The 115343-nt window shown below is 71.9% G+C and carries 87 protein-coding genes and 1 pseudogene (2 of these 88 only partly in view); 31 read left to right on the forward strand and 57 right to left on the reverse strand.

Annotated features, from left to right (window positions below):
• Positions 1-796 carry the 5' portion of a synaptic vesicle VAT-1 family membrane protein gene (locus tag WME98_RS02055; protein WP_437949721.1) on the reverse strand. The gene continues 236 nt to the left of window position 1, outside the view, so only the first 796 of its 1032 coding nucleotides appear in the window; it begins with the start codon at positions 794-796; its stop codon lies beyond the left edge, outside the window.
• A gap of 313 nt (positions 797-1109) precedes the next feature.
• Here WME98_RS02055 and WME98_RS02060 point away from each other — a divergent pair, with 313 nt between their 5' ends.
• Together WME98_RS02060 and WME98_RS02065 are read left to right on the forward strand one after the other, a co-directional pair.
• The gene (locus tag WME98_RS02060) at positions 1110-3203 is read left to right on the forward strand and encodes a hypothetical protein (protein ID WP_437949722.1); all 2094 of its coding nucleotides are present in this window, start codon (positions 1110-1112) and stop codon (positions 3201-3203) included.
• Between the two features lie 73 nt (positions 3204-3276).
• The gene (locus WME98_RS02065) at positions 3277-4089 is read left to right on the forward strand and encodes a hypothetical protein (protein ID WP_437949723.1); all 813 of its coding nucleotides are present in this window, start codon (positions 3277-3279) and stop codon (positions 4087-4089) included.
• Between the two features lie 114 nt (positions 4090-4203).
• Here the strand turns inward: WME98_RS02065 and WME98_RS02070 are convergent, their stop codons facing one another.
• From WME98_RS02070 to WME98_RS02115, 10 genes are all read right to left on the reverse strand, one after another.
• Positions 4204-4983, reverse strand: a complete 780-nt coding sequence (locus tag WME98_RS02070) for a hypothetical protein (RefSeq protein ID WP_437949724.1) — start codon at positions 4981-4983, stop codon at positions 4204-4206.
• A 19-nt stretch (positions 4984-5002) separates the two neighbouring features.
• Entirely contained in the window at positions 5003-5584 is a 582-nt protein-coding gene (locus WME98_RS02075; protein ID WP_437949725.1) for an imm11 family protein, read from the reverse strand.
• A gap of 11 nt (positions 5585-5595) precedes the next feature.
• Entirely contained in the window at positions 5596-6429 is an 834-nt protein-coding gene (locus WME98_RS02080; RefSeq protein WP_437949726.1) for an AHH domain-containing protein, read from the reverse strand.
• A gap of 5 nt (positions 6430-6434) precedes the next feature.
• Complete coding sequence (locus WME98_RS02085) at positions 6435-7517, reverse strand: hypothetical protein (RefSeq protein WP_437949727.1); 1083 nt, start codon at positions 7515-7517, stop codon at positions 6435-6437.
• Between the two features lie 55 nt (positions 7518-7572).
• On the reverse strand, positions 7573-8043 hold the full coding sequence (locus tag WME98_RS02090) for a DUF4150 domain-containing protein (RefSeq protein ID WP_437949728.1): 471 nt from the start codon (positions 8041-8043) through the stop codon (positions 7573-7575).
• Between the two features lie 27 nt (positions 8044-8070).
• On the reverse strand, positions 8071-9135 hold the full coding sequence (locus WME98_RS02095) for a DUF2169 family type VI secretion system accessory protein (protein WP_437949729.1): 1065 nt from the start codon (positions 9133-9135) through the stop codon (positions 8071-8073).
• A gap of 121 nt (positions 9136-9256) precedes the next feature.
• Entirely contained in the window at positions 9257-10501 is a 1245-nt protein-coding gene (locus WME98_RS02100) for a TIGR02270 family protein (RefSeq protein WP_437949730.1), read from the reverse strand.
• The gene (locus tag WME98_RS02105; protein WP_437953949.1) at positions 10498-10992 is read right to left on the reverse strand and encodes a DUF6484 domain-containing protein; all 495 of its coding nucleotides are present in this window, start codon (positions 10990-10992) and stop codon (positions 10498-10500) included. Before WME98_RS02105 ends, WME98_RS02100 begins: the two co-directional genes overlap by 4 nt.
• A 214-nt stretch (positions 10993-11206) precedes the next feature.
• On the reverse strand, positions 11207-13345 hold the full coding sequence (locus WME98_RS02110) for a type VI secretion system Vgr family protein (RefSeq protein ID WP_437949731.1): 2139 nt from the start codon (positions 13343-13345) through the stop codon (positions 11207-11209).
• Positions 13346-13558: 213 nt separating this feature from the next.
• Entirely contained in the window at positions 13559-15295 is a 1737-nt protein-coding gene (locus tag WME98_RS02115) for a DUF2169 domain-containing protein (RefSeq protein ID WP_437949732.1), read from the reverse strand.
• 380 nt (positions 15296-15675) lie between these two features.
• On the opposite strand from WME98_RS02115, the gene WME98_RS02120 reads away from it, so the two are divergent.
• Positions 15676-17625 carry a glycoside hydrolase family 43 protein gene (locus WME98_RS02120; RefSeq protein ID WP_437949733.1) on the forward strand — a complete coding sequence of 650 codons (1950 nt, stop codon included), beginning with the start codon at positions 15676-15678 and terminating at the stop codon, positions 17623-17625.
• Positions 17626-17770: 145 nt separating this feature from the next.
• The gene (locus tag WME98_RS02125; protein WP_437949734.1) at positions 17771-19822 is read left to right on the forward strand and encodes a B12-binding domain-containing radical SAM protein; all 2052 of its coding nucleotides are present in this window, start codon (positions 17771-17773) and stop codon (positions 19820-19822) included.
• Between the two features lie 386 nt (positions 19823-20208).
• Here WME98_RS02125 and WME98_RS02130 read toward each other — a convergent pair.
• Positions 20209-20409, reverse strand: a pseudogene (locus WME98_RS02130) (transposase); the annotation flags it as partial.
• A gap of 1175 nt (positions 20410-21584) precedes the next feature.
• On the opposite strand from WME98_RS02130, the gene WME98_RS02135 reads away from it, so the two are divergent.
• From WME98_RS02135 to WME98_RS02150, 4 genes are all read left to right on the forward strand, one after another.
• On the forward strand, positions 21585-23105 hold the full coding sequence (locus tag WME98_RS02135) for a hypothetical protein (protein ID WP_437949735.1): 1521 nt from the start codon (positions 21585-21587) through the stop codon (positions 23103-23105).
• 797 nt (positions 23106-23902) lie between these two features.
• Positions 23903-25903 carry a hypothetical protein gene (locus tag WME98_RS02140; RefSeq protein ID WP_437949736.1) on the forward strand — a complete coding sequence of 667 codons (2001 nt, stop codon included), beginning with the start codon at positions 23903-23905 and terminating at the stop codon, positions 25901-25903.
• A gap of 16 nt (positions 25904-25919) precedes the next feature.
• Positions 25920-26150: a hypothetical protein gene (locus WME98_RS02145; RefSeq protein ID WP_437949737.1), complete on the forward strand. Its 231-nt coding sequence runs from the start codon at positions 25920-25922 to the stop codon at positions 26148-26150.
• A gap of 365 nt (positions 26151-26515) precedes the next feature.
• On the forward strand, positions 26516-27337 hold the full coding sequence (locus tag WME98_RS02150; protein ID WP_437949738.1) for an IS630 family transposase: 822 nt from the start codon (positions 26516-26518) through the stop codon (positions 27335-27337).
• 74 nt (positions 27338-27411) lie between these two features.
• Here WME98_RS02150 and WME98_RS02155 read toward each other — a convergent pair whose 3' ends face one another.
• The 4 genes from WME98_RS02155 to WME98_RS02170 form a co-directional block, all read right to left on the reverse strand.
• Complete coding sequence (locus WME98_RS02155) at positions 27412-27774, reverse strand: VOC family protein (RefSeq protein ID WP_437949739.1); 363 nt, start codon at positions 27772-27774, stop codon at positions 27412-27414.
• Positions 27775-28149: 375 nt separating this feature from the next.
• On the reverse strand, positions 28150-28575 hold the full coding sequence (locus tag WME98_RS02160; protein ID WP_437949740.1) for a type II toxin-antitoxin system VapC family toxin: 426 nt from the start codon (positions 28573-28575) through the stop codon (positions 28150-28152).
• The gene (locus tag WME98_RS02165) at positions 28556-28822 is read right to left on the reverse strand and encodes a hypothetical protein (protein ID WP_437949741.1); all 267 of its coding nucleotides are present in this window, start codon (positions 28820-28822) and stop codon (positions 28556-28558) included. Before WME98_RS02165 ends, WME98_RS02160 begins: the two co-directional genes overlap by 20 nt.
• A 165-nt stretch (positions 28823-28987) precedes the next feature.
• Positions 28988-30295 (reverse strand): DUF362 domain-containing protein, encoded by a 1308-nt coding sequence (locus WME98_RS02170; protein ID WP_061626597.1) that lies wholly within the window; start codon positions 30293-30295, stop codon positions 28988-28990.
• Positions 30296-30683: 388 nt separating this feature from the next.
• On the opposite strand from WME98_RS02170, the gene WME98_RS02175 reads away from it, so the two are divergent.
• The 3 genes from WME98_RS02175 to WME98_RS02185 all read left to right on the forward strand — a co-directional run bounded on the left by WME98_RS02175 (position 30684) and on the right by WME98_RS02185 (position 36295).
• Positions 30684-30848: a DUF1328 family protein gene (locus tag WME98_RS02175; protein WP_044988936.1), complete on the forward strand. Its 165-nt coding sequence runs from the start codon at positions 30684-30686 to the stop codon at positions 30846-30848.
• 39 nt (positions 30849-30887) lie between these two features.
• Complete coding sequence (locus tag WME98_RS02180; protein ID WP_061626598.1) at positions 30888-31154, forward strand: hypothetical protein; 267 nt, start codon at positions 30888-30890, stop codon at positions 31152-31154.
• 233 nt (positions 31155-31387) lie between these two features.
• Positions 31388-36295: a translocation/assembly module TamB domain-containing protein gene (locus WME98_RS02185; RefSeq protein ID WP_437949742.1), complete on the forward strand. Its 4908-nt coding sequence runs from the start codon at positions 31388-31390 to the stop codon at positions 36293-36295.
• Positions 36296-36353: 58 nt separating this feature from the next.
• Here the strand turns inward: WME98_RS02185 and WME98_RS02190 are convergent, their stop codons facing one another.
• The 5 genes from WME98_RS02190 to WME98_RS02210 form a co-directional block, all read right to left on the reverse strand.
• Positions 36354-37118: a hypothetical protein gene (locus tag WME98_RS02190; RefSeq protein WP_437949743.1), complete on the reverse strand. Its 765-nt coding sequence runs from the start codon at positions 37116-37118 to the stop codon at positions 36354-36356.
• A gap of 445 nt (positions 37119-37563) precedes the next feature.
• The gene (locus tag WME98_RS02195; RefSeq protein ID WP_437949744.1) at positions 37564-39549 is read right to left on the reverse strand and encodes a hypothetical protein; all 1986 of its coding nucleotides are present in this window, start codon (positions 39547-39549) and stop codon (positions 37564-37566) included.
• Positions 39550-39975: 426 nt separating this feature from the next.
• A complete protein-coding gene (locus tag WME98_RS02200) occupies positions 39976-41220 on the reverse strand; it encodes a hypothetical protein (protein WP_437949745.1) in 1245 nt (414 codons plus the stop codon).
• Between the two features lie 8 nt (positions 41221-41228).
• Positions 41229-41912 (reverse strand): RNA polymerase sigma factor, encoded by a 684-nt coding sequence (locus WME98_RS02205; RefSeq protein WP_437331928.1) that lies wholly within the window; start codon positions 41910-41912, stop codon positions 41229-41231.
• Between the two features lie 59 nt (positions 41913-41971).
• Entirely contained in the window at positions 41972-43210 is a 1239-nt protein-coding gene (locus WME98_RS02210; RefSeq protein WP_437949746.1) for a hypothetical protein, read from the reverse strand.
• A gap of 315 nt (positions 43211-43525) precedes the next feature.
• On the opposite strand from WME98_RS02210, the gene WME98_RS02215 reads away from it, so the two are divergent.
• The 3 genes from WME98_RS02215 (at position 43526) to WME98_RS02225 (ending at position 45106) form a co-directional block, all read left to right on the forward strand.
• On the forward strand, positions 43526-43903 hold the full coding sequence (locus WME98_RS02215; protein WP_061628663.1) for a hypothetical protein: 378 nt from the start codon (positions 43526-43528) through the stop codon (positions 43901-43903).
• 79 nt (positions 43904-43982) lie between these two features.
• Positions 43983-44573 (forward strand): DUF4166 domain-containing protein, encoded by a 591-nt coding sequence (locus WME98_RS02220; RefSeq protein WP_437949747.1) that lies wholly within the window; start codon positions 43983-43985, stop codon positions 44571-44573.
• Positions 44570-45106: a hypothetical protein gene (locus WME98_RS02225; RefSeq protein WP_437949748.1), complete on the forward strand. Its 537-nt coding sequence runs from the start codon at positions 44570-44572 to the stop codon at positions 45104-45106. Before WME98_RS02220 ends, WME98_RS02225 begins: the two co-directional genes overlap by 4 nt.
• A gap of 28 nt (positions 45107-45134) precedes the next feature.
• Here the strand turns inward: WME98_RS02225 and WME98_RS02230 are convergent, their stop codons facing one another.
• From WME98_RS02230 to WME98_RS02240, 3 genes are all read right to left on the reverse strand, one after another.
• Positions 45135-46022: a carbohydrate ABC transporter permease gene (locus WME98_RS02230; protein ID WP_437331933.1), complete on the reverse strand. Its 888-nt coding sequence runs from the start codon at positions 46020-46022 to the stop codon at positions 45135-45137.
• A 1-nt stretch (position 46023) separates the two neighbouring features.
• On the reverse strand, positions 46024-46956 hold the full coding sequence (locus WME98_RS02235; protein ID WP_437949749.1) for a carbohydrate ABC transporter permease: 933 nt from the start codon (positions 46954-46956) through the stop codon (positions 46024-46026).
• A 112-nt stretch (positions 46957-47068) separates the two neighbouring features.
• Positions 47069-48481, reverse strand: a complete 1413-nt coding sequence (locus WME98_RS02240) for an ABC transporter substrate-binding protein (protein WP_061629827.1) — start codon at positions 48479-48481, stop codon at positions 47069-47071.
• A gap of 554 nt (positions 48482-49035) precedes the next feature.
• Between WME98_RS02240 and WME98_RS02245 the strand changes: the two genes are divergently transcribed.
• The 3 genes from WME98_RS02245 (at position 49036) to WME98_RS02255 (ending at position 54814) form a co-directional block, all read left to right on the forward strand.
• Positions 49036-50316 carry an isochorismate synthase gene (locus WME98_RS02245; RefSeq protein ID WP_437949750.1) on the forward strand — a complete coding sequence of 427 codons (1281 nt, stop codon included), beginning with the start codon at positions 49036-49038 and terminating at the stop codon, positions 50314-50316.
• 90 nt (positions 50317-50406) lie between these two features.
• Positions 50407-52554, forward strand: coding sequence for a chorismate-binding protein (locus WME98_RS02250; protein ID WP_437949751.1), 2148 nt, complete (start codon positions 50407-50409; stop codon positions 52552-52554).
• A gap of 85 nt (positions 52555-52639) precedes the next feature.
• Positions 52640-54814, forward strand: coding sequence for an anthranilate synthase component I (locus WME98_RS02255; protein WP_437949752.1), 2175 nt, complete (start codon positions 52640-52642; stop codon positions 54812-54814).
• Positions 54815-55129: 315 nt separating this feature from the next.
• On the opposite strand, the gene WME98_RS02260 is transcribed toward WME98_RS02255, so the two are convergent.
• Complete coding sequence (locus WME98_RS02260) at positions 55130-55957, reverse strand: GNAT family N-acetyltransferase (RefSeq protein WP_437949753.1); 828 nt, start codon at positions 55955-55957, stop codon at positions 55130-55132.
• A 170-nt stretch (positions 55958-56127) separates the two neighbouring features.
• Between WME98_RS02260 and argG the strand changes: the two genes are divergently transcribed.
• Together argG and WME98_RS02270 are read left to right on the forward strand one after the other, a co-directional pair.
• Positions 56128-57480, forward strand: a complete 1353-nt coding sequence (gene argG, locus WME98_RS02265; RefSeq protein ID WP_061626555.1) for an argininosuccinate synthase — start codon at positions 56128-56130, stop codon at positions 57478-57480.
• Between the two features lie 253 nt (positions 57481-57733).
• Positions 57734-58093, forward strand: a complete 360-nt coding sequence (locus tag WME98_RS02270) for a phage holin family protein (RefSeq protein ID WP_061626556.1) — start codon at positions 57734-57736, stop codon at positions 58091-58093.
• A gap of 88 nt (positions 58094-58181) precedes the next feature.
• Here WME98_RS02270 and WME98_RS02275 read toward each other — a convergent pair whose 3' ends face one another.
• Together WME98_RS02275 and WME98_RS02280 are read right to left on the reverse strand one after the other, a co-directional pair.
• Complete coding sequence (locus WME98_RS02275) at positions 58182-59165, reverse strand: aldo/keto reductase (RefSeq protein ID WP_437949754.1); 984 nt, start codon at positions 59163-59165, stop codon at positions 58182-58184.
• 65 nt (positions 59166-59230) lie between these two features.
• The gene (locus WME98_RS02280; RefSeq protein ID WP_437949755.1) at positions 59231-61015 is read right to left on the reverse strand and encodes a MutS-related protein; all 1785 of its coding nucleotides are present in this window, start codon (positions 61013-61015) and stop codon (positions 59231-59233) included.
• A 100-nt stretch (positions 61016-61115) separates the two neighbouring features.
• On the opposite strand from WME98_RS02280, the gene WME98_RS02285 reads away from it, so the two are divergent.
• Positions 61116-62120, forward strand: coding sequence for a BON domain-containing protein (locus tag WME98_RS02285; RefSeq protein ID WP_437949756.1), 1005 nt, complete (start codon positions 61116-61118; stop codon positions 62118-62120).
• A gap of 229 nt (positions 62121-62349) precedes the next feature.
• Here WME98_RS02285 and WME98_RS02290 read toward each other — a convergent pair whose 3' ends face one another.
• The 6 genes from WME98_RS02290 to WME98_RS02315 all read right to left on the reverse strand — a co-directional run bounded on the left by WME98_RS02290 (position 62350) and on the right by WME98_RS02315 (position 69553).
• Positions 62350-63969 (reverse strand): protein kinase domain-containing protein, encoded by a 1620-nt coding sequence (locus WME98_RS02290; protein WP_437949757.1) that lies wholly within the window; start codon positions 63967-63969, stop codon positions 62350-62352.
• Between the two features lie 652 nt (positions 63970-64621).
• Positions 64622-65431, reverse strand: a complete 810-nt coding sequence (locus WME98_RS02295) for a class I SAM-dependent methyltransferase (RefSeq protein WP_437949758.1) — start codon at positions 65429-65431, stop codon at positions 64622-64624.
• A gap of 171 nt (positions 65432-65602) precedes the next feature.
• Positions 65603-66655: a 3-oxoacyl-ACP synthase III family protein gene (locus WME98_RS02300; protein WP_061626547.1), complete on the reverse strand. Its 1053-nt coding sequence runs from the start codon at positions 66653-66655 to the stop codon at positions 65603-65605.
• 284 nt (positions 66656-66939) lie between these two features.
• A complete protein-coding gene (locus tag WME98_RS02305; RefSeq protein WP_437949759.1) occupies positions 66940-67566 on the reverse strand; it encodes an endonuclease III domain-containing protein in 627 nt (208 codons plus the stop codon).
• Positions 67567-67574: 8 nt separating this feature from the next.
• Positions 67575-68321, reverse strand: coding sequence for a c-type cytochrome (locus WME98_RS02310; RefSeq protein WP_437949760.1), 747 nt, complete (start codon positions 68319-68321; stop codon positions 67575-67577).
• Positions 68318-69553: a YncE family protein gene (locus WME98_RS02315; RefSeq protein ID WP_437949761.1), complete on the reverse strand. Its 1236-nt coding sequence runs from the start codon at positions 69551-69553 to the stop codon at positions 68318-68320. The genes WME98_RS02310 and WME98_RS02315 overlap by 4 nt, the downstream gene beginning before the upstream one ends.
• Before the next feature lie 269 nt (positions 69554-69822).
• Between WME98_RS02315 and WME98_RS02320 the strand changes: the two genes are divergently transcribed.
• Positions 69823-71433, forward strand: coding sequence for a metallophosphoesterase (locus WME98_RS02320; RefSeq protein ID WP_437949762.1), 1611 nt, complete (start codon positions 69823-69825; stop codon positions 71431-71433).
• A gap of 30 nt (positions 71434-71463) precedes the next feature.
• Here WME98_RS02320 and WME98_RS02325 read toward each other — a convergent pair whose 3' ends face one another.
• A complete protein-coding gene (locus tag WME98_RS02325) occupies positions 71464-72201 on the reverse strand; it encodes a 4'-phosphopantetheinyl transferase family protein (RefSeq protein WP_437949763.1) in 738 nt (245 codons plus the stop codon).
• Entirely contained in the window at positions 72202-73047 is an 846-nt protein-coding gene (locus tag WME98_RS02330) for a metallophosphoesterase family protein (protein ID WP_437949764.1), read from the reverse strand.
• 254 nt (positions 73048-73301) lie between these two features.
• On the opposite strand from WME98_RS02330, the gene gltB reads away from it, so the two are divergent.
• The 4 genes from gltB to WME98_RS02350 all read left to right on the forward strand — a co-directional run bounded on the left by gltB (position 73302) and on the right by WME98_RS02350 (position 81362).
• A complete protein-coding gene (gene gltB, locus WME98_RS02335) occupies positions 73302-77909 on the forward strand; it encodes a glutamate synthase large subunit (protein WP_437949765.1) in 4608 nt (1535 codons plus the stop codon).
• Positions 77902-79341 carry a glutamate synthase subunit beta gene (locus WME98_RS02340; protein WP_437949766.1) on the forward strand — a complete coding sequence of 480 codons (1440 nt, stop codon included), beginning with the start codon at positions 77902-77904 and terminating at the stop codon, positions 79339-79341. Before gltB ends, WME98_RS02340 begins: the two co-directional genes overlap by 8 nt.
• A gap of 8 nt (positions 79342-79349) precedes the next feature.
• Positions 79350-80351, forward strand: a complete 1002-nt coding sequence (locus tag WME98_RS02345) for an MDR/zinc-dependent alcohol dehydrogenase-like family protein (protein WP_437949767.1) — start codon at positions 79350-79352, stop codon at positions 80349-80351.
• Between the two features lie 594 nt (positions 80352-80945).
• On the forward strand, positions 80946-81362 hold the full coding sequence (locus tag WME98_RS02350) for a hypothetical protein (protein ID WP_437949768.1): 417 nt from the start codon (positions 80946-80948) through the stop codon (positions 81360-81362).
• A gap of 45 nt (positions 81363-81407) precedes the next feature.
• On the opposite strand, the gene WME98_RS02355 is transcribed toward WME98_RS02350, so the two are convergent.
• On the reverse strand, positions 81408-82724 hold the full coding sequence (locus WME98_RS02355) for a GRAS family protein (protein ID WP_061623305.1): 1317 nt from the start codon (positions 82722-82724) through the stop codon (positions 81408-81410).
• 1002 nt (positions 82725-83726) lie between these two features.
• Positions 83727-85121 carry a sigma 54-interacting transcriptional regulator gene (locus tag WME98_RS02360; protein ID WP_020738063.1) on the reverse strand — a complete coding sequence of 465 codons (1395 nt, stop codon included), beginning with the start codon at positions 85119-85121 and terminating at the stop codon, positions 83727-83729.
• On the opposite strand from WME98_RS02360, the gene WME98_RS02365 reads away from it, so the two are divergent.
• On the forward strand, positions 85113-85976 hold the full coding sequence (locus WME98_RS02365; RefSeq protein WP_437949769.1) for a hypothetical protein: 864 nt from the start codon (positions 85113-85115) through the stop codon (positions 85974-85976). The two genes, WME98_RS02360 and WME98_RS02365, sit on opposite strands and share 9 nt — an antisense overlap.
• A gap of 128 nt (positions 85977-86104) precedes the next feature.
• Here WME98_RS02365 and WME98_RS02370 read toward each other — a convergent pair whose 3' ends face one another.
• The 7 genes from WME98_RS02370 to WME98_RS02400 all read right to left on the reverse strand — a co-directional run bounded on the left by WME98_RS02370 (position 86105) and on the right by WME98_RS02400 (position 94073).
• A complete protein-coding gene (locus WME98_RS02370; RefSeq protein WP_437949770.1) occupies positions 86105-87559 on the reverse strand; it encodes a T9SS C-terminal target domain-containing protein in 1455 nt (484 codons plus the stop codon).
• Between the two features lie 82 nt (positions 87560-87641).
• Positions 87642-90554: a TonB-dependent receptor domain-containing protein gene (locus WME98_RS02375; RefSeq protein ID WP_437949771.1), complete on the reverse strand. Its 2913-nt coding sequence runs from the start codon at positions 90552-90554 to the stop codon at positions 87642-87644.
• A 237-nt stretch (positions 90555-90791) separates the two neighbouring features.
• Entirely contained in the window at positions 90792-91223 is a 432-nt protein-coding gene (locus tag WME98_RS02380) for an ExbD/TolR family protein (protein ID WP_437949772.1), read from the reverse strand.
• Between the two features lie 10 nt (positions 91224-91233).
• The gene (locus WME98_RS02385) at positions 91234-91692 is read right to left on the reverse strand and encodes an ExbD/TolR family protein (protein ID WP_437949773.1); all 459 of its coding nucleotides are present in this window, start codon (positions 91690-91692) and stop codon (positions 91234-91236) included.
• Entirely contained in the window at positions 91646-92353 is a 708-nt protein-coding gene (locus tag WME98_RS02390) for a MotA/TolQ/ExbB proton channel family protein (protein ID WP_437331960.1), read from the reverse strand. The genes WME98_RS02385 and WME98_RS02390 overlap by 47 nt, the downstream gene beginning before the upstream one ends.
• Positions 92354-92410: 57 nt before the next feature.
• Complete coding sequence (locus WME98_RS02395; protein ID WP_437949774.1) at positions 92411-93190, reverse strand: energy transducer TonB; 780 nt, start codon at positions 93188-93190, stop codon at positions 92411-92413.
• 175 nt (positions 93191-93365) lie between these two features.
• Positions 93366-94073 carry a response regulator gene (locus WME98_RS02400; RefSeq protein WP_437949775.1) on the reverse strand — a complete coding sequence of 236 codons (708 nt, stop codon included), beginning with the start codon at positions 94071-94073 and terminating at the stop codon, positions 93366-93368.
• Positions 94074-94265: 192 nt separating this feature from the next.
• Between WME98_RS02400 and WME98_RS02405 the strand changes: the two genes are divergently transcribed.
• Positions 94266-94835 carry a serine O-acetyltransferase gene (locus WME98_RS02405; protein ID WP_437949776.1) on the forward strand — a complete coding sequence of 190 codons (570 nt, stop codon included), beginning with the start codon at positions 94266-94268 and terminating at the stop codon, positions 94833-94835.
• 142 nt (positions 94836-94977) lie between these two features.
• Here the strand turns inward: WME98_RS02405 and WME98_RS02410 are convergent, their stop codons facing one another.
• The 9 genes from WME98_RS02410 to WME98_RS02450 form a co-directional block, all read right to left on the reverse strand.
• A complete protein-coding gene (locus tag WME98_RS02410; RefSeq protein WP_437949777.1) occupies positions 94978-96666 on the reverse strand; it encodes a PrsW family glutamic-type intramembrane protease in 1689 nt (562 codons plus the stop codon).
• A gap of 311 nt (positions 96667-96977) precedes the next feature.
• Entirely contained in the window at positions 96978-97667 is a 690-nt protein-coding gene (locus tag WME98_RS02415) for a LolA family protein (RefSeq protein ID WP_437331965.1), read from the reverse strand.
• Between the two features lie 257 nt (positions 97668-97924).
• Positions 97925-98464 (reverse strand): crossover junction endodeoxyribonuclease RuvC, encoded by a 540-nt coding sequence (gene ruvC, locus WME98_RS02420; RefSeq protein ID WP_020738074.1) that lies wholly within the window; start codon positions 98462-98464, stop codon positions 97925-97927.
• Between the two features lie 3 nt (positions 98465-98467).
• Positions 98468-99976: an FAD-binding oxidoreductase gene (locus WME98_RS02425; protein WP_061621407.1), complete on the reverse strand. Its 1509-nt coding sequence runs from the start codon at positions 99974-99976 to the stop codon at positions 98468-98470.
• A gap of 123 nt (positions 99977-100099) precedes the next feature.
• The gene (locus WME98_RS02430) at positions 100100-102253 is read right to left on the reverse strand and encodes a hypothetical protein (RefSeq protein WP_437949778.1); all 2154 of its coding nucleotides are present in this window, start codon (positions 102251-102253) and stop codon (positions 100100-100102) included.
• Positions 102254-102294: 41 nt separating this feature from the next.
• Positions 102295-102495 (reverse strand): hypothetical protein, encoded by a 201-nt coding sequence (locus WME98_RS02435; RefSeq protein WP_437949779.1) that lies wholly within the window; start codon positions 102493-102495, stop codon positions 102295-102297.
• Positions 102496-102746: 251 nt separating this feature from the next.
• Entirely contained in the window at positions 102747-104210 is a 1464-nt protein-coding gene (locus tag WME98_RS02440; protein WP_437949780.1) for a PQQ-dependent sugar dehydrogenase, read from the reverse strand.
• 534 nt (positions 104211-104744) lie between these two features.
• Positions 104745-105902, reverse strand: coding sequence for a hypothetical protein (locus tag WME98_RS02445; RefSeq protein ID WP_437949781.1), 1158 nt, complete (start codon positions 105900-105902; stop codon positions 104745-104747).
• Positions 105903-105931: 29 nt separating this feature from the next.
• Positions 105932-107476 (reverse strand): serine/threonine-protein kinase, encoded by a 1545-nt coding sequence (locus WME98_RS02450; RefSeq protein WP_437949782.1) that lies wholly within the window; start codon positions 107474-107476, stop codon positions 105932-105934.
• Between the two features lie 249 nt (positions 107477-107725).
• On the opposite strand from WME98_RS02450, the gene pdxH reads away from it, so the two are divergent.
• A complete protein-coding gene (gene pdxH / locus WME98_RS02455; protein WP_437949783.1) occupies positions 107726-108313 on the forward strand; it encodes a pyridoxamine 5'-phosphate oxidase in 588 nt (195 codons plus the stop codon).
• A 48-nt stretch (positions 108314-108361) separates the two neighbouring features.
• Here pdxH and WME98_RS02460 read toward each other — a convergent pair whose 3' ends face one another.
• A complete protein-coding gene (locus tag WME98_RS02460) occupies positions 108362-108715 on the reverse strand; it encodes an HNH endonuclease (protein ID WP_061623111.1) in 354 nt (117 codons plus the stop codon).
• A 179-nt stretch (positions 108716-108894) separates the two neighbouring features.
• On the opposite strand from WME98_RS02460, the gene WME98_RS02465 reads away from it, so the two are divergent.
• Positions 108895-109308 (forward strand): secondary thiamine-phosphate synthase enzyme YjbQ, encoded by a 414-nt coding sequence (locus WME98_RS02465; RefSeq protein WP_061623112.1) that lies wholly within the window; start codon positions 108895-108897, stop codon positions 109306-109308.
• Between the two features lie 13 nt (positions 109309-109321).
• On the opposite strand, the gene WME98_RS02470 is transcribed toward WME98_RS02465, so the two are convergent.
• Complete coding sequence (locus tag WME98_RS02470; RefSeq protein ID WP_437949784.1) at positions 109322-109780, reverse strand: globin domain-containing protein; 459 nt, start codon at positions 109778-109780, stop codon at positions 109322-109324.
• Positions 109781-110090: 310 nt separating this feature from the next.
• Between WME98_RS02470 and WME98_RS02475 the strand changes: the two genes are divergently transcribed.
• Complete coding sequence (locus tag WME98_RS02475; RefSeq protein WP_437949785.1) at positions 110091-111707, forward strand: sigma 54-interacting transcriptional regulator; 1617 nt, start codon at positions 110091-110093, stop codon at positions 111705-111707.
• Positions 111708-111803: 96 nt separating this feature from the next.
• Here the strand turns inward: WME98_RS02475 and thpR are convergent, their stop codons facing one another.
• Together thpR and WME98_RS02485 are read right to left on the reverse strand one after the other, a co-directional pair.
• The gene (gene thpR, locus WME98_RS02480) at positions 111804-112391 is read right to left on the reverse strand and encodes an RNA 2',3'-cyclic phosphodiesterase (RefSeq protein ID WP_437313354.1); all 588 of its coding nucleotides are present in this window, start codon (positions 112389-112391) and stop codon (positions 111804-111806) included.
• Between the two features lie 17 nt (positions 112392-112408).
• The gene (locus WME98_RS02485) at positions 112409-114340 is read right to left on the reverse strand and encodes a M2 family metallopeptidase (protein WP_437953950.1); all 1932 of its coding nucleotides are present in this window, start codon (positions 114338-114340) and stop codon (positions 112409-112411) included.
• A 444-nt stretch (positions 114341-114784) separates the two neighbouring features.
• Between WME98_RS02485 and WME98_RS02490 the strand changes: the two genes are divergently transcribed.
• Positions 114785-115343, forward strand: the 5' portion of a protein-coding gene (locus WME98_RS02490; RefSeq protein ID WP_437949786.1) for a phosphatase domain-containing protein. Its footprint extends 482 nt past the window's final position; the window shows 559 of its 1041 coding nt (coding positions 1-559); the start codon lies at positions 114785-114787; the stop codon falls past the right edge of the window.

The raw sequence follows: 115343 nt of genomic DNA on the forward strand, positions 1-115343 counted from the left end.
GCGGCATACGGAGGAAGTCGACCGCGAGCTTCGGGTAATTCGGGCGGCCGCCCTGCCGCGGCAGCATCGTGTGGAAGCCGTACACGACGAGCTTCCCCGCCGACGCCAGGTGCCGGTAGCTCTGCCGCAGCGTCTCGACCCCGTTCGCGTCGAGGACCACGTCGTAGCCCTCGGGCGCGTGCCGCTCCGCCGCCGCCCAGAGCGGCTCGCTGCTCTTGTCGATCACCGCGTCGGCGCCGAGGCGCCGCGCCGGCTCGACCTTGTGCGCCGCGCCCACCACGCCGACCACGCGGCAGCCGGCGATCTTGCCGAGCTGCACCAGCGCGCTGCCCACGCCGCCGGCGGCCGAGTGCACAAGCAAGACCATGCCCGGCCGCAGCCGCACCAGCTCGAACAGCGCGTAGTACGCCGTCATGAACACCGCCGGGAAGCCCGCGGCCTGCTCCGGCGTGAGCCGCGACGGCAGCGGGAAGACCTGGTGGCGCGGGACCACGACGCGCGACGCGTAGCCGCCGAAGCGGACCACGCCGACGACGGGCGCCCCCGGCGCGAGATCCGAGACGCCATCGCCGAGCGCGGCGACGGTGCCCGCGACCTCGAAGCCGGGCGTGATGGGCCAGCCGACGTACTTCTTCGCCGACTCGTAAAGGCCCATGCGGACGACGCAATCCGCGTAGTTGACGCCCGCCGCCCGCACGTCGACGAGCACCTCGCCGCGCCCGGGGCTCGGGTCCGGGTGCTCCTCGACGCGGAGCTTGTCGTGGCTGCCGGGCTCGTGGACGACGATCTTGCGCATGGGCACCTGTTGGGCTGCCGTGGTCTCACCACGGGTCGCGACGGCGAAAGGGACGGCGACCGCGGTAGTACACCGATCGGGTTCGAGAAGGAAAGGCGCAGCGGACGCGCTCGCGACACGCGCCGCACGGCTCGAGACGCGCTCAACACGCGCACGAGACGCACGAGACGCGAGCGAGACGCGAACGAGACGCGAACGAGACGCGAGACCGGCCCGCCCCTGGTCTCGCGGGTTCTGCTTGACAGGAAAAGCGCCCCTCGCTCTCCTGTCCGATGGCCGCGTCGCGCCCCGCCCAGGTGAACCCTTGAGCCGCATGTTCCTCGCTTCCTTCCACGAGCCGCTGGAGCTGCGCTCGACGCTCGGCATGACCGACCCCGGCGACGGCATCGCCGTGACCGATCCCGACGCGATCGAACGGCATGTGCGGCTCCTGCTCGACGATCCGTCGAACCGCCACCGGCTGCTGCGCGCGCTCGAGGACGACGCGCTGGAGCTCGCCTTCCCGCCCGACGATCACCAGCTCTGCCTGCTGGTCACGCGGCGCCTCTCGCTGGGCACGATGGTGCTCGTCCGCCGGCGCGAGCTCTCGCGCGAGATCGCGCGCCTCGACTCGCTCCCGGCGCAGAACGGCGCGAGCCAGGCGGCCAAGGAGGAGAAGCCGCCCGAGCCGAAGCCGAAGGAGGCCGAGGCCAAGATCCGCGACTGGAAGATCGAGTGCAAGCACCACGCGGCCGGCTCCCGACCGTTCTTCGAGCGCGGCACGCTCATCCAGGTCGTCCCCGACAAGGGCAAGACCAAGGACACGGTCACCGTCCACTGGCGCGACGACTACCTCGGCAGCATGCCCCCCTCGCTCGCGCTCACCACGCCCGGGCACCCGGAGGCCAAGGCGAGCCAGTCCGGCGCAAGTGCGGGGTACACGGGGTACAAGGCCGAGGTCGCGTACCTCGGCGACCTGAACGAGCTGCGCTTCCCCTTCCCCCCCTTCTGGCGGGCGCTGAACGAGAAGACGTCGTACACGTTCGGGGCGGGCCCGCGGCCGGTCAGCGTCGAGGTCTACAATCCGCGGCAGTTCAAGCTGGAGCTCAAGTTCCCTCCGCTGGAGAGCTTCAAGGCGGGTTACAAGTACACCGCGTCGTCGCAGTCCATCGAGGGAGACTCGCTGTCGAAGCTCTCGATGACCAAGAAGAAGACGGTCAAGGAGAAGCTCGAGGTCAGCGCGGAGGGCTGGAAGCCGTCGACCTTGAAGATCGCCTCGAGCAAGTCGTCGCACACCGCGACCACCACCGGCGGGAAGACGACCCAGGAGCACAAGCCCGAGTCCGAGACGGGCACGAAGCTCGCCGACGCGATCGTGCTGAGCCGCGACGGCGGGGCGCTGTCGATCGACGCCGCGAAGATCGTCGGGAGCCTGCTCGAGTTCATCAAGGAGGGGCTCGACATCATCAAGACGATCAAGAGCTACGCGCCGCAGGTCGGCTGGTACGTCGATCTCGAGATCCAGGTGATGCAAGGCGGGCTCGCGGCCGAGTGGCACTGGCAGGAGTGGGAGGATCACCGCGTCTTCCGCTATATCGACGTCAAGGCAGCGCTCGACATCTTCAGCATCACATTCGAGATCGGCGTGGGCGTCAGCGCCTACAGCTTCAAGCTCCAGGTCTTCGGCCAGGTCTCGGGCTCGCTCGGGGTCGAGGTGAGCGGCACCCGGTACAAGCCCGACGGCGCGCCGGGGGCCGCGCTGCAGGGCAAGGGCAGCATCGGCGGCGCCCTCGGCGCGCGCGCGGAGGCGGGCTATTTCTTCAAGTTCAACGCGAAGATGGAGACCGCGCTCGAGGTCGATCTGACGCTCGGTATCAACCAGCCGAACCGCTCGCAGATCGTCAGCATCGACGGCGGGTTCGTGTGGACGGGCATCGAGTGCACCGCGACGGGCTCGGTCGGGATGTGGGGCATCGGCGGCACCAAGAAGTGGAAGGGCACGCTGGTCCCGAAGAGCGAGCGGCTCCACGTCGAGTGGCCCAGCCCGAAGGAGTACAAGCCGCCGTTCATGAGCCGCAACGCGATCAAGGCGGTGCTGGCCAAGGTGCTCTCGAACAGCTGGGATATCCGCGTCTTCACGCCGTCCGGGAGCGCGTTCGTCGCGGACAAGGCGTGGACGGTCGACGAGGTCGCCGGCGCGCTCGCGGCGCGCATCGAGCGCGACAGCGCGTTCCACCGCACGCCCGAGATGGTCGACGCGCTCGCGAACGCCGTCCGCCAGGATCTCGACGCGCTCGGCGACCGCTGGGGGCGCGACTGGATCGAGGCGGATCGGTTCAAGGCGTACCTCGACGGCACGATCGACGGCCGCAGCCTCCAGAAGCACCTGGACGACGGCGCGAGCCCGCTCCGGAAGCTCACCGGCTGAGCCCGCCGGGACGCGGGGGACAGGGCGCGACGCGGTAGAGGGCCGTTCGAACGATAAGTTATTCTAACTAACGATGAGCTTTCCCATCTATCACCTCGAGACGAAGGCGGAGCGATGCCGGGTGCGCGTGCGGCTGAACGACGTGCCCGTCGTGGAGCTCACGGCCGAGGGGGAGCAGCCCGAGTGGTTCGCTCCGCCGATCAACCTGTACCTCGTCGCGGGCGCGAACCGGCTCGACGTGGAGGTCTCTCCGCTGCCGCGCGACGACGGCTCCCCCGGCGATTTCCGGGGCGTGGAGCTCGAGGGTGCGGTGCGCGTCTACGGCAAGGGCGACGCGGTGGCGCCGGGCGAGGGGCCGGTGGTGGTCGAGATCGAGGTGATGCGCGAGCTCGCCCGCCGGCTGGAGGCCGCGGGCGAGCGCGGCGAGGAGCTTCCGGCTCCGCAGGCGTTTCGCTTCGCGTTCGACGCCGCGGGGCCGGACTTCACGGCCGAGCTGACCGCGGGCGAGCCGCTGCCGGGCGAGGAGGCGCTGCGCGACTACGCGATCCGGTTGCGCGACCTCGCGCGCGCGGGCGACGTGGACGGGCTCGTGGCCGAGATGGAGCCGAAGGTGCAGGCGTACGCGGCGGCTTACGACGACGACGCGGGGGCGATCCGGGCGAGCCTGCGCGGTGTGCTGCAGGACGAGTATGCGCCGCGGGGGTTCGTGACGGACTTCGAGCGCGAGGACGTGGAGCTCGCGCCGTGCGCGGGGGGGAGGCTCTGCGAGCTGCGGCGGCCCGGCGGGGAGCCGCTGCTGCAGACGCCGGCGGACGCGGAGGAGAGCACGATGCAGATACCGATCGTCGTCGGCAGCCGCGGCGGGGCGCTGCGGGTGGTGCGTTGAGGAAAGCGGCTGGGCGTCGCGACCTGTTCATCGCGGATCCATCGAGCACGAGCCCCGCCGAACGACAGACGCTCGAGATCCGCCACGTCGCGCCCCTGAGCTGGACGACGCCGCTCACGTCGGTGCCTCCTCCACGAACCGCCACGCGTCTGGCTCGTACGGGATCGGGGCTGCCTGGTAGGTGATGTCCGGCACATGCCTATACGTCTCGCCGATCTTCATGTTCTTGATCGACGCTAGGCGTAGCAGGGCCAGCCCCTCGCTCGAGAAATACCGGAGCCATGACCACGCCTCCTCCGGCATGGCGCCACGCGCGATCGCCTGCTCCACGAGATCTGCCCGCCGATCCAGGAGAGCGCGCAGGAAGACGTCGAACCGCGCGGCGTCCCCGGCGAGGAGCGCCGCGCAGAGATCCACCCGCGTACGATCCGCGCCCTGCAGGGCGGCCTCGCACCTCGCCAGGATCGCTTCGCACTCGGCAGCGCTCGCCCCCAGAAAGAAGTGCTTCATCAGGAGCTGGACATAGAGGAAGTCCTCTACGTATTCCCGGTCAGGGTCCGGGCTCATCCGGCTGTGGCTGGCGATGTCCGCCGCGCAGGACCAGGCGCCCGCCCCGATGGCGTCGAAGAAGGGCTTGGCCTGACTGGTGATCTTCACTGCCTCGGGCACGCTCCTCAAGTGATGCGCGAAGGCCGCGCCGCTCTTCATCAGATCCTGTTGGAAACCCCGGACCGTCCCGCCGAGGAGCAGCGTGCAGACTGCGCGCTGCCGGAAAGCTCCGCAGAGCCGTTGCACGTCGCTCCAACCCAGGCTCCCCGAGGCCAGCAGCGGGACCCACCTGGCGATTCGGGTGCCGGCGTTGTCGATGTATGCGTCGAGGTATGCAGAGCTCAAGACGTACTCTCCTCGATCCTCATCCCATCGCGAGCTCGCGAAACACGAAGTTGGTGAAGCCGGCTGCGCGTATAGCGTCGACTAGATCGCCGCTGAACAGATACCTACTGGGGACCTCCCTGATACGGAAGAGGTCCGGGGCGCCGACCAGCTTGGCCGGATCGAGCACCATCTTCGGGACGTCGAGGACGTCGCCACTGCGCGCCCGCCGCACGACCGACAGCGCCATGTTCATGCAGTCCACCGCCCCGACTGGGTTCAGGAAGACATAGTCGCTGCTCTTCTCGCGCTTGCGATGATCGCGCAGCACGAAGGGCACGACCTCCAGATCGTCACATCGGTAGCGCTTGACGAGATCGCTCACGTCGCGGTGCACGGCGAGGAATCTTCCGGTGTTGCCCAGGAACGAGGAGAGCTTGATTCCTTGGTAGTCAGCCCCGAAGGCCCAGGTCAGCGTGACGTCGCCTTCGACCATCTCGCGCAGCGGCTCTCCCAAGGCGAGCCTATAGGTCGACGCGCCGATCCCCTCGGGATCGGCGCTCATGAAGCAAAATTCACCCTGTCCCCGGTCGGCCAGCGTATCGAGCAAGAACCGCTTCATCGATCCCCCTCCTAAAAGTCGAGGCTCTGGAAGACGGACGAAGGCAGCTCGTCTACCGATCCAGGATCGACGCCCGCCTCCTTCGCGCTGATCGCAACCGTGATGAACTCGATGTACATGACGTCGGAGATCAGCTCGAGCGCATCCTTGAGATTGCCAGGCTTCGGGCTGTCGTGCTTGCGATTGTTCGCCACCTGCTCCGCGATCCGCTGGTACGGTCTCAGCGCCGCGGTCACACGATCCTTGATCTGCGCGCTGTATCCGGGGTGGCTTCCGCAGTGGGTTGGGAGACCGATCTTCCTCGCTTCACGCCCCCGAACGGGGAGGATGATCATGTTATCCATGTGGTTGATGTTGTACTTCTCGCCGAGGAGCCCCTTACCGATCGTCTCGGCGACGCTCGGCGCCGGCTTCGAGACCTCGAGGATGCTCTCCCGGAGCGCCGCGGTCGGGAGGATGTGATGAACCTGATTCGGGTATGGAGCGAACCCGTTGGTGAAGTTCTTGGCGAGGATCTTCTGCTTCTCGATGTCCTTGCCTTTCTTCGTCTTGTAGGTCTTCTTCGCGTACGTGGCCTCCACCACGCCCGCGCGGCCCTGCGTCACGGCTTGCACGGATGCCCAGCCATAACCCGAGCCGTCGAGGTGGCACTTCGGGTTCGGATGCGAGTCGTAGACATCCTTGCCTGGCTCCAGCTTCGCCTTTGCCAGCCCTTGCCAGCGGTAGGAGCAGCTGTCCTTCTCCTGGTAAAATCCGCTGTGCCCCCGGAGGCACGCGCCACCTTCGTAACTCGCCACGGAGCTATGCAGCTTCTCGAACTTCTCGTAGAATTCATGCTTCGACATGGTGTTCACCCACGAACGACGATGGCGCCGACGTCACCGTCCTCGGAGCTCGACAGGATGAGGATGTCGCGCCCGCTGTTGTAGCCGCGCAGGCTCGCCCGCGCGGCGCAGACCAGCGCCAGCGCGCCGCTCGCTGCGCCGGTCTCGCCCACCGAGGCCGCGGGGGTCATGAGACGGTAGCGGCCGAGGTGCGCCGGCTGGAGGCGCCCGAGCGCGAGCGCGAACTGGCGTGCTCGCCAGGGCTCTCCATTGAGATCGACGACGAGGTCACCCGCGAACGGAAGCTCCGCCCCCGCGCGGCCCAGGGCCGACGCTGCGACGTCGGCCAGCGCGCGCGCCTGACTCACGTCGTCGATCTCTTCGGCGATCGCGCCGCTCCAGCACGCCCCGGCGATCGTCACGCCCCGTCCCGCCACGCTCGCGCCGGCGTTCTTGCGGCGCTCGATCAGGATGGCGGCCGCGGCTTCCCCCGGGGTGAAACCGACCGGCCGCTCCCGTCCCTTCAGTCGCCCCGACGACGCGGCCCAGTCGAGCGACACGGCGTCGAGCCAGGAGTCCGCCGCGATGAGGAGTATCCGCTCCAGGGGGTGCGGCATCAGGCGCGAAACGTCGGCAATCACCTGGGCGACGCCCGCGTGCCCTGCCGGGATCACCGAGGCCCGCGAGGCAGGGATCGCCCCTCCCAGGCTGCTCAGGAGCGGCTCGACGTAAGACCGGGCGATGCGATCCGGATGGCACTGCTCCACATAGGCGAAGCGCTCTGAATCGAGCGCTGGCGTGACCAGCGCCACCACGGTGCGGCTCCAGGCCGAGGCGTCGTCGAGCACAGGTAGGTTTCCGGACCGGACGAGATCGAGGACCGCCCGCGCCGCCATCCGTGTCCAGCGCCCCACGCCGGAGAAGCCGTCCGAGACCCCCTCCACGGCGTGGCCGGTCAGCGGAAGCGACTCGTGGGTCTCCGGGTCGAGCACCTCGAAGTGAGCCAGCGGGGTCGTCCGTGACAACCCCGCGCGGATCGCCGCCGCGCCCGTCACCGCGTCGTGTCCGACGGAGCAGATGAGACCGACCGAGGTGATTGCCAGATCCACGCGGCCCCTCCATCGTCGGGCGATCAGTCGCCTCTTCGTGCGCTGGAGCGCGTCCTCATATCTTCTCTTCGCAGACCGCGCACAGCCGCTCCGGCGCCTGTCCCGGCATCTCGATCACCACCACTGGCCCCTGCATCACGGGGAATGGTGGCGTGTTCTTGTCGTTGTGCAGCATCAGATCAAACGCCCGCGCCACGCCCTTCCCCTCGAACTTCACGTCAAACGAGTAATTGACGAACTCCGCCTTCCCCTTCGTCTTGTTCGACGCCACCCCCCCGCCGGCCGTTCCGGCCTCGTCGCCCACGCTGGTGCTGAAGTTGGAGTCCGCCACGCAGACCGGGTTGCCGTCACACTTCACCTTCTTCGTTCCCTTCGCGGCGTCGCTCGCCTGTGCGATGTTCGGGTACGGGATCGGGATCGGCCCGCCCGGGCTCGGGGTCTTGCAGACGTCGGGGAAGCACGGGGTCACACCGCCGCTGTCCTTGTGGATCACCGACATCATGTTCACGCCCACCGTCACGCTCATCGCCGTCTCCCTCGCGTCGGCCGCCTGTCAGGCCCGCCACTGAGCCGCCCACGGCGCCGCCGACCGCGCGGGTGCCGCCAGCTCCTCGATCACCACCGCCCGCACGTCGTGCGGCCCGTCTCGCAACGCCACATGTCCCCGGTACTGCATCACCACCCGATCCTCGTCGGTATCGACGATCACGGTGTCGAGCTTCAGCTCGATCTCCGCATCCTCCCGGCTGGCCAGCGATGCCCGGCACCGCGGCGGCCGCAGGCCCGGCAGCCGGAAAGACAGCTTTCCGTGCCGCGAGGCGCCCTCCACCCAGACCTGCTCGTCTCCGCGCAGGTACCCCGGCGCCACGAGGCCAGGTGACGCGGCATTGAAGAACCGCCTGTCGAAATCGCGTGGCAGGAGCGGCATCCGCGCCTTGGACCAGGCGTCGTCATACGTCCCCGCGAACGACGCGCGCGGCTGCCAGTTCGGCGAAACGAATCCGACGCCGGCGGGCGTGACCACCTGGCCCCAGCGGAGTACGGGATCGGCGGGGTCCTCCAGGTTGGGGAGCTGCACGCCTTCCTCGAATCGGCCGGGAGGAGCGCGAAACCCGACACCGACCGGGTTCCGGGACTCGAACGAGTGCTTCGACGGATCGGGATCGCTGCGGTCCCAGCCCCCGAAGGCGCGCTCGTAGGTGAGCGGCATCCGGTCGAAGGGGAGCGCGCGCGTGGCAGCGATGGCGCTGGCGCTGCGCACCCAGAAACGATCGCCGACGACGCGGACGGCCTTGCCCACGGGGCCGACGCGGAAGACGACCTGGGTCTCGGTGGTGTGGCGAGCGTACGCGTGGCCGAGCAAGACGACGTCGGTGGCGGGCTTGACGAAGGCGAAGGCGGGCTCGACGCGGTAGCTCGATGTCTCGGCGTCCTTGCCCCACAGCACGCCGCAGAGGTTCACGGGGGCCTGCTCGCCGGCTGGAGAGAGGCCACGCCCGGGCGCGAAGGTGAAGGTGGCCTGCACCAGGGGAACCAGCAGGGGACGGCCGTCCTCGTCGGCGAGGAACAGCAGCTCCAGCGCGAAGACGGTCCGGTTCTCGACGGCGGGGTGGGACATGTCGCGCTATGAGGAGGATTTCAGAGTTGCGTGGAGACCGCAAGACGCGGAGCGACGGACGGCCATATGTCTCCGCTCGGCACCTTTGATGTCGAGCGACGAGCGAACGCCTTGAGTCATTTCAAAGCTCCCTGCCCCGCCCCCACGCCGGTCCCCTCACCTCCACCACCCCCCGCCGCGCCCCCCGCAGCGCCAGCTCCACCGCCGCCGCCGCCCTCGCCGGCTGGCTCCCCCGCTTCAGCACCTCCTCGAGCCACGCCACCTCCATCGGCCTCCCCAGGAGGTACCGCGTCCCCCGCTTCAGCTCCTTCCCCCGGCTCCCCCACCACGCCGCGATCTTCTCCCGGTCCGGCCACGGCAAGCTCTCGTCCGGATCCATCGCGACGTCCTCGTCCTCCGGATCGTCGCTCGGCCCGCTCTGAAACCCCGCCGGCCTCTCCCCCCGCAGCTTCGCCTCCTCGAGCCCCACGCCGGTGATCATCATGAACGCCCCGCCCGCCATCCGCGCGAGCTCCGGCGTCCCCATGCACTCGAGGATCCACGGCATCAGCGCCGGATCCCCCAGCGCCGCCGCCCCCGCGAGCGCCGCGCGCGCCCCCCGCGGCGCCCCGGCGATCGCGCGCAGCCACGTCGACGCCAGCGCCGGCTCCATCCGCCGCATCGCCATCGCGCACGCCCGCTCCGCGAACCGCCCGCCGGCGTCCGCGACGGCCCCGAGCGCCCGCAGCGCCGCCGTATCGCCGAGCACCGCCCCAGACCACGCCGCCGCGAAGCGGCACGCCTCGTCCTCGCTGCCCAGCGCGCCCCGCACCTCGTCCAGCAGATCCGCCCGACCGAGCTCGCCCACCGCGCGCAGCGCCCTGGCCCTGAGGCGCAGATCGCTCGACACCACCGCGTATCCCAGCGCCGCCCCGGGATCCTGCCGCTGCACCGCGCACGCCGCGATCCCGATCGCATAGAGCTCCGGCCCGACCCGGTGCGACAAAAGCCCCGGTAGGATCGCCCGCACCTTCGAGAACGACACCCAGCCCAGCGCCGACACAAGCGCCCGCGCGAGCGCCGGCACGGCCCCGCCCACGTCGAGCACCTCGGCGATGCCCTTCAGATCCCGCCGCTCGACCGCGAGCACCATCGGCGCAAACACGCTCCCCGGCTCCTCCTCGTCGACGGCCGCCCGGCAGATCTCCCACCCCGCGTCGCCCGCGAGCCGGAGGCCGTCGACGTGCGCCTCCAGGCGCTCGTCGAGCTCACCCAGGCTCTCGAGATCATACAGCGGGTCCAGCACCGCCGCGTCCCGGTACGACCACAGGAACGCCGCCTCGGAGGCGTGCTGCTCGAAGACTTCGGCTTCTATCGTCGAGATCAATTGATCTGCACCGAGCCGCCCTGGATCCGGTTCACCCCGGAGGACCGCGTGAGCAAATACGCGCCGCGAATCAGGATCTTGCCAGCCCGCGTCAGCGTGATGCTGGCCTTGCCGCACTGGAGCACGATCTCCTTCTCCGCGGTGAGCACCAGCCGCTCGCCATCCGCCGTCGCCGTCGCGCCGTCGCGCCTCGCCGCGCCCGCGCCCGCGCCCGCGCCGTCCCCCGCCGCGTGCATCCGCCCCATCACCACCGGCCTGTCGCGCCGCCCCCCCTCGAACAGCAGCGCGACCTCCCGCCCCTCGTCCTCCGGCCCGAGCGCCGTCATCGACCGCGCGAGGACGCCCCCACCCGCGCCGCCCCCCAGGACCGCCGCCTCGACGAGCGGATCACCGTTCTGCCCGAACCCCACGATCCGCCCCACCACGACCCCGTCGATCGGCCCGGCCTTCGCGGCCTCCGCCGCGACGCGCTCCTCGTGCGCCGCGACCACGAGCTCGAGCAGCCCCTCCGCGCCCTCGAGCGCGTCCGCCTCGCCCGCCGCCTCGTCCACCCCCGCCTCGCCAGAGGCCGCCGCCTCGCCGCCCTCCTCCTCGATCAGGATCACCTCGCCGCCCTGCTCCGCCGCCGGCGCCCGCCCATCGTCCCTCATCGCCCTGCTCCTCCGCTCCCGCTCGCCTCGAAGCGCCCGCGATCCCCTGCCCGCCTCAGTTCACCCCGACGTTGCTCCCCTTGATCTTCACGTTCCCCGAGGCCTCGACGTTCACCGCCCCCTCGCTCTTCACGTCGAGCTTCTTCCCCTCCACCCGGACCGGGCCCTCGCCCTTCACCGTGATCTTCTTCCCCTGCACGGTGACGTTGCCGTTCTTCTCGATCGTGATCGTGGCGTCCCCGCACTGGATCGCGAGCTTCTCGCCGATGATCATCGTCTTCTTCTCCTTCACCTCCTCCTTCGCGCTCTTCCCGATGGTCACCGTCATGTCCTTGCCCACCGTCAAGGTGTAGCCCTCGTCCACGCTCGTCGACTTGCCCTTGGAGACGCTCTCCGAGCTCGAGCCCCCCACGGACTCGCTCTTGTTCTCGCCGATCGACGCGCTCTGGCTCTTGCCCACGTCGATCGACTGGCTCCCCGAGACCGACTCCGTGTGATCCCCGCCCACGCTCACGGCCCTGTCGCCCCCGACCGAGAGGGTCTCGTCCTCGCCGATCGTCTCGGTGTGGGTCTTCGCGACGTCGATGCTCTTGTGGCCGCCGATCTCCTCGCTCTGATCGTTCCCCACCACCTTGCTCCGGTCGTGGGCGACCTCGAGCATCTCGTCGTTCCCGATCCACTGCTTCTTGTCGTGCTCGATCGCGATGTTCCAGTCCTTCTGGCCGTGCAGGAAGATCTCCTCCGAGCCCTTCTTGTCCTCGAACCGGAGCTCGTTGAACCCGCCGCCCCCCGTCGAGCTGTTCGACTTGATGGTGCTCTTCGTCTTCTCCGCAGGGAGCGCGTACGGCGGCACGTTGGTGCCGTGATAGACGCTCCCCACCACGAGCGGCCGGTCCGGATCGCCCTCGAGGAAATCGACCACCACCTCGTGGCCAATCCGCGGCAGAAACACCGCGCCCCACGCGGCGCCGGCCCAGATCTGGCTCACGCGGATCCAGCACGAGCTCTGGGCGTCCTTCTTGCCCTCCCGGTCCCAGTGGAACTGGACCTTGATGCGGCCATGCTCGTCCGTATAGACCTCCTCGCCAGGAGGACCGACCACGATCGCCGTCTGGATCCCCTTGATCGTCGGCCACGGCGTCACCGACGGCGGACGGTAAGGGACGTCGGAAGGGATGACCTGAAACCGGTTCCCGTACGCCGGGACGTCGCTGTCGGTGACGGCGTCCACCGCCGGCTCGTGGCCGTGATGGTACACGGAGACGAGCAGATACTCGCGGTTGAAGGCGTCGCGGCCGTGCTCGGCGAGCGTGAAGGTCTGACCCGGGACGAAGCGCGGGCAGACGCTCTCGCCGCTGCCCGTCCTGCGCGAGGTCTGGAGCTGCTCGAGCCGGATCTTCGCGAGGCTCGAGCCCGCGCCGGGCGCGTCGTAGTCGCCCGGATAATCGTAGACCTCGAGGTCGTCGTCCGCGTCCGCCTGGGCGTTGCTCTCGAGCGACAGGCCGGGCTTCTTGAAGTTGTAGTCGCGCAGCGTCACCTTCCCCGACCGCACCCGCTCGACGTACCGGAAACGAGAGACGTGCTCGCCCTGGAACAGCGCGCCGAGCTGCGGCCGGAACACGACCGCGCTCTCTCCCGCGATCGGCCCGTGCGCAGAGGGGCTGTCGGCGAACACGAGCACGTGGCCGCCCTCGTCGTGCTCGAAGTAGTAACAGATGCCCTCCTCCTCGAGCAGCCGCGACACGAAGGCGAAGTCGCTCTCCCGGTACTGCACGCAGTACTCCCGCGCGCGGTAAACCCCGCTCAGCAAGAAGCGGTAGCCCTCGCTCGGGATCCCGGCCGCGCGAAGCACCTTCTCGATGATCTCCGGGGCGGTGAGCGCCTGGAAGATCCGGCTGTTCCGGCGGTGCTTGAGGCGCGCGACGTCGGGCACGATCGTGGCGTGATAGGCCGTGAGCCGCTTCCCCTCCTCGCCCTGCTCGAAGCTCGCGACCACGCCATGGACGAACCGGGGCTGCTCGCCGATCTGGAAGGTGAGCAGCGCCGCCTTGCCCACGACGTCCGTGAACGCGATGTCCTTCTCCGGCGAGGCGACGAGGACATCGAAGTGAAAGAGCTCGGAGATGCCCTCGCGCCCCTCGAACCGCGTCACACGGAGCTCGTGCTCCAGTCCGTCGACCTGAAACAAGTGCATGGACTCTCCCTTGAGCAGACGTGAGCCGAGCGGATGCGCGGACGGACCGCGGGCAGCATTCAGCCGGATGCCATCCTACGTGCGACGCCCGCTCGACCGCAATGGACGACGGCCCTCGATGCCGGCGAGATGCCGGCGAGATGCTGGAAAGATCCCGGGCGCGCCGGTCGAGCCGCGCGCCGGGACGGCGCCGCCGCGCCATTTCCGGTCTCGCTAGATGGACGCCAGATCGGCGTCGGCCATCGCCGCGAGGAACTGCGCGCCGAGCCCCTCCGGCCGGCCGCGCGCATCGCCGATGCCGGGCGGCTGCGCGGGGGGCGGCGCCGCCTGGGCGTGCGCAACGGCGGGAGGCGCCGGCGCGAGCCGCGCGGGCGGGGCCGGAGGCGCGCTCGAGGGGGCGGGGCGGCGCGCGGGCGCGGCAGCGGCGGCGGCCGGCGCTCGCCCGGCGTCGAACGGCGTCGCCGCGAAGGCGATGGCCTTCGCCGCCTCCTCGGCGCTGAGCGCGCTCGTCTCCCCGAGCGGCTCGCGGGCGCCGTGCCGCGCGGGCGAGGACGCCGCCGCGCGCGGGGCGGCGGCCGGCTGCGACGCCGCCGGCGCGGCGGGGCGAGGCGCAGCCGCGCGCGCAGGCTCGGAGGGCGCGCGGCGCGCCCCGAACGGCGTCGCGGCGGAGGCGGCCGCCCTGGCCACCTCCGCGAGGCTGAGCTGGCTGGTCCCCCCGAGCACGGCGGTCTCGCCGGGCGGCGCGGTCTCGCCACGAGGCGCAGCCTCACCACGAGGCGCGCTCTCCCCGCGCGGAGCAGCCCCCGCGACCGGGGCCGTCTCCGCCGGCGCGTCGCTCTCGCGCGCGCGCGGCGCAGGCACCTCGGAGCGATGCGCGGCAGCAGCACCGGGCGCAGCCGGCGGCGCGGCGCTCGAGCGCGCCGCGCGGGCCGGCGCGCGCCACGGGTCGAACGGCGTCACCGGGGCCGCGACCACCCTGGCCGCCTCCTCGAGGCTCAGGTGGCTCGTGCCCTCCAGCGCGCCGCCCCTGTCGCCTCGCTGCGACGCCGCCGCAGGCGGCGCGGCGCCCGCGGCGGACGCGCCGCCGGCGCCGAACGGATCGGCCCACGCCACCGGCTGCCCCGGGAGCTCCACGCCCGCGAGCACGCGCAGCGACGCGAGCTCCGCGGCCTCCACGGGCAGATGGCCACGCCACACGACGGAGCAGCAGCGCCGATCCACATCGACGTGCACGGTGTCGGCGCGGAGCGCGATCGGCTCTCCAGCCCGCGGCGCCGCGCCCTGCCTCCGGTAGAGCCGCGCGGCGCCGCGCGCCTCCGGCAGCTGCGTCCGGAGCTTCGGCCGCTGCGCGATCATGCCGCCGAGCACGATCCACTCGTCGCCGCGCAGCGCGCCGAGGCGCTGATCGGCCGGCGCCGCCTGGAAGTAGCTCGCGTCGAGCCCCTCGGGGATGTCGAGCCAGAGGCCCGCGAGGCGGCGCGCGTCGACGCCGCCGAGCAGCCGGCTGCGCGGCGGCGACGCGCGCGAGAGCGGCCCCATGCCTTCGATGCGAACGTGGGAGCGACCCGCGCCGACGCGCGCCGAGCCGTCGAGCTGCGCTTGCTTGTCGATGCGGACCTGGCCGCCCTGCACCGCCGTGAGCCGGACCATGACCTCCGGCGACGAGAAGCCTGGCGGCAGCTCTGCGTGGCCGGTCACCACGACGTCACACTGCGCGCGGTACGGCGCGAGGTCGCCCGCGGTGCGAAGCCCGCGGCCCGACGGATCCGGCTGCTCGTCCGGCGCGATCGGCTCCGGCTTCGCGAGGGACATGCGCCCCTCGGGGACGAGCGCGAACGTCGCCTTCACGACGACGGTGACATGGAGCTGGCCGCGCAGGAGCCAGGCGACCGTCGCCGCCTCGGCAGGACCGAGGGGGGTGATCGCGACGTGCTGCGTGGAGGGGCTCATCGAAGCTCGACGCAGCATGCCTCACGATCCCCCCGGGCATCCAGTGACGAGTCGCGCCCCGGCCCGGGTCGTTCGCGAGGCGATCGGCGGCTGCTCGGGCCGCCAGCCGACCCCGACCCAGGCTCGAGCGTATTCATAGGTTTTCCTCATGCGGAGGGTTCAGTACTCTCCGGGCGACCTTGGGTCGTTGCTGGCGAGTCCCGAGGCTCGCCGAGGTTCTTGACGTGGTCGGGTCCAGCCTGACCAGCGAGGTGTTCTTCATGAAGAGCTTGTCTGCGATCGGTGCCCCTCCTGGAAGCGAATGGAGGCGCGGGGACGCGCTGGTTGGTCGTGAGAGCGAGCCGAGTCAGGCCCGGTCGTCCGGGGTCTCTGGCAAGCTGGTGTCCGTCGATGGAGGCCCACGGCTGGCGGGGCGCTCCCATCGGCGCGTTGCGCGCGTCACCTTCGTTCTGCTGGCGCTCCTCGCGAGCGCGTGCTCCAGCGAGGACGCACCCCCGGGTACGAGCGGCGATCAAGGCCCCGGATCGGGCAGCGGCGGCGCCGGCGGCGATGGCGGCACCGGCCCCGGCTCGGGCACCGGCGGCGACGGCGGCACCGGCGGCGACGGCGGCACCGGGGGCGACGGCGGTACCGGCGGCACCGGTGGCGACGGCGGTACCGGCGGCGACGGCGGCGCCGACCCGGATACCTCGATGCCCCCCAGCAAGAACCCGCAGTTCAGCTGGTTCGAGTACGAGGGCAAGGACCCGGTCTATCAGGAGTCCACCGCGGGGGAAGGCGAGTACTCGAACCCGATCCTGACAGGGTTCTACCCTGATCCCAGCCTCTGCCGGGTCGGGGAGGACTACTACCTCGTCAACTCGTCGTTCTCCTACTTCCCCGGCGTCCCCATCTTCCACAGCCGCGATCTCGTCCACTGGACGCAGCTCGGGCACGTGCTCGACCGCCCCTCGCAGCTCGACCTCGAAAGCCAGGCGATCTCCGAGGGCATCTTCGCGCCGTCGATCCGGCACCACGACGGCGTGTTCTACATGGTCACCACGCTCGTCGGCGGCGGCGGCAACTTCTTCGTGACCGCCACCGATCCGGCGGGGCCGTGGTCGGACCCCACCTGGCTCAACAGCGTCGACGGGATCGACCCCTCCTTCTTCTTCGACGACAACGGCAAGGCCTATGTCGTCAACAACGGCCCGCCGGCTGGCGCGTCGCTCTACGACGGCCACCGAGCGCTCTGGATCCAGGAGTTCGATGTGGCGACGCAGAAGATGGTCGGCCCGCGCTCGGTGATCGTCGACGGCGGCGTCGACATCTCGAAGAAGCCGATCTGGATCGAGGGCCCCCACATCTTCAAGGTGGATGGAACCTACTACCTGATCGCCGCCGAGGGCGGCACAGGCGATCAGCACTCCGAGGTGGTGTTCCGCAGCGCGTCGGCGACCGGCCCGTACGAGCCCTACACGGGCAATCCGATCCTCACGCAACGCCACCTCGATCGCAACCGGCCTTTCCCGGTGACCTCGACCGGCCACGCCGACTTCGTTCAGCTGCCGAACGGCGACTGGTGGTCCGTCTTTCTGGGCACCCGGCCCTACGAGGGCGATCTCTACAACACGGGCCGCGAGACGTTCCTGATGCCCGTCCGGTGGGTCGACGGCTGGCCGGTCATCACGGCGGGCACGGAGACGGTGCCCTACGTGCACGACGCCCCAGCCCTGCCGCCGCAGCCGGCGCCGGCCACCCCGACCAGCGGCAACTTCACGTACCGGGATGAGTTCGACGGCGACGAGCTCGCCCCGGCCTGGAACTTCATCCGCACGCCCGTCGAGCAATGGCACGATCTCACCGCCTCGCCCGGGTGGCTGACCTTGAAGGCGCGCGCGGCCCACCTCGGGCGGCGCGAGCAACCGTCGTTCGTCGGCCGGCGGCAGCAGCACGGCTGGGCCTCCGCCTCCACGGCCATGAAGTACCTGCCGGAAGCGCCCGGGGACGCGGCGGGGCTCGTCGCGTTCCAGAACGACGACTTCTATTACTTCCTCGGCGTCACGCTGGCGGACGGCAAGCCGGTCGTCCAGCTGGAGAAGAAGGCCGGGAGCACCGCGAACGGCGAACCCCAGGTGATCGCCTCGGCGCCGCTCGATCTCTCCGCAGGCACGCCCATCCACCTCAAGATCGAGGCGCAGGGCGCCGCCTACAGCTTCTCCTACGCGCGTGAGCCCGGCGCGTGGGTCAGCCTCCTGGAAGAGGTCGACGGGAAGATCCTGAGCACGCAGCAGGCCGGCGGCTTCGTCGGGACCTACATCGGCCTCTACGCCTACACGGAGCAGCCGTGAGGGGAGCGGAAGTGCTCCCTGGCGCGCCTGCCTGAAGGGGTCGCGCGGCGCCGGCGGCCTCCGAGGGAGCCGCCGCCGGCCTCGACGGCATCGCGGTCGACCGGCCCGGACGCTCCTCCGGGCCTGTGCTAGACCGCCGCCCCGCATGCGCATCGCGCTCGTCTATCCGCCGACCTGCGACCCCACGGCGCCGTACCTCGCGGTGCCGATGCTGACCGGCTTCCTCCGCGCGAACGGCGTCGAGGTGCTGCCCGTCGACGCGAACGTCGAGGCGTTCGACGCCCTCCTCACCCAGGACCGCATGGCGGGGCTCCTCGACCGGCTCGAGGCGCGCCTCGGCGAGCTCGACCGGCGCGCGGCGCTCCCGCACGCCGAGCAGCTCGAGTACCTGGCCCTCGCCCGCGCGCGCGGCGACGCGCACGCCGTCCCGGGCGCGGTCGAGGGCGCCAAGGCCGCGCTCCGCTCCGCCGATACTTTCTACGACCCGGACGCCTACGCCCGCGCGGTCGCGACGATCGAGGCGGCGCTCGGCGTCGTGTCGGCCACGCACCACCCGCTCAAGCTCGACTTCACGGCGTACCGGACGCCGTTCGGCCTGATGTCGATGGACGAGATCGCCCGGTCGAGCCGCCCGGAGCACGATCCGTTCGACGCCTGGGTGCAGCAGGTCCTCGTGCCCCGGCTCCGCGACGCGCGCGCCGACATCGTGGGTCTCTCCGTGTGCTTCCCCGGCCAGCTCCAGCCCGCGTACGCGTTCGCGCGCAAGATCAAGGAGGCGCTGCCGGGCGTGCACGTCACGTGCGGCGGCCCCGGCGTCACGCAGCTGCTCCTCCGGCTCTCGGGCGAGCGGCTCGCGCGCGCCCTCGGCCCGTTCGACTCGGCGTGCCTCTTCGAGGGCGAGCACACCCTGCTCGCGCTCGCGCGCGCCCTCGACGAGGGCCGGCCGCTGCGCGACGTGCCGAACGTCGTGGCGCGCGACCGGCTGATGGGCGCGCGCTGGACGCCCGGCCACGGCATGGAGGACCTGAAGGCGCTCCCGGCGCCCGACTTCGACGGGCTCCCGGTCGGGGCGTACCTTGCGCCGACGCTGGTGCTCCCGTACGACCCGACGCGGGGCTGCTACTGGGGCAAGTGCACGTTCTGCCATTACGGGCTCGCGGAGGTCGGCACCGCGGCGTACCGCGAGCGCGCCGTCGAGACGATCGTGGCGCACCTCGGGGCGCTCGCCGCGCGGCACGGCACCCGCCACTTCTACCTGTCGCAGGACTCGGTCGCGCCGAAGACGCTCGTGAAGATGGCGCAGGCGATCCTCGACGCCGGCCTCGACGTGCGGTGGGCGACCGACCTCAAGCCGGAGAAGTACCTCACGCAGGAGCGCGCGGACGTGCTGCGCCGCGCGGGCGCCGTCGCGTGCGCGCTCGGCGTCGAGTCGGCGTCGCCGCGGGTCCTCGGCCTCATCGACAAGGGCGCGCCGGTCGAGGTCGTCTCCGACGTCATCGATCACCTCGCGTCCGCGGGCGTGGCCGCCGAGGCGATGTGCTTCACGGACTTCCCCACCGAGACGCACGCCGAGGCGGTCGAGACGCTCGATTTCCTGCGCGAGCGGCGGGAGGCGCTCGCGGTGTACATCGTCGGCGAGTTCGGGCTGACGCACGGCTCGCTGGTCGCGCAGGCGCCGGAGCGGTTCGGCATCGACGAGGTGTTCGAGCTGGAGGGCGACGAGCTCGGGCTCGGCCTGTTCTTCGTCCCGCGGGAGCCGTGGAAGACCGACGCCGAGCGCGCCGACGTCGACGAGCGGCTCGCCGACCTGTCGCGCGGCTGGACGCTGCGCAGCTATCCGTGGGCCGGCGCGGTGTCGACGGCGCACACGATCCTCCAGTACGACCGCTTCGGGCCGGGCGTCTTCCGGGAGCGCGCGGCGCGGCGCGCCGAGGGCGGCGTGCCCGGCGCGACGGCCCTCGAGCGCGGGCTGCGCTTCGATCCGCGCGCGGCCGAGCAGGCGGAGGCGCGCGAGGCGGAGATCTGGGCGACGCTCGTCCACGAGGAGCGGCGCGTGGGGCGCGACGCGTACGAGCGGCTCGCGCGCTCGCTGCCGCCGCTCCGGCCGAAGCCGGTGCGCGTCAGGTTCGTCGCGGGCGCCGCGCCGGCCGTGACGTCGGGGCGGCGGCCGTCGCACGCGGCCAGCGCGGCGCGCTGAGGGAGCTTCGTCGTGACGCCGGGCCTGTCCGCGTCCCGGACAGTGCTCGTCGAGATCGTCGACGCGTGGGTGAACGTAGCGCATCCACGCGCAGCAGAAGCCGAAGTCGTTGGGCACATATCATGGCCGTAACACACGGGCACGGCAATCCAAGCTGGACGCGGGACGAGGTGATCCTCGCACTAGAAATCCATGAGGCCAAAGTTAAGATTTTTGGGAAGGCGAGCCTAGCGACCGAATGAGGTCGACGAGGAGGGGTTCGCTTTCATCGCGTTCGTTGGCGGCTCATTCGGAGCGTTGGGCGCGCCAGCAGTGAGGAGCCACACGAGGATAAACGGTTCGCCCGACATCGCCGCCGAGGAAGGCGACTTCACCAGCTCTGAATGCTCACGCTCCGGCGTGGTCAACGCTCCCGGCGGGCCGTGGTCCGCGTCAGCGTCCGCGCGCTTGATCCAGTCGCGCATCGCCGTCTCGGTCAGGTCGAGGTCCTTCGCTACCTGGCCAATGCTCCGGTCGCCCGCCTTAGCCAACCGTACCGCCTCCGCCTTGAACTCGGGCGTGAACGCCCTCCTCTTTCTCCGTCCCATCCCTGCCCCCTGGGTGCCTCCGGGGGTGTCCACGGAAGCGGGGAAGAATCAGACGGCGCCGGCGATGTCCAACGTCCAGCACAGAGGGCGTATTGGATGGGGACGCTTGAACTTCAAATCGGTGACCGCCTGGCGGTCGCACGCGCCGGTCAAGCGGCGGCGCGCCGTCTGCGCTCATTAGGGCACCACCCCTGCAGGTCGCTGCCGCCTGGTCTCGCCCACCCCGCTGCCGCTCATTAGGGCACCACCCCTGCAGGTCGCTGCCGCCTGGTCTCGCCCACCCCGCTGCCGACCTGCAGGTCGCTGCCGCCTGGTCTCGCCCAGCCCCCTGCCGACCTGCAGGTCGCTGCCGCCTGGTCTCGCCCAGCCCCCTGCCGACCTGCAGGTCGCTGCCGCCTGGTCTCGCCCACCCCGCTGCCGACCTGCAGGTCGCTGCCGCCTGGTCTCGCCCACCCCCCTGCCGACCTGCAGATCGCTGCCGCCTGGTCTCGCCCCGGTGGCACCGGAGGCGCGAGCAAGCTTGGGCCGAACGTCGAGCCCGCCGCTCGCATCGGCTCACGATTTCGTGATCCCGGCGCCCGCCTCCGAACATAGCTGCAGCAGACCATGATCAGCGCGACCTTGGCCGACCACCCTGCGCGCGCGGAGGCGGCGCGCGACGCGGCCACGACGGCGCACGCGGAGCGCGCCGAGCAGGGCGCGCCGCCGCCCTCCGCGGAGCGCTACCGCGCGCTGGTCCCTCATCGCCCGGCCTCACGACCGGGCAAGAGAACATAGGATCTACCAATGCACAGGCGAGGGCACCTGCTGAATTTGTGTCACGCCGCTCAGCTGTCTTCCTGGCTCAGGTTGGTTTGCTCTCCAGGCGTCGTGGAGCTTCACCGGATGTGGCTCCGAGGAGCCCTTGCAGGGTCCGGTTGGAGCCGACCATCCCCTCGCCGCCAGCGAGCCCGTCGCCGAGGAGAGGAGGGGCTGCCCATCGGCGAGCTCCAGCGGATCGCGACCATTGCGACACAAGGCGGCACAATCTGTCAATTGTGAAAGTCGTTGCCATGGCGCGTGGGAGCACGAGTATCAAGTGTGACCGTGGCTATTGCGCAGAAAATCGAGTGGCACGTCTGTTGCGGAGCGGCCACGCACTGGAGTGGCTACGCATTCCAAGGAGGCGATCGATCATGGGAAGACAATTGAATTCGCTCGACCAATGGATCTTGAGCGCCGGCATCCTCGCCGGCCTGTGGCTGACGGCTGGGTGCCAGATCGATATCAAGGGGTCGCCAGGCGCAGAAGCGGCAGGCGGCGCGGGCGGTCAGGGCGGCGCGGGCGGTCAGGGCGGCGCGGGCGGTCAGGGCGGCGCGGCGGTGACGTGCGATTCGCGGCCGGGCAACCACGACGACGCCTGTCCTGCGGACGCGCCATGCGCGATCACGCTCGACGTGGAGGTGACCTGCACCGAGTCCAATTTTGCGTTCGGCGGAGTGATGGCCGCGCCGGCGGCGGGCGCGACGTACCTCGTGGCGCTCGGCAACGACCCGACGCGGCTGTTCGAGCTCGACAAGGAGGGGGCGACGCAACGCGATCTCGACATGGAGGCCATTTACATGCACGTGGCGCTCTCGCCGGATGGAGAGGCGTACGCCGCAGCGGATGAGACGCAGGCCAGCCCAGGCGCCTATCCCGGCGGTCTCGTGTTCCTGCCGCTCGCCGGCGGCGCGACCGAGGAGCAGCCGGTGTTCGACCCCGAGGACAAGGCCGTGCCGGTGTACGGCTTCGCGATGGATTCCCGGGGCGAGCCGCACATCTGGTTCGCTGCGGACGGGCCCGACCGCTTCGTCCACGCGACGCGCGCGCCGAGCGGCACCTGGGACCTCGTGCCGGCGAGCCGGCCGAGCCGCAGCGACTGGACCCATTTCGGCCTCGCGCCGGACGGCGCGCCGCTGGCCTTTGGGTTCGCCGAGGCGGATTCGTTGAGCTGGCAGCTCAAGGTGCTCGATGGCACCACGGAGCGGAGCCTCGGCGCTCCGGTCGCCGGATATTGGCCGCTCGACTACGGCGTCATCGCGCCGCCGCAGCCCGCCGGGGAAGCGATGGTTCCGCGCGCCGCCGCGGTCGTGCAGCACCCCGACGGGCTGCGGCTGGCGAGCGCCGCCGAGGGCGCCGGCTTCGACGAGATCGCGATCCCCGGAACCGCGACACCGACGTTCGAATGTTCGCGCGGCTTGGTGCCCGCGGACTCCAGCGAGCCCACCGGCGGCTGCCCGGCCGAATGCCACGACGTGACCTCGGGGCTCGGGTGGTCGGCCTTCTCGGCCGCGCGCACGAGCGATGGCGACGTATGGATCGCGGTCGTGATCAGCCATATCGACTGGACGATCGACTACGAGGTGCGGAACATCAACGGATCGTTCGTGTGCGCCGGCGACGTCACGGTGGACGAAAGCCGGGGCGAGCTGCGCCTCGTGCGCGTGCCGTCGGCCGGAGGCTCCCCGGAGGTCACGCTGGTGGTGCCGCTCCCCGCGCTCGGGAACAACGGCTACATCGAATCGAGCCGGGATCAGCCGCTCGTCCACGCTTCCGCGTTCGGCGCGGAGCTCACCGTCGCGGTGCGCACGCAGGCGTCTCCCATGGGGCCCTACACGGCGCGCGCCCTGCGCATCGACACCTCGCTCCTTGCCCCTGTCGCGCCAGGCGACTGAGACGCGCGCCGCCCCCTCTGCCATCCTCGCCCGCGGGCTGTGCGTGGTCCCATGCAGCATCCGGTTGACCGGACGGAGGTGGGGCTCGTTGCGGCGCTCGTCCGATAGCTCCACGCCGTACGCTTGCGCCCAGTGCTGGTTCAGCAGCAGGCCCTGCTCGACCCGGACGAGCGAGGGTACGTCGCGCGGCAGCTCGTCGAGCCGTGGCGCATGGGCGCCGGCGGACGTAATCGCCGCGGGGCGCGTGTAGAAATCGAGGATTTCCTGGGCTGCCTTCATCGTCCGTCATCCACGAGCGGTGTTGTTCCGGGGGGTGCTTTCGTCGGCCCGGAGGGGCTTGTCATGAAGGCGGTGAATCGGGAAGCTCGTGAGGCGCGAGAACGCGAACACGCAACGAGATCCGTTGCCACGCGTTCGTCAGCAGCCGCCCTCTCCGGAGAGCCGGGAGGGCGTCCAGCGCGTCACCGCGAGCTCATTCGAGGAAGCTGCGGACGGTCCGGCGTGCTCGGGTCCTCGTCGCGCTGCGTGATCAAGCACAGCAGGGAAACGACGCGGTCGGGGGCTGTTTCGGTGATCGACGATCGCGGGGGCCGACATTCACCAGTCAACAGTCGGGCGGCCGCGCCTCGTGCGCCCTGACATGCGCCGAGCGCGGCGGTTCCTCTCGAGACGATTGTGCCTCGCGCGCATGGAGAACAATTTCATGAGACCGTCACATCTTGCTCTGACAAAAGCGCTTTGCATCGCGGCAGCGGCCCTCGCCTCCTCGGCCAATCCACGCAGGGAGACTCGAATCCATGATGAAGCGCGCTGAACACCCGCACCCGTCCACGCGCCCGCGCGCCCTCCGATACGTGCTGCCCGGTCTGCTCGCCGCGGCGCTCTCCGCGTGCGCCGCGCCCGCGCCACCCCCGGCGGCCGCAGAGGCCGCGACCGGATCGAACGCGCCCGCCGCTGCGTCATCCAGCGATGCGGCCGCGCCCGGTGCGGCCGCGTCATCTGGCGGCGCGGCCGCCCAAGTGGCGCCGAGTGACCCGTACGCCCAGAGCGCGAAGCACGAGGACGACCCATGGACTGAGGAGCCCGTATCCTTCGACCCGGCGACCCTCCCGCTCCCAGCGCCCCCTGCGGGGCTGTCCCCACCGCCTCTGGAATGCTCGGCCCTGGTGCGCAGGACGCCGTCGGCGGACGCCGGCGCGCCCGCCTGCGCGACGCGACAGAAGACGCTCGCCGCCCTCGCCGCCGCGCTCTCCGCGCCGAGCGCGTCCGAGCGCAGCGCGAAGCTCGCGGCGCTCGAGGGGTGCGCCGGCCTGCCCGCCGGCGTCGTGCGGGCGCTGCGCGCGGAGCTCGCGCCTCCGGCCTGCGCCGAAGCGCTGGTTGTGCCGATGCTCGCCGCACCTCCGCAGGGGATGAGCCGCGCGATTTACCTGACCCTCTATGGCCATGCGCTCGCATCCAGGGTATCCCGCGTGGCGCCCCATTTGCCGCCGCTCGACCTCAGAGCGAGCCCCACCCGAGAGGACGTGACGCGCCTCGCGCAGACCCTGACGCCGGAGTGGGAGGCGCAAAAGGCCCTTCTGGACGAGCTCGGGGCACAGGTGCTCTCGATGCCGGCTTCCTACGGCCGCACCATCGCTGCGTCTGCGCTGGCGGAAGTGTCGCTAACGACGGTTGACGACGTGGTGATGTGGGTGGCCGGCCCATCGAGGAAAATCGGCAGGGCTGAGATGGGTCTCTTCAATGCCTATTCCCTCGGCCGGCGTGCCTTGTATAAACCGCTGGTGGACCAGGCCGTCCATGCCTACCTGGTAAGCTTCCGCGACTTCGCTGCGCTCGGCGTGCTCGACGACTATCGCGCCAACCGGGGCGGGATATTCATGCGCAAAACGCAGCCCTACTGCCTGATGAGCATCTTTTTCGACACCTCCTCGGCATTGATGCCGTATCCGCCGCTCCGGAAGGCCGCCCCCCCGTCGCCCCCGCGGAGGGTCGCGCCCGATGGGACGTTCCCGCGGAGGAGCTGGCCCGCCGGGGCGCTGTCCCCGCCGTTCGGGTGGATATCTTCCCTGGCGTTGAACACCATGCCTCCCGAGCTTGCCCTGAAGCTACCACCGCCCCCGCCTGCGTCACCGGGCTCCACCAACGAGCGGCTCGCCGGCTTGCTGCCGACGTTCTATGCGGGGCTGCTGCTCGAGCCGTCGCTCGCCCGCCAGCCTGCGTTCTTGCGGGCGCTGATGGACAAAGGGCTTCCGGCGCCGCACCGCGCGGCCCTCGAGGCGGCCGATCTGCCGGCCGACGTGGTGTGGCTCCACGCGCAAGCGCGGTTGCTGCTGGGGCTGCAGTGGATGCGCGCGTCGGACATCGAGCGCGCGATCTCGCTCGCCAGCTCGCTGCCACGATCGCACAAGGTGGATCTCTTCCTCGCGACGGCGACCGCGCTTCGACACGCCCCGGACTACCCGAAGGCGTGGACGCCGAAGGCGTGGGTGCACGATCCACGCCCTCTCCCCGCGGGGTTCGGCGACACAAGGGCGCTCGCGGCCATCGTCGAGGCGGTTCCCAAGGCGCCCTACGCGGGCGAGGCCCTCTACAACCTCGCGCTCGTGAAAGAAGCCGTCTCGTCGATGGACATCCGCGAGTCCCCTGCCTTCAAGCAGGAGCAGTCCAAGCGTTACCGCGACGCGGCCACGCTGCTGCCGGACCCGTGGCGGCAGAAGGCGTTGGAGCGCGCATACAACGCGGAGCGCTTCGTCAAGCCCACCCCAAGGAAAAGGAAAGAAAAGGGGATTTTATTTTAGAAACCGGATCGACCAGGTGGATGGCGCGATCTCCATGCTGCCGGGACATCTTGAAGCGAACGGTCGCACTGAGACGTGGATTTCCGATCGGACCGGGCACAAGTCGAGCCGTCAGATCCACCGCTACAAACGCGCCGCGCGCAAGGTCGCTGAGCTCGGCCTGGGCGACTTCGCCCCCCTGGATGAGGCACTGAGCTTTCCAGCCACCGCTCCTCTCCGACCGGAAAATCCCTGGCGGGATTTCTGACCCGTGATGCTAGTGGACTGTTCGATAAGTTTTTTAACATATTCCCCGGGGTGGCGTAAGCTTCGGCATGCGAGGACGACCACCCAGGAAGATCGAGCTGTCGCAGGAGGATCGGGCGTACCTGGAGCGGCTGGTGCGCGATGGACGGACCGAGCAACGCGTGGCTCGCCGAGCTCGGGTGCTCTTGGCCATGGCAGACCCGGCGACGGTCGTGGAGGAACTGGCGACGCACGTGGAGCAGAGGCGCGAGAGCATCTGGCACCTCTGCCGTCGGTACGAAAAGGTGGGGGTTCGGGCGGTCGAGGACGCCCCTCGCGAGGGTCGGCCCCGGGCTTTTTCCCCCTCTGCAACGCGTCGGCCTCGAGATGCTCGCCTGTTGTGAGCCCGCAGGGCTCGGGCTGCACATGACGCACTGGTCGACGCGCAGCCTGGCGAAGGTGGCGGCTGAGCGTGGGCTGGTGCCGAAGATCGCGCACTCGACCGTCTCGCTGATCCTGCGTACCGCCGATCTGCAACCCCACCGTTCGCGGTACTGGAAGACGCCCACGATCGATGCCGACTTCGAGAGGAGGGTGACGCGCATCCTGTGGTGCTACGAAAGAGCCTCGGATCTAGCCGCGCGCGGCGAGCTTGTACTTTGCTTCGACGAGAAGCCGAACATCCAGGTGCTCGAACGCCGGCGACCGACGCGCCCCGCGAGGCCCGGCCAGGCCGAGCACCAGGAGTTCGAGTACATCCGGCACGGGACGGTGAACTTCGCCGCGGTCCTCGATGTGCACACGGGCAAGATGCGCGGATGGTGCCCCAACCGGAACGATAGCGAGCACCTGCGCGCGATCCTGCCCGAGTTACTCCACGAGTGCTGCGATGCGCGACGCGTGCACCTGATCTGGGACGGAGCCCCGTCCCACGTCGCACAGGAGACCACCACCCTGCTGCGTACCCTCTACCCGCACGTCCGCGTCCTCGTGACGCCGGCGCACGCCTCGTGGCTCAACCAGGCTGAGTTGCTGCTCCGCGCGTTCAGCGAGCGCTACCTGAAGCGCGGCAGCTGGAACAGCCGCCAGCAGCTCGTCGAGCACCTGGACGCGAGCTGGCGAGAGTACGACCAGCTCTACGCTCACCCGTTCAGGTGGTCCTGGACGCGGCAGAAAATGCACCGCTGGGTTGAGCGGCATGCCGCGTGATTATGTTAAAAAACTTATCGAACAGTCCACTAGGCCAGCTGTCGGATCCCGTGGAGCCGGTGCGCTTCGCGCCGTCAGCGGCGGTGGCTCACCTCGACGAGCACGCCGCCCGGCGCCCGCGTGTAGAACGCCGGCCCGCCGCGGACATCCCGCAGCGGCGACACGTTCTCCGCGTTCGCCTCCCTCATCCGGTCATACGCCTCCTGGACCGCCGCCTCGCTGTCGAGCAGGAAGCCCACGTGGAACTGGGCCGGATAGCTGGTCGGGTCCCCGGCGCGCAGCCGGCTGATCACGAGCGTGAAGCCGGCCTCGTCCTGCAGGATGGCGAGCGCGTCGCGCCCCTTCTCCCGCTGGCATCGGAAGCCGAAGAACCGCTCGAAGAACTCGCTGGTCTCTCGGACGTCGGGTACGCACAGGTCAAGGTGGTTGAGATGCATGTCGGGTCCTTTCAGGGGGTTGAAAGGTCGGGACCCACCATGCGCGACCCGTCCGGCGCCGGCGTGTGCCGGCGCGCGTTCCCGCAGGATGCTGGTGATGGATGTGCTCGCCCATGGATGCCCCGACCAGGCGCAGCGCAGACTGCGTCCTGCTCGTCGTGGGTCCTGGCGCTGGTGCGTCGGACAGAGCTCCCTCGCGGAAGCGACCGGGCTCACCGAACCGGTCCGCCTTTTTCGACGCCCTTAGGAAAGCGCAGGGTGGCAGGTGCGTCAAGCCGGACGTACGGAACAAGGCGGGTCAGGGAGCTCGCGGGTGACGCTCGGGCCCGAACGCCGGGGCGGTCGCCGTCATCTGCGCCTGAGCCTGAGATGGGCTCACGTCGGCTCCCGCCAGTTCTCCAGAACCAGGGGGTAACCGGCGGATTGAACGCGGCGGTAATCCGACGTGTTGCCGGTCACGAGCGGCATCCCGTGATGAATCGCGGTCGCGGCGATCATCGTATCCGGTACGCCGATCGGCGTGCCGGTCCTCTGCAGATCGGCCAGGATGCGGCCAGCGAGCTCGGCCGCAGTCGCGTCCAGGAGCAACACCTCGCTCCGATGCGCCATCTCCAGGAACCGCCTCGTCTTCTCCTCTGCCTGCCGAAGCGAGTAGCCAGCCACGACCTCCATGACAGAGATCACGGAGAACGTGAAGCGGCCATGGAAGCCGATGTACGAGCGCGCGCGCGCCACGACAGCCGGGCTCTTGGCCTTGGTGATCTCGGACAGGATATCCGTGTCAAGGAGCGCCTTTCTCACCCGCTCCCTCCACGTCGCGCAACCTGGAGGAGCGACGATTCTCCCGGACGACCTCCATCATCGCGTCGACCGCCTCGGGGTCGTCGGCGAAGAGCCCGAGCAGGGACGGCGCTGCCTCTGCCTCGCGTGATAGATCCTCGCTTGCGGAGCCATCCGCGAGCTCATGGACCACGCGTTCGATGAGCCGGAGCCGCTCCTGGACCGGCAGGCCCTGGATCTCTTGGAAAATTCGCTCTACGTCGGTCATCGGTCGACCTCCTGCTCAAGCCCGCCGAGGCCCAGCGTAGCGCGACGCCGGTCTGTGCAGGCCGGTCCAGTGGTGCGCAGAGAGGCCCGCCTGGCGGCTGGCGAGCGGGCGCCCGTCAGCGCCCGCAGCCTCTCCCGGTGCGTGGAGGTGGACTCCCCCCGGCACCTACACCGCCGCCGCCCCGCCCCCGCCGGCCGCCTGCGCGCGCGCCCGCTTGCGGACCTGGATCTCCGGCGACTCCGCCACCGCCATCCCCACGAGGCGCATGCCCTCGAGGAAGTGCCGCACCCCGGTGCGGACCAGATCCGGGCTCGCCGACCCGACGTCGGGGTAGCCTTGCCCCTCCGCGTCGGGCTGCACCTTGCCCCAGTTCGCGAACAGCCGCCCCCACGGGCTCTCCAGCACGGGCGCCATCTTCTCCTTCGCGTACCGCGGGTACCAGAACATGTCGTGGTACGTGACCGACGCCACGTAGGCCCACGGCGCGAGCCAGGTCTTGAGCGACCACTCCACCGGCTTCTTCAGCGGCCCCCAGTAGATGCGGTGCTGGTTGCGCGAGGCGAACGTCATCTCCTTGAACGGCCCGTCGAAGTTCCAGTTCTCGTTCGCCGCGTCCAGGTCGCCCACGAGCTCGATGTCGCGCACGTCGCCCGTCCCGAGGCCGAGATCGTGCGCGAGGCGCACGAACTTGCAGTCGCGCATCGGGTCGAACCCCATCAGCTTCGCCGCCACCGCGTCGATCGCCACCTGGTCCGCCGACGCGAGCAGCACGTTCTTCACGTGCGGCACCATACAGCGCGGCCCGGGGCCGTCGCCCGCGAAGGTGCCGTCCATCACCGCGAAGACCCCGCGGTGGATCTTCTTCTGGATCATCAGGAGGTCCACGAGCGTCTCGTGGATCACCGGGTGCGTCCAGTGCCGGTGCTCGTTCAGCAGGCCGCCGAACGCGTTCTTCATCGCGCCCGTGGTCGTCGTGAAGATGTGCGTCTTCACCGTGGGCAGGTGGATGATGTTCTCCCCGATGAAGCGCTTCGGGATCGAGAACCCCTTCGGGTACACGTCGTTCAGACAGAGGAACTTCTTCCGGAGATCCCCGACCGCGTCCCCGATCGGGATCCACTCCTCCCCCTCGTAGAGGTGGACGTTGCGCAGGCCTTGCGCCTGCACCACGTCGATCTGCTTGTTCTCGCGCTCGCCGAGGTGGGCGTCGATCACGACCGTGCGGTTGTGGCACGCGTGGATCAGGTCCTTCGAGTACCCGTCCTTCGTCATCGCCCGGATGACGCCCTCCAGCTGCCAGGGCGTCGTGGACGAGCTCGGGTAGAAGAAGTGCCAGGAAATGTTCACCTTGAGCGCCGTGTCGGCGTCCTTGGCGACCACATCCTGGTAACCGGCCAGGTTCATCAGCCGGTGGTAGTCCGAGAGCACCGTCGCAGGGGACGTGCGGATCACAGCAACCTTGGATTTCGGCATGGCCGGGTCGTTATAGCTCGTCCCGAGTCGCCCGATCCGGGAAGTTGTGGGGCGTCCCCGTGGAGCCTCCGTGCAGCGCGGCCGGCGCCGAGCAGCGCGGGCGCGAGCAGCGCGGCGCGGCGCGCGCCCCGGATCTGCGCCCGCACAGGTGTCACGGTCGGGGCATCATGCCCCACGGCAGAGGCAGCCGCGCGGGCCCCAGGACGGAAGCGGCGGCGCCGAGCTCGGCGCCGCGCCGCCGCGCCCGCACAGAACCCCGGGAAACACGCCTCGGACCGGTCGCTGCCGCCCATCGGCACGGGGGCTGCAATCAACCTCAAACAGAATCACGTTGAGGTCGTCCCCACGAACACAACGGGTCGACCCCTGAGACCCCTTGGAGGACATCATGCTCGGCTGGACTGTCACCTTCTTCATCATCGCGATCATCGCTGCCATCTTCGGGTTCGGCGGTATCGCCGCGAGCGCCGCGTCCATCGCGAAGATCCTGTTCGTCGCGTTCCTGGTGCTCGCCGTCATCTCGCTCGCGCTGGGGCGCCGCGTCCCGTCGTGATCCGCCGCGCCCCGGCGCGATCCAAGGAAAGGTGGAGCCATGAAGAACGCTTCGCAGCAATCAAGCGGTGAGCCCGCCCGGCCCGGCGCGCCGCAGGTGAGCCCTCCTGGCGAGAAGCCGGAGAACCCAGGCTCGCCTGGCCGGACCTCACCGGACCGCGAGATCCAGCTCCCCGGGACGGAGCGGCCCGGCGGGGATCCGGCGCCGAGGACGCACCAGCCCGAGGTGCCGGCGCCCACGCACACGCCCGAGGTCCCCGACCCGTCCCCCTACGAGGTCCCGCGCCACGACTTCCCGCGCGCGTAGGACCGGGCCGCAGCAGGCCGCGAGCGCCCGCCGTCCAGCCGACGGCGGGCGCGCGCGCATGCCGGAGGACGCGCCTCGCCCGCCACCGGCTGGACGTCCGTCGCGCTCTCGGGGAGATCTGCATGAGGCCGTCGGGCCTCCCCGGATTTGTCGGTTCGACGGTCTCCCAGAGCTGCGGTCCCGCGCGCCATCCCTAGCTGATCTCTATGCCCGACCCGCCCACCCATCCTCCCGTGCCTGGCGCAGCCGTCCCGCACCGGCAGGGCCGCTTCCGCCGGGCGCTCGCCCGCGCGGCCTCCGTGACGGCCAGCGTGATCGGCCTGGGGGGCGTCTTCGTCGCGGCGGTCGGGGTCGGCGCGGTCGTCCACCTGAACACCGCCGCGACCCGCAACCTGACACGGCAGCTCGTCAACGACGTCCTGCGATCGAGCCTGGAAGGGCAGATCGAGATCGCGCGGATCGACCGCCTCGGCATCTTCGCGACCGATGTCTCCACGGTGACGGTGCGCCACCCCAGCGGGACGGAGCTCCTGCGCGTGAGCGGCGTCCACGCCGAGTTCAACGCGCTCTCGATCGTGAGAGAGCTCCTGCTCGGCGACGGCGACCTCGCCATCACGATCCCGCTCGTCCGGGTCGCCGACGCGGATGTCCTGCTGGAGCAGGACGAGCAGGGCGCGCTCACCCTCGCCGAGGCGTTCACGCCGAAGCCGTCCGAGGAGCCGCCCGCCGAGGCGGGGCGCCCGCTCCGCCTCGAGCTCTCGCGCGTCGTCCTCGATCGCGCCGCGGTCCACGGCACGGTCGCCCCCGGGAGCCCGATCGACGCGGCGATCGAGGACCTCGCCGGCGGCATCGTCGTCGCGGACCGGAGCCGGTACGCGCTCGAGCGCGTGCGCATCGCCGAGCGGCGCCTCCTGCCGGTCCCCATCGAGGTGACCCGCGTCTCCGGGGACGTCGACGTCCCCACGGACGCGCCCATGGCGCTCACCGCGAAGCTCGAGGGGAGCGTCGGCGCGATCCCGCTCACGGCCGAGGGGACGCTGAAGGACGAGCGCCTCTCGGCGCGGGTCGCGTCGCCGCGCGTGACCCCCGAGGCGGTCCTCGCGATCGACCCGAGCGCGCCGCTCGCGCGGCCGATCTCGGTCCTGGTCACGGCGGACGGGGCGCTCTCGGACCTCGCCGTGACGGCGCGCGTCGCGGTCCTCGATCCGCTCGTCACCGACGACGCGGTGACCGGCGAGATCACCGCCCGCGCCCGGCTGGACGCGCTCGATCCGAAGCGCATCACGGCCGAGATCCGGATCGCCGAGCTCGACCCGCGCGCCTTCGCCGGGGCGGCCCCGGCCGCGCGGGTGAGCGCGGAGGCCCGCGGGGAGATCCACCTCGACGACGAGGGCGGCCCGCGCGTCGTCGCCGAGGCGAAGACGAAGCCGTTCCTCATCGTGGGGCAGCGCGTGCCGGCGACCGAGGCGCGCGCGACCTTCGAGCGCGGCGCGCTGCGCGCCGCCGCGACGATCCACGAGCCCGGCGCGCCCATCGAGGCCACCGTCGCCCTCTCCAAGGAAGGGGAGATCCAGTTCGAGGCGCAGAGCGAGATCCCGTCCCTCAGCGCCGTGCAGCACGTCCCGAGCGGCATCCACGGCAGCGCCGCGCTGCACGTCGAGGGCGCGCTCAAGAACGACGAGCTCGACGCCAAGGCGACCGTGCGCGTCGCCGGGCTCCGCGTCGGGTCGGATCTGCGGCTCGGGCGCGGCGAGGTCCGGGCCAAGGCCAGAGGTCCCCTCGACAAGCTCACGGTCGAGGGCACGTTCCGGGGCGCGGATCTCCGCGCGCAGCAGTACGCGTTCAGCAGCGTCGCGGCGAGCGTCGCGGGGCCCGTCACCGCGCCGCGCGTGCGCGCGTCGCTGGCCAGCGCCGAGCGCCGGATCTCGGCCTCGGCCGATCTCGACATCGAGCGGAGCGAGGCGCGGCGGATCCGCGTGGAGGTGGCGCGCGGCGAGGACGAGATGACCGCGCAGGCGGCGCGCGTCGCGTGGGACCGCGGCATCGCGCTCCGCGGGCTCGAGCTGCGCGGCGACGGCGTGGGCGAGCTCGAGGGGAACCTGTCGCTCGTCGGCAATGAGGTCGAGGGCGACCTCCGCGGCACCGCGATCCACCTCGAGCGCATCGCCGAGATCGCCGGGGTGCCGCTCGGGGTCGGGGGCCTCGCCAACATCGACGTGTCGATGCACGGCCGGGGCAAGCGCCGCGCGGGGCACGCGCTCATCGAGCTCGAGGACGGCTCCCTCCCGGGCGTGGCGCCGCGGCTGTCGATGAACATGACCGCGCGCGTCGAGGGCGAGGCGCTGAAGGCCGACGGGCTGGTCCGGCTGATCGCGCCGCCCGAGCCCCCTCCGGCCCGCTCGCGGGAGGCCCTGCGCCAGGGCGCGACGCCGGGCGAGCCGTCGGCCACGGTCGGCGACCTGGCGCGGCGGCCGAGGACGCCGCCGCCCCCGGTGTGCCAGGGCGCGATCGCGCGGGTGCTGATCGACGGGGACGCGAAGGCGCTGCGCGGGCCGCTGCTCTCGGGGCGCACCTGGGAGACGGTCACCGGCTCGGCGCGCATGGACGCCGACGCATGGCAGCTCGGGTGCCTGGCCCAGGCGTCGCCGGTCCAGCTCGCCCTGAGCGAGCTCGCGGGCCGGCTCACCGCGCGCCTCGCGGTGGCGCGCGAGGCGGGAGAGCGGCTCCCGTCGGTGCGGAGCCTCTTGATCCGCACCGAGGGCCTGCGCGCGGCGGGGCCCATCGACGAGACGACGGGCGCGCCGGCGTGGGTGTCGAGGAAGCTCGACGCGCGGATCGCCGGCGATCTCGACGCGAAAACGGGCGACGCGCACGTCACGCTGTCGGTGTTCGACCGCCAGCTCGTGGCGGAGCTCTCGGCCGCGGTCGACGCCGATCTCCCGGCGCTCATGGCGGATCCGGCCGCGGCGCTCCCGCGGATGCCGGTCGCGGCGCACCTCAGCGTGCCGCGCCGCCGGCTCAACGATCTCGCCGAGCTGGCCGCCCTCGGCAAGAGGACCCCGGTGCTCTCCGGCTCCGCGGGCCTCGACGTGTACTTCGCGGGGACGATGGCCGATCCCCGGCTCGTGGCCCGCGCGACCGCGACGAACGTGGGCGGCAACGGGGGCCGCTCGCCGCTCGGCAAGCTCCGGCTCGACACGCTGCTCGTCTACGACGGGCGCGACGCCGCGCTCGACGCGTTCGCGTTCCGCGGCTCGCGCACGTACATGACGGCGAAGGCGAAGGTCGGCGCGAACGCCGCCGCCTTGCTGGGCGGCGCGGGGGGCGGTCCGCTCCTCAGCAAGGGCAGCCTCGAGGCGAAGATCGCGGACCTGCCGCTCTCGGAGATCCCCGTCCTCGCCGACATGCAGATCGGCGGTCAGGCGCGCGGCGAGGTCGCCGTGCGGGGCCTGTTCGAGGCCGCCCCCGAGGTCGAGGCGCGCCTCCAGTTCCCGGGTCTCTCGCTCGGCCCCGACGTGCGGTACGAGACCGCCGAGGTGTCGCTCGACATCGCGCCGCCGGGCGGCGCCGGGCGCACCGCGGCGGTGGCGAACGTGCGCCTCGTGGGGCGCGACGGCGGCCGGCTCGAGGCCAAGGCGGAGGCGCCGATGAGGTGGGAGGCGAACGCGATCCCGACGCTCACGGACGACGAGAACGCCAAGGTGTCGCTCGCGGTCGATCGCTTCCGCCTGGCGGCGCTGGAGCCGTTCGTCCAGGGCTCGGTGAACCGGCTCGACGGCACGCTCGACGGCGAGGTGCGGCTCGGGCTCGGCGCGCAGGCGGGCTTCTCCGGTCAGATGCGGCTCACCGACGGCCTGGTCCACGTGGCCACGATCGGCCAGCCGTTCGAGAACGCCTCGTTCCGCGTCACGGCGAGCCCCTCCGGCGAGCTTCGCATCGACGACATCCGCGCCGAAGCCGGCAGCGGCCAGGTCCGCGGCAAGGCGACGCTCCAGATGGAGGGGTTCGCGTTCCGGAGCGCCCGCGCCGAGCTCGAGATCCCGGAGGGCCGGGATCTCCCGATCGCGCTGGAGGGCGTCCCCATGGGCGACGCGCGCGGCCGGGTGGTGCTCGCGGCGGAGAGCCGGGACGAGCAGATCGTCGTCCGCGTCGACGTGCCCACGCTCAACCTGACGCTGCCGCCCACGATCGGGCGGAGCGTGCAGCCGCTCGACGAGAACGAGGACATCGTCACGTCGGCGCCGCTCAGCCGGGAAGAGTACGAAGCGCGGCGGGCGCCGGCCGAGCCGACCGAGGAGGCGAAGAAGCGCGAGGGCGGCACGCCGCTGCTCATGGACGTGCGCCTCGGCAGGATCGGCGTCGAGGGCGACATGGTGCAGGCCTCGCTGTCCGGCGATCCGGAGCACCCGATCCGGATCAAGGTCGCGGGGGAGACCCAGATCGAGGGCAACGTGAAGATCCTCTCGGGCAAGCTCGAGGTGATCGGCAAGGAGTTCGAGATCGAGCCCGGCGTCGTCGCGCTGCAGGGGGATCCCTCGAACCCGTACCTGAACGTGACGGCGTTCCACGACACGCCGGAGGGGACCCGCATCTACATCGACTACGAGGGGAAGCTGAACCCGATCACCGAGGAGAAGGTCACCTTCCGTTCGGAGCCCGCGCGCCCGGAGAACGAGGTGATCGCGGAGCTCCTGCTCGGCAAGCAGTACGCGGAAGGGACGCTGGCGGGCGGCACGTCCACCGAGGAGCCCGGCTCGGGCGGCGGCAGCAACGCGGCCGGCGGGGTCGCGGCCGGCGTGGGCACGGGGCTCGCGTCGGCGCAGATCAACATGATCCTGCGGAGCATCGGCCCGCTCCAGAATTTCGAGACGCAGCTGGACACGACGGACCAGGGCGCGCTGAAGACCACGGTGGGCTACCAGCTCGGGCAGCGGGTGACCGCGAGCGCGAGCTACGAGGCGGGGCCGACGGGGGGGGAGGGGCAGGGGGCCGGCTCCCCGAGCAGCCCCGCCGCCGCGCGAGCCCGCACCGAGGTGAGCCTCGAGTGGCGGTTCCGCCGGGACTGGTCGTTGCGGGCCGGGATGGCGACGGGCGAGAGCCCGGCGACGACGCTCGACCTGCTCTGGAAGCACCGGTACTGAGCGCGATCCGGCGCGGGGCGCGCGCCTCGCGACGGCGGCGCGCCCCGCGCGGGTCGGCTCACCGCTTCACGCAGATGCCGCCGCAGTCCGCGCCGATCGCCGGATCGCAGTCGTCGCCCGGGTCGTCGATGCACACCAGCCCCTCGGGGCACGGGCGCGCCGTGATGCCGCCGCACGCCACCGGCGCGGGCTCGGGCGTCACGCAGATGCCGCCGCAGTCCGCCCCGCCGTGCTCCGGGTCGCAGCCGTCCGACGGGTCGTCGATGCACAGCTGCCCGTCGGGGCAGTCCAGCCCCGCGAAGCCGCCGCACGCCGGCCCGGGCTTCGGCTCCACGCAGATGCCGCCGCAGTCCGCCCCGCCGCGCTCCGGGTCGCAGTCGTCGTTCGGGTCGTCGATGCACACCAGCCCCTCGGGGCACGGTAGCCCCGCGATGCCGCCGCACGCCGGCGCCGGCTTCGGCTCCACGCAGATGCCGCCGCAGTCGGCCCCGCCGTGCTCCGGGTCGCAGTCGTCGCTCGGGTCGTCGATGCACTCGAGCCCGTCGGGGCACGGCAGGCCCGCGAAGCCGCCGCACGCCGGCGACGGCGGCTTCGGCTCGACGCACACGCCGGGGCAGTCCGCCCCGCCGTGCTCCGGGTCGCAGTCGTCGGCCGGATCATCGACGCACTCGAGCCCATCAGGACAGCCCGTCCCGAGGAACCCGCCGCACGCCTGAGGGCCCGGCGGGTCCGTCGTTCCTCCGGTGTCGCCGCCGCCTCCCCCTGGGTCGCAGCCCACGAGCCCGATCACGATCAGCAAGAGCCCTAGTCCTTTGTGGCGCATCAGAACCTCCGCATTGTGCTTGTCCGAAATCCGGCGTGGCCACCAGCGCGGCGGCCGCGCCGCGAGCCCATCGCGCGGGCGCTGCCGACGAGGACGCCCCCGGTGTGATCGTCCGCGCCACCTGCAGCGCTGCTGCGGTCTGCGCCCTCGAGCAGCGCGTCGTTCGAGGGCCGCGTCCCACCATGCGCCCGCCCAGAGGCAGCTTCGGTGCCACTGGAAATCGCTGAATTTCGCGCGGAGCTCTCGACGTCGAGCGCGATCACCGCGATCGGGATGTCTTGCTGTGTGGCAGTTGTGCCAACGGCTTGACGGGAGGATCTCGGGGCCTCGAGGGCGGAGGCCCTTCCCATGGGGGCATGGATGGCGCGCCCGGTCGGCGCGCAGGAGGCGCGCCGACCGGGCGCGGGTCACGGGACGCGGTCGCGGGGCGCGGCCGCTGCCGCGGTCAGAGCGACGCGTCGAGCCGCTCGAGCACCGCCCGGATGACCGGCGTGTAGCCGAAGTCGCCCAGCTCGCTGTCAGGATCGTTCGTCTGCGCCGGGCAGATCGAGCCCGCGATCGCCTGATCCCCGAGGCTCTTGAGCACCCGCAGCTCGCGGATGCCCGGGTAGGCCTTGGCCTTGATCTGCGTCGTCGTCCGCGCGCTGGGATCCGCCGGGTCGTTCCCCTGCTGCGGCGCGCACAGCGGGTTGTCGGTGGCCTGGCCCGCGATCTCCCTGCAATCGCAGCTCTGAGTGTTCCCGGCGCATTCGCGCTCCTCGACGTCGAAGATGCAAGCGTACTGGAGGTCGCCGGTGCCGCCCCCCGGGATCGTGTACTCGCGGCCGTTGATCGCGTTCCACCCCGTGGCGCTCGGCGGGACGATCGCATCGCCGGTGATCGGGTTCGCGCCCGCGCGCGGCGCCATCGACTCGATCATGAACGGGTCCGCGGGCGGGACGTTGTTCGCCGGATCGCCGACGACGAGGTCCCAGACGTTGTTGGAGCTGCCGGGCAACGTGGAGCCGAGCTCGGCGGCGCTCTTGAGCCCGCCGACCGGATTGCCTTGCTCGTCGAGGCCCGCGTCGAGGTCGGGGACCCCGAGGGCGTTCTGGCGCGCGAGGTCCTGCCACGGCACCCCGACGATGCCGGTGAAGATGACGTGCTGCGGCCCGCGGGTCAGGGTGTTGCCGTCGTCGGGGTGGGTGAAGATCGGGTTCGGCACGAGGTCTCCGGCCCGCGTGGCCACGTACGGCGACGAGAGCGCGTTGGTGTAGCGCTCGAGCGGGTAGAGAAAGTCGAACCCGAAGCGGCGCTTCTGGTCCCAGCACCGGGAGTTCACCGGGTCCTCGGACGCGGAGAGCCTGGCGGGGAAGCCGTCGGCGCCCGTGCAGGCCGGGTCCGGGGGGCACCCGTCCTGGTTCTGGCTGCAGGACTTGCAGCACGCGTGATTCGGGTCGATGGCGCACTCGCTCCGCGGCCGCCAGAGCCTGAAGCCATTTCTGGTCTCGGCGACGAGGTAGTTCCTGCCTTCGTCCCGGATCGAGCAGTCGTTCTCGTCGGAGAGCATCACGATGAGCAGGAGCGAGTCCGGCCGGAGGAAGTTCCGCCGCTGGGTCAGGAGCGTCTCATCGACCCCCATCGGCGTGGCGACGTCGCCTCGGATCTCGATCCGCTCGTAGGGCTCGGGATCGGCGAGGAAGCGGTACATGCTCTCCAGCGGCGCCTCGAAGCCGCACCCCGCCTGTCCGACCCCGGCCACGATGGCGCTGAGCTTGCTGTGAAGCGTCGTGACATCGGAGTCCCCTGCCGGATCGTGGGCTCCGGCCGGATCCCACACGAGGAAGCCCCTGTCCTGGTAGGTCGGCAGATCGTTCGAGCTCGACTCGTTGGAGCGCGCGAGGAGGTGGGCCATGTCGACGTTCGAGGGGGACGTCATCGCGGGGCAGGCGCTCGACCCGTGGCCGCCGAGGCTGCTGCTGATGACGCCGATGTGCATGTCGTGCACCGGGTTGCGCACGCGCGCGGTGCCCGCCGGGCACGCCTCGAACCCGGTCGCGGGCTGCTCGGCGTCGCTCACCGGCACGCCGCTCGGGTTCACGCAGATCGGGTTGACGATGTTGGACACGAGGTCGGCGGTCGCCAGGCGCAAGATCTGCTGTTTGTCCGCCATCGATCCGGAGTTGTCGATCACGAAGAGGACGTCGACCTTGTCCGGCGTGAACTCCGGCCAATCCACGTTCACCCCCCCCGAGGCGCTGCTGGTGACGACGCTGCTGGAGCTGGTGGCGACGTCGCTCCCGCCGACGCCGCCTCCGCCGCTCCCGCCGACTCCCGAGCTCGACGAGCTGGTGTTCGCCCCTCCGAGCGAGATCTCCACTTGACATGCGGCGAGCGACACGGCGCTCACGACGACAAAGGGCGATACGGTCCTCAAAAGCCTCGATGACATGGCTCCTCCATGAGCGGCCCCGAGCGCCGCCGCCGAAAGCCTGCTGTGACAGAGCGTGAAGGGGCGCTCGCCCCGCTCCCCATTTCAAAAAAGCATCTCCCCCACAACAAACGTCCCACGCCCTCCCCCTCCCGCACCCAAGACGCCCCCTCCGCAAAAACCGAGCCCCCCGATCCAAGGATTCAAATCGCGCAGACACTAAGCACGCAGCCCCCCGCGCTCTCCATGCCTCCGCGCATTGCTCCCCCCATCGCTCTGCCGCGCATCGCGCGCCCCTCCCCTCCTTCCAACCAGCGCATCCAGAGGGGGGCTATTCCGCACAGGAGACGGGCCCATATCGGCGTTTTCGGCGCGCAGGCGTACTCCTGTACGCCGAGCACCGAAAACGTCGAGATGGGCCCGTATCCGAAGCGGAATCGCCCCCCTCTAGTGGGTGAAGGAGTGGAGGCGGGAGACGTGGGGGCTGGAGGGGTAGGCGCGGAGGAACGCCGATGCGCGCTGCGCCGCGGCCGCGCGCTGGCCGCTGTGCCAGAGCGCTTCGATGGTGAGCGCCTCTCGCTCCTGGGCCAGCGCGCCGCCCGGGAAGCGGAGCCGCGCCTGCTCGGCGATGACCAGCGCGCCGGCGGCGTCGCCGCGCCGGAGCGCCGCGCGCGCGTCGGCGAGGAGCGTCAGCTCCTCGCGCAGCCGGCTCTCTCGCGAGGCCGCCGGGCTGGCGGCCCCGTCCGCGAGGGCGGCGCCTGCGGCTTCCGGCGCGGGCGTCCCTTCCGCCTCGGGCGCGGGCGTCCCTTCCGCCTCCGCGGGCGCTGCCTCGGCGACCTCGGCCACGTCCGCGGGCGGCGCGCTAGCGACGCGCTCCCGCCGCGGTGCGTCCGGCCTCACGGGAGCCGCGGCCGTGCGGGGCCTGGCCGGCGCGAGCGACCGGTCCGCCACCGCCTGCGCCGCCTCGGCCGGCGCAGGCGCTTCGGCCGGCCGCGCCGCCTCGGCCGGCGCAGGCGCTTCGGCCGGCCGCGACGCCTCGACCGGCGCAGGCGCTTCGGCCGGCCGCGACGCCTCGGCGTACGCTGCCGGCCCTTGCGCCAGCTGCGCCGCCGGCGGCGCGACCTCGACGACCTGAGCCGGCGGCGCCGCGCTCGGCGGGGCCACGACGGCATAGCCGGCGAGGAACAGGCCCCCGCAGGCGGCGCCGAGGAGCATCGACTTCACGATGCCCGCGGCGCCCGCCGCGCCCGCGGCGGCGACCGCTGCCGCCGCGCTGGCGGTGCCGGCAGCGCCGGCGCCGCCCGCAGCGCCCATCGCGCCCGCAGCGCCGACCCCTGCGGCCGACGCCACCTTGCCCGCGGACGCGGCGGCGGCGATCTTGCTCGCGGACGCGGCGGCGACCTTGCCCGCCGACGTGGCGGCGGCGACCTTGCCCGCGCCGCTCGCGGCAGCGCTCGCCGCGCCCCCCGCGTTCGCGGCAGCGCTCGCCGCGCCCCCCGCGTTCGCGGAGAGCGCCCCTCCTCCGGCGCCCTGGATCCCGCCGAGCGAGGCCGCTCCGGCGAGGCCGAGCTGCGCGGCCATCGCGGCCCACACCCGCTCCTGCGCGCCGTCGGGCGGGTCCACGGGCGGAGCTGCACGGAGGAGATCGCGCTCCGTGTCGAGCGCGCTCACCTCGGCATCGAGCCAGCGCACGGGATCGCTCATCGCTCCCCTCCCGCGCGCTTCCAGAGGGAGCGCCGTTCGACCCCCGGCAGGGGGAGGACGATCGAGGAAGGCCCTGGCGGCGCCGGGCCCCGCTCGAGGGCCGGGAGCCCGGCGTCGACCGCCGCCGCCTTCAGCACAGGCTGCGATTTCGTGGGCGTGGCCCCGCCCACGCGGAACTGGTCGCGCGCGTTCAGGCGCACGACCGCGCGGCGGAACGCGTCGCGCGCGAGGCGCAGGCGCGAGTAGACGGTCCCCAGCGGGACGTCGAGCAGCTCGGCGACCTCTTCGCCGCCCATGCCGTCGAGCTCGAAGAGCGTGAACACGGCGCGTTGCTCGAGGGGCAGCTCGTCGAGGATGGCCTCCAGGAGCTCGATCGCCTGGCGCCGCTCGGCCTCGGCGCCCACGTCGGCCCGGTCGTCCGCGCAGTCGAGCAACGGCTCGTCATCGTGAGCGCGCCGCCTCATGTGCGCCAGCTTGCGCCGGTCACGGGCGACGTGGAAGCAAATACTGTAAAGCCAAGTTGTAACTTTTGAGCGGTTCTCGAATTCCGGCAACCGCCGATGGACGACCAGGAACACGTCCTGAACCGCGTCGGCGGCGTCGCTCTCGGGCACGCCGAGGCGTCGCAGCGAGCGCCAGACGAACCGGAAATGCTGCGCATAGACCTCTCCGAAGGTCATTCTGTCCTGCCGCTCTTCGCCATGCTCACCCCGTCTGTGGAGGGTCTCCTGCCTCGCCATCAGAAAATCGACACGCGGGCGCTCAGGCCGACGAGCAACCCGACCGGCGACGGGTCGAGCGCGGGGTCCTCGGTGACGGCGGCGCCCGCCTCGGCGCCGGCGCGGCGCTCGATCGTGACGCGCGCCCGCACGACCGGCGCGAGGAGCGTGGCGCGCGCGGCCCACCCGAGCGCGCGCGTGCCGAAGAGGGGGCCTTCCGCGAGGGCCGAGGCGCCGAGGGCGAACCAGGGTGCAGCGGCCTCGCGGTTCGGGTCGAGCCCCTTGCCTGCGCCGTGGACGGCGCCGAGCAGCGACACGGCGCAGGCGGAGAGCCGGAAGCCGTCGAGCTCGCCGAGGAGCGTCGCGCAGCCGCGCGCGGTCGCGGCGACGAGCCCGACGGAGACGGCGCCCGGGGCGATCTCGATGTCCTGACGCGGCAGCCACACCGCGCCGAGCCCGGCGGACCAGGCGCTGCGCCGCAGGGAGACGTCGGCGACCGCGGCCGGTCGGAACAGATCGAGCATGCCCATGGTCCCCGCGGCGCCGAGCTCCAGCGCGACGTCCCCGCGCGGCGCCTGGGGCGCAGGGCGCGGCGGCGGGACGGCGACGGGGGCCGGCGGAGGGGCGGGCGCGGCCGGGGGCGGTGCGGGAGGAGGCGCCGGCTGGCTGTCGAGCAGGATGGCGACGGTCAGCGCCACCGCCTCGACGAGCTCGTCACAGGTCGCGCCCGCCTCGGACGAGAGCTGCCGGGCTCGTCCCCCCGCCTGGAGGACGGCGGTGTAGGTGGCATCGGTGCGGAGGAAGTGCACCTCGAACTCGGGTGCAACGCCGGTGATCGCCGGAGCGGCGGCGGCGCCGGCGCTGCTGGGCGCGCCGGCGCCTGCGGGGGCGTCGCCGGCGGCTGCCGGCGCGCTGCCCGGGCCTGCCGGCGCGCTGCCCGGACCTGCCGGCGCGCTGCCCGGACCTGCCGGCGCGCTGCCCGGACCTGCGGCGGCGTCGTCGACCCCCGTGGGAGCGCCGCCCGAGCCTGCCGGTCCGCCCGCGCTCGCCGGCTCGACGGCGCGTCGGTTCATCACGCGCTCGATCGCGGCGGCGAGCGATGCCGCATCGGGGCAGTCGGCCGCCGAAGGCGCCCGGTGGACGGCGAGCCGAGGGAGCGGCGGGGCGCCCAGGGCGACGCGCGACGAGCCGAGGGAGACGGCGCACAGGGCCAGGACGGCGCACAGCGCACCCCGGCGCGAGGGATGAGGGCAGGTCACGGGGGCTCCCATTACCGCAAGGAACGGCGTAAGCGGAATTAGGACGCGCCGGCCGCGACGGCCTTGGGCCGACGCATCGCGATCTCGAACGGCCACGGCCGCCGATCCGCCCCGGCCAGGCTGACGTGACGAAGCAGGAATGCAGCGGCGCTCGCGGCGCCGCGCGCGTCCGAGGAGGGCGCCGCCGCCGCTCCCGCGCGCGACGACACGCCGCGCGATCGCGGGGACCGGCGACGCGGGCCGCGCGCGCCGCGCGCGCAGGATCGGAGCGGGCCGCGAGCACCGCGCGCGCAGGATCGGATAGAGTGGCGCCCCATGAACTCCTACGATCTGGTTACGTGCACGAGCTGCTACGGCGAAGGCGAGATCAACACCGACGCCGGCCCCTTTCTGTGCAAGGACTGTAACGGGAACGGCCGCATCTATCCGACCGGCGAGCAGATCGAGGAGCGCATCCGCGAGATCGAGGTCGCCCTGGAGCGCCACCCGCTGGAGGCGCGACCGGAGACACGGTGGCTCGTGTTCGAGCTGCGGCGCACGCGCAAGCTGCTCTGGCAGATCCGGTCGCTCTGCGAGGAGACGGAGGGCGACGCGGAGAGCGCGCTCCTCGTCAAGATCCGCGACCTGGCCGACGCGGTCGTCGCCCCGAGGAGCCCGGCGCTGCCGCGCGAGATGCTCCCCGAGGACGGCTGACGAGAGGTCCCACCGGACGGGCGATCGCTCGCGCGAGGCGCCCTCGCGCTCCTGCTCGATCGCGACGCGCGGTGCCCCGATGCCTGCCCTCTACCCTGCCCTCCTCGGCTCCGCGTGGGCCGCGCTCGCGCCGCCGGTCCGGGCGCTCCACGCGGGCGGCGCGCGCGCCCGCGGCCGCTTCCGCGTGCGCCGCGGCCGCGGGCTCGCGGCGCGCCTGCTCGCCGCCCTGCTGCGCATGCCCGCGGCGGCGGAGGACGTCGTCGTGACGCTCGCGGTCGAGCCCTCGGGCGACGGCGAGCGGTGGATCCGCGCCTTCGGCGGCCGACTGCTCTGCTCGTCGCAGTGGCGCTCGGGGGATCTGCTGGTGGAGGCGCTCGGCCCGATCCAGTGCTGGTTCCGGCTCCGGGCCGAGGGCGGCGCGCTCGTGTTCGAGCAGGCGCGGTCGACCTTCGGGCTCCGCGGCTTCGGGCTGCCGCTGCCCCGCTGGCTCGCCCCGCGGGTCGAGGGGCGGGCCGAGCCCTCGCGCGACGAGGTCTGCGTCGACGTGCGGATCTCCGCGCCGATCGCCGGGCTGCTCGTCGCGTACGAGGGCCGCGTGGCGGGCGAGGAGCGAGGCGCGGCGCCCTCCGCGCGCGCCGTCGCGCCGCCGCCGCCAGAGGGCGCCGCGTGATCACGGCGCTCGTGCTCCTCGCCGTGCAGGGCGCGCTCGGCGCGTTCGACACGCTCTACTACCACGAGTGGCGCGCCCGCCTGCCCGGCGGCGTGCCCGGCACCGCGCCCGAGCTCGTGCTGCACGGCGCCCGCGATCTCGTGTACGCGGTGCTCTTCGCGTCGCTGCCCTTCGTGCGCTGGGAGGGGCTCGCCGCGTGGGCGCTCGCGGCGCTCCTCCTCGCGGAGATCGCGATCACGCTCCGCGACTTCATCGTCGAGGACGACGTCCGGAGGCCGCTCGGCGGCGTCTACCCGGGCGAGCGGGCGATGCACGCCGTGATGGGCATCGTCTACGGCGCCGCCCTCGCGCACCTGCTCCCCGAGCTCCGGCGCTGGTCGCTCGCTCCCACCGGCTTTTCCCGCTGGGACGCGCCGCTCGCCCTCCGCGTGATCCTGCCGCTCATGGCCGCCGGCGTGCTGCTCTCGGGGCTGCGCGACCTCGGCGCCGTCTACGGGCCTCGCTGGCTCCGCTTCCCCTGGGGGCGCGCGTGATCCGGCGCCCGCGCCGCGCGCCGCCCCGTCAGCCCTTCACCGCGCCCGCCGTGAGCCCCGCGAGGATCCGGCGCTGGAAGACCAGCGTCAGCACGACCAGCGGCACGGTCACGACGATCGACGCCGCCATGGTCTGGCCCCAGGGGATCTCGTAGAGCCCGCTGGTCGTCGTCGAGAACGCCTGGATGGCGTAGGTCACCGTGCGCTTGTCCGGCGTCTGGGTGAACGAGAGCGCGAACAGGAACTCGTTCCAGGCGGCGATGAAGGCGAGGATGCCGGTCGTCGCCATCCCGGGGACCGACAGCGGCAGCATGATCCTGGTGAACACCTGCCACGGCGTCGCGCCGTCGACGTAGGCGGCCTCCTCGATCTCGCGCGGGATCGCCTTCAGGAAGCCGGTGAGCACCCAGACCGTGAAGGGGAGCGTGAAGATGAGGTACGTCAGGACCAGCGCCGGCAGCTGGTTGTAGAGCTTGAAGAAATTGATCATCTCGAACAGGGCGCCGAGGACGGCGATCTGCGGGAAGATGGTCATCGCCAGGACGACGTAGAGGACGGCGCTGCGCCCGCGGAACCGGAACCTCCCGAGCGCGTAGGCGGCCAGCGAGCCGACGGCGAGCGAGAGGGCCGTGACCGAGACGGCGACGATCACGCTGTTCAAGAGCGCCGTCTGGAACTCGCCGTTGTCCAGCACGAGGCGGTAGTTCTCGAGCGTCGGGCGCCCGGGCCAGTAGCGGACCGGGGTCGTGAAGAGCTCGTCGTCGGGCTTGATGGAGGAGACGAACGCCCAGACGAACGGGAAGACGGTGAACACGACGACCGCGGCGACGAGCAGGTAGAACAGCGCCCGCAAGACGCGCTGCGCCGGCGAGCGCTGCACCCCCGAGCCCGGCGAAGAACCTGAAGGACCGTTCATCTCACGCCTCCTCGGTGCGGAACACCGCGAGATAGATCAGGATGAACACGGCGATGATCAGGAAGAGGGCGACCGAGATCGCCGAGCCGTAGCCGATGTTCGAGACGCTGACCAGCGTCTGCTGGGCGTACGTCGCCATGGTCTGCATGTCCGGCCGGTTGCCGAACATGACGAAGAAGACGTCGAACACCCGAAGCGCGTCGAGCGTGCGGAAGATGAGCGCGACCAGCATCGAGGGCTTGAGGAGCGGCAGGGTGATCCGGGTGAACTGCTGGAGCGGCGTCGCGCCGTCGACCCGCGCGGCCTCGTAGAGATCGCTCGGGATGAGCTGCAGCCCGGCGAGCAGGAGGAGCGCCATGAACGGCGTCGTCTTCCAGATATCGATGATGGCGACCGCCCAGAAGGACACGTCGGGATCGGCGACGAAGGCGACGTTGCGCGGCAGGACGCCGAGCCGGTTGACGAGGAGATCGTTGAAGACGCCGTAGACGTCGTTGTACATCCACTTCCACATCTGGGCGGAGATGACGGTCGGTATGGCCCAGGGGATGAGCATGGCCGCGCGCACCGCCGAGCGCCCCTTGAACTGGGAGTTGACGAGGAGCGCGACGCCGAGCCCGAGGGCGAGCTCGCTCAGCACGGTGACGACCGTGAAGAAGACCGTGAGCAGGACCGCGTCGTGGAAGTAGCTGTCCTGCACGAGATCGACGTAGTTCTGCGCCCCGACGAGCGTCGCCGGCTCCCCCGTACCGAGGCGCGCGTTCGTGAAGCTCAGGTAGAACGTCTGGGCCAGGGGGTAGAGGGCGACGAAGGCGACGACCACGAGCGTCGGCAGCAGGAACAGCCAGGCGCGCCGCTGGCGCCGCTTCTCGAACGACGCGCTGTCCGCGCGGGGCGCCGCGCTCGCGGCCTCTCTGTTCTCCGGCGTGCTCATGGGACGCTCCGTTCTCGCGAGGTGGTGTGGCCGGGAGATCTCGGGCTCCGACGCCGCCCGCCGCGGCGTGCGGCGTGCGGCGTCGAAACCCGGGCGACGCGACGGCGCCGGGTCAGCGGAGCGCGCGCGTGAGGCGCTGCTCCACCTGCCCGAGCACCGCCTTCGGCTCCTTGCCCTGGAGGACCTGGCTCACCCCCTGGAAGAACGCGATCGACGCCTCGTTGTACCGGGCGCCGGTGCTGTTCGAGGGGCGCGGCACGAGCGCGATGTCCTTCGCGTTCGCCAGGAAGGGCAGCGACTTCACCACGTCCGGGTCCTGCTGCACCGACGGGATGGTGGGGATGAACGAGCCCGCGGTCGCGCGGAACTTCTGCGCCTCGGGGCTCGTCATGTAGCGGACGAACTCGATGGCCGCGTCCTTGTTCGGCGAGAACTTCGAGACGGCGAGCTGCCACCCGCCGACCGTGCCCGAGCTCTTCTGGCCGGGCTCGTGCGGCAGCGGGCCCGCCCCGAACTTGCCCTTGATCGGCGACTTGTCGGCGTTGCCGGCCGCGTAGGCATAAGGCCAGTTGCGCATGAAGGCGGCGTGGCCGCCCTGGAACGTGTTGCGGGCGTCCTCCTCCTCGTAGCTCGTCACGCCGGCGGAGGAGATCGAGCCCACCCAGCCCTTGGCCCGCGCGAGCGCCTTCTGGGCGCCCGGGTTGTTCACGGTGATCTTGCCGTCCTCGATGATCGCGCCGCCGCCGTGCGAGGCGATCCACTCCAGCGCGTTGCACGTCAGCCCCTCGTAGGCCTTGCCCTGCCAGACGAAGCCGAGGAAGTTCGGATTGCTCGCCCGCTCGCCGTCCTGGATCTTCTTCGCCATCTGCTCGAGCTCGTCCCACGTCTCCGGCGGCTTCTTGTAGCCGTATTTCTCCAGCAGATCGGTGCGGTAGTAGAGCAGCCCGAAGTCGGTGAACCACGGCATCGCCACGAGCTTGCCGCCCACCGTGTTGTTCCGCACGATGCTCTCGATGTGCTGCTTGGCGGCCTCGCCGAGCTTCTCGTTCAGGTCGACGAGGTTCTGCGCGAAGGCGCCGGGCCAGATGACGTCGAGCATCATGACGTCGACGTCCCCGGACTGCGCCTGGAAGAGGCGCTGGTAGACAGCGTACGTCTCCGTCGCGTCCTTGGGCCTCGGGATGATGGTCACCTCGATGCCGGTGTCCTGCTGGAACTGCTTGACCATTACCTTGTCGAGCTCGGCGCCCACCCCCAGCGGCTCGCTGTAATATTTGAGCTTGCTTCCGGCGTGCTTCTTCGCCTCGGCGGCGTTCGGCACCGCGGGGGGCTGCGCCTTGATCGCCGTGTCGCCCGGCGCCTCGGCGACCGCGGTCGTGGCGGCCGCGGTCGTGGCGGCGGCGGGAGGGCGGCTCTCGCCGGCAGGCGGGCTCTTGTCGCCGCGACAGGCGCACAGCCCGACGACGAAGAGGAGGAGCGCTGTGGCTCGCCACGCGCGGGGGTCATGTTGCCGAGTGGGGTCCATCGCAGGATCCTTTCTGAGCTCAGTCCTGAAGAATTTCGACATGCCCGGGGCCTCGGAGCTATCGAGACACGCCGCTCCCGAGCGCCGCGAAGGTGAAGCTCGCGGAAGCATCGGACAATTGCGCGCTCCGGGGCAAGGGATCTCATGCGTCGCTCCGCAGGCGCCGAGAGCGAGCGCCCTCGGATCACACAGAGGACGGAGCACCGCTCTCTGTGCTGACGGCGGGTGGCGCGGCCGCGACAAGGCGTTTGGCGAGCGCGACAGTCGGAGATGAGACGCGGGGCGAGGTGCGCGGGGCTTCGCGCGGCGAGCGCGCATCGTTTGCGCGAAGCAGGACGCGCGTCCGAGAGCGCCATTTCAGCGGCCGAACGCCGCGCCCTCGGGCCCTCGACGCGGGCTGCTTTGCGCTTGCGGAGCCTTTCCGGAGGCGGTAGAGCCGATGCTGCGCGGCCGGCGCTCGCGATCCGGCATGGAGCCGCGGGCTCTCGGCCTGCCGGTCCCAGGCTGGTCCTGCCGGGCAGGACGAGCCCGAACCGACCTGCGCACCGCTGTGCATGACCCCCCTCACGCTCTCCTCTCCGGCCGACGCCCCCCGCCTCGCGGCACGGCTCGTCGCCCGCACCGTCCGGCTCGACGCTGACACGCTCGCGAGGATGCCCGGCGGCATCTCGGCGCTCGCGGGGGACGGCGCGCGCGTCTGGATGCACCCCAGCGCGCAGCTGATCGCCCACGGGGTCGCCGCCCGCCTGGAGCTGCCGCAGGGCATCGAGGGCGGCGTCGCGTGGATCCAGGAGGCGCTCTCGTCGATCGCCGCCTCCGACGCCGTGGGCCGCCCGGGGTGCGGCCCGGTGGCGCTCGGCGCCCTGCCGTTCGACCGGACCGAGCCGGCGGCGCTCGTCGTGCCGGCCCAGGTCGTCGGCGTGGCGCCCGACGGGACCGCGTGGGTCACCACCGTCGGCGAGGGCGCCGCCCCCGCGCCGCACCTGGAGCGGGCCGAGAGCCACCGGCGCTCGCCCGACAGCTTCACCCTCAAATCGGCGCTCCCGCACGAAGAGTGGTGCGGGCGCATCGCGCGCGCGGTGGCCGACATCCAGCACGGGGACCTCTCCAAGGTCGTGGTGGCGCGCGCGGTCGACGTCGAGGCGAACCGGCCCATCGTCGTCGAGGAGGTCCTGCGCCGCCTCACCGCGCTCTACCCCTCGTGCGCGATCTTCCACGTCGACGGCTTCCTCGGCGCGAGCCCGGAGCTCCTGCTCTCGCGGCGCGGCCGCGCCGTCTCCTCGCACCCGCTCGCCGGCACGTACGCGGTCTCGGCCGACGTCGACGCCGATCGCCGGTTCTCCGAGGTCCTCCGGAAGTCGGCCAAGGACCAGCGCGAGCACCGCTTCGTGGTGGAGGCCGTCGCCGCGGCGCTCGCCCCGGAGTGCGCGTCGCTCGACGTCCCGAGCGAGCCGTCGATCCTGAGCCTCCGCAACGTGATGCACCTCGGCACCCCGATCCACGGCCACCTCAAGGAGGCGGCGCCGGACGCGCTCACGCTCGCCGCGCGGCTGCACCCGACGCCCGCCGTGTGCGGCACCCCGCGCGCCGCGGCGGAGGCCTGGCTCAGCGCGCACGAGGGCATCCGCCGCGGGCTCTACGCGGGGCTCGTGGGCTGGGTCGACGCCCGCGGCGACGGCGACTGGTTCATCGGCATCCGGAGCGCGACCGTCGACGGCGCGCGCGCCCGCATGGTCGCGGGCGTCGGGGTCGTCGCCGGATCGAGCCCGGAGGCCGAGCTGGTCGAGACGCAGCTCAAGCTCCAGGCCATGCTCGCCGCCATCATCCGCCCGTGACCCCAGGGCCGCCGCCCGGGCGCCTCACCCGCGCCGCGCCGGCGGGGCCGCGCTTTCGGCCGCCGCGCGGGCCCGGAGGGGAGCTTCGCCGTGAAGACACTCCTCATCGACAACTACGACTCGTACACCCACATCCTCGGGCAGTACCTCTGGGAAGTGACCGGCGAGGAGCCGCTCGTCGTCAGGAACGACAGCCTCTCGCTCGCCGAGATCAGGGACCTGGAGGTGGACGGCATCGTCCTCTCGCCCGGCCCCGGCCGCCCCGAGCGGCGGGCCGATTTCGGCGTCTGCATGGACGTGATCGAGGCGCTCGCCGACACGCCGATCCTCGGCGTCTGCCTCGGCCACCAGGGGCTCGCGGCGCGCTTCGGCGGGCGCGTCCAGCACGCGCCGCGGGCGATGCACGGCAAGGTCTCGGAGGTCGAGCACGGCGGCACCGGGCTGTTCGAGGGCGTGCCCAGCCCGTTCCAGGTGGTGCGCTACCACTCGCTGATCGTCGGCGGCGACGCGCTCCCGCCCGAGATCGAGGTGACCGCCCGGACGCGCGGCGACGGGCTCATCATGGCCCTCAAGATCAAGGATCGGCCGCTCTACGGCGTGCAGTTCCACCCCGAGTCGATCGGCACGGAGCACGGCAAGAAGATCCTCGCCAACTTCCGTGACATCGCCATGGAAGCAGCCCGCGGCCGGCGGGCTCCGCGCGCCGGCGCGCGCGCGCCTTCCGCGCCGGGGGGCGCGCAGCCGCGCGGCCGCGTGCGGCACGTCCGGCTCCCCTGGGTCGACCCCGAGCGGGCCTTCGCCGGCCTCTTCGCCGCGGCGCCGTACGCGTTCTGGCTCGACTCGAGCGCGGCGGGCCGCGACGGGCGCTTCTCGTTCATGGGGAGCGCGACCGAGGCCATCGAGAGCCGCGGCGCCGCCGCGACGCGCTGGAGCGCCAGCGGCCCCGGGGGCCTCCTCACCCCGGCCATGTCCGAGGGGAGCCCGTTCGCGGCGCTCCGGCGGGAGCTCGCGTCCGTGTCGCTCGAGCCGAGCGGCCTGCCCTTCCACTTCACCGGCGGCCTCGTGGGCTACCTCGGCTACGAGCTCAAGGAGCACCTCGGCTTCGGCGCGTCCGCCCACCCGCGCCGCGCGCTCCCGGACAGCGCGATGATGATCGCGCGGCGGCTCCTCGCCTTCGACCACGTCGAGCGCGCGGTGTACGCGTGCGCGCTCGTCGCGGACGAGCCGCCGCCGCCCTCGCCGGAAGCATGGCTCGACGAGATCGCGGCGCGCCTCCAGGGCCTCCCGGCCCTCCCGGAGCTCGCCCTCCCGCCCGTGCCGGAGGGCTTCGCCGATCGCGTCGCGCACGCGCCGCACCTCTCGCGCAGGGAGCACCTCGACGCCGTCCAGGCGATCCTCGGCGAGATCCGGGAAGGCGAGACGTACGAGGTGTGCCTCACGAACGAGTTCCGCGTGCGGACCTCGGTGGACCCGTTCGCCCTCTACCGCGTCCTGCGCCGCACGAACCCCGCGCCGTTCTCGGCCTACCTCCGGCTGCCGGACGGCGCGGTGCTGTCGTCCTCGCCGGAGCGGTTCCTGTCGGTGGACCGGGAGCGGCGCGTGCGCAGCGAGCCTATCAAGGGGACGCGGCCGAAGGGCGCCACCGAGGAGGAGACGCTGGCCCTGCGCCGCGATCTCGCGACCAGCGACAAGGACCGCTCCGAGCTCCTCATGATCATCGACCTGGTCCGCAACGACCTCAGCCGGGTCTGCGCCATGGGCTCGATCGAGGTCGAGGAGCTCCTGCGGATCACGGAGCACGCGACCCTGCTCCAGCAGTCCTCGGTGATCACCGGCGCGCTGCGCGAGGGCCGCTGCGCCCTCGACGCGCTCGAGGCGTGCTTCCCGGGCGGCTCGATCACCGGGGCGCCGAAGCACCGGACGATCGCGATCATCGACGCCCTGGAGCGGCGCGCGCGCGGCGTGTACACGGGCTCGATCGGGTACCTCGCCTACGAGGGCCCGATGGACATGAACATCGCCATCCGGACCCTCGTCGCCGACGCCGAGGGGGTCAGCTTCGGCAGCGGCGGCGCGGTGGTCGCGGAGTCGAGCCCGGAGGCCGAGTACGAGGAGGTCCTCGTCAAGAGCTTCCCCCTGCTCCGCGCCGTCTACCTCGCGGAGCGCATCGCGGACGCTGGCCGAGCGCCCCCGCCGTGCGCGCGCGCGACGGGTGCTGCGCGCGCAGCACGCGGATGACGTGCCCGACGAACCCGTGCGCGCGGCGAAGAAGCGGGTGCGGCGCGTATGCCGCACCGCGTATACTCGCCGCGTAGAAGGAGACGTGGTCGTGAAACGAGAGAGCAACATTACGCGGAGGGGCGTCGCGGTCCGGCGGGAGGTCGAGGATCTCGCCGTCGACGGCGCGATCCAGCCGATCGTCGAGGCGCTCGACACCCACCTCGGCGTGGTCCTGGCGTCGAGCTACGAGGTTCCGGGCCGGTACACGCGCTGGGACATCGGCTTCGTCGATCCTCCGCTGGTGCTCGTCTCGCGCGGCCGAGACTTCCGGTTCACCGCGCTGAACGAGCGCGGGCGCGTGCTCCTGCCGGCCATCGAGGAGGCCCTCCTGGGCTACGACCCGATCGAGGCCGTCGAGCGCCGCGCGGACGAGGTGGCCGGCGCGGTCCGGCCGGCGGGCGGGCGGGTGCCGGAGGAGCTGCGGAGCCGGCAGCCGTCCATCTTCTCGGTGCTGCGGCGGATGATCGAGCTCTTCGGGGTCCCGGGCGATCCGCTCTTCGGGCTCTACGGCGCGTTCGCGTACGATCTCGCCTTCCAGTTCGAGCCCATCCGGCTCCGCCTCGAGCGCCCGGCGGATCAGCGGGATCTCGTCCTCTACCTCCCCGACGAGATCGTCGCCGTCGACCACCGCCGCGAGCGGGCGACGCGCACGCGCTACGAGCTCAAGTTCGGCGATCGCTCGACCGAGGGGCTGCCGCGCGACGGCGCGACGCGCCCCTACGTGGGCGCCCACAGCGCGCCGCCGAACGAGTACGCGCCGGGCGAGTACGCCGCGCTCGTGCGGGTCGCGCGGGAGTCGTTCAAGCGGGGCGATCTCTTCGAGGTGGTCCCGGGCCAGACGTTCTACGAGCCGTGCCCCGTCGCGCCCACCGAGCTGTTCCAGCGCCTGCGCGAGCGCAACCCGGCGCCTTACGGCTTCCTGATGAACCTCGGCGAGGCCGAGTACCTGGTCGGCGCCTCGCCGGAGATGTACGTCCGCGTCGAGGGCAACCGCGTCGAGACGTGCCCCATCTCGGGCACCATCCCGCGCGGCAGCGACCCGATCGCCGACGCGGCGCAGATCGCGCGCCTGCTCGCGTCCGCGAAGGATGAGTCGGAGCTCACGATGTGCACGGACGTCGATCGCAACGACAAGTCCCGCATCTGCGTGCCGGGGAGCGTGCGCGTGATCGGCCGCCGGCAGATCGAGATGTACTCGCGGCTGATCCACACGGTCGATCACGTCGAGGGGCGGCTGCGCGACGGGTTCGACGGGCTCGACGCGTTCCTGGCGCACACGTGGGCGGTCACGGTCACGGGGGCGCCGAAGGCCTGGGCCATGCAGTTCATCGAGGATCACGAGCGCTCCCCGCGCGCGTGGTACGGGGCCGCGGTCGGGCTCATCGGCTTCGACGGCGGCATGAACACGGGGCTGACGCTGCGCACGATCCGGATCAAGGACGGCGTGGCGCAGGTCCGGGCGGGCGCGACGCTGCTCTACGACTCGGATCCCGACGAGGAGGAGCGCGAGACCCACGTCAAGGCGTCGGCGCTCATCGACGCGATCCGGAGGCCGCGCGGGGTGCCCACGACCGCGCCGGCGGCGATCAACCCGGTGCCGGGGGGCGGCCTCAAGGTGCTGCTCGTCGATCACCAGGACTCGTTCGTGCACACGCTGGCCAACTACCTCCGGCAGACCGGCGCCGAGGTGGTGACGCTGCGCGCCGGCTTCCCGCACGAGGAGCTCGACGCCTACGCGCCCGATCTCGTGGTGCTCTCGCCGGGCCCTGGGACGCCGAGCGATTTCGATCTCTCGGGGACGCTCTCGGCGCTGCTCGAGCGGCGGCTGCCGGTGTTCGGCGTCTGCCTGGGCCTGCAGGGGATGGTCGAGCACTTCGGCGGCAAGCTCGGCGTGCTCGACTACCCGATGCACGGCAAGGCCTCGAAGGTGCGCGTGCTGGGCGGGCGCATCTTCGAGGGGCTGCCGCGCGAGTTCCACGCGGGGCGCTACCATTCGCTCCACGCGCTGCGCGACGCGCTCCCCGCGTCCCTGAAGATCACGGCGGAGACCGAGGACGGGGTCGTCATGGCGATCGAGCACGCGGAGCTGCCGATGGCCGCGGTGCAGTTCCACCCCGAGTCGATCCTCTCGCAGGACGACAACGTGGGGCTGCGGCTCGTGCGCAACGCGGTGGCCGAGCTGCGCCGCGGCGCGCGCGGTGAAGCGGTGAAGCGTTAAAGCGGCGCCGGGCCGGGCGCCTCGATCGCCCGGCACCGCGAGAGGGAGTGAGCCGCGCGGTGCACTCCCTCTCGCGGGTCGGCTGAACCGATTCAGACCACAAAATGAAAAAGCGCCGCCGGGGCCTCGGGGGGGGAAAGGCCACGCCAGCGACGCTGGGCTGCCTTAGAGCACCGAGCGTGCCATGGGGTGATTCCGTCGTAATCGGGCATTTCGCAGGGTTGTCCGGGGCGTTCGTTTCGCTTCTGCAATTGCAGCGGTGCACGCCTGCAAACACGGGGCGGCGCGAGGACAGCCTGCGGCGCCGGGGAAAGCTCAGGTCAGCAATCGCTGGCTACCCTTTCGCTGTACAAAGACACCCTTGCTGTAGGCCATGAAGAACCCGAGCCGCAGGGCGTTGCGCTCCGTGGGGATACCGGGGCTCGCGCTGATGCACGCCAGGCGGCGACCCCGCTCGCGCACCCGCTCGAGGCGGCGGACGATGAGCAGCTGCTGAATGCCGCGCTCGCGGAACCGGGGAAGCACCGAGGCGCCGAAGAGCGCGGCGCCGTCGCCGGCAATCTCCACGCTGCCGCCGCCGGCGGGCTCGCCGTTCACGAGCGCCAGGTACGAGTCGCAGCCGGGCTGCGCGACCATGCGGCGGGTGATCTCGAAGAGCGCCGGCGTGATCGGCTCGTCCTCGGCCCGGAAGCCGCTCGTCGACACCTCGATGAACGCGCGGACCTGCGCCTCGTCGCCCGGATCGACGCGCGCGATCTCGAGCCCCGCGGGGCCGTCGTGCCGCACCAGCGCGCGGAGATCCTCGTCCGGCGCGATCTCGCGCGCGAGCACGTTCTCGAACTCGCGCAGCACGAACCCGCGCTCGGCGAGGCCGCGCACCAGCGACTCGTGCGCGAAGGGACAGACCTGGATCTGCGGCTCCATGTCCCGCGCCGCGTAGAACGCCACGAGGCGATCGAGGTCCTCGTTGGAGACGGGCCCATCGAGCCCGAGCCCCGCGGCGAAGTTGCCCCAGGAGCCGTCTCCATCGAAGGCCATCCACCCGCCCGCGATGGGCTCGGCGCAGGCGACCACGGAGGAGGTGCCGAGCGCCAGCCGGCGCTCCTCGATCCGCGCGATCTCGACGTACGAAAGCTTCGGCATGGGCGTGTACCTCATCGGAATCGGAGAAGACGGAGATGAGAAGAGCTCGCGAGACACGGCGCCCACCATCCTAGTACCTCGCCGCCCAGGCGGCCCGCCCCCTCCGGCGCGCCGCCGCCCGGCGATCTCCGCTCGCGCCTCCGCGGGCGTTGCGACTATGCTGCGCCGTCATGAGTAGGATCTTCCGTTCACTTCCCCCGGCCGGCACCCACCTCGGCATCGCGTTCTCGGGCGGGCTCGACACGCGGTGCGCGGTGGCGTGGCTCTCGCGCAACGGGCTCAAGGTGCACGCGTACACCGCCGATCTGGCGCAGCCGGACGAGGACTCCCCCGGCGACATCCCGCCGATCGCCCTGCAGCACGGCGCCGTCTCCGCCAAGCTTGTGGACTGTCGCGACGCGCTCGTCCGCGAGGGCATCCTGGCCATCCAGTGCGGCGCCTTCCACCTCTCGACGGGCGGCAAGAAATACTTCAACACCACGCCGCTCGGCCGCGCGGTGACCACGACCGCGATCGTGCGCGCCATGCGCGACGACGACGTCCACGTCTTCGGCGACGGCAGCACGCACAAGGGCAACGACATCCAGCGGTTTTATCGCTACGGCATCTTCGTCGACCCCTCGCTCAAGATCTACAAGCCCTGGCTCGACCCGAAGTTCGTGGGAGAGCTCGGCGGGCGCAAGGAGATGAGCGAGTACCTCGAGCGCCACAGCCTGCCCTACCGCATGGGGACGGAGAAGGCGTACAGCACCGACGCGAACGTGCTCGGCGCGACGCACGAGGCGAAGGATCTCGAGCACCTGAACACCGGGATCAAGATCGTCCAGCCCATCATGGGCGTCGCCTCCTTCCGGCCGGAGGTCGCCATCGAGGCCGAGACGGTCACCCTCGGGTTCGAGCGCGGCGTCCCGACGACGATCAACGGCAAGCGCTACGGCTCGCTGTTCGAGCTGTTCGTCGAGTGCAACCGGATCGGCGGGCGCCACGGGCTCGGCATGAGCGATCAGATCGAGAACCGGGTGATCGACGCGAAGAGCCGCGGCATCTACGAGGCGCCGGGCATGGCCCTGCTCCACGCCGTCTACGAGCGGCTCCTGTCCGCCATCCACAACGAGAACACCCTCGACGTGTACTTCACCCAGGGCCGTCGCCTCGGGCGCCTGCTCTACGAGGGCAAGTGGTACGACCCCGAGGCCATGATGCTGAAGGACGCGCTCTCGCGCTGGATCGCGCCCGGCGTCACCGGCGAGGTGACGCTCGAGCTGCGCCGCGGCGACGACTACAGCATCCTGAACACGCGCGCCGACTACATGGCCTATGCGCCGCACAAGCTCTCGATGGAGAAGGTCGAAGAGGCCTACTTCACCCCGGAGGACCGCATCGGCGCGCTCGAGCTCCAGAACCTGTCGGTGACGGACAACCGTCAGCTCCTGATCCACCTCATCGAGAGCACCCAGGCCCTCGGCCCGGGCGGCGCCCCCGCCATCGGCGAGCTGCTCGGCGGCGACAAGCCGAAGGAGTGATCGGGCGAGGCGGCGCGCCGCCTCTCTCTTCGCCGGGCGCGCGCATGTTCACCAGCGCGCGCGCCGCCTCTCCACCGGAGCTGCCCGGCTGCTCACCTGAAGCTGTTCACCTGAAGCTGTTCACCGGAACCGGAACAAGCGTCCGGGCGATCCCCTCCCGTGCCGCGCGGGGTTGCGCTCGGCCCGCACCTGGGTCACCAAGAACGGGCGAACACCGGCCCGCCACGAGCGGTGCCGGCCCAGGGAGGTGGTCATGAAGACGCTCATCATCCAGGCGCTCGCCGCGGGCATCGCGGTCCTCATCGGCGCGAAGCTCATGCCCGGCGTGCGGATTCGCAGGACCCAGACGGCGCTCGTCGTCGCCGCCGTGTTCACGCTGCTGAACCTCCTCCTCGGATGGCTCGTGAAGTTCCTGGTCGCCGTGGCGCTCCTGCCCGCCGCCATCCTCACGCTCGGCCTGGCCTACCTCTTCTTCGGCCTCGTCGTGAACTCCGTGCTGCTCTGGGCGACGGACAAGCTCATCGACGACTTCGAGATCCGGGGCTTCGGCTCGCTCTTCGGCACGGCCGCCCTGGTCTCCTTCGCCGGGTGGCTCCTGCCGCGCATCCTCTGATCGGCCCCGACCTCCCGGCCGACACGGACCGCAAGGACAGCGGGCGGAGCCGCGGCGCCCGCCGGCCGCGGCGCTCCTCGCCGAGGGCCTACCAGCGGTGGTGAACCGCCGCCCGCAGCCGGCGATCGTAGATCGCGCGGATCTTCGCCATCGTCTCCGGCGGCAGGGCCGGCAGGTCCGCCGCGCTCGCGTTCTGGTCGACCTGATCGGGCCGCTTCGCCCCGGGGATCACGCACGTCACCGCGTCCTGCATGAGGATCCAGCGCATCGTCCACGCGGCCATGCTCACGCCGGCGGGCACGAGCGGGCGGAGCTCCTCGACCACCTCGAGGCCGAGGTTGAAGTCGACCCCGGAGAATGTCTCGCCCTTGTCGAACGCGGCGCCCTCGCGGTTGAAGTTGCGGTGGTCGTCGGCCGCGAACGTCGTCGCGGCGCTCATCTTGCCGGTGAGCAGCCCCGAGGACAGCGGCAGCCGCGCGAGGATCCCGACCTGACGGCGCTTCGCCTCGGGGAAGAAGAGATCGGCCGGGCGCTGCCGGAGCACGTTGTAGATGATCTGCACCGACTGGACACCGGGATACTCGATCGCCTTGAGCGCCTCTTCCACCCGCTCGACGCTGGCCCCGTAGAAACGGACCTTGCCCGCCTTCACCAGCCGATCGAGGGTGTCGAACACCTCGGGCCGATAGTAGACGTCCGTCGGCGGGCAGTGCAGCTGAACGAGGTCGAGCGCGTCCGTCTCGAGGTTCTTCAGGCTGCGCTCGATGAACGCCGTGAGGTTCCCCTCGCTGTAGCTGTCCGCCGTGTGCGGGCTCAGCCGCCGGCCCGCCTTCGTCGCGATGACGATCTCCTCGCGCCGCTCCTGCCGCAGACGCGCGAGCAGCCGCTCGCTCCGGCCGTCGCCGTACACGTCCGCGGTGTCGAAGAAGTTCACGCCGCGATCGACGGCCCGGTGCAGCGCCGCGAGCGACTCCTTGTCATCGACGTCGCCCCAGGTGCCCCCGATCGCCCAGGCGCCGAAGCTCACCGAGGAGATGCGGAGACCCGTTCTGCCAAGAGGTCGATATTCCATGGCGGCGCATACAACCAGATTTTTCCGCCCCCGGCGAGCGCGCCTTTCCGCCGGCCCGCGCGCGCTCAGGCGGGCTCGAACCCGCGGCGGCGATGCGCGCGCTTGCTCCGCTCGACGAGCGCGACGAGCTCCTCGCGCGTGACGCCGAGCCGCGCCGCGGTCCGGTGCGCGAGCGACGTCCGGGCGACCCCGTCCACGAACTGGTACGTCGGCCACTGCTGCGCGTCGAGCTCGACCTGCAGGAACACGAGCCGATCGACGGGCCGCTCCCGCTCGAGCCGCGCCGCGAGCTCGAGGAAGTGCGTCGTGATGAAGGCCTGGGGGCGGAGCTCCGCGAGCAGCGAGATCACGAGCTGGAAGATCTCCTCGCCCTCCGACGGGTTCGTGCCGGAGCAGAGCTCGTCGAGCACCACCATGTCGCCGACCTGCATCGCCTCGAAGAGCGACCGGATGCGCAGGAGCTCCATCCCGAGGCGGCCCTCGCTCTGGTCGGCCTGCGCCTGCTCGATCAGCGACACGAAGAGCCCGTGGCACGACGACAGGCGGGCCTCCGCGGCCGGCACGAAGAAGCCCGCCTGCCCGAGCATCTGGGCGAGCGAGAGCGCCTCGAGCAGCCGCGTCTTTCCCCCCGAGTTCGGCCCGGTCACGATGACGGTGGCGTCGTGGCGCTCGGTCGCGATGTCGCACGCGACGATGCTCGCCGACGTCGCGAGCAGGAGCGGGTTGAAGAGCCCCTTGAGCGCGCGCCCGGGGGCCTCGTCGCGCGCGGCGCCGGGCCAGGCGAGCTCGGGCAGGCAGACGGCGAGCCCGGCCGCGCGGGCGCGCTCGCGCAGCGCGAGGCCGGCGAGGTAGAACTCGAGATCTCCGAGCAGCTGCACGAGCGCGACGAGATCGTCCTCGATGCCCTCGAACACGCCGTTGACGTAGCGGGTGAGCAGCTCTTCGTCGCTGAACCGGTATCCCCGCCACAGCATCACGAGCTTCGTGACCACGCGCCCGATCGGCGACTGGTAGAAGCGGTTCTCGCTGTTCTCGCGGATCGACAGGGCGCGGAGATCGCGGACGTGGCCGTCGGAGCCGACGCGGATCCGGACCTCGAGCGTCGCGAGCTCCTCGTCGTACGCGAGCAGGTCCGCGAGGCGGCGGTACGCCTCGGTCTCGCGCACGGCCGCGCCGAACGCGGGGAGCCGCGCGAGGCCGGAGCGGGCGCCCGCGAACCCGTCGGCGAGCGCGTCGAACGCCTCCTTCGCGGCGACGAGGATGTCCAGCCGCCGGCGGCTGCCCTCCCGGCGGGAGATGGAGATCGTCTCCAGCTGGCCCACCCAGCGGCGCAGCGCCGCGTAGGCGCGCGCGAGGTCGCGGCGCAGCGCCTCCGAGCCGGTGAGCTCCCGGAAGATCTCGCGCCGGAGCTCGACCGTGTCGCGGTCGCTCGGCGGCTGGGAGAGGGCGCGGCCGAGCAGCGCCGGGCTCGGGATGCGCGTGCGCCCCTCGCTCGTGAAGTGCAGGCAGCCCACGATGAGCTCCTGGAGGAAGACGTGCTGCGCGAAGCGGGCCGGGTCCCAGGTCGACGCGGGCAGCGACGCCGACTCGACGTGCCGGTCGAGCGCCCCCGCGGGCGCGCCGCCCGCGAAGGCGAACGTCATCGACTCCTTGACGGCCCGCGCGTCGACCCGGAGCGCCGGCCGGTGGCAGAGGAGGTCGGGCGCGGCGCGCTGACCGGGCGAGGCGTCTTGCAGGACGGGTTCCGGCGGCGCCGCGCTCACGATCTCGAGCCTACGATGGGTCGGGCCGGAGCGCTCGTCCGGCGTCCGGCGCCGCCGCTCTGCGGTGGCCAGGGAAGGTCTCGGCATGGCGGTCACGACACGCGCGCCGCGCGGTTGTTCCCGAGCGGCCGGGATCGACCGCGCTCGTGGCACGGCGCCTGCCTGGGTGTGCGGCCGGAGAGGCACCATGAGCTATCGCTGCACGATGAGCAGAATACGCTGGTTCTCCGGCTCAACCGTCCTTGCGATCGCCCTCGTCGGCACCGCTTGCAGGAGCGAGAGCGAGAGAGCGGAGGGAGCGGTCCGCGAGCCGGGGGACCGGACCACGAGCAACAAGATCGCGCCGCCCGAAGGCCAGAACCAGAAGCCCGGCCAGGAGCCGCGCGGGCAGGCCGAGCGCGTGGGCGACAAGGCCGAGCAGCTCGCGCGGGAGGGCCAGGAGCTCGGCCGAGAGGCGCGCGAGCAGGCCGAGCGCGTGGGCGAGAAGGCCGAGCAGCTGGCCGAGCGAGGGCGTGAGGTGGGCCGCGAGGCCAACGAGCAGATGAACCGGGTCGGCGAGCAGACCGGCGCGCTCAAGGGCGATCGGGGCTCGGGCGCGCGCGAGCAGGCGGCGCCGACGCCGACTCCCAGGGACCAGGGCGCGGCGCAAGGGCAGACGCAAGGCCGCGAGGCGCAGGGCCACATGCAAGGCCGCGAGGCGCAGGGGCAGACGCAAGGCCGAGCGGCGCAGGGGCAGACGCAAGGCCGCGAGGCGCAGGGGCAGACGCAAGGCCGCGAGGCGCAGGGGCAGACGCAAGGCCGCGAGGCGCAGGGGCAGACCGGCGGTGCCAGGGACAAGGATCAGGCTGTAGGCGCCGCCGCGAGCACGCGCGATGCGTGGACGCAGGAGGCGAAGGACAACGATTACCAGGTCAGCTTCAACCGCGACGGCTCGGTCGTCGCCACCAAGGAGGCGAAGGGCTCGGGCGAGCGGCTGGCCGACGAGGCGCTCCGCAACGCGGTGGGCGGCAAGCTCGCGGACAGCGACCACGAAACGGTGAAGAAGCTGAGCGTGACGGTGCACAACGGGGTGGTCACGCTGCAAGGCAACGTCGCCAGCGTGAAGGAGGCGACCGAGGCGGTGAAGGAGGCCATGGAAGCCAAGGGCGTCACCAAGGTGATCTCCCAGATCCGCTACGGATCATCGCCGTGACCTCGCCTCTCCAGCTGCCGTGAGCGCCGGGCGCGCTGAGAGGAGAAGAATCTGAACCACCGAGGCGCAGAGGGCACAGAGGAGGGAGAAATAGCCTTTCTCTCTCCTTCCTCTGTGCCCTCTGCGCCTCGGTGGTTCCCGTTCGCTTCTCTCTTCTCCTTGGCTCGGCGGTGCCCTACCCGCCTTCGCCCCCAGGGTGCTCTCGACCGTGGAGGACCGCCTGGGCCGTTCAGTTCGTGGGCCGCAGCTTGACGGAGCGCTCGACCGACTCGTCCGGGGTGAGCGTCAGCATGATCGTCTCATCGAAGCTGCCGGACCGGGACACGACCACGACCTGCGTGCCCACGGGCAGCTCGGTCTTGAGCGGCGTCTTGCCGAGCGTCGTCCCCTTCCAGCTCACCGTGGCGTCGGGCGGGTCGCTCGCGATCACCACGCTCACCTTGGGGGCCTCCTGCGGCTTCTTCTCGACGGCCTCCACGGCCTCCGCGCCGCGCGCAGCGGCGGCGGCGGCCACCGGAGGCTCGACCGCGGGCGCCTGCTTGCTCGCGACGAGCAGCGCGCCCCCGGCCACCGCGGCCAGCACGGCGAGCCCGGAGGCTCCGAGCAGGTAGCCGCGCCTCGAGGGCGTCGAGGGCACCGACGTGGTCGCGCGCAGGCTGACCGAGTCGCTCACCGGGGTCCTGGGCCGCTCGATGCCCGAGCCCCGCTCGATGCCCGAGCCCCGCTCGATGCCCGAGCCCCGCTCGATGCCCGAGCCCCGCTCGATGCCCGAGCCCCGCTCGATGCCCGAGCCCCGCTCGACGCCCGAGTTGCTGGGCTCGCCGACGTAGGGGAGCCTGCTGCCCGAGCGAGAGCTCGTGGGACCCGCCGAGAGGCCGATTCCGCTCAGCGTCACCTGGCCCGAGCCCTCGCTCATCATCATCGAGCTCGTCACCCGCTCGATCTGCGCCTTGACCTGCTGGCGGATGCTGGCCCTGCTCTCCGCGAAGATGCCCCGCATGCAGGCGCCGAGGAACTCCCCGCGCACGTCCTCGCCCGACCACTGCAGGTAGCTCTCGAGCACGTCGCACATCTCCTGCGCCGTCGCGAAGCGCTTCGACGGATCGCGCTCCAGGGCCTTCGCGGCGATCTGGTCGAGCGCGATCGGGATCCCCGGCACGACGGTCGAGAGGCGCGGAATCTTCCCCAAGAGGAGCTGATGCATCACGGTGATCTGGTCGCCCTCGAACAGCCGCCGCCCGGCGAGGAGCTCCCAGAACACGACGCCCACCGCGAAGATGTCCGCCCGGCGATCCACCGTCTTGCCCGCCGTGACCTGCTCGGGCGCCATATAGGTGAGCTTGCCCTTGAAGGTCCCGCTCTCCGTGTTGGAGGAGTTGACGGCGGCCTTGGCCACGCCGAAATCGACGAGCTTCACCGCGCCGTCGTACGTGATGAAGATGTTGTGCGGGGAGACGTCGCGATGCACGATCCCGAGCGGCTTGCCATCGAAATCGCAGAGCTCGTGCGCGTAATGAAGGCCGCGAAGCACCTCGGCGACGATCCGGATCCACGTGCCGCGCACCAGCCCGCCGGTGCCGGACGCCCGATCCATGGCCGCCTTCATGACGCGCTTCAGCGGCTGGCCCTCCAGGTACTCCATGACGATGAAGTACCCTTCCTGGTCGCTGCCGACCTCGTAGGTCTGGACGACGTTCGGGTGGTTCATGCGCGCCGAGAGCTTGGCCTCGTCCATGAACATGAGGACCTGACGATCCTCCTCGTCCGCGAAGCTGCGGAGGCGCTTGACGACGACCAGCTTGTTCACGGAGGCCGGCCCGTGAGCCATGGCGAGGAAGACGTCCGCCATCCCCCCGCGGCCGAGCTTCGCAATCGGACGATATCGGCCGAGCCCAAGCTGGGTCGGCGTGTCTCTGAGGATCGACGCTCCGTGTTCTCCGATCACACCCACCTCAGTATGCAAAATTCATTAATTGTGCGTCCGAGTCAATACGAAGAGTTTGCGTTGTCGTCATCGGGGCCCACAGGCGCACCAGCGCCCGGTGAAGTGAAAAACCTGGAACCGTGTGGTCGAGAATGATGCAAAACGACATCCGAACACACGTACTCACGCGCGCGTGAGCCCGCGCGCGAGGCCCTCGGGCAGCGCGTGTCGCGTGCGTCGCGCGTGTCACGCACCTGTGCTGCTCGATGGCCGCGCATTCCGCGCGGCCGCCGCGTTTTCCCCGTTGATCGCTGCTCGTGGGCCGCTTTCGTGCGACCCCTTCGCGCTTCTTTCGACGGACGCTCGCCGGAGGGGGAGCCAGTGCAGCCGAGCCGTGATGTGGCTCCCCTGCCGGCGACGGCGCCAGGTGGACCGCACTGCCGACGCGGGGCTCGCCGCAGGCGGTGATTCAACCGTAACAAAGACAACGCCGCGTGCAACGCGCCACGGTGCGCTCGGTCGAAAATTTGACAGAGCTCCTTGCCGAGCGCGACAGCGCGCTGGCCGCGCTGCGGCGCTATCGCCGGGCGGCGACGACGCCGGCGAGCTCGAAGTCGAGCGGGATGCCGTCGGGCTCCCGGTAGACCTCCAGCCGGGCCGCGAACTCGTCGCAGAGCGGCTGGAGCACCTCCGGAGGGAACTCCCGCAGCGCGGCGTGGGTCACGAACCCGCTCTCCTGCAGCCAGCTCGCCACCTGCGCCCCGGCGCCGAACCACAGCCGGAACCGGTGGGTCCACGCCTCGACGGTGCGGAGCCCGCCGCGCTGGAGCGCCTCGCTGACCTGCCCGGGGCTGTCCGGGACCGGCAGCTCCACCCGTCCCAGGTTGAGCTCGTCGACCATCCGGCAATAGACCGCGTAGGCCTGCGGCGTGCTGCTCGAGAGGTTCGTCAGGATCCCCGCGCGACCACCGGGCCGGACCATCCGCCCGAGGCACGGCAGCGCCGACCGCCAGTCCAGGTAGGCGAGGCAGAAGCGCAGCGTGACGACATCGAAGCTCGACGCCTCCGCGCGGCGGATGAAGAGCTCGGCCTCGGCGCGCCTCGTCGAGAGCGCGAGCCCAGCGGCCCGGGCGCGAGCCCGGGCGGCCCGGAGCATCTCCTCGGAGCAGTCGACGCCCACGACCTCGCCGGGCGCGACCCGCCGGAGCATCTCCACGGTCTCGATCCCCGTGCCGCACCCGAGGTCGGCGCACCGCGCGCCGGGGACGAGCCCGAGCCCCGCCGTGAGCCGATCCTGAGGCTCCCTCATGTGGCGCCCCCATCGGTCGTCGTACCGCTCCGCGATCCGGTCGTACACGGACCGCACCAGCTGATTCGCGCTGTGCACCCCCGCCGCGCTCCTTCCCTGCTCAGGCGGCCGAGGCGCGCGGGATCCAGAGGATCCGGCGGGATCTGACGGTTCAGACCGGCGCACCCCTCCGCCGGCCCGGAGGCGAAGCGAGAACGGTGCCAGGCCCAGCAGGGCGCCGGGCCGGCGATTTATGTACAGCCGCTCAGCTCAGAGCTTCCAGAGCGCGCAGCCCCAGTGGACGCCGGTCCCGAGCGCGAGCACCATGGCGAGCTGGCCCTTCTTCACCCTGCCGGCGCGCATCTCCTCGTCGATGAGGATGGGCACGGTGGCCCCGCTCGTGTTGCCGAATCGGTCGATGTTGCTCGGGAGCTTCTCGACCGGCACGCCGAGGTCCTTGCGGATGTGCTCATTGATGCGGCCGTTCGCCTGGTGCGCCAGGAACACGTCGATCTGCTCGAGCGTGACGCCCTGCGAGGCGCACAGCTCCCGCGCGGTCGCCGGGAGCTTGGTCACCGCGAACTTGAAGAGCTCGCGGCCGTCCATGCGGGGGATGTGGGCGTCGTCCTCGAACGAGCTCTGCTTCCAGTACGGCCGCGAGCGGAAGCCGCCGCCGGGCACGTAGAGGAGCTCGGCGAAGCGCCCGTCAGAACAGATCTTGTTGCCGCGCAGGCCCGCGTCGCGGTCGGTCGCGCGAAGGACGAGCGCGCCCGACCCGTCCCCGAACAGGACCGCGAGGTTCCGGTGGCGGTCGGCGCGCGCCCGCGCCTCCGGCGTGGCGGACCGGCCGTTCTTCGGGTCGAGCGCTCCCCAGTCCTCCCAGGGCATGAAGCCGGCGTGCGCCTCGGCGCCCACGAACAGGATGGTCTTGGCGGCCCCGGTCTGGATGAGCCCATCGATCGTCTGGAGGCCGAACAGCATCGCGGCGCACTGCTGCCGGATATCGAGCGCAGGGACGCCCGGGATGCCCAGCTTCGCGCCGAGCAGCGCCCCGGAGCCGGGAAAGATGTAGTCCGGCGTCATCGTGGCAAAGAGGATGTAATCGATTTCCGACGGTGAAATCCGCGCGGACTCGATAGCGCGCTTCGCCGCCTCGCACGCCAGATCGCTCACGCCGACTCCGTCCGGCGCGTAATGTCGCTGGTGGATGCCGGAGCGCTGGTAAACCCACTCGTCGGAGGTCGTGATCACCCGCGCGAGGTCGTCGTTGGTGACAGGTTCGCCGGGCACGTAGTGCCCGGTCCCGATGATCTCAAATCCCATCTTTGCCACAGAGCTGCCTTACTCGAACCGCACGCCCGCGGCGACCGGGAACCGCACGAGGCCGCGCCCGAAACCGAGCGGCGCGACGCGGCGAGCCGCACGCCCCCGCCGCCGCATTCAGGCCGCCGCCGGAGCGGTGCGCCCAGCTTGACGGCCGCCGGCGCTCCGGATAGCCTGCCGCCTTCCCGGGGGCGCTGGGTCGCCGCCGAGCCGGGCCGGACGGCGGCGGTGGCCGGACCGCGCCGGTCGCCGGCCGCCGGTCACCAGCCGGCGAGCGCCGCGCCTCAACGCCGGCGCGCGGCCCAGCTGCATATCGGGCAGCCGGCCGTGTCGTGGCGCAGCGCCGGGCAGTGCTCGCGGCCGAAGTAGATGAGCTGCAGGTGGAGCTTGTTCCACCGCTCGGGCGGGAACGTGCGCTTCAGGTCGCGCTCCGTCTCGACGACGTTCTTCCCGGACGACAGCCCCCAGCGCGACGCGAGCCGGTGAATGTGGGTGTCGACCGGGAAGGCGGGGTGGCCGAAGGCCTGCGCCATGACCACCGAGGCGGTCTTGTGACCGACCCCCGGCAGGGCCTCCAGGGCCTCGAACGAGGCGGGGACGACGCCGCCGTGCTCGACCGCGATCCGCTCGCTCAGCGCCTTCAGGTGCCTCGCCTTCGTGGGCGCGAACCCGATCCTCCGGATGAGCTCGGCGATCTCCTCGGTCGGCACGGCCGCCATCTCGGCGGGCGTCCGAGCGCGCGCGAGGAGCGCCGGCATCACCGCGTTGACCATCTTGTCCGTGGTCTGCGCGCTGAGCATCACCGCGACGAGCAGCGAATACGGGTCCTCGTGGATCAGCGGAATCGCCGGCTGCGGGTACAATCGATCGAGGATCTCGGCGATCCTCGCGGCTTTCTCGGCGCGCTTCACGGGCGGTGTCAGGGCAGCTCGTAGAACGAGAGGAGATCGCCGAACTGCTCGTCGGAGAGGACCTCGAGGGAGAAGGGCGGCATCTGCCCGCCGTAGCCGATGAAGCCGCCGTGGCGGACCTTCTCGACGAAGACCAGCCGCCGCTCTCGCTCGGTGTACTCGCCGAGCGGGTGCTCCTCGAGCGTCTGATCGGGCAGCGCCGGCGCCCGCTCGACGAGCCGCCCCTCCCCGGAACGAGCGCGCCCGTGGCACGAGGCGCAGGCGCGATCGTGGATGAGCGCGCCCTTCCCCGGATCGCCGGGCGGCGGCTCCCTCAGCCCGTAGACCGGCGTGAACGGGACGGCCTCGGCCGCGTCGCCGTCGCTGGGCAGCGATTCCAGGTAGGCGTACATGGCCTGGGCGGCGGGGTCGTCCGCGGCCCAGGGCAGGTCCTTGGTCATGAAGTAATAGAGGCAATGGTTGATCGCGCCGAGGAGATCGACCTCCTGACCACCCCAGTAATGCGGGCGATCCACGGCGCCGGCGAGCGGGGCGCCGGGGAGCATGGCGTCCCCCGCCTCCCCGGCGATCGCTTCATGGCACGTCGAGCATGAATAACGATTGAAGCGCGTCTCCGCGATCGAGGGGTCCCGGAAGAGCGCCGCGCCGTGGTCCACGGCCGTCGCGTCGACGATCTTCGTCTCCGGATCGCCCGTGCAGCCAGAGGCGAGCGCCGCGCAGGCGAGCGCGGCGAGAGCGAGGGAGCGCGGCCTCACGGCGCCTCCGCGGCGACGCGCGCGAACGCGTCGGGAAAGAGGCCCACCTCGGCTTCGCTGCGCGTCTCCAGCGTCTCGGGATCGAGCCGGAGCACCTTGCCGGGGGTCTCGGTCTGATCGCCCTCGCAGACGAGGAAGAGGCCGTCTCCCCCGTCGTAATCCACGACGTGCGGCTTCTCGCAAACCCCGGAGAGATCGCGGTAGGCGACCTCGGCGTTGCCGTTCGCCACATCGATGAGCGCGATCGCGTCGGGCGCCTGGGTCGGCACGTAGAGGCGGCTCCCGTCGGGGGTCCACGCGACGAAGTACGGCGCGCCCTGCAGCGTCAAGATGGACTGGGGCTCCCAGAACGACTCCGACGCGACGTCGAAGAAGCGCACATCCCGGCTGCGGGTGTTGCTCACCGCGATGGTCTTCTGATCCGGGGACATGACCGCGGCATACGGGCCGTAGGACGGGACCCACACGGCCGGGCTCGGCCCCACGGGCACGCGCTTCACCTCGGCGCCGGGGTCGGTCAGGTCGACGACCGCGAGGGCGTCCTCCCCCTCGCAGGCGACGTAGGCGCGGGCGCCGTCCGGACGCGAGAGGGCGATCCCGTGCGCGGCGATGCAGGTCGGGATGAGCACCGGCTGGGCCGAGCCCGAGCGCGAGATCTCGTCGGGATCGATCACGGCCAGGGACGAGCGCGCCGCCTCGATGTCCTGGGGGTTGTCGATCGCGCGCTTGAGATCGTAATGAGAGGCGACCACGCGGCCGCCATCCTCGGAGATCACGATGTCGCCCGGGTTGGGCTCGATGCGCACCTGCCCGAGGACGCGCATGTCGTCGAGCGCGAGCTTCTGGACATAGCCGGCCATCGCGCTCGATCCGTGGCTCGCGTGGGGGCCGATCGTGCCGGCGAGGACAGGGTACGACAGCGCGACATAGACCGCGTTTCCCGGAGCGTCCACCGCGACATGGTGAGGCCCGTCGACCGTCACCGGATCGCGGCCCACCGGGTAAACGCCGAACCGCTCCCCCGTCGCGAGCGAGATCAGCGAGAGCGTGTCGGAGCGGCTATCGCTCACCACGCCCATACCCCCCTCCGGAATCGTGATCTTCGGGCGCCGATCCGGATAGGCGTCCCCCTCGTAAGCACCGTAATGCGTCTCGATGATGGGATCGGGCTCACCGCAGCCCGCCAGCGCCACCGCCGCGAGCGCGAAGCCCACAAATCGCGAAAGGACCATGTGATGACCTCGAGAGGAGCGCCCGGAGCCCGGACGCGCCGCATCCTAGCAGCCGCCGGCGCGCTGGCCGCGGCTTCGCCCTACCATGGTTCAGCCCGCCCGTGCGCATCAACGTGACGCCGCGCGGCGCCAGCCGTGTCACGTGGGTTGGTTAACCCGCATTCCGGAAAGTCTCTTTTCATTGCCTGATGGCGACCGACATCACGAGCGCTACCGCTCGAATGAACATTTCTTGATCAGGCGCTGCTGTCTTGTCATGTAAGGAAGCGATGAGCCAGACACGAGCAGGGAGCACGGTAACGGCGGAGCTCGTCCGATCGCTCGACGCGCGCGCGCGCCGAGCTGGCCCAGCGGCGGTCCTGTCCCTCGCGCTCGTGGCGGCCTGCGCGGCGGAGGAGCCCGTCGGTCCCGCGTCCACGCCCGCGCCGACGCCGCTGCCGGCGCTCGCCGACGCGCCGCCGCTGACGACCGAGCGCACCTTCGTGCCGCGCGCCGCGGTGGTCGATCCGCCGGACAGGAACCCCGCGGTGCCGGCGGAGATCGAGCAGATGCTCGCGGAGGGCTACGGCGAGCTCGAGATCGGGCCGGGGCTGCCGCTCGCGCCGGCGACGCTCGACGGCGCGCCCCCGCCGCCGCGCAGCCCGCAGCCGAGGCTGCTCACGCGGTTCGTGCACCTCGCCGACACCCAGCTCGCCGACGACGAGTCGCCCGCGCGGCTCGCGATCTTCGACTCGCCCGCGATCGGCTCGGCCTTCCGCCCGCAGGAAGGGCACGAGTGCCGGATCCTGAACGCCGCCGTCCGCACGATCAACGCGTTCCACCGGAGCACGCCGCTCGACTTCGTGCTGCTCGGCGGCGACAACGCCGACAGCGCGCAGACCAACGAGATCGCGTGGTTCACGGCCATCCTCGACGGCGCCGAGCGCGTCGAGTGCGACTCGGGCGACGACGACGATCCCGTCCAGGGGCCGGACAACGATCCCAAGGATCCGTTCGTCGCCGAGGGGCTGCTCGTGCCGTGGCGCTGGGTGACCGGCAACCACGACGTCCTGCACCAGGGGAACTTCCCGGTGGACACCCGCGCCGCGATCGCGACGGGGAACATCGCGGACGGCGGGACGCGCAACTGGGCGCTCCCCGGCGGTCCGGTGGTCACCGGCGAGGTCGTCCCCGATCCGCGGAGGGCGCTCCTGAGCCGCCCCGCGCTGCTCGATCAGCTGGCGGCGGCGGGCGACGGACACGGGATCGGGCCCGACGCGCAGGCGTACGGGAAGGCGTTCTACGAGTTCGACGTGAAGGACACGCCCGTGCGCGTCGTCGTGCTCGACACCGCCGCCGAGACCGGCGGCCCGGGCGGCGTGATCCTCCAGGACGACGTCGACCGGTTCATCCGCCCGGCCCTCGACCGCGCGCGGCGCGATCGCAGGTGGGTCGTCCTCGCGTCCCACCACGCGTCGCGCCTGCTCGGGGACGGCTCCTTCGCCGCGACGGGCACCCCCGCCGTGCCCGGCGCGCTCACCGTCGAGGCCTGGCAGTCGCTCGTCGGCGGCTACGACAACGTGCTCCTCCACCTCGCGGGCCACACGCACGTGCACCGGGTGACCCCGGTGACGCCGAGCGGCGGGCACGCGTACTGGGAGCTCGAGACCTCCGCGCTCGCCGACTACCCCCACCAGGTCCGCGTCATCGAGATCTGGGACGAGGACAACGGCTCCGTCGCCATCCGCGGGGTCGCCCTCGACTACGCCGTCGACGGCGACCCGGTCGCCGCCGAGGGGCGCCGCCGCGCCGTCGTGGACGTCACCTCCGGCTTCGGCAGCGACGGCAGCGGCGAGCCGTCGTGGCGCAACGTCGAGCTCTCGATCGCGCGGCCGGACTGACGGCGCCGCGCGGGCGGCCTCGGCCGCCGCTCATCCGTCGCGGAGCGGCACCGTCTCCCGGAGCTCGATCGACAGCGGCGGCGCGCCCCCCGTGCGGATGGCGGCGGCCATCGTGTGCCGCGCCGAGGGCTGGTAGAGCGCGAACTGCCAGGCCGAGCGATCGTCGCCGAGCCGCGGATCGAACGAGATGCCGATCGACGGCCCGTCGTCCAGGTGGAACGAGAACTGGTCGAGCGGGATCGCGAGCCCCATCCCGCGCGCCTTGATGTACGACTCCTTGAGCGTCCAGTACTCGAAGAAGCGCGCGCGCTGCCTCTCGGGCGGCAGCGCGCGCAGCGCGCGCACCTCGGCGGGCGAGAAGAAGCGGTCGGCGATGTCCACCGCGCTGCTCGAGCGCTCGGTGTCCTCGACGTCGACCCCCACGTCGCGATCCAGCGCGACCAGGCAGGCGATGAGCCCCCGTGTGTTCGACAGGTTGAACCGCAGCGGCGGCACCCCCGCCGGCCCCGCGATCTGCGGCCGTCCAAATTCGTTCCGGACGAACGTCCACGCCTCGGGCGCGACGTCCGCGTACTTCGAGAGGGTCGTGCGCACGAGCGCGCGCGTGAGCAGGTACTCGTGCCGGTTCTCGGCGAACACGAAGCGCGCCTGCTGCGCCGCCTCGTCCGGCGCCATCAGCCGGTGGTACGCCGCGAGCAGCGCCTCGTCGCGGACCGGCTCGGAGAAGACGTACCAGAGGTGCGCGGCGCCGGGATCGATCTCGAGCATCTACGTCGTCCCCGGCAGCGGCGCCGCGGCCGCGGGCCCCGGCAGGATCTCCCGAAGGCAGCTGTCGGCGGTGAGGCCGATGGGCCGCTGGCGCGGGTAGCCGAACGAAACCTCCTCGAAACGAACACCATCGATCCAGTCGGTGCGGGGGATGTGGAGGTGGCCTGAGACGACCACCCGCGCGCGGAAGCGCGTGTGCCAGTCGTGCGTGCGCCGCGTCCCGCACCAGATCGAGAAGCGCGGGATGTGCCGCAGGCGCACGAGCTCTTCCCGCAGCGGGAAGTGGTTGATGAGCACCGTGGGGTGCCCCTCGATCGCGGCGAGTCGGGCCTCGGTCTCGGCGAGGCGGGCCCGGCACCACTCAGGCCGGCTCGCGTACGGGGCCGGGTCGAGCAGCTCCTCGTCGCTGCAGAGGACGCCGCTCTCCATCGCCCACGCCACCGCGTCGAGCTCGGCCACGCCGGCCGGCCGGAAGCTGTAGTCGTAGAGCAGGAACATCGGCGCCAGCACGTGGGGCCCGCCCTCACCCTCCCAAAGCACGTACGGGTCCTCGGGCGTAATCACCCCGCGGCTCCGGCATAGCTCGACCAGCCGATCGTAGCGGGCCGGGCCGCGCGGCCCGCCCCGCTCACTCGGCATCGTATAGAGCTCGTGGTTGCCCGGCGCCCACACGAGCTGCTTGAACCGGGGGCCCAGCGTGTCGAGCACGTAGAGCAGGTGCTGCTCCGTCTCCCCGAGGTCGCCGGCGAGGATCAGCCAGTCGTTCGGGCGCGGCGTCACGCGCTCGAGGGCCCAGCGGTTCTCCGCATAGCCGACGTGGAGATCACTGAGTGCGAAGAGCTTCATGCTAATGACACATCACCGGCGGCCGGGCCAGCAGGCCGGCCATGTCCACCTTCACCACGGGCGGCGACGGGCGTCCACTGCCGCGCGCCCGCGCGCCGCGGCCCATCCGGCCCGGGGAGCGGCCCATCCGGCCCGGGGAGCGGGGGGCCGTTCCCCCCGGGTTTTGCGCCCGGTTCCGGGTGAGCTGGCGCGCCGCATTAACTAGGGCTCCAATCCTTGTGCAACATGTGCTACGCGCGTGTGAAGTCAGCACCATGCCTCTGCCCCAACGACAAGGTCTTTACGATCCGGCTTTCGAACACGACGCATGCGGTCTCGGATTCGTCGCCACGCTCCGCCGTGAAGCGACGCACGAGGTCGTTTGCCAAGCGCTCGAGATCCTCGAAAATCTAACCCATCGCGGCGCCGCGGGCTGCGACCCCTGCACCGGCGACGGCGCGGGCATCCTCCTCCAGATCCCGCACGAGCTGTACGCCGCCTCCCTAGCTTCCCTGGGCATCGCGCTGCCTCCTCCCGGCGACTACGCGGTCGCGACGGCGTTCTTCTCGCAGAGCCCGTCCCGGCGCCGCCAGTGCGAGGCGATCCTCGAGGCGGCGGTCGTGCACCACGGCCAGCGCGTCCTCGGCTGGCGCGACGTCCCCATCGACGACGGGGCGATCGGCCCGGTCGCGCGCGACTCGCGCCCGGCGATCCGCCAGCTGTTCATCGGCAGGGTCGCGCCCCGCCAGTCCTTCGAGCAGGTCCTCTATGCGATCCGCAAGCGCGCCGGCCGCACCGCCCACTCGGACGACTTCTACCTCGCCTCCTGCTCGTCGCGGACGGTCGTCTACAAGGGCCTGATGCTCGCGGAGCAGGTCGCGGCGTTCTACCCCGATCTGTCCGACAAGCGCACCGTGTCGCGGCTCGCGATGGTGCACTCGCGCTTCTCGACGAACACCTTCCCCACGTGGGAGCGCGCGCACCCGTACCGGGTCATCGCGCACAACGGCGAGATCAACACACTCCGCGGCAACACCGCGTGGATGTCGGCGCGCGAGGCGCTGCTCAAGAGCGATGTGTTCGCGAACGCGATCGAGGACTTCAAGCCGATCATCCGCCCGGGCGGGTCCGACTCGGCCGCGCTCGACAACGTTGTCGACTTCCTGCTCGCGAGCGGCCGGTCGCTGCCGCACGTGATGATGATGCTCGTGCCCGAGGCCTGGGCGCTCGACCCGGACATGTCGGCCGAGAAGAAGGCGTTCTACGAGTACCACGGCTGCCTCATCGAGCCCTGGGACGGCCCGGCGGCGCTGTGCTTCACGGACGGACGGCTGATCGGCGCGACGCTCGACCGCAACGGGCTGCGCCCGGCGAAGTACGTCGTGACGAGCGACGGCCTCGTCGTGCTCGCGAGCGAGTTCGGCGTGCTCGACATCGAGCCGGCGCGCGTGATCCAGAAGGGGCGCCTCCAGCCGGGCAAGATGTTCCTCGTCGACACGACCGAGGGCCGCGTCGTCAGCGACGACGAGATCAAGCGCCGCGTCGCGACCCAGAAGCCGTACGCGGCGTGGGTCGCCGAGAACAAGATCGACCTGCGCGCCCTCGAGGACGTGCCGAGCCTCTACACCATCCCGCACTCGGATCTCCGGACCCTGCAGCAGGCGTTCGGCTACACCGACGAGGACCAGCGGATGATCCTCGCCTCGATGGCGACGCTCGGCGAGGAGCCGGTGGGCTCGATGGGCATCGACATCCCGCTCGCCGTCCTCTCCGAGAAGCCCCAGCTGCTCTTCCGCTACTTCAAGCAGCTGTTCGCCCAGGTCACGAACCCGCCGGTCGACCCGCTCCGCGAGGAGATCGTGATGTCGCTCGTGAGCTGCGTCGGCGGCGAGGGCAACCTCCTCGAGGAGACGCCCCGCCAGTGTCGGATGCTCGAGCTGCCGCACCCGATCCTCACGCAGGACGACCTGTCGAAGCTGCGCAAGAACGTCTTCCCCGACTTCCGCGCGGCCACGCTGCCCATGTACTTCTCGGTCGACGGCGACCCGGAGGACAACCTGCGCAGCGCGCTCGCGAAGCTCTGCAAGGACGCGAGCCGCGCGATCGCCGACGGCGCGAGCATCCTCATCCTCAGCGACCGCGGCATCGACGAGACGCTCGCCCCCATCCCGAGCCTGCTCGCCATGGGCGCCGTGCACCACCACCTCATCAACGAGGGGACGCGCACGCGCGCCGGCATCATCGTGGAGACCGGCGAGGCGCGCGAGGTCGGCCACATGGCGCTGCTCATCGGCTACGGCGCCGGCGCGGTGAACCCGTACCTCGCGTTCGAGTCGATCGCGGCGATGTGCCGCGACAAGACCCTCGGCCCCGACCTGTCGCCGTCCGCGGCGAGCTCGCGGTACGTGAAGGCCCTCAAGAAGGGCATCCTGAAGATCATGTCGAAGATGGGGATCAGCGCGCTGTCCAGCTACCAGGGCGCGCAGATCTTCGAGGCGATCGGCATCGACCAGATCGTCATCGACGCGTACTTCACCGGCACGGCGTCGCGCGTCCGCGGCGTCGGGCTGCGCGAGATCGCGGAGGAGGCGCTGGCGCGCCACCAGGCGGCGTACGGCGAGCGGGCGCGCGCGCACCTCGACGTCGGCGGCCACCACCACTTCCGCGTGTTCGGCGAGCGGCACCTCTGGACGCCGCAGTCGATCTCGTCGCTCCAGCGGGCGGTCCGCCTCGACGACGCGAAGAGCTACGCCGAGTACGCGGCGATCATCAACGAGCAGCAGGAGCACCCGATGTCGCTCCGCGGGCTGTGGGACCTGAGGCCCGCGGGCCCGCCGGTGCCGATCGAGGAGGTCGAGCCCGCCGCCTCGCTCGTCAAGCGCTTCGCCACGGGCGCCATGTCCTTCGGGAGCATCTCGAAGGAGGCGCACGAGACCCTCGCCGTCGCGATGAACCGCATCGGCGCGCGGTCGAACACCGGCGAGGGCGGCGAGGACCCGGCGCGCTTCATCCGGCTGGCGAACGGCGACTCGAAGCGGAGCTCGGTGAAGCAGGTCGCGTCGGGGCGGTTCGGCGTCACGGCCGAGTACCTCGTCAACGCCGACGAGCTGCAGATCAAGATGGCGCAGGGGGCCAAGCCCGGCGAGGGCGGCCAGCTCCCGGGCCACAAGGTCGACGCGGTGATCGCGAAGGTGCGCCACTCGACCCCCGGCGTGACGCTGATCTCGCCGCCGCCGCACCACGACATCTACTCGATCGAGGATCTCGCGCAGCTCATCTTCGACCTGAAGAACATCAACTCGAAGGCGCGCATCAGCGTGAAGCTCGTCGCCGAGGCGGGCGTCGGCACCATCGCCGCGGGCGTGGTGAAGGCGCACGCCGACGTGGTGCTGATCAGCGGCGACTCGGGCGGCACCGGCGCCTCCCCGCTCACGTCGATCCACCACGCGGGCGTGCCGTGGGAGCTCGGGCTCGCCGAGGCGCACCAGGTGCTCGTGATGAACGGGCTCCGCGGCCGCGCCATCGTGCAGACCGACGGCAAGCTGATGACCGGCCGGGACGTGGCGTTCGCCGCCTTGCTCGGCGCCGAGGAGTTCGGCTTCTCCACGGCGCCGCTCGTCGCGACGGGCTGCATCATGATGCGCAAGTGCCACCTCAACACCTGCCCGGTGGGCATCGCCACGCAGGACCCGGAGCTCCGGAAGAAGTTCACCGGCGCGCCGGAGCACGTCATCAACTTCTTCTTCTACGTGGCGGAGGAGCTCCGGCAGATCATGGCGAGCCTGGGCTTCCGCACCCTGACCGAGATGGTCGGGCGCTCGGACTGCATCGTGCAGCGGCGCACCGGGCTCCACGCGAAGGCGAGGAAGATCGACTGCTCCGAGGTGCTCTACCGCCCGAAGGAGGCCCTCACGAGCCCGAACCACTGCGTCGAGCCGCAGGACCACAAGCTCGACCGGGTGCTCGACCTCAAGCTCATCGAGCAGGCGCGCGCCGCGATCGACGGCGGGCCGCCCGTCGTCATCGAGACGCGCGTGCGGAACTCGGACCGGACGATCGGCGCCATGCTGAGCGGCGAGATCGCGCGCCGCCACGGCAGCGCCGGGCTGCCCGAGGACAGCATCGTCGTGAAGTGCGCCGGCAGCGCCGGCCAGAGCTTCGGCGCCTTCGCCTCGCAGGGCATGACGCTCGAGCTCGAGGGCGACGCGAACGACTACGTCGGCAAGGGCCTGTCGGGCGGCGTCGTGGCGGTGCGCCCGCCGAGCGTGGCGCCGTTCAAGCCGGACGATCAGGTCATCGTCGGCAACGTCGTGCTCTACGGCGCCACGAGCGGCCGCGCGTTCTTCAACGGCCGCGCCGGCGAGCGCTTCGCGGTCAGGAACAGCGGGGCCACCACCGTCGTCGAGGGCGTGGGCGACCACGGCTGCGAGTACATGACGGGCGGCACCGTGATCATCCTCGGCACGACCGGCCGCAACTTCGGCGCCGGCATGAGCGGCGGGCTCGCCTACGTGTTCGACGAGGACGCGCTCTTCGAGGCGCGCTGCAACAAGGAGATGGTGCAGCTCGAGACGATGACCGCGGCCGACGCCGAGTCGGTGCGGGCGCTGCTCGAGGAGCACGTGCGGCGCACGGGCAGCCGGAAGGCGACCGAGCTGCTCGACTCCTGGCAGGCGGTCCTGCCGAAGTTCGTCAAGGTCGTCCCGAGCGAGTACCGGCGGGCCCTCGAGGCCGCGGCGTCGCCCGCGACGAACGGGGCCGACGCGTCGAGCGGGATCGTGTCCCTCCTTTCACCCTCCACCCCCTACGTTTCCACTGGACGTTACATCCCCGCCAACGCGGGTCCCGCGAGCACGGGAGAGAGGTCGGCCGCCCATGGGTAAGGTACGAGGCTTCCTCGAGATCCAGCGGGTCGACATCAAGAAGCGGCCCGTCTCCGAGCGATTGAACGACTGGCAGGAGTTCGAGCTCCCGATCCCCGACGCCGAGCTGCGCGATCAGGCGGCGCGGTGCATGGACTGCGGCATCCCGTTCTGCCACGACGGGTGTCCGCTCGGGAACCTGATCCCCGACTGGAACGATCACATGTTCCGCGAGCGCCTCCCCGAGGCGATCGCGGCGCTCGACGCGACGAACAACTTCCCCGAGTTCACCGGGCGCGTGTGCCCGGCGCCCTGCGAGGCGGCGTGCGTGCTGAACATCGAGGGCAAGCCGGTCACGATCAAGAACGTCGAGCGCGGCGTCGCCGACCGCGCCTTCGAGCGGGGTCTGGTCGCGCCGGTCATCGCGAAGCAGCGCTCGGGCAGGAAGGTCGCGGTGATCGGGTCGGGCCCGGCCGGCCTCGCGGCCGCGCAGCAGCTCGCGCGCAAGGGGCATGACGTGACGGTCTTCGAGCGCGACGATCGCATCGGCGGCCTGCTCCGTTACGGCATCCCCGACTTCAAGATGGAGAAGCACCTCATCGACCGCCGCATGGAGCAGATGCAGGCCGAGGGGGTGACCTTCCGCACGGGCGTCCACTGCGGCGTCGACGTCACCGGCGACGCGCTGCGCGAGCAGTACGACGCCATCGTGCTCTGCGGCGGGGCGCGCCGGCCGCGCGACCTGCCGGTCCCGGGCCGGGAGCTCAAGGGCATCCACTTCGCCATGGATTTCCTGACGCAGCAGAACAAGCGGGTCGCCGGCGACGTGGTCCCCGACAGCGAGGCGATCCTCGCGACGGGCAAGCGCGTGGTCGTCATCGGCGGCGGCGATACCGGCTCGGACTGCCTCGGCACGAGCCACCGCCACCGCGCGGCGCACGTGACGCAGCTCGAGCTCCTCCCCCGCCCGCCCGAGCAGCGCTCGCTCACGAACCCGTGGCCCGCGTGGCCGCTCATCCTCCGCACGTCGTCCTCGCACGAGGAGGGCGGCGAGCGCGACTGGTCGGTGTCGACCACCGGGTTCGCGGGGGACGAGCACGGGAACGTCCGCGCCCTCAAGGCGACGCGGGTGAGCCTGGAAGGCGGGAAGTTCGTGCCCATCCCGGGGAGCGAGTTCGAGATCCCGTGCGAGCTCGTCCTGCTCGCGATGGGCTTCGTCGGCTCCGAGCGCGAGGGGTTGCTCGAGCAGCTCGGCGTCGCGATGGACCAGCGCGGCAACGTGAAGGCCCCGGGCGGGCGCACGAGCGTGGAGGGCGTCTTCGCCGCCGGCGACATGTCGCGCGGCCAGAGCCTCGTCGTGTGGGCGATCGCGGAGGGGCGCAAGGCCGCCGAGGCGGTCGACGCGTACCTGATGCAGCCGGCGAAGCGCCGGCTGGCGCTCGCGGCGGGCTAGGCTCGTCCGTGCGAGCGCTGGTCTGGGACGGCACGGCGGCGCGCGTCACCGACCGCGCCCCGCCCTCGATCGCGGCCGGCATGGCCGTGGTCGAGGTGCGGTGCGCGGGGATCTGCAACACGGATCTCGAAATCACCAAAGGTTACATGGACTTCCGCGGCACGCTCGGCCACGAGTTCGTCGGGGAGGTCGCGGAGGGGCCCGCCGAATGGCGCGGCCGTCGCGTGGTCGGGGAGATCAACTTCGCGTGCGGCCGCTGTGACGCGTGCGCGCGCGGGCTGGGGCGGCACTGCCCGGCGCGCACGGTGATGGGCATCGCCGGCGCCGACGGCGCGCTGGCGGAGCGCGTCGCGGTGCCGGTGGCGAACCTCCACGCCGTGGACGACCGGGTGGACGACGAGGAGGCGGTGTTCACCGAGCCGCTCGCGGCGGCGTTCGAGATCCTGGAACAGGTGCGCGTGGCGCCGGGCACCTCGGCGCTCGTGTTCGGCGACGGGAAGCTCGGCCTGCTCATCGCCCAGGTGCTGCACCAGGCCGGCGCCCGCGTCCTCGCGGTCGGCAAGCACGAGGAGAAGCTCGCCCTGCTGCGCGCGCGGGGCATCGCGACCGAGCTCGTGCGCCCGGCCGCGCTGGCCTCCGCCGACGCCGGCGGAGGCGCCGCGCCTCCTCAGGGCGCCTGGGCCGGCGAGCCGGCCGAGCTCGTGGTCGAGGCCACGGGCACCGCCGAGGGGTTCATGAGGGCGGTCCGCGCGACCCGGCCGCGCGGGACGCTCGTGCTGAAGAGCACCGTCGCCGGGCTCTCCAGCGTCCACCTGGCGGAGCTCGTCATCCACGAGATCACCGTGGTCGGGTCGCGCTGCGGGCTGTTCGAGCCCGCGCTGCGCGCCCTGGCGGCCCGGACCGTCGACGTGCGCTCGCTCGTGTCGGCTCGCCTCCCGCTGGAGCGCGCCGAGGAGGCGCTGCGGGCCGCGGCCGCGCCAGGCGCCCTCAAGGTGCTCGTGACCCGTTGAGCTCGGTCCCGAGCCCGACAGCACACACATCACGCGACATTTACACACCTTGCAGGGCCTCCTTCGGCCCACCTCGACCTGGTAGGACGCCCACCTTCACCCGGTACGACGTCCGCCTGCATCCCCTGCCCGTGAAGCCGCGGTCCGTCCGCCCAGGGGCCGCCCGCGCCGGTGGTGCTCGTCTGCGACCGCAGGTGACTCGGGATCCGCTCGATCGGCGTCAATGCCTCCAGCGCGGGCCCGACCGCGCCGTGCGCCGCGCGCGTCCAGGCGGGCGCTGCTTCGATTCGACGGCATCCCAACGCCCGAGGTGCGCGGCTGCGGCCACCGATCGCTGTGCAGCGACGCGCCCCGGCACACCCAGGATCAGGCTCGGAGATCCTCGATATTTCGAAACGAAATTCTCAGAGCATCCGTAAAGAGGAGATCGCGAACGCGAGCGCGAGCGAGCGCCCCTCGCGTGAACGGCGCCAGCTCGGCGCTGTCGGCCGGGCTGCGGATGCTCCCCCGAGCACGACGCGTGAGAAATCCCCCCGGCTGACTGGAATAGATCCTCGTAGGAGTCGCAGGTTGCGGCAGGGATCAGGAGCATCGATGAGCGCCAAGGACAGCCCACACCATCACGACCGCCCGACGGACGATTCGGACGAGGCCCGTCAAGCCAGGGAGAGCTGGGAGCAGCAGCAACTGCGGGAGCTCGGCCTCGACGGCATCGAGGAGGATGCGTCGGCGTTCTGCCCTCATTGCCGTCGCGAGATGCTGGAGCGCCTCGCGCGCGCCCAGGAGCGCGGCTCCGTGCTGTTCGATATGGTCCGACGTCATGGGCTGAGCCCCCTGCCCCCTCGCGGCGTACGGCCCAGGACCTGGCGCTGCCTCGGCTTCTTCTCGGAGCTCGCGAGCGAGCTCCGGGCCCTCGCGCCGCGCGGCCGCCGCGCGCTGTGGCTCGTCCTCGCGACCCTCGCGATCGGCGCGCTGGCGGTCTGGGCGGCGCTCGCCAGCCTGAGGCGTTGACGCGACGGGCCGCCCGCGTCGCGGGCGTCCCTGGCAAGGCAACGGTCAGCCGGTCCGGCGGAACAGCCCGGAGATGAACCGCGACGGCGGCGGCACCTGCCGCGGCCGCCACGCCGACGCGGCCACGATCGACACCCCGTTGCGCATGAGCAGGAGCGCCGGCTCGTCCGCCCGCACGTCGAACCCCGTGTTCAGGCGGAGGCCTCCGCGGACCATCGACTCGTGCGGCGAGACGCGCAGCGGCTCGAAGCCGTTCATGCGGAGTCGGCGCTGCCAGGCGCCGCGGCGCTCGTGCCGCTCGACCCGCGCGGCCCCCTCCCCCACCACCACGTTCATCACCTCCTGCCCGAAGAAGACCTGTTCGATCGTCTCGCGCGCGGCGATGTGCGGCGGGAGCAGCGCCTCGAGCGCCTGGAAGACCGCATAATAATGGCCGATCGCCTCGGACAGGCGCGGGAGGAACGGGAGCGCGTTGTGCTCCACGTCCGGCTCGACGAGCGTCAGCACGCGCGGCGACAGCGCGCGGATCCTCGTGAGAATGGTGTCGCGGTTCGCGGTGGCGTGCACCGAGGCGTCGGGTACGTGGTGCAATGCGAACGCCGCATTGACGGCGATGGGCGCCGTCGAGCGGGACGCAATACGGCTCCAGTCGACGCGCTCCACGGAGGACGCGACCCCGTGGAACTCGAAGGGCACCTTCAGCCGCTCCGCCCATCCCCCGATGAACGCGCCCGCCCACCGCAGCCGCTGCTCGGGGTCCGGGCCCCGACAAGGCAGGTCGATGCCGGTCAGCCGGACGCGCGGCGGGCCGCCGGGCCGCGTCGCGAGCCGGTGTAGCAGGAACGGCCACTGCGTACCGCCCCCGACGCCGATGTCGATGACGTGGATCTCCTCCTCGTGCTGGAACGCCTCGACGATCGCCGCGTTCGCGCTGAGGTATCCGAAACGGATGAGCGGCGTCGCGTGCACGAGCAGCTGAAACGCCGCGAGCATGTCCCGCGGCCCGGCGCTGCGCAGGTAGAGGTTGCCGTCGCCGGAGCGATCTCCGTCCAGGCGGGCGAGCAACGCCCGGCCGAACACGCCTGAAATGCGCTCCGAGGCGTCACCGGTATCGGGCTCCGCCCGCAGGATGCCCTCCACGAGGGCCCGCGCGCGCTCGAGGTCCCCTGCGTCGATCGCCTCGCCCGCCGAGAGGAGGCGGCTCAGGAACGGGCGGCGGCGCGAGTGGGTCTGCCGGGTGCCCGAGCTCGGCTGCTGTCCGAGCCCCGGGCCGGACGCGGCCGAGCTGGTGGGCCCCTCGACGTGCGCTCGTAGGCTGACAGACGCCTCTTCGGCCGATGCGTGTCTACGGATCGCGTTCATGGTGTCCTGGGCTGTTCAACCAGGCAGCCCGCCGTCCTGGCTGGGCTCTCCACGATGGGACGATTTCAAGCGCGAACGCATGACGTCGACTACCTCGCAGGAGCCGGGGGGTTCAATGTTTGCTGATGTCGCTGCGGGAGGGCCCGACGGCGAGCCGGGGACAGGCGCTCGGCAGCCGCGCGCCCGCGGCGACGCCGCGAAGCGCAGCGCCCGCCCATGACGCGACGGGACCTGAGCTCGCACGAGGGCCCGACAGACAACTCTCTGTACATCGATGAAGCCGCTCGTCCGGTCAAGTGCAAGATCATGATTGTGCATCGCGCCCCCTCCCCCGCGCGCCTCGGGACGTCCGAACCCACCTTCCGGCGGCAGACGTAGGCTTTCGTAGGCAGCGTACGAGGCGACCGCCGCCGCCCCGCAGGGGGAGTCCCCACCCGCCGCAGGCCGCGAGCGGACCGCGAGCCGCGCAGCGCCGTCGGCGCAGGCTGCGCGGCGCGCGCGCCGCGGCGTCGCCGCCGGGCGCGGGGCTAGGCGCACCTCACCGCTGCTCTCTTTAGAGCGCATCGCGCCCTCCGACCTGGCGCGCCGCGCGCGCCGGACTCGTTGACTTGACCGTGGTCGTGACAGCACCTCGCTGGGAGACGGGGCTTACACACTACATTACAACCTGCATAACCAGGTCTGTAAAGTCCCTATACATGGGTCTTCGGTCGATCGAGCCCGCGCTCCGTCGCCGGATGGAGGCAACCCTGCGACGACCGTGCTCCCCGACCGGCCGGGCCTGCTTCCGGTGCAGAGCGGCGCTTCGGCCCGCAATCGCCCTGAAGGCCAGAGCGCTTGGTGGAGGCAATGTATGGAACGACCGCCCTATCGGCCTCAGCCGCCTACGCCCGGAGCGACGCCGGCAGCGACGCGGGAGCGCGGCGGGCAAGCGCTCCCCCGCGATGGAATGCCGCCATTGACGTACTCCTGTACTTGTGCATACAGCGCCCGGCGAGCGGATCAGTCGTTATCGGACAGCTCGCTCCCCTCGGCGAAGTGGGAGCGATCCACGCCATTCTTCTCGAGCCACCGTCGAATTCGATTCCTGTGCACGCCGAGCCTGTTGGCGGCGCGAGACACATTGCCTCGCTCGAGGCGAAGCGCCTCGGCGATCTCATCTTCGGGCGGCGCCTGGCTCGGGCGCGAGGGGCCCGGCCGGACGTCGCCCCCTGTCTGACGGGCGTGCGAATCGGTCGCCTCCGGGCCCAGGCCGACGCCCGCGAGCGGATCGAGATCCTTGGCCTCGACCGTGCGCCGCCCCTCGTCGAGCGCGCGCGTCACGGCGCGCCGCGCCTCCCCGACGAACTCGCGCAGGTTCCCTGGCCAGCGGCGCATCGCGCACGCGATGATCATCGAATGGTGAATCGCCGGCGGCGCCTTGCCATAAGCCGCGCCGACCGCCTTCATGCATTGCGTGAGCAGCCAGGGAATCTCCTCGAGGCGCTCCCGCAGCGGCGGGAGCCGGACCTCGGGCCGACCGATGCGGTAGTAGAGATCGTCCCGGAAGCGGCCCTGGGCGACCCGCGCGCGCAGGTCGTGCGTCGCGGCGCAGATGCGGATCTGCACCGGCCGAGGCGCGACCGCGCCGAGCTCGAGCACCTGCCGGGTGTCGATCGTCCGGAGCAGCTTCGCCTGCACCGCCGCGTCGAGCTCGGCGACCTCATCGAGGAAGAGCGTGCCCCCGTGAGCGGCCTGCACGTAGCCCTCGGTGTCGTGCGTCGCGCCGGAGTAGGCGCCGCGCCGGGCGCCGAAGAGGAGCCGCTCGGCCAGGCCCTCCGGGATGGCCGCGCAGTTGACGGCCACGAACGGGCCGCGCGCCTGCGGCCCCGCCTCGTGGTAGGCGCGCGCCGCGAGCTCCTTGCCGGTGCCGCTCTCGCCCGTCACGAGCAGGCTGTCGCCCGCGGCCGCGGCGCGGATGATGGTGTCGTAGACCAGCTGCAGCCTGGGCCCGAGGACGCTCTCCTTCTCGATGCGCACCGCGCCGCGCGCGAAGCTCCGGATGTCCGCGAGCGCGAGGAACACCGACGTCCCCGCGCCGACGACCTGGATCGCGTCCCTCCGCACCTCGCCGCGGATGGGCTCGCCGTTCACCGACGTCCCGTTGGTGCTGCCGAGGTCCTCCACGGTCCACGCGGCCCCGTCGTACGCGATGCGCGCGTGTCGCCGCGACATGAGCGAGTCGTCCACGAGGGGCACGCCGGCCACGCCCCCGCGACCCAGCACCACGGCGCCGCGGTCGAGCGGGATCGGCGCGCATCGCGGCTGATCCCCCGAGAAAATCAGGACGATGCCGGGAACAGGCTCGGCGACCGAGGGCTCAGGCGGGACCGAGACGCGGACGGTGGAGTGGTCCATCAGGATCTATCTTACCTGTTCAAGAACCTGGCCGGCCAGTGGCCGGCCATCCCATCGATCGCCTTCGAGCTAGCTGGGCAGAACTCCTGGGAAATCAACGTCGTCCCGTTCGCCAGGCTCGGCACGAGTTGTGCTTGTCTGGTCGGTATGGTGGCCTCTGCAAGAGCTCGCATCCATCGGGACCGGGGGACCGCCCTCGAGGTGAACATGGGTTCCGGCCGCACCATCGACGAAGCGGGCCGCCGCTCACCCCGGCGTCTGCACACCGCCCGCACCCTGCCGAGCTTCCCGACCCATCCCGGCCTCCAGAGCATCAGCGGCCTCCGCGGCGCGCTCGAGTTCCTGGAGTGGCCGGCCTCCGAGTGGACGCTCAAGGACCTCCAGGACTGGTTCGTGGACCACCTCGTGGCCCCGGGCCTGATGAAGCGCCCCCAGATCGTGCGCGAGCCCGGCGCGACGCCCGTCATGCTCGACCCGCGCGCCGACGGCGGCAGCAACCTGGAGGAGCTGATCCACAAGGCCCGCGGGCGCGTCATCACGGCGCTGCGGGGCCTCATCGCGCCCGTCACCGACGATCGGTTCCTCAACGCGGCGATCTACGGGGGCAGGGTCCGCCGGGCCGCGGTGGGCGGCCGTCCCGTCTGGGTCGCCTCGCCGCGCGAGATCGACTTCCTCGGCGACATTGTGCTCAGTTTGCTCGCTGCCGACATCCTGCTCGATCGCGAGTTCTATCGCGCACACCTCTGCATCTGCGAGGTGTGCGGGAGGGTGTCATTCAAGGACAACCCGGACGCGCGAGGCGTATGCAGCGAGCACCGGAGCCATGTGTCCGGGTTCACGCCGCGCGTGCGCTGAGCGCCTGCGGCGGAGCCGCGACGCTGGAGACGATAAAGGCCGGCGGAGGAGCCGGCCTTCGTCATTTCTCTCGCCACGGAACCGATCCGCCCCTCACGCGACGAAGGGCCGGCGCGGACGGCGCGGCGTCAGTTCGCGTCGAACGAGACCCAGGCGCCCGTCGCCCAGGTGTCATCCACCTTCGAGGCGCCGATGTATTTCGCCTCGGCGTCGAAGAAGCCGTCGTTGGGCGGCGTGGCCGCGTTCTTGACGAGCGTGGCCTTCGGCCGGAAGTCGGGCTTCGCGGCGAAGCAGCCCGCGATCCCCGGATCCTCGACGCTGTTGGACGCCTCGCCCTCGAACCACGCGATCTCGTCGAACCCCGCGTCGTCGTCGTCGTCCAGCTTCGACGCGGTGGTCGCGTTCACGTCGGTCTCCTCGTAGGCGATGTTCGCCGTGACGTTGCCGAAGAAGATCGAGCTCGCGAGCTCGACGTCGGTGTGCGCGTCGCGGATGTCCACCCCCGCCTCGAAGCCGGTCACGATGGTGTTGAAGATATGGGCCTTCGTCGAGCGGCGGAGCAGCATGCCGTACTGCTGCTTGTCGACATCCTTGTTCTTGCCGCACAGGGTCGCGTTGTAGATCGTCGGCTCGCTGACCGGCGCGTTGAGCGACGAGTCGGCGTCGTTGTCGCCCTCGAAGCCGTTCGTGTCGTCGGCCACCGAGGGGTCCTGCTGGACGACGATGAACTGGAGCTTGCCGACGTAGCCGAGGTCCCAGTCGATGCCGTCATCGCCGTTCTGCGCGCAGATGAGGTGCTTCGCGTTGACGGTGCCGCCGAAGAACTCGAAGCAGTCGTCGAGCGTGTGGTGCACCATCACGTGATCGATCTTCGTCTTGGAGCCCACGCCTGCGAGGGTGAGGCCGTTCACCTCGTTGTCCTGAGAGAGCAGGATCCCGCTGAACTCGATGCGCACGTACTCGAGGACGCCGCTGTTGTCCTCCGGCTTGTTGCCGCCGTACTCGGTGCCTTGGCCGGTGATACCCTCGACCGTGGCCTTGCCGCCTTTGACGTTGACCGGCGCCTCGCCGAGCAGGATGACGCCGCCCCAGTCGCCCGCGGCGCGGTCCCCCTTCTCGCCCTGGCTCGTGAACACGATGGGCTTGTCGGCGGTGCCCTTGGCGTTGATCTTCGCGCCGGGCTTCACGACGAGCGTCGCGAGGCTGACCTTCTCGCCCATGATCGTCGTCCCGGGCTCGATGGTCAGGGTAGCGCCCCGCTCGACGAAGACGATGCCCTTCATCAGGTAGCACTTGTCGGCGGTCCACGTCACGTCGGCGCGGATCGCCGCGGAGACCTCCACCGGGGCGGAGCAATCGGCGGTGGTGCCGCCGCCGCCGTCGCCGCCGGAGCCGCCGGCACCGCCGTCGCCGCCGGAGCCGCCAGCACCGCCGTCGCCGCCGGAGCCGCCAGCACCGCCGGAGCCGCTCGTGGTCGAGGTGCCGGTCGCGGCCGGAGAAACCGAGTCGTCGTCGCCGCAAGCGGCGAGCGCCGCGACGGAGAGCGCCGAGACGCAAGCCAAGGCAATTCCGAATGTACGCATGTTATTTACCTCCTGGCGGGCCACCATGAATCATGCTCGCGAAATCGCGACGATCGCCGCGTGACGATTCAATGGCACGCGCTCAATAGGTGTACGAGGCGCTCAACGTCACAGTCGTCCCATTGCTGTATTGATTGACGATGTTGTCCTCGTCGTTCTCCCTCCCCTGCGTGATGCGCACGGGAGCGTCGATGAGGTTCTCGCCGGCCAGCTTCAGCTCGACGTGCTCGCCGAGGCGCTGGGCGACTGTCAGGTCGATCTGGTGCCGCGGCTGCTCGTACTCGTCCGGCCGGTTGCTCCCCACCCTCCTGAGCCGGACGCCGAACACGTTGTAGAGGAGCCGAGCGCTCGTGCCGGTCGACTCTCCGGTGTAGTCGAGCCCCAGGTTCACGACGAAGGGGGATTGCCCCTGGAGAGGGTGCTTCGGGCTGCTCTGGATGGTGATCCCTCCCACTCTGACCTCGGGATCGATCGTCACCTCCGACGTCACGAACGTGAGATTGCCGAGCGCGGTGATCTCCCGCAGGATCGGGGAGATGAAGCCGAGGCCCTTCCTGAGCTCTAGCTCGACGCCGGCGACGTAGCCGGCGTCTCCGTTGACGTAGGTGAGCCTGCCTCTGCCGCTGTTCGGGATGATGACCTCCTCGATCGGCTCCTGGAAGTGCTTGTAAAAGACGCTGACCGCAGCCACCTCTCCGGCCGTCGGGAAGACCTCGAAGCGAAGATCGCCATTGATGACGCTCGTCCGTCGCAGCTCAGGATTGCCCTGCACTTCTCTGCCGCTGTACCCTTCCTGATACAGGGTCGGGCTGAGCTCGCGGAGCTGGGGCCGAGCCAGCGTCTTGGCCACGCCGAGCCTGACATTCGAGTTTGAGGTCGTCTTGACGATGACGTTGAGGGCTGGCAGGAGATCGATCTTGTCGCTCTCGACGTTGATCTCGGGGCTCGCCGGGGAGTACCTGTCGAACGCCCTCAGCGTCAGCGAGGAGGCCTCGATCCGGGCGCCGAGCACCGCGCGGAGCCATCGCGTCACGGCGGTGTCGGTCATCACGTATCCCGCGTAGAGGTTGTTGTTCGCCGTATAGGAGTCGGTCTGGCGCGTGATCTCCTCGAGCTCGACCACCGAGCCGATGTTCTCGTCGGAGAACAGCGCTTCCGGCTCCTGGCGCAGGAGAATCGGATCCGCGCCCTGGCGCTGCTTGAACCGGAACCGGCGCGTGTTGAACTCGCGCTCTCGGAAGTTGAGCAGACCGCCCGCCTTCAGCCGGGTCGGGGTGTCGCCGCGGACGAGGGGCTGGGTATAGGAGAGCTGCCCGCCGTAGTTCGTGTCGGTCATGTCGCTGAAGAAGTGCGCGCCGCTCAGCGTTCCCTCGTCCCACGAGAAGGCGCCGCTCGCGTCATCCCGGATGTAGACGGTCTCCCTCGTGTCGGGCTCGTCGGACGTCGCGAGGGAGAGCGATGCTTTCCAGTCGACGGTCCCGCCGCCGAGCGCCCCGAAGCGGTGCTCCCCCTGGAGCTGACCCAGGGTGAGCGATCGCGAGATGAACCGCAGCATCGTGTCGCGAAACGCGCTGTCCCCGCTGCTCGGGTTTCCGTCGGCCTGGCTGGCCAGGTCGTCCGACGAACGGCTGTGGAGCCCGGTCAGCGTCACCTTATGGTCCTGATCCGGGTTGTAGGTGACGCTGCCGAAGCTGCCCCAGGACACCTGATCACGGACGCTCTCCGTCGTGATCTCGCTGACGCGAACGAGCTCGCCGGTTTGAGGATGGGGATCGAAGACGCCGAGTGTCTCGTTCTCGCGCGGAGAGAACTTCCGGCCGTAGCTCAGGGTGGCGATGTAGCCGAGGCGCCGCTCGCCGCCGAGCTTCAGGGTATCGCCGACGACCACGCTGCCGCTGCCGTTCGGCGGGGTGAACGACCGCGTCGTCGCCATGGACGAGTTGATCGCCCTCCCGTAGGCCGTCATCTCGTCCCTGGAGATGGTGCCGCCGCCCGGCTTGGGGCCGAGGCGCAGCACCTTGTAGTCGGGGATCTCGTCCGGCAGGGCGCGGGCACCGCCGTCGATCCCGAGCCAGTCGGTCCCGGATCCTTCGTAGCTCAGGCGATCCCGGAACGTCGCCCGGGAGTTCAGCCCGAGCGACAGCGAGGCCTGGAAGAGGAACTTGGTCGGGAGCTCCCGCGTGTTGATCTGGACCGAGCCGCCCGCGAAATCGCCGGGGATGTCGGGGGTGAACGTCTTGACGACGGTGATGTCGCTGAGGACCAGCGACGGGAAGAGATCCAGCGGGACGGCCTGCCGGTCGGGCTCGGGGCTCGGCAGCGGGGCGCCGTTCAAGAGCGCGTTCGTGTAGCGCTCGCCCAGGCCGCGCACGTACACGTACCTGCCGTCCACCACGGTCGCGCCGACGATGCGCTTCGCGGCCTCCGCGGCGTTGCGATCGGGCGTCTTCGCGATCTCCTTCGCGCCGACGGCGTCGCCCACGTGGGCCGCGTTCTTCCGGATGAGCAGCTGCGCCGCGACGCTCGCCCGCTCCGGCTCGAACTCGACCTCGACGACGTCCTCGACCTGCTGATCCGGCTCCAGGCCGACGTCGACCTGGCTCACCTGCCCGGCGGTCACGCGCACGTCCTGCACGCGCTGGGGCTTGTACGCCTCGTACCAGACCCGCAGCTGGTAGCTGCCCGGCGGGAGCTCCAGGCGGTAGCGGCCGTCGAGATCCGCGATGACCTTGAGCTTCGTCCCGACGACCGACACCTGGGCGTCGAAGACCGGCTCCTTCGTGGCGGAGTCCGTGACGACGCCCCACACGACGCCCTTCCCTGCCGGCGGCGGGCGCGACGGGCTCGGCGCGTCGAGCCCTGCGGCGTCCTCGGCCGGAGCGGCGCCGGCCGGGGTCCCCGCGCCTGCCGGCGGCGGCGCGGCGTCCGGCGGCGGCGCGGCGGCGCCGGGGTCGCCCTGGGCGAGCGCCGTGGCCCCCCAGCAAAGCGGTGCCACGAGCGCTGCGACTACCCCCGAGATCCTCCTGCGAATCATGCACCTGTCCCTTCACGCCCCGAGCTCGGGCGCGCCTTCCGATCCGATGTCCGGGCGCACCTGCGCCCCGTCGATGAGGAGGGCGGAGAGCCAGCTCCCCGCCACCCTCTCCTATGCACCGCGCCGCGCGCTCGCGGTCAGGCGTCGGCCCCCGCGACGCCTCTTCGACGCCGCCTCGGGGCCGCGCGCCGCGCCGGCTCAGCGCCCGGTCTTCTCTGTCAGGACGGCGATCGTCTTCGCCCCGCCCATGCGCGCGGCGTCCATGGCCTCCACCGCGACCGCGTAGGCGGCCTCGTCCTCTGCGTCGAAGTACAGCACGTCGTCCGAGCGCGCCGCGAAGATGCGCGCGAGCCGCTCCTTCAGCTCGTCGCGCTGCACCTCGGCCTGGTTGATGCGGATGACGCCGCGCTCATCCACCGTGAGCACCACGGGCTTCAGGGCCTCGTCGGGGGGCGGCGAGAGCTTCGCGGCGTCGTCCTTCTTGGGCAGGTTCAGCCAGAACTGCTTCGCGAGCAGCGGCGTGACGACCATGAAGATGATGAGGAGCACGAGCACCACGTCGACGAGCGGCGTCACGTTCATGCTCGGCGCGACGCCGCCCTTCCTGGCGCCGCCCTGCGGAGCGCTCATCCCCACGGCGCTATCCCTCCTCCGGCGCCGGGGAGGCCCCGCCGCCGCGCTGGCTCACCTGCAGCGAGATGCCGGCGAAGCCGACCTCCTGGCACAACGCGAAGGTCTCCCGCACGCGGCCGTACTTCGCCGAGGAGTCGCCCTTGATGACCACCCGGCGCTCCGGCTCCGCGGCGCGGATGGCCCGCAGCCGCTCGCCGAGCGCCGGGAGATCGGCGACGGCCTCCTTCTCCAGGAACACGGTGCCGGCGCCGGTGATCGTCACGTAGATGGGATCGAGCTTCGACTTCGACTTCGGATCCGGCTGGAAGACCGCCGGGAGCTCGACCCGCTCGCCGTGCTCCATCTGGGGGGCGATGACCATGAAGATGATGAGGAGCACGAGCACCACGTCGACGAGCGGCGTGACGTTGATCTCCGGCTCAGGCTGCTGCCGACTGGAGCGCTTGCTCTCCGCTTGAACGCCCATGCTCGTTCTCCATCTCGTCGATGAGCTCACCCGCGCTGCGCTCGAGCGCGAGCTCCACCGCGGCGATGCGGGTGGTGAGGTAGTTGAAGCAAAGCACCGCCGGGATGGCGACGCCGAGGCCGAGGGCGGTGACGATGAGCGCCTCGGCGATGCCGGCGCTCACGGCGCCGAGGCCGCCCGAGCCGGTCGACGCGATGGTCTGGAAGGCGGTGATGATGCCGATGACCGTGCCGAGCAGCCCGACGAAGGGGGCCACCGAGCCGACCGTCGCGAGCACCGAGAGGCCGCGGCGCAGATCGGCCGAGATCGCCTCGCGGCGCCGCGACACCTCGCGGCGCGCGAGCTCCACCGGGGGCACGCCGCCCTCCCCGGCGTCGAGGGCGCGCTGGAACCGTCGCACCGCCGCCGCGACGATCCGGGCGAGCGCCGATCGCTCGTACTGGCCGGCGATCTGCACGAGCCGCGCGGTGTCCCACGCCTCCATCACCGGCCGCGCCTCGGTCGCGAAGCGTCGGGTCTCGGACGCCTGACGGGCGAGGGCGATGAGCCGCTCGACCACGACGGCGACGCTCGCCAGCGCCATGAGCACGAGGGCGAACGCGACGAGCTTGCTCAGGAGGCCCATGCTCGCCCAGATGTGCCCGAGATCGAACTGCATCATGACTCTACTCCTTCGTTCCTCTCGCGAGAGGCCGCCTCCGCGGCCGTACGCTGGAAATCACCGCTTCGCCTTGAAGCGGAATGGAATCGTCCTCCAGACGGACACCGGCTTCCCTTCGGAGATCGCCGGCCTGTAGCGACACGTCTTCATCGCCGCGAGGACCGCGCCATTGAAGAGGGGGTGGCCGCGGACGATGGAGACATTCGTGACCTCGCCCGTCTCGGTGACCACGAACCGGACGGCCACGGTCGCCTCCACGCCCGCGCTCAGCGCAGCTTCAGGGGGGACGGGCGGCGGACAGGAGAGCGCGACCGGCGGCGTCGCGTTCTCGGGCAGGTGAATCGGCCCCCTCTGCGGCGGCGGCGGAGGCGGCGGTGGCGGAGGCGGCGGTGGCGGCGCGGCCGTCACGGCGGCCGTCCCCGTGCCGCCGGGGACCCCGCCCGGCACGCCGCCCGGCGCGCCGCCCGGCTCTCCGTAGGTGTCTTCGTCGCTCGCCTTGGCCTCGCTCGGGTCGGCCTCGGGCGGCGCCTCCTTCGGCACCGCGGTCGGCGCGACGAGCGCCGGGCGCCGGGGCGCCGCGGGGCGAGGCGCCGGGGCCTCCGACGCCGGCGATGGGGGCGCCGGCGCCGGCGCGGGGGGCGGCGCCTCGGGGACCCGGGTGGCGAGCTTGACGTCGACGACCTCCTCCTCGGGCGGAGGAGGTTGAATCGCGCCGCTCAGGCGGGCGGCGAGGAGCGCAATGCCCGCGAAGAGCAGGAGCCCAGCCGCATACCCGATCGCGAGCCGCTTCGCTCGGTCAGGATCGACCTCCCCCGCATTCCACGTCTCCAGGTGCATCGAGGCTCCAGGTGCCAGCTGGCGAAAAAGCCAGAGCTCCACCTGAGCTCAGGCGAGCGCCACCGGCTTCAATGGGTTGGCCCATGCTGTGAACCAACACGCACACGGTACGCAGTTTTCGTTACGCCAGAATGACGTGGTGGCAACGATTGCCGGGAATCTCCCGATATGGCGATCAGGCGCTGCGGCTCTCGGGCACGTCGGGCGAGGCGGCGAATCGATAGCCGATGCCGCGGACGGTCTGGATGTAATCGCCGGCGCGGCGCAGCTTGTCGCGCAGCCGCTTGACGTGGGTGTCCACGGTCCTCGTCGTGATGCTCACGTCGATGCCCCAGACGCCGTCGAGGAGCGCGGTGCGCGTCTGCACGCGCTCGCGCGCCTCGTACAGCGCGACGAGGAGCTTGAACTCGAGGAGCGTCAGCTCGACCTCCTCGCGATCGACCCACACGCGATGAGCGCCCTCGTCGATGCGGAGGCAGCCGAACTCGATGCTCCGCTCCCCGTCCCCGGAGGACTTCGCGCGGCGGAGCACGGCTTGCACGCGCAGCACGAGCTCTCGCACGCTGAACGGCTTGACGACGTAATCGACGGCGCCGAGCTCGAAGCCGACGATGCGGTCGACCTCGTCTCCGCGCGCCGAGACGATCATCACGGGGATCCGCTGGGTGGCCTCGCTCTGCTGGAGAGCGCGGCACACCTCGATGCCCGAGAGGTCGGGCAACATGAGATCGAGCAAGACGAGATCGGGCCGCTGGTCCAAGGCCAGCCGGACCCCCTCACCGCCCTGTCCCGCGAGGAGCACCTCATGCCCGGCTTGCCTGAGGTTGTAATCGAGCACCTTCTGGAGCGCCGGCTCGTCCTCGATAACCAAAATACGCGCCATGCTGAAGAGCGCGTGTACCCGAGCGATGTGACGGGCAGATGACCGGATGGCAACAGCGCGGTGCGCCTGTTCCTCCGGAGAGAATGCGCCGCGGTTCGTCGTGAAGGGGCCAGCCGGCCATGCGCCGGACGCGCGGCGAAAGGTCGCACCGGCGGGGCGAGATGCGCTAGTCTCGCGGGGATGCTGCGGACTTTGCGACTCATCGCTGCCGACGTGCGCAAGAAGGCGACATGGTGCTACGGCAGCGATCCATGGCCGACGATCCTGAAGACGCTGGCGACGGACGGCACGGCGGCGATGGTCCTCTACCGGTTCACGCAGGCCGCGCGGACCCACCGGATGCCCGTGGTCGAGATGCTGCTGAACAAGGCGACCAACCTCGCTGGCGGCTGCGTCATCGGGCGCGGCGCGGACTTCGGGCCGGGGTTCGTGCTGATCCACTCGAACGGCGTCGTCATCAACGGCAACGTCCGCGGCGGCTCGAACGTGCTCATCGAGCACCAGGTGACGATCGGCGCGGATCGGCGGCAGACGCCGGTGCTCGGGAGCGATCTCTTCATCGGCGCCGGGGCGAAGATCGTCGGCGGCGTCACGGTGGGCGACGGCGCCCGGATCGGCGCCAACGCCGTGGTCGTGCACGACGTCGCGCCGAACACGACGGTCGTCGGCATCCCCGCGAAGCCCGTGCAGCGGCGCGAGGACCGCGCCGCCCAGGCCGCCTCGCGGCCGAGCGCAGACGAGACCAACGGCTCCCAGAGCTGACCGCACGCCCGGACTCCAGAGCGGCGGTCCTCCGCACAGGAGACGGGCCCAGATCGGCGTTTTCGGCGCGGAGGCGCACTCCAGTGCGCTGAGCACCGAAAACGTCGAGGTGGGCCCGTATCCGAAGCGGAGGACCGCCGCTCTAGCGCGGAGCTCGGGCTAGGAGCTCTTGCCGGAGCTGCGCGATCTCGTGCCGGAGCGGGCCGATGAAGTCGGCGCTGAGCGTCCGGTTGCGGCCCTCCAGCGCGCGCGCCGTGTGCCACTTGCTGAGCGCGAGCCGCGCGCCGGCGCGGATGAAGCTCCGCCCGGTGGCCCCGCGCCAGCCGAGGGTGCACCGGAGCCGCCCGATCGGCGAGCAGACCAGCTCGAGCTCGTCCTGGGTGAGCATGCCGAGCGCGACCTCGTCGCGCAGATGATCCCGGATCACCCAGCCCTTGCGGATGACGAGCGCCACGATGATCCCGAAGAACGACGCGACGAAGCACAGCCAGAGCAGCAGCCACGGCATGAAGAGATCCCCCATCGCGCGGCCCAGCGCGGTCGGGAGGAAGTTCCACACCGCGTGCAGCGCGACGCCGAGCAGGTAGCCGCCGATCGGGGCCGCGACGCGCACCCAGGTCTTCGACGACTCCCGGGCGAGACCGAAGCCGATCCCGGTCATCGACGTGAACAGCGGGTGGAGCCAGGGCGTGAACACGCCGCGCAGGACGAAGGTGCCGGCGAGCACGTCGCTGCCCTGCATCGACGCGCGCGCGTAGTACAGCACGTTCTCCACGGCGGCGAAGCCGAGCGCGCAGAACGTGGCGTAGATGATGCCGTCGACGATGCCGTCGAACTCGCGGCGCAAGAAGTAGAAGAAGCCGAACACGCCGAGCCCCTTGAAGAGCTCCTCCGCGAACGGGGCGCTGACCGACGCGCTGACGAGCTCGCCCATCGGCTCGCCGAAGCTGCTGGAGACGCCGACGTGCACGCCGGTGTTGATCAGGATCGAGAAGCCGGTCGCCGCGAGCGCGCCCCACAGGAACGCCATCAGCAAGCACCACCACGGCTCCGGATCGTACCGATCGATGACCATCGGGACGAAGAGGTAGAGGACGAGCGGCGGGAACGCGAAGAGCGCGCCGACGACCATGGCGCCGAGCATGCTCCCCCCGGACTCGATCACGCCGAAGAGCGTGAAGATCACGTTGAGGACCGCGCCCGCGACGATACCGTTGGCCCACAGCCACAGCCCGGCGATGCGCCGCCGCCGGTCCGGGTCGGGCCTTCGCGCCGCCCGCAGGACCGCAGGGTAGCCGGCGTGGGGATGCGCGGGCGCAGGCTGCGCGGCGCCGTGCGGCGAGGGAGCGCCGTGCTGCGGGCCAGGGCCGTGCGCGGGCATCGGCGCACGGGACGGGGGCCAGTAGCCCTGCGGCGCCTGTCCGTAGCCCTGCGGCGCCTGTCCGTAGCCCTGCGACGCCTGACCGTAGCCCTGCGGCGCCGCCCCGTGCCCCTGCGGCGCCTGTCCGTAACCCTGCGGCGCCTGTCCGTAACCCTGCGGCGCCTGTCCGTAACCCTGCGGCGCCTGTCCGTAGCCCTGCGGCGCCTGTCCGTAGCCCTGCGGCGCCTGTCCGTAGCCCTGCGGCGCCGCCCCGTGCCCCTGCGGCGCCTGCCCATGCCCCTGCGGCCAGTGCGGCGGCTGTCCCGGGGAGTGCGGCCCCGCGCCGTGCGCCGGATACCCCGGGCGAGCCTGCCCGCCGCCGGGCTGGGCGTGCTCGCTCGGGCGCTCCGACGGCCGGGGTTGCTGCGGCAGGCCGCGGAAATCGGGACGGTGTCCGTGGGCGTTGTCCATGGCTCGAGCGCTCTCGCGAAATCCTCGTGACAGCGGGTGACCGCTCAGCCGAGACGGACCCCCACCGCACGCATGGAGCCGCCAGAAGCGGCGACGATCCGCGGCGGGCAACGGCAGTCTCGGAGCTGTCGTTCACACCCGCCGGATCGAAGCATCACACGATATTTCTACCACGCCGGGACGCGCCGGGCATACCTCCCTGAGGCATCCGGCGCGGCGCGCTCGGCGAGGAGCGCGGGCGCCGTGACGCTCCGCTTCCTCGAGCTATCGGCGGAGGTGACGCGCGGCGGCCGCCGCGCGCCGGGGTGGCGTCAGGGGCGGACGACGCGCGTGCCGGGAGGCGGCGTGAAATTGAACTCGTTCTTGGCGACAGGCTGGTTGACGACCGGCGACGCGAAGTCGAACCGGTTCCGGTTGCCCTGCGCGTCGAGGATCAGCACGCGGCGCACCTGGTTGGTCTGCCCGTCCACGTAGAGGAGCATCTTCTGATAGGCCGGGGTCGCCTCCTTCGGCGTCCCCTCGAGGACATAGCCGCCCTCGAACTTCATCTGCGCCGGGTCGAGCAGGCGGAGCGAGAAATCCTTCGTGAGCTGGCCCTTGCCCATCAGGAACGCGAGCGCCGCCGGGTACTGGGAGCCCTTCACCGGCGTCTCGAACATCTGCTCGTTGTCCTTCTCGTAGACCTTGATCGTCTCGCCGTCGGAGACGACGCGGTTGCCGTTCGGCGCGTCGTAGACCCAGCTCATCTTGCCGGGCTTCTCGAAGATCACCTTGCCGGTGGAGACCTTCTTCACGTCCTGGACCTTGATCGTGTAGGTCTGCGTGAAGCTCGCCTTGAAGGTCTTCGTGGAGTCGTAGAACTGCTGGACGCGCCTGCCGAGCTCTTCGGCGGTGGGGCCCGCGGCCTGGGACTCGCCGGGCGTCGCGAGCACGGCCGTGACAGGCGCCGCCAGCCCGATGAGGCACGCGGCGACCAGGCGGTAAAGTGAGGTTCGCGTCATCCTTCCCGATCTCCTTTGATGTCCAGAGGCGTGTCGCCTCCGCGCTTCGTGAGACAGGGGCACCGGTGTTCACCGCCGGTCCCCCCGGCGACCGCCGCCCTCGCTGAAGCCGGGGCGCGCCGCAACTTTTCACTTTGGACGCGGCGCGGGCGCGTCCGATGCAGGCTCCATAGCACACGGTGTGTGCGCCCGGACCGCCTCGGTCGCGCCTGGCGGGGCCACGTCGCGCCGAGCCGCCGCGCGCGGCCAGGCCGCGCTCAACCGAGGCGCGCCCGCCGCGGCCGGGCCCGGGACGGGGCGGGCGCGCCGGACGCCGCCAGCGCGGCCGCGAAGCCCGCGGCGCTGAGGTGGGTCATCGCGATGGCGAGCGCGTCGGCCGCGTCCGGCCGCGGGGGCGCGGCGAGCCGCAGGACCGCGGTCATCACCTGCGCCACCTGCGCCTTCTCGGCCGCGCCGCGGCCGACGATGGTCCGCTTCACCAGCGCCGGCGGGTACTCCGAGATCGGCACGCCGGCGCGCGCCAGCCGGAGCAGCACGACCCCGCGCGCGTGGCCGAGCTTCGCCGCGCTCTGCGCGTCCTTCGCGAAGAACAGGCTCTCCACCGCCGCCGCGTCGGGCGCGTGCGCGGCGATCACCTTCCCGAGCTCGTCGTCGATCTCCACCAGCCGGCCGGCGAACGTCCCGCTCGTGTCGATGTCGATGACGCCGTGCGCGACGTGCTCGACGCGCGTGCCCTGCCGGACGAGCAGGCCCCAGCCGAGGTGGCGCGACCCGGGATCGATGCCGAGGACCCGCACGGCTCAGCACGCCCCGTGCGACGGCGCCGCGACGTGGGTGGGGAAGCCAGGGGCGCGCTCGGCCCCGCCGTCGCGCTCGCCCCGCTCGGCGGCGGTGAGCGCGCGCCGCGGGAAGATCTTGTGCGGGTTGAGCAGGCCCTTCGGGTCGAACACCGCCTTGATCCTGCGCTCGATGGCGATGAGCTCCGGCGACTGCTCGAGCGCGAGGAACTCGGCCTTCGACGTCCCGATACCGTGCTCGCCGCTCAGCGTGCCGCGCATGCCGATCACCGCGCGGAACAGGCGCGACAGCGCCGCCTCGACCTGGGGGACGAGCTCCGGCTCGTTCCAGAGCAGGTTGACGTGGAGGTTGCCGTCGCCGGCGTGGCCGTACGTGAGCATGCGGACGCCGGTCGCCGCCGAGATCTCCGCGACCTCGTCGAGCAGCGCCGGGATCTTGTCGCGCGGGACCACGACGTCCTCCGAGATCTTGTGGCGCGCCATGGCGCGCGTCGTGGGCGAGAGCTGGCGGCGCGCCTCCCAGAGCCGGTCGCGCTGCGCCTTGTCCTGCGCGACGAGCACGTCGAGCGCCCCGGCGTCCATGCAGACCTGCCCCACCCGCTCGGTCTGGACCTCGCAGTCCGCGGGCTCGCCGTCGACCTCGATGATCAGCATCGCGCCCGCGCGCTCGTCGACCCCGACGCCGCGCGCCCGGACCGCGTCGAGCGTCGGGCGGTCGAGCAGCTCGAGGCAGCGCGGCACGACGCCGGCGGCGACGAGGGCGCTCACGGCGCGCCCGCTCGCGCGCACGTCCGGGAACAGGCAGAGCAGCGTCATGACCGACGGGGGCTTCGCGATGAGCCGGAGCGTCGCCTCCGTCGTGATCGCCAGCGTGCCCTCGCTGCCGACGAGCAGCGCCGTGACGTCGTAGCCCGTCACGCCCTTCACCGTGCGCCGGCCGGTGCGGAGGCGCGTGCCGTCGACGAGGATCGCCTCGAGCCCGAGCACGTACTCGCGCGTGACGCCGTACTTGAAGGCGCGCGGGCCGCCGGCGTTCTCGGCGATGTTGCCGCCGAGGGCGCACATCTTGAGCGAGTTCGGATCGGGCGGGTAGAAGAGCCCCTCGGCCTCGACGGCCGCGTGCAGGTCGGCGAGGATGACGCCCGGCTCGACGACCGCGACCTGCTCCTCCCGGCTGATCTCCTTGATGGAGCTCATGCCGATCGTGGCGATGACGATGCCGCCCGCCACGGGCACCGCGCCGCCCGACTTGCCGCTGCCGGCGGCGCGCGGCACGACCGGCACCTCGGCCTCGCTCGCCGCCCGCACCGCCTTCTCGATGTCGGCCGGCGAGGAGGCGAGCACGACCGCGTCCGGGCTCACCGGCGGCTGATCCGACTCGTCCCCCGCGTACGCGGCGCATCCCTCGGCCGACGTGATGACCTTGGAGGGGCCGAGCGCGCGCTCGAGGAGCCGGCGCGCCTTGTCGATGGCCGCCGCCGACGGGCGGGGGAACGTGGGGTGAAGTCGCATCTCGCCTATTTACCGCGGATCGCGCGGCGATGCTGCGGGATCCGCGCGGGCGGGCCCGGGGCTCGGCCGGCCGCGAAAAAGGGGGGACAGACGCGCCTCTGCGCAGCGCCGAGCGCGCGCGGGTCAGAGCAGATCGAGGAAGGCGAGCAGCGCCTCGATCGACCCGGCGTCCAGCGCGGCGAGGCCCTCGCCCGCGGGGGCGCCGTCGTGGAAGAAGGCGCCCGGCGCGGCGCCGACCGGCGCGTCGGCGCGGCCGCCCCCGTCGTGGAAGCGCGCCCGCTCGAGCACCTGCCGCAGGCTCTTCGCGGAGCCGTTCGTGAAGTACGGCCGCTTCTTGTAGAGCCGCCGCAGCGACGGCACCCGCGCGCCGTCCTCGTGCACGTACGGCACGACGCCGGTCCTCTCGTACCCGGCGCGGCCCCACACGATCGCCCCCTCGGGCGCGAGCACGAGCTCCTCCCAGCGCTCGAACGGCACCGCGGAGCCGGGATCGTCGCTGCGGAGCACGGGCGCGTGGCAGCGCGCGCAGCGGTCCCGGAACACCCGGGCGCCGTTGCGCTCGAGCGGGGTGAAGCTCGAGCGGCCGAGGGCCGCGGGGTTCGCGCGGTGCGAGAACGCCATGAGGAAGCTCATGAGCGCGCGGCGGAGCGCCTCGGGGGGCAACCCGGCGCGCGCCGCGTCGGACAGCCCGAGCTCGGCGAGCCACGGGGCGTCGGCGGCGGAGAGGGAGAACCACGGGTCGTGCCCGCTCAGCGCGCCGGCGACGCGGAACTCGTTGTCCGCCATCGTGGTGAGGTCCGGATCGAGGGCCCGGGAGAAGTGGGGGCGGTTGTTGAACAGGCCGAGCAGCGGCTTGGTCGTGGCGCGCACGTCGCCGCGGCCCGTGTGGTGCGTGCGGCCGTCGACGTAGCCCTCGAAGTGGCACGTCTCGCAGGTGAACCGGCTGAGCGGGCCGTCGGTCCTGTTCCACGGCGCCATCAGCGACGTGAAGAAGAGCGCCTCCCCGAGGCGGAGCTCCTCGGCGCGGGCGTCCGCGCCGCCGTCCTGGACCGGCCGCTTCGCGACCGCGGCGCCCTCGCCGCCCGCGTCGAGCAGCCACGCGTCGAGCAGGGGGTTCGCGTAAGCGAAGGCGCCACCGCCGAGCGCGGCCATGGCGGCGACGCCGGGGGCGAGCGGGCGCGTGGAGACCTCCGGCGCGGCCGAGAGGCCGGCGTCCGTGGCGCGGAAGAGGAGCTCGGCCCGGCGGTCGCCGCCGTAGCCGGTCGCGACCACGCGCACGCCGGACGGGAGCGCCGAGAGCGCGATCGCCTTCGGGGTGAGGACGCCGTGCTCCGAGACGTTCACGGCCGAGAGCAGCGCCGCCTCGGGCCGGGCGCCGGTGGCGACGCGGTAGAGGAAGACGAACGAGTCGATGTAGCCGAACGAGCCGCCGGTCCGGTCGAGCGGGCGATCCTCGACCCCGCCCGCGGCGAGCAGGAGCCCGCCTCCGGCGTCGTCCGTCTCGATCGCGTCGAAGCTCCAGATCGGGCCGTCGTGGCGGATGCGCGCCGCGCCGCCCGGGAGCGGGCGGCCGTCCGCGCCGACCGGGAGCACGACGAGCGTGTGGTCGAGGAGGCAGTCGACGATGAGGTGGCGCGCGAGCCGGACGACGCGGAACGGGCCGGCGCCGATCGGCTCGTCCCAGCGCTCGACGTCGAGGCGCCCGTCCGCGCGGGCAGGGCCGGGGCGCAGCGTGAGGAGGGCGCCCGCGCGCTCGTCGAGCGCGTAGAGGACCCCCTCGGGGCCGGCGGCGACGTCGCGGACGCCGCGGACGCCCGCGAGCTCGATGCGCCCCGCGAGCTCGAGCGAGGCGCCGCGCACGACGTAGCGGAAGAGCGCGGGCGACGCCTCGCCGCTCGCGAAGACCTCGCCGGAGGGCATGACCGCGACCCCCGTCGGCGAGGCCGGCGCGGGGGCGCGGGAGAGCTCGCGCAGCGACGCGTCGAGCAAGACGAGCGCGTCGCGGCCGCGGAGCGGCGAGAGCAGCGCGGGCGCGCCCGGCGCGGCGGGGCGGCCCAGCGGATCCACGGGGCGGAGCGCGATCGGATCGGGCCCGAGCAGCCGGTCGGAGCTGGGCAGGCGGGAGAAGTCGGTCGCGGCGCGACGGGCCGCCTCGAAGCGCCGCAGCGGATCGAGCGGATCGGGGCCGCCGCCGGGGGCCGGCGGCGCGGGGCGGCCGTCGCAGGCCGCGGCGGCGAGGCCGAGCGAGAGCGCGAACGCGAGGGGGCGCGCGGCCATGGGTCGGCGCCACGGGGCAGCGGGCCGAGCCCCCGCGCCGATCACCAGCCGCCGGTGCTCGCCGGCTTGGCGCTCTCGACCGGCGCCGCCTTCGCGGGCTCGGCCGGCTTGGGCGCGGGCTTCGCCGCCTCGGCCGTGGTCGCGCCCTTCGGCGGCTCGGGCGTCACCTGCTGGGGCTTGTCCTCGCAGCCGACGAGACACACGGCGCCGAGCGCCACAAGCACGGTCAAGACATTCTTCATGGGGAGCCTCCTGAATGAGCGGCGCAAGCGAAGCACATCCGCTGGGCGCTCGGTAGGGGGCGCGCCGCCGGCAGCGATCGGACGCGGCACGACGGCTGCAACGATGGCGGATTGCCGTGAGGGTGGCGCAGCGGGCGCGCATGGGCGCGCGCGCGGAGGCGGGGACGCGCGCCCGGAGGCGAGCGCGCGCCAGGGGCAGAGCACGACGCGAGGCGCCGGTGATCCGGCGCCCGCGCCGTGCTCGGGCTCGCTCACGTCCCGGGGACGATCTTCACCAGGCTGTTGCGGTTCGCCACGAAGTAGAGCTCGCCGGCGTTGTCCTCGACGATCGCGGTGAGCCCCTCGAAGGTCGGCAGCCCGCCCTGACGCGTGAACGCCGGAGCGTTGGGCGTGTTCGGATCGGGGTTCTTGAGGATGAGCGTGAGGGGCGACGTCTTGTCCCCGCACTGGACGAGCGCGCCCATGCGCCCTCCGGTGTAGTCGCCGAACAGGTACACGCCCTTGAGCTGAGGCACCTCGGCGCCCCGGTACACGAAGCCGCCGATGACCGACTTGTAATCGCGGAACGGCCCCGTCGCGCTCGCCCTCCGGTCCATGTCGACGATGGGCCGCGTGTGCGTCGAGCCCTCGCGCAGGGTGCGCCCGCGGCAGGTATCCTCGTGGTCGCCCTCGAACTTCGCCCAGCCGAAGTTCAGCCCCGACACGCCCGCGGGGACGTAGTCGACCTCCTCGTACGAATCCTGGCCGACGTCGCCGATGTAGAGGTCGCCCGTCGCGCGATCGAAGCCGAAGCGATACGGATTGCGCAGGCCATAATGCCAGGTCCGCGCGCCGTCGCCCGGGAAGGGATTGCCGGCCGCGGCGTACGGCTCGGGAGCGTTCGGATCGAGGCGCAGGATCTTGCCGAACAGCGAGCTCGGATCCTGCGGCGCCCCCTGCTTGTCGTTGTTGCAGGACCCGCCTCCGTCGCCCGTGCCGACGTAGAGCATGCCGTCAGGCCCGAACACGACGTGGCCGCCGTTGTGGTTCACCTGCGAGCTGTCGAGCCGCAGGATCGTCTTCGTGGGCGTCGGATCGGCCACGTAAGGATCGCCGGCGGAGCGCTTGAACTCGAGCACCGTATCGCGGTTCATGTTCGTGCCCGTGGTCGGCGTCATCATGACGTAGAATTTGCCGCTCGTCTCGTAGTCGGGCGGGAACGCGATGCTGATGAGCCCGCGCTCGTCGTCGAAGGAACCGCTCTGGAGCCGGATCTCGCTGCTCACGTCGAGGAAGACCTTGGGGCGCAGCGCGCCGCCCGAGAACACGCGGATCTGACCGGTCTGCTGCACGAGGTACCAGTCGTCCGAGCCCTTCGGCTGCGCGGCATAAACCAGCTTGTCCAAGTTGGTGACGACGGGAGCGAGCGCTAGCTTCCCGACATCGGGAGCCGCGGTGGCGTCGCACGCCGTCGGCTCGTCGCCGCCCGAGCCGCCCTGTCCCGTCGTGGTGGTCCCGGTCGCCGTCGTCGTGCCGCCGCCCGCGCCGCCGGAGCCGCTCGTCGTCGTCGCAGGCCCAGCGCCCGTCCCGCTCCCAGCCCCCGTTCCCGTCGTCCCGGTGGAGCCCTGGCTCCCCCCCGGGCCGGAGGTCGCGCCGCTGGAGCCCGTCTCCCCGTCATCGCCGCATGCGCCGGTGCCCAGCGCGAGACACGCGCCGCCACCCAGCGTCAAAGCCATCCACAAAGCCAAGGTCGTACGCTGTTTTTTCATGGGGCGCATTCTACATGAGAGGCGCCGTGGCGCACTCATGATCTACTGCCGGGGCGAAAGAGCGTGGCCCGTAGTCCCAGCGGTCATCGACCACAGGACCGAAGACCGCCGATAAGCCCGCTCGACGGGTCGCCGCCGGGATGAAGTGAAGGGGCGTCGCCCCGATCGATCGGTATCGAACGGCATCGCGCCGCTCATGGGCTCAATCCGCCGTTCAGGCGGAACGCGCCTGACAGGCGAGGCACTCCGGCGGTGCGACGGCCATCTCTCCAAGGCAGACATTTGAAGCAGAGCGGTACGCGTGAATCTGTTTCTGGTCGAAGCCAGGGCTATATTCCCGCCCACCGCCCCTCTGATCACCGCATGCACGGATCCCGCCGGCGAGGGCCGCCGCACGGGCTCACCGGCCGTCGTGGGCCACTACGGCTCTCCGTACGTCGGAGCTCAGCGCGCAGACAGACAACTACGTTGTCTGCCATCTTTGCTCGTCCCGCGCGCCGCTCAGAACGAGCCCGCGATCCACGCGCTGCCAGGGCCGAGGCCGACGCGCGCGCGAAAGGGCACGCCGCCCGTCCGCCCGCGCCCGCCCCCGGACGCCATCGCCGCGTCGGGCGCAGAGGGCGCGGTGATCCAGAGGACCGCCCCGCCGGCCGCGAGCACCGCCCCGGCGATGAACACCACCGTCCCGATGTTGCCCATCCTGACCGCATCGTCGCGGAGATCGAGCCCCGTCTGGTCGACGCAGCGGCCCGCCTCGTCGCAGTGGCCGCCCTCGATGGACTCGTCAAAGGTCGACTTGGCCACGAAGCCGAGCGCCGTGCCGACGCCGAGCCCGACCACGCCGAGCCCGACCCCCACCATGCCGATCGGCTTGCGGAGGCTCCCGCCCTGCGGCGGAGGCGGCGTGTCCGCCGGCGGACGGGCCGCCGGCGGCGCGACGGGCGCGCCGGGCGCGGCGCTCGAGCGCGCGGCGGGCTCCGGCGCCGGCCCGCGCTCGAGCGCGGGCACGGCGACGCTCACCACGCCCGGCTTGTCGATCACGACCTTCGTCTCCCACGGCGTGTGCCCGGGCGCCGCGGCGGCGACCCGATGCTCGCCAGGGTCGAGCGGCACCGCCGTCCCCCAGAGCGCCCGCCCCACGGCGACGCCGTCCCGCGTGAGCGAGAGCCCGGAGATCGCCGCCTCGTTCGGGACCACGATCTGCAGGCGCGAGAGGCGCGGCTCGAGCGCGGCGGCCCGGCCGCGCGCCACCCGCTCGCGCTCCGTCTGGCCCGCCGACAGCGCGGCGGCCGCGACGTCGCGGAAGCCGATCCACGCCGTCGCGATCCGGCCGATGCGCTCGTAGCAATCGGAGAGGTTGAACAGGGTGCCGATGCCCGGATCGATCTGGTGGCTCTCGGCGAACTTCGGGCAGGCCTCGGCGTGCTTGCCCGCCGCCATCAGCGCGCGCCCCTCGTCGAACAGCGCGACCGCGGCGGCGCGCTCCTCCCGGCTGGGCTCCGCGGCGCGCGCGGCCGGCGCGAGCGCGGTGAGCGCAGAGAGCGCCGACAGGAGCGCGAGCGCACGGAGACGCGCGCCCCCGATCCGCGGCGCGCTGGAGGCCGCCGCACGGCAGCCGGCCTCGGGACAGGTGCTCGGGGGACGACGATGGCAGAGCAAGACGGGACCTCTCCTGGGCGCACGCGATGTCATCGCGGATCGGAAAAAAGATCGTCCGGGCGGGACGGCGTAGGCCGAGGCGGCGGCGAAGGCCGCCCGGGCGGCCGCGCCGCCCTCGCCGATGCGCTCGGCTTCGGCGCAGCGGCCGCGCTCGCCGCCGGCCGCGCCGTCCCGATGGCGCTGACGGTCACGGTCGCGCTCGCCCCCGGCTGCAGCGCGGCGCCGCCGTCGGGGAGCTCGGCGAGCCCGCCGGCCGCGGGCTCCGCCGTGTCGCGCGGCGACGATGCCTCCGGCGCCGACGAGGCCGTCGGCGCGCCGGGCGCGGCGTCCGGCGCGGGAGCGCGGAGCGCGAACACCCACGCGAGCCCCGCGCCGCCCAGGAGCGCCGCGGCGATGGCCGCCGCGATCCCGAGGGCGCGCGCCCCGGCGCGGCCGCTGCCCGACGAGGCGCGCGTACCGCCCCAGGAGCGATCCGTGGCCGCGCCGTCCGTCAGGAGCGCCGTGGGCGCACCCCACGCCGAGCCGGCCGGCACGCCCCGGCCGCCGGAGCTGCCGCCGGGCGGCGGCGGCGCGCTGCCGGGCCCGGGCGCCGTGGAGAGCGGGCGCCGCCCGGGCTCGCGGCCCCCCTCGGCGCTCCCCTCCCCGATCGCGTCGAGGCGGACCCGCAGCACGCGCGCGGCGCGCTCGGCGAGGTGCTGCGCGTGGGGCGGCGCGAACGGGGCCAGCTCGGCGGCGAGCTCGGCGATGTTGCCGAACCGATCGGCGGGGTTCCGCTGGAGGCAGCGCTGCACCGCGCGATCGAGGCGCTCGGGCACGTCGGCGCGCAGCCCGCGGAGCCGCGGCGGCCCCTCCAGGATGCGGTCGTAGATCTGCATCACGGAGTCGCCCTGGAAGGGGATGGCGCCCGTGAGCAGCTGGTAGAGGATCGCGCCCATCGACCAGACGTCGGCGCGGGCGTCGACGCTCTTCGAGGAGACCATCTGCTCGGGCGCCATGTAGAGCGGCGAGCCCAGCATCGCCGAGCTCTCGGTCATGTCGTGCGCCTTGGGCGCGGCGGGCTCGGAGGCGAGCGCCATCTTGGAGATGCCGAAGTCGATGACCTTGATGAGCGGGCTGCCGTCGGCCCGCTGGCTGAGGAACAGATTGCCCGGCTTCAGATCCCGATGGACGATGCCGAGCGCGTGCGCCTCCGCGAGCGCCTCGCACGCCTGCAGCAGGTAATCGCACGCGAGCTCGACCGAGAGCGGGCCGCGATCGCGCAGGAGGGCCTTGAGGTCGGTCCCCTCGAGGTACTCCATCACGAGGTAGGGCTCGCCCCGCGCGAGCGTGCCGACGTCGAACACGCGCGTCACGTGCTCGCTCCGGATGCGCGCCGCAGCCTGCCCCTCGCGCAGGAAGCGGGCCACCAGATCGGCGCGCTCGCGGGCCTGGGGCAGCAGGAACTTGATGGCCACCCGCTCGCCGAGCAGGCGATGGCGGGCGGCGACCACCACGCCCATCCCGCCCTCGCCGAGGACGCGCTCGACCTCGTACTTGTCCGCGAGGACGTCCCCCACGTTGACCGGTGCGACCATGCACGCCCTCGCTCTGGATCTCCGCTAGTATCAAAACGACGAGTGCGCGACAACGCGGGCTTTCCCGGAAAGGAAAGCCGCCGCGCCCTCCCCCGCGCGTCCTCGCCCCACGCGCGGCTCGTTGCCTCGCCGCGCCGGCAGCGGCGCCGCCGCCGCGCGCGGCGCTCAACCCGAAGCGGCGCGGCCGATATTGGCCGTTCGGGTTCGCCACGCGCGCTCGCTGCCTGTATATGAATGCCGCAATTTCACATGACGAACGAGCCGACCGACCCCTTCGTCCTCGCGCGCGAGCTCCTCGAGCAGCGGCAAACCACCGAACCGACCGACGCGACGGCCATGACGCTGGCCACGGCGGACGCGTCGGGGCGCCCGTCGGCGCGGATGGTGCTGCTGAAGGGCATCGACGATCGCGGGTTCGTGTTCTTCACCAACTACGAGAGCCGCAAGTCGATGGAGATCGCGGCGAACCCGTTCGCCGCGCTGTGCATCCACTGGGCTAAGGCGGCCGAGCAGGTCCGCGTCGAGGGCCGCATCGAGCGGGTCAGCGACGCGGAGTCGGACGCCTACTTCGAGACCCGCCCGCGGGGCAGCCAGATCGGCGCCTGGGCGTCTCGGCAGAGCGCGCTGCTGCCCTCGCGCGAGGCGCTCCTCGAGCGGGTGCGCGAGATCGAGGCCCGCTTCGACGGAGGGCCCGTGCCCCGGCCGCCGTTCTGGGGCGGCTTCCGCGTGGTGCCGGAGCGGATCGAGTTCTGGCGCGGCCAGGAGAGCCGCCTGCACGACCGCGTGGTCTACCTCCGCGACGGCGACGGCTGGCGCGTCGAGCGCCTCTACCCCTGAGCGCAGCGCGCCGAGCGCCCTGCCCCCCCGCGCCGCGGGATGGCCCCGCTACGTCCCGGCGCCGCGGAGGCGGCTCGCCTTGCGCTCCCGGAGCCGCTCGATGATCGCGACGAGCTTCGGGTCGTCGCGGCGCCGCACGTCGAGCCGCATTCCCTTCAGCGCATTGCACCGGCCGCACGCGAGCGCCAGGTTGTCGAGCGCGTCCGTCCCGCCGTGCGTGCGCGGGACGATGTGCTCGATCGTCGCGCGCTGGATCGGCTCGCCGTCGAGGCCGACGACGACGTGCGACAGGCAATGGATGCACTTGCCCACCCACGCCGGTTGACCGCGGATCTCCGTGCGCTCGAACGTGGCGTCGGTGGCCACGATGTCGAGGATCAACCGTCGCCGCGCGGCCTTCACGGCGCTCGAGCGTAGCCCCGCGGCGCGGGGCCCGCACGCGGTTCGCGCCGGGCCGGCAGGTGGGCTATGGAGCCCCGGAGCCGGCGCGCGCCCGCGGCGACAGGCGGCGCGGCCGCGCGGTCGTAGGGTCGTTGATTGCGCGCTCCGTCACGCCCCGTGACGCGCGCGCGGGAGGAGCCATGAAGTCGAAGACCGAGTATTTCTACTTCGAGACGAAGGCCAAGCGCGAGCTCATCAACGTCACCGACCGCGTCGCGGCCGTCGTCGCCGCGAGCGGCATCCGGGAGGGCATGGTCCTCGTGAGCGCCATGCACATCACCGCCGGCGTGTTCGTGAACGACCACGAGCCGGGCCTCTGGGAGGACATCTGGGCCTGGCTCCAGCAGCTCGCCCCCGACGGGCCCGACTACCACCACCACCGGACCGGCGAGGACAACGGCGACGCCCACCTCAAGTCGATCCTCGTGCACCACCAGGTGATCGTGCCCATCACCGCGGGGAAGCTCGATCTCGGGCCCTGGCAGCAGATCTTCTACGCCGAGTTCGACGGCAAGCGGCGCAAGCGCGTCGTCGTCAAGGCGATGGGCGAGTGACGCGCCCGGCGCTCTAGCCGCCGGCCTGCGCCGCGGGCACCTGCGCCTCGGGCCGGCCGGCGCAGTACGCCCGCGCTCCGCGCTGCATGAGCGAGGCGATGGCGCCGAGCGCGTCCGTCCAGGCCTGCTTGTGCTCGGGGGTCCAGTCGGCCGCGGCGACCTCGGCCATCGCGGAGATCAGGGCGTCGGCGACCCAGGGATACATCGCGTCCGTGACGCCGTAGTCGACGTGCTTGGCCCCCATCGCCATGAGCTTCTCCTCGAGCCACGGCGCGTCTTCCAGCCGGTCGATGACCGCGACGAGCGCCTCGGCGAGCATCTTCTCCTGGTGCTCCCGGCTGTTGCGGCCGAAGAGCGGCTTCACCTGCGGATATCGCGAGAACAGGATGCCGTAGAAACGGTGAGTGAGGTTGGGCTCCCTCCCGATCACCAGCTCGAAGCTCTCCCGCAGCAGACCCACGTTCAATCCCATGACAAACCTCCGTGCCCGCGCGCCGTGCCCGCGCGCCCATCGCCTTCGCCGTCGAGCTCCCCCGCCGGCGCCCAGGGAATCGCACGGGCTGTGCCAGCCGCGTTTCTCCGGCCGAGCGCGCCGATCCCGCCGGCTCGGCGCGCGCCGCGAGCCGCGGCGGTTTCCTCCAGGAAACCCGGGTCCCCGATCGCGCGCAGCGGCGCTGGCCGCGAGAGGCCCGTCGCCGCTTGCCCCGCCGGTCCCCTCGGTGTTTCCTGCGGTGGTTTCCGGAAGGAAACCGCCGCCGCATCCGTCTCCTCGAGGAACCCGCGTGACGCTGCTCGACGCCGTGCTCAGCCTGTCCGAAGCGCCCGAAAGCGGCGAGGCGCTGCAGCGGATCCTGCGCGCCCTGGCGCAGGTGACGGCGGCCGACGCGCTCTCGGTGCTCGCGGCCGCCGAGGACGGGTCGGTCGGCGTCGCCGCGCAGATCGGGCTGTCGCCGGCCGCCATGGGGCTCAGCTTCCGGCCCGCGGAGCACCCGCGGCTCCGCAGGGCGACGCTCGCGGCCGGGCCGATCCGGTTCCTCGACCCGAGCGAGCCCGACCCCTACAGCGGCTGGCTGCTCGGCAACGCCGGCGAGATCCACCCGATCCACGCCTGCATGGCCGTCCCGCTCCGCGTGCAGGGCCGCCTCGCCGGCCTGCTCACGCTCGACGCCCTCGATCCCCACGGGCTCGGCGATCTGCGCGACGAGGACGCGCGCGTGTTCGCGGCGCTCTGCGCCGGCGCGCTGCGGCTCGACGCCGGCCTCGCGCCGGCCCTCGCCCCCGGGGCGCGCGAGGCGCCCGGCGGCCCGGCGCTGCCCGGCCGGTCGGCCGCGATGCAGCGGATCGAGCGCGAGATCGCGATGCTCGCCCCGCTGTCCGTGCCGGTGCTCGTCACGGGCGAGACGGGCGTGGGCAAGGAGCGCGTCGCCCGCGCGCTCCACGAGCGGTCGCCGCGGGCGAGCCGGCCGCTCGTGATCGTCAACTGCGCGGCGATCCCGGCGCAGCTCGTCGAGTCGGAGCTCTTCGGCCACAGGAAGGGCGCGTTCACCGGCGCCACCGCGGCGCGCGCCGGCAGGTTCGAGGCGGCGCGCGGCGGGACGATCTTCCTCGACGAGATCGGCGAGCTCCCGCTCTCGGCCCAGGCGCAGCTCCTGCGCGCGCTGCAGGAGGGGGAGATCCAGCCCGTGGGCGAGGATCGGCCGCGCCGCGTCGAGGCGCGGGTCGTCGCCGCCACGAACCGCGATCTCCGGCGCGAGGTCGCGGAGGGGCGCTTCCGCGCCGACCTGTTCCACCGGCTCTGGGTCTACCCGATCTGCGTGCCGCCCCTGCGCGAGCGACGCGAGGACATCCCGGCGCTCTGCGAGCGCTTCGCCGCGGAGGTCGCGGCCGAGCTCGGCGCCGAGCGCGTGGACTTCACCGAGTCGGCGCTGCGCGCGCTCGCGCAGGGCGCCTTTCCGGGCAACGTCCGCGAGCTGAAGAACACCGTCGAGCGCGCCGTGCTGCGCCGGACGCTCGCGGAGGGCAAGGGCGCCGCGGGCCGGCGGCTCGTGCTGCGGCGCGAGGACGTCGGTCCCGCCGAGACGACCGCCTCCGGCGCGCTGGAGCGCTCCGGCGCGCCGCTGGTCGAGGCCGCCGGAGAGCGGCTGCTGCTCGGGGGCGCGCCGCTGGTCGAGGCCGCCGGAGAGCGGCTGCTGCTCGGAGGCGCGCCGGGCGAGGAGCCCGTCGAGGCGCTGGCCGAGACGCTGGAGCGCGCGCGCCGCGAGGCGTTCGCGCGCGCCTTCCGGGCCGCGGGCGGCAACGCGGCGACGGCGGGCCGGCTGCTCGGGCTGAGCCGATCGTTCGCCTACAAGGAGGCCGTGCGCCTCGGGCTCATCCCCGCGCCCGTCCCGCGCAAGCGCTGAAGCGCTCGCGGGGGCGGCGCGCCGCGGGCCCGTTCTCGATCCCGGGACGCGCGGGCGTCGGGGCGCCGCGACGCGACGCCGACGCCCGGGCGGCGCTCAGCGCCCCTGCTCCGGGGCGCCGATCCCCTCGAGCGGGACGCGGGCGAGCGCGGTGTAGCGCGCGCCCTTCGGGGTCATCTCGCTCTGGTAGACGACGATCTCCTCGACGCGCGTCTCGCCGAAGTCGACGTTGCCGATCGCCTGAGCGCACGCGTCGAGCGCCGGATCGCCGCGCGGGTCGCGCGAGCGGGCGAGGGTGAGGTGCGGCTCGAACGGCCGGTCCTCCGGCACGTAGCCCGTCGAGAGCGAGAGCGTCTGCTCGAGATCGCGGTGGATCGCGGTGAGGGCGCCGACCGCGCCGCCCACCCCGAGCCAGAGCACGCGCGGGCGGCGCCGCGTGCCGAACGCGCCGCCCTTCTCGATCCGCAGCGTCAGCGGCCTGTGGAAGGCGGCGACGCTCCCGGCCGCCGCGATGACGAGCGGCAGGCGCTCCTCTCCGATCTCGCCCATGAAGGCGAGCGTGATATGCAGCCCTGCAGGCTCCACCCACTTGGCGGACGGAGCCCGGGGCGAGATCTCCCTGAGGAGCTCTCCGACCTTGGCGAGGAGCTCGGCTCCCGGATCAACAGCGACGAAGACGCGCACAGCTCACCTACGCTCGATTACCACCCACAGACTTCACCCTTGTTCTGCTCCTTGAGCCACCTCCGGAGCGGCTCGAAGTACTCGAGCATCGCGCTCGGATCGGCCTCGGTCTCCCCCGTCATCGCCTTCATCGCCTCCTGCCACGGCCGGCTCGCGCCGAGCGACAGCATGGCGCGCAGCTTCTCGCCCGCGGCCGCGCTGCCGTAAATCGAGCACGCGTGGAGCGGCCCCGTGTGCCCGGCCGCCTTGCAGAGCGCGCGGTGAAACTGGAACTGATAGATGTGCGCGAGGAAATACCGCGTGTACGGGACATTCGCCGGGACGTGGAACTTCGCCCCCGGGTCGAAGTCGGCCTCGCTGCGCGGCACCGGCGGCGCGACGCCCTGGTACTTGAGCCGGAGCGCCCACCACGCCTTGTTGTAGTCGGCTGGCTTCGTCTTGCCCGAGAAGACGTCCCACCGCCACTGATCGATGAGCTTGCCGAACGGGAGGAACGCGACCTTGTCGAGCGCCGTCTTCAAGAGGAAGTTGATGAGCCCCTTCTCGTCCTCCGGCACCCTGTCGACGAGCCCCTGCGTCTTCAGATAGCTCGGCGTCACGGAGAGGGCCAGCGTGTCCCCGATCCCCTCGTGGAAGCCGTCGTTGGCGCCCTCCTGGAACAGGATCGGCAGCTTGTAGTACTGGTTATAGTAATAGATGTGCCCGAGCTCGTGGTGGATCGTGATGAGATCCTCCTCGTTCGGCCGGATGCACATCTTGATGCGGAGGTCGTTCCTCTGGCCGACGTCCCAGGCGCTCGCGTGGCAGACGACCTCGCGGTCGGTGGGCTTCGTGAAGAGCGACCGCTCCCAGAACGTGGCCGGCAGCGGGTCGAACCCGAGCGAGGTGAAGAACCGCTCGCCGAGCGCGACCATCTGCTTCTCGTCGAGCTTCTTCGCCTTGATCTTGCGCGTCACGTCGAGCGACGGCTGGCCCTTGTACGGCTCCATGAGGCCGTAGACGTTCGACCACGCCTGGGCCCACATGTTGCCGAGCAGGTGCGCAGGGATCGGGGCCTTGTCGCCGATCCTGTCCTTGCCGTACGTCGCGCGCAGCCGGGCGCGCACGTAGCAGTGCAGCTCGTCGTAGAGCGGCTTCAGCTGGCCCCAGAGCCGCTCGGTGTCGGCCTCGAACGCCTCGGGCGGCATGTCGTACCCGGCCCGCCAGAGCGCGCCGAGGTCCGCGAAGCCGACCTCCGCGGCCCCCTTGTTGCCGAGGGTGACGAACCGCTCGAACTTCGGCCGGAGCGGCGGCGCGATCGCGTGCCAGCCCGTCCACGCGTCGAGCAGCTCATCCCATTTGCGGCTGGTCTTCATGATCTCGGAGAGATCGTCCAGCGCGAGACATTTCTGCGCCGGCGGAGCCCCCGCCGCCGCAGCGGCACCGGCCGGGGCCGGCCGCGCCGCCTTGCCTTTCGGGCAGTACTTGCCCTTGCCATAGAGGCTCGTCATCTCGACCGAGAGCGCGGCGAGCTCCGCGCGCTCCGCCGGGTCGCTCGGGGCCGGCAGGGTGGTCGAGATCTTGAGCAGCTTCAGCTGGCGGGCCAGATCCGCGGGCAGCGCGAGGCCGTCGAAGCGCCTCGCCGCCTTCATCGTGCGGTTGAGGTACTCCATGCTCGCCTCGTCGGCGGAGGCGGCGAGCGCGTCGGTGTCGTCCGTGAGGAACGTCTGGTTCACCCACCCCGCGCGCGCGGACTGGAGCCGCAGCCGGCGCAGGTCCCGGTCGACGCCGGCCAGGAAGGCCTGCGCCTCGGCGACGTTGGGCGGCGCCTCCGCCGGGAGGGCGGCCTGGGGCCGGGGGGCCGCGGGCGCCGCCGGGGGCGCGGGCGCCTCCCCGCCGGGGGCCGGCGGCGCGGGCGCCGGCGAGGCGGCGCCGCTGCAGGCCGACCCGAGCCCGAGCGCGACGAGCATCAGGGGGCGCAGGATCGGTGTCCGGGCAAGGGCGTAGCGGACCACGCGCCCTTCATACACGCCGGACCGTGCCGAGGGAACCAGGAGCGACGTGCCTTCGTCGCGGCTCGGCCCCGCGGCTCGGCCCCCGCGACCAGGACGAACCGCGCTCGCCGTGACGGCTGCCAAGCGGCCGTGAACTGCCGTTACAATGCGGACCCACCATGAGGAATGCGCTCGCGCCCAGGCCCCCGCTCCCGGCAGTCCTCGGCCTCGCCGCCCCCGCCGCCCCGCCCGCCCGCGGACCCTGCGCGCAACCGAGGGGCGGCGGCCCGGCGCAGCGCCCCGCCGCGCCGATCCGCGACGCGGCGGGGGGCGCAGCGCGCTGCGACCTCCCGGGCCGGTGCGGGCGGGTGCCCCACCGCGCGGCGCAGCTCACGACCGTGTGCGCACCGGGCGGCGGCCATGAGTGAGCTCGAGAATTTCTCGTTCGTCCTGCCCGGCGAGCTCGCCGGCATGGCGTACCCCCACGCGCCGCGGGCGGTCGAGGAGCTCGTGGAGCTCGGCTTCCGCAGCATGGTGTCGCTCTCGCGGCGGGCGCCTTCGCCGCACGCGCTCGGCTCGCTCGTCCACCTGCACTGCCCGCTCGCGGACTTCACGCGCATCCCGAGCGTCGACCTCCTGCGCGCCGTGGCGTTCCTCGAACGGGCGCCGCGGCCCGCCGTCGTGCACGGCGAGGGCGGCATCGGGCGCACCGGCGTGGTGCTCGCCTGCCGCCTCGTGGCGCTGGGCCGGTCGTCGACCGAGGCCATCCACGAGGTGCGGCGCGCGCGGCCCGGCTCGATCGACGACCCCGAGCTCGAGGCGTCCGTCGAGGAGTTCGAGCTCTTCTACCGGAGCGGGCGCGAGACGTCGACGTCGGCCCCCTTCAACTTCGCGCCCGCGTCGCCGCTCGACCGGGTCGTGCACGGCGCGGAGCGCCCCGGCTTCGGGATGGCGCTCTGGTCGGCCTCCGGGATCCGCT

The sequence above is a fragment of the Sorangium sp. So ce296 genome, assembly GCF_051529605.1.
GTDB classification, from domain to species: domain Bacteria; phylum Myxococcota_A; class Polyangia; order Polyangiales; family Polyangiaceae; genus Sorangium; species Sorangium cellulosum_D.

Excerpts from the sequence above, each read along its gene's own strand:
- WME98_RS02370 (WP_437949770.1), bottom strand. The coding sequence starts at position 87,559 with ATGCGTACATTCGGAATTGCCTTGGCTTGCGTCTCGGCGCTCTCCGTC.
- WME98_RS02390 (WP_437331960.1), bottom strand. The coding sequence starts at position 92,353 with ATGATGCAGTTCGATCTCGGGCACATCTGGGCGAGCATGGGCCTCCTG.
- WME98_RS02230 (WP_437331933.1), bottom strand. The coding sequence starts at position 46,022 with ATGAACGGTCCTTCAGGTTCTTCGCCGGGCTCGGGGGTGCAGCGCTCG.
- WME98_RS02125 (WP_437949734.1), top strand. The coding sequence starts at position 17,771 with ATGCGCATCGCGCTCGTCTATCCGCCGACCTGCGACCCCACGGCGCCG.
- WME98_RS02425 (WP_061621407.1), bottom strand. The coding sequence starts at position 99,976 with ATGCGACTTCACCCCACGTTCCCCCGCCCGTCGGCGGCGGCCATCGAC.
- pdxH (WP_437949783.1), top strand. The coding sequence starts at position 107,726 with ATGACGAACGAGCCGACCGACCCCTTCGTCCTCGCGCGCGAGCTCCTC.
- WME98_RS02330 (WP_437949764.1), bottom strand. The coding sequence starts at position 73,047 with ATGAAGCTCTTCGCACTCAGTGATCTCCACGTCGGCTATGCGGAGAAC.
- WME98_RS02150 (WP_437949738.1), top strand. The coding sequence starts at position 26,516 with ATGCTCGCCTGTTGTGAGCCCGCAGGGCTCGGGCTGCACATGACGCAC.
- WME98_RS02380 (WP_437949772.1), bottom strand. The coding sequence starts at position 91,223 with ATGAGCGCTCCGCAGGGCGGCGCCAGGAAGGGCGGCGTCGCGCCGAGC.
- WME98_RS02090 (WP_437949728.1), bottom strand. The coding sequence starts at position 8,043 with ATGAGCGTGACGGTGGGCGTGAACATGATGTCGGTGATCCACAAGGAC.
- WME98_RS02285 (WP_437949756.1), top strand. The coding sequence starts at position 61,116 with ATGAGCTATCGCTGCACGATGAGCAGAATACGCTGGTTCTCCGGCTCA.
- WME98_RS02175 (WP_044988936.1), top strand. The coding sequence starts at position 30,684 with ATGCTCGGCTGGACTGTCACCTTCTTCATCATCGCGATCATCGCTGCC.
- WME98_RS02170 (WP_061626597.1), bottom strand. The coding sequence starts at position 30,295 with ATGCCGAAATCCAAGGTTGCTGTGATCCGCACGTCCCCTGCGACGGTG.
- WME98_RS02450 (WP_437949782.1), bottom strand. The coding sequence starts at position 107,476 with ATGGTCGCACCGGTCAACGTGGGGGACGTCCTCGCGGACAAGTACGAG.
- WME98_RS02155 (WP_437949739.1), bottom strand. The coding sequence starts at position 27,774 with ATGCATCTCAACCACCTTGACCTGTGCGTACCCGACGTCCGAGAGACC.
- WME98_RS02320 (WP_437949762.1), top strand. The coding sequence starts at position 69,823 with ATGAGCCAGACACGAGCAGGGAGCACGGTAACGGCGGAGCTCGTCCGA.
- WME98_RS02395 (WP_437949774.1), bottom strand. The coding sequence starts at position 93,190 with ATGCACCTGGAGACGTGGAATGCGGGGGAGGTCGATCCTGACCGAGCG.
- WME98_RS02290 (WP_437949757.1), bottom strand. The coding sequence starts at position 63,969 with ATGGCGGACGTCTTCCTCGCCATGGCTCACGGGCCGGCCTCCGTGAAC.
- WME98_RS02300 (WP_061626547.1), bottom strand. The coding sequence starts at position 66,655 with ATGGGATTTGAGATCATCGGGACCGGGCACTACGTGCCCGGCGAACCT.
- WME98_RS02280 (WP_437949755.1), bottom strand. The coding sequence starts at position 61,015 with ATGCCGAGACCTTCCCTGGCCACCGCAGAGCGGCGGCGCCGGACGCCG.
- WME98_RS02075 (WP_437949725.1), bottom strand. The coding sequence starts at position 5,584 with ATGAAGCGGTTCTTGCTCGATACGCTGGCCGACCGGGGACAGGGTGAA.
- WME98_RS02440 (WP_437949780.1), bottom strand. The coding sequence starts at position 104,210 with ATGGCTTTGACGCTGGGTGGCGGCGCGTGTCTCGCGCTGGGCACCGGC.
- WME98_RS02465 (WP_061623112.1), top strand. The coding sequence starts at position 108,895 with ATGAAGTCGAAGACCGAGTATTTCTACTTCGAGACGAAGGCCAAGCGC.
- WME98_RS02410 (WP_437949777.1), bottom strand. The coding sequence starts at position 96,666 with ATGGACAACGCCCACGGACACCGTCCCGATTTCCGCGGCCTGCCGCAG.
- WME98_RS02470 (WP_437949784.1), bottom strand. The coding sequence starts at position 109,780 with ATGGGATTGAACGTGGGTCTGCTGCGGGAGAGCTTCGAGCTGGTGATC.
- WME98_RS02350 (WP_437949768.1), top strand. The coding sequence starts at position 80,946 with ATGAGCGCCAAGGACAGCCCACACCATCACGACCGCCCGACGGACGAT.
- WME98_RS02235 (WP_437949749.1), bottom strand. The coding sequence starts at position 46,956 with ATGAGCACGCCGGAGAACAGAGAGGCCGCGAGCGCGGCGCCCCGCGCG.
- WME98_RS02415 (WP_437331965.1), bottom strand. The coding sequence starts at position 97,667 with ATGACGCGAACCTCACTTTACCGCCTGGTCGCCGCGTGCCTCATCGGG.
- WME98_RS02215 (WP_061628663.1), top strand. The coding sequence starts at position 43,526 with ATGAACTCCTACGATCTGGTTACGTGCACGAGCTGCTACGGCGAAGGC.
- WME98_RS02385 (WP_437949773.1), bottom strand. The coding sequence starts at position 91,692 with ATGGGCGTTCAAGCGGAGAGCAAGCGCTCCAGTCGGCAGCAGCCTGAG.
- WME98_RS02260 (WP_437949753.1), bottom strand. The coding sequence starts at position 55,957 with ATGCCGAAGCTTTCGTACGTCGAGATCGCGCGGATCGAGGAGCGCCGG.
- WME98_RS02245 (WP_437949750.1), top strand. The coding sequence starts at position 49,036 with ATGACCCCCCTCACGCTCTCCTCTCCGGCCGACGCCCCCCGCCTCGCG.
- WME98_RS02095 (WP_437949729.1), bottom strand. The coding sequence starts at position 9,135 with ATGTCCCACCCCGCCGTCGAGAACCGGACCGTCTTCGCGCTGGAGCTG.
- WME98_RS02430 (WP_437949778.1), bottom strand. The coding sequence starts at position 102,253 with ATGGCCGCGCGCCCCCTCGCGTTCGCGCTCTCGCTCGGCCTCGCCGCC.
- WME98_RS02340 (WP_437949766.1), top strand. The coding sequence starts at position 77,902 with ATGGGTAAGGTACGAGGCTTCCTCGAGATCCAGCGGGTCGACATCAAG.
- WME98_RS02275 (WP_437949754.1), bottom strand. The coding sequence starts at position 59,165 with ATGGAATATCGACCTCTTGGCAGAACGGGTCTCCGCATCTCCTCGGTG.
- WME98_RS02315 (WP_437949761.1), bottom strand. The coding sequence starts at position 69,553 with ATGGTCCTTTCGCGATTTGTGGGCTTCGCGCTCGCGGCGGTGGCGCTG.
- WME98_RS02110 (WP_437949731.1), bottom strand. The coding sequence starts at position 13,345 with ATGCACTTGTTTCAGGTCGACGGACTGGAGCACGAGCTCCGTGTGACG.
- WME98_RS02115 (WP_437949732.1), bottom strand. The coding sequence starts at position 15,295 with ATGAGCCCCTCCACGCAGCACGTCGCGATCACCCCCCTCGGTCCTGCC.
- WME98_RS02190 (WP_437949743.1), bottom strand. The coding sequence starts at position 37,118 with ATGCGCCACAAAGGACTAGGGCTCTTGCTGATCGTGATCGGGCTCGTG.
- WME98_RS02435 (WP_437949779.1), bottom strand. The coding sequence starts at position 102,495 with ATGAAGAATGTCTTGACCGTGCTTGTGGCGCTCGGCGCCGTGTGTCTC.
- WME98_RS02325 (WP_437949763.1), bottom strand. The coding sequence starts at position 72,201 with ATGCTCGAGATCGATCCCGGCGCCGCGCACCTCTGGTACGTCTTCTCC.
- WME98_RS02180 (WP_061626598.1), top strand. The coding sequence starts at position 30,888 with ATGAAGAACGCTTCGCAGCAATCAAGCGGTGAGCCCGCCCGGCCCGGC.
- WME98_RS02485 (WP_437953950.1), bottom strand. The coding sequence starts at position 114,340 with ATGCTCGTCGCGCTCGGGCTCGGGTCGGCCTGCAGCGGCGCCGCCTCG.
- WME98_RS02060 (WP_437949722.1), top strand. The coding sequence starts at position 1,110 with ATGTTCCTCGCTTCCTTCCACGAGCCGCTGGAGCTGCGCTCGACGCTC.
- WME98_RS02165 (WP_437949741.1), bottom strand. The coding sequence starts at position 28,822 with ATGACCGACGTAGAGCGAATTTTCCAAGAGATCCAGGGCCTGCCGGTC.
- WME98_RS02220 (WP_437949747.1), top strand. The coding sequence starts at position 43,983 with ATGCCTGCCCTCTACCCTGCCCTCCTCGGCTCCGCGTGGGCCGCGCTC.
- WME98_RS02355 (WP_061623305.1), bottom strand. The coding sequence starts at position 82,724 with ATGAACGCGATCCGTAGACACGCATCGGCCGAAGAGGCGTCTGTCAGC.
- WME98_RS02270 (WP_061626556.1), top strand. The coding sequence starts at position 57,734 with ATGAAGACGCTCATCATCCAGGCGCTCGCCGCGGGCATCGCGGTCCTC.
- WME98_RS02140 (WP_437949736.1), top strand. The coding sequence starts at position 23,903 with ATGATGAAGCGCGCTGAACACCCGCACCCGTCCACGCGCCCGCGCGCC.
- WME98_RS02205 (WP_437331928.1), bottom strand. The coding sequence starts at position 41,912 with ATGACCTTCGGAGAGGTCTATGCGCAGCATTTCCGGTTCGTCTGGCGC.
- argG (WP_061626555.1), top strand. The coding sequence starts at position 56,128 with ATGAGTAGGATCTTCCGTTCACTTCCCCCGGCCGGCACCCACCTCGGC.
- WME98_RS02065 (WP_437949723.1), top strand. The coding sequence starts at position 3,277 with ATGAGCTTTCCCATCTATCACCTCGAGACGAAGGCGGAGCGATGCCGG.
- WME98_RS02080 (WP_437949726.1), bottom strand. The coding sequence starts at position 6,429 with ATGTCGAAGCATGAATTCTACGAGAAGTTCGAGAAGCTGCATAGCTCC.
- WME98_RS02400 (WP_437949775.1), bottom strand. The coding sequence starts at position 94,073 with ATGGCGCGTATTTTGGTTATCGAGGACGAGCCGGCGCTCCAGAAGGTG.
- WME98_RS02195 (WP_437949744.1), bottom strand. The coding sequence starts at position 39,549 with ATGTCATCGAGGCTTTTGAGGACCGTATCGCCCTTTGTCGTCGTGAGC.
- gltB (WP_437949765.1), top strand. The coding sequence starts at position 73,302 with ATGCCTCTGCCCCAACGACAAGGTCTTTACGATCCGGCTTTCGAACAC.
- WME98_RS02240 (WP_061629827.1), bottom strand. The coding sequence starts at position 48,481 with ATGGACCCCACTCGGCAACATGACCCCCGCGCGTGGCGAGCCACAGCG.
- WME98_RS02135 (WP_437949735.1), top strand. The coding sequence starts at position 21,585 with ATGGGAAGACAATTGAATTCGCTCGACCAATGGATCTTGAGCGCCGGC.
- WME98_RS02360 (WP_020738063.1), bottom strand. The coding sequence starts at position 85,121 with ATGGACCACTCCACCGTCCGCGTCTCGGTCCCGCCTGAGCCCTCGGTC.